Genomic DNA, 114,553 nt, shown 5'->3' with positions numbered 1-114,553 from the left:
GCGCGGCCAGCCGACCCACCAGGGACGCGCGTAGGCGACGAGGGCGGCGAACGCGAGCACGCACCCGATGAAGTTCTTGTGCATCGCGAGGGGCGAGTCGATGTACACGGGCCCCGTGTTGCCCGCCGCGAGCTGCTGGAGCGCGACGAGGCAGGTCTGCGCCGCGATCGCGAGGCAGGGCAGCAGGAAGAGGGTCAGGCCGAGCCGGGCGCGACCCGAGCGGCCGACGGCCCAGCCCAGGACGAGGGCGCCCGCGACGGAGAGCCAGGCGTGGAACCACTCGACGACGTTCGCGCTGAACGGGTTGACGAGCACGGTGAAGAGCGTCGCGACCTGGTAGACGAGCGACAGCCAGAGCATCGCCCGCATCGGCCGCGAGAACGGCCGCGGCGAGAAGAAGAGCGCGAACCAGAACGCGCCGAACAGCGCGAAGTCGCTGAGCGAGAGGTCGACCCCGCCCCCGCCGACGCGCTGGACGATCACGAGCGCGGGCATGGCGAGGATCGGCAGGGCCACCGGCTCGTACGCCGTGAGCCCGACGACGAGCACCACGAGCGCGCCGCCGACGGCGGCCATCTGGAGCTCGGGCACGACGAACCCGAGGACGGCGAGGAGCGCGACGACCACGGCCCCGCCCGCGACCCAGGTGGCGGCTGTCCGGCCGCGTGCGACGAGGGTGCCCGGGACGCGCGGCGCGCGGTAGAGCACGGGCCGGCGGCGCAGGAGCGGCGCGCGCTGCGTCACAGTGCCGACTCCGCGCGCACGGGCCCCACGAGGTAGAGCCGGAGCCGCCGCCGCGCCGACTCGCGCCCGTCCCCGCGCAGCGCGACGGAACGTGCCGCCGCCCCGAGCACGGCGCCGACGCGCGCGAGCGCCCAGCCGGCGCGGCCGTGGTGCTTGCGCAGGTAGCGCTCCTGCGACGCGTGGAAGTGCGTCTCCCGACGGGTCGGGTCGCTGCTGGTCGCACCGCCGAGGTGCAGCGCGTGCGCGTCGGGCACGACGGCGTGCCGCCACCCCGACCGCACGGCGCGGTACGCCCAGTCGGTCTCCTCCGCGTAGAGGAAGAAGCGCTCGTCGAAGCCGCCCACGTCGTCCACCGCAGCGGCGTTGAGCAGCAGCACCGAGCCGATGACGAACGAGCGCTCCGCCGGGGTCCGGCGCAGCCCCGCGAGCCCGACGGCCTCGACCCACGTGGCCGCCGGGGACGGGAACGGCCACACCACGCGCGCCCGGACGCCGTCGTCGTCGACCTGCTGCGGCCCCACGCTCGCGAGCCCCGGGGCGGCGTGCAGCGACCGGTGGAGGGTCTGGACGTCCTCGGGCGTCACCACGGCGTCCGGGTTGAGCAGCAGGACGTCGGCGCCGGGCGCCTGGCGGTGGGCGAGCGCGTGGTTGACCCCTGCCGCGAACCCGCCGTTGCGGCCGGGGTCGAGGTAGCGCCCGCCCGCGAGCTCCGTGATCTCCCGGATCTCGGGCAGGGACGAGTTGTCGACGACCGTGATCGGGTACTTCCCGGCGAGCGGGGCGAGCGCGTCGCGCACCATCGCGGGGGAGCCGTAGGCGACGACGACGACCTCGGGCGGAACGGTCGCGGACGGGTCGCCCCCGTCGCCCGCCCGCGCGCGTGCCGGGCCCGGCCGGGCGCCGACCGCCGTGCGGTAGAGCTCCTCGTAGCGGCGGGCGACCTCGGCCCACGAGCACGAGGCCGCGCGCTCGGTGCCCGCGGCGCGCAGGCGGTCGGCCAGGCCGTCCTCGTCGCGGACGCGCGCGAGCGCGGCACGCAGGGCGGCGGGGTCCTCGGGGGCCACGAGCAGGCCCGCGCCGCCGACGACGTCGGGCAGCGCGCCCGTGCTGCTCGCCACGACCGGGACGCCGCACGCCATGGCCTCGACGGCGACCCGCCCGAACTGTTCGACCCAGCCCGGCGTCTCGCGTGACGGCACGGCGAGCGCGTCGAGCGAGCGGTAGAACGCGACGAGGTCGTCGCCCCCGAGCGCGCCGACGAACCGGACCCGGCCGCCGAGCGGTCGCGCGGCCTCCTCGAGCGCCGCGCGCTCCGGACCGTCGCCCGCGACGACGAGGTCGAGCCGGTCGTCGCCCGCGACCGCCGCGAGGAGCACGTCGACGCCCTTGTGGTGCGCCAGCCGCCCTGCGAACCCCACGCGGAGGCGAGCCGCGTCGAGCCCCTGGTCCGCGGCGTCGGACGGACGGCCGGGCACGGCGTCGGGCACGGGCGCGAAGACCGCCGGGTCGACCCCCAGCGGGACCGTCTCGACACGCCCCCGGGCGCCCTTGGCGCGGACGATCCGGCCGGCCTCGTCGTTGCAGACCGACACCGCCGCCGCGCCGCGCAGCGCGCGCGCCTCGAACCACCGGAAGGGCCACGGGTAGTGCTTGTCGAGGTTCTGCGCCGAGTAGAGGAGGTACTGCGGGGCGGGGCGACGCGACACGACCGCGCGCAGGCGGCGCAGCAGGAGGATCTCCGCCGTCGCGAGCGCGAAGGGCTCCTCGTGCACGTCCAGCACGTCCCATCCCTGTCCCAGCGCGCGCCACAGGGGGAGCGGGTCGTAGACGAAGAGCGCCGGGTGCGACCCGAGCGTCCGTACGCCCCGCACCGGCTCGCCCGGGCGGGGAACGAGCCGGACGGTCGCGCCGCCCTCGTCCCACGCGCGCGCCGAGAGCAGCCGGACGTCGACCCCCCGCGCGCGCAGCTCTCGCTCGCGCTCACGCCAGGCGTCGACCACGGCGCTGTGCGAGACGCGGAGGACCCTCATGTGGGAGATTGTCCCCCAGCAGGCCACGGATCCCGCGGGAATCCGCCGATTTCACCCCATCCGTCCGTCGGGGTGGTGGCGCACGGCCGGCCAGGACGGGACGCGGAGGAGACACCGGAGGAGGAGCGACGTGGGCGAGGTCCGGCAGACGGTCGGGGACGGCGCCGTCCTCCCGAGCGTGAGCGTCGTCGTCGCGACGAACCGCGGCGGCCCGTTCTTCGCGGAGGCGCTCGCGTCCGTCCTCGCGCAGTCGTACCCGGCCGCCGAGCTCGTGGTCGTCGACGACGGCTCGCCCGACCCGGACGCCCTGCTCCGGATCGTCGAGGACGTGGCGCAGGGCGTCGCGTCCCCTCGACCCCGCGTGGTGCGACGAGCGCCCGCGGGCGTGTCCGCCGCCCGCAACGCCGGCGTCGCGCAGACGTCCGGCGACCTCGTCGTCTTCCTCGACGACGACGACCGCTGGCACCCCGACCGGCTGCGCCGGCACGCCGAGGTCATGGCCGCGCGACCGGACGTCGTGGTGAGCTACTGCGGGATGCGCACGATCGACGCCGACGGCGCGGAGCTCGTCGCCGCGGACCAGCGCGCCGCGGACGACCGGCGCGCGGTGATCCGCGGACCGGGCGTCATGCTGCCCAACCTGGTGATCCGTCGTGACGCCTTCGACGCCGTCGGCGGGTTCGACCCGGAGTACCGGCAGGGCGAGGACATGGACCTCGTCCTCCGGGCCGCCGCGCGGGGGCCGTTCGCGTTCGTGGACGACGTCCTCGTGGACTACCGCCACCACGCGACGAACACGACCCGCTCCCACCGCGACCTCGCGACGAGCCTGCGCACGATCCTGCGCCGGCACCGGGCCGCCGCGCTCGCGGCGGGCCGCCGCGACCTCGTCGTCGCGTACGACGACCGGCTCGCCGCGAACGAGCGGTTCGCGTGGTGGAGCGCCGGGCGTGCCGCGCGCGACGCGGTCCGCGAGCGGCGGCCCGCCGCGGCTCTCGGGGAGGTGGTGTGGGCGGTCCGGTTCGCTCCCGGTGCGCCCGCCCGCCGCGCCTGGGCCGGCCTGCGCCGGGCGCCGCGCGCCTAGCCGGCGCCGGGGGTCAGCCCGAGAGCGCCCCGACCGCGACGACCGCCGCGCGCACGCCGGGCAGCGTCCACGGCTTGTGCCGGCGGCGCGGGAGGCTGTAGGAGACGACCCGGTCCAGCACGACGAGGACCGCGACCTGGGCGGGCGTGAGCTCGCCGCGCCGGGAGGCCGCGACCGTCGCGAGCGGGCCGTCCAGCTCGTCGTGCGCGAGCCGTCGGACCGCCTCGGCCAGTCCCGACCCCGTCCGGGCCAGGTGGACCTGGCACGCCGCGTACGCCGCGTCGAGCACGAGCGGGTTGTCGGGCTCGAACCGGTTCCAGTCGACGAGGTGCGCCGAGCCCTCGGCGGTCACGAGCACGTTGTCCGGGTGGAGGTCGCCGTGGGTCGGTCCGACGGGGACGAGCAGCTCGCCGTGGGTCCGCAGGACACGGTCCCGCAGGTCCGCGGCGCCGATCTCGGCGCAGTCCCGCTCGCCCCGCGCGGACGCGAGACGCCGCCAGGCCGCCGTCGTCCGGAGCGGGCGGTGCTCGTCCGGCACCGTGACGCCCCGCAGCGCCCGGACCAGGACGTTCTCGGCCTCGTCGAGGGAGACGGGCCGACCGCTGAGCAGCGGCGCCTCGGCGACGCGGACGCCGTCGTGCGACGACGTCGCGACCTCGTCGAGCACGAGAGGACCGAACCCCGTCGTGGCCGCCTCGTGGGTCGCCGCGACCTCCCGCCCGAGGGCCTCCTGCTGGTCAGCGGACAGCGGGACCTTGACGAACCGGTCGCCGCGCACGGAGACCCGCGCGTCGGACAGCGCCCCGACGACGGGTTGGTCGGATCCCGCCACCCGTTCGGCCAGCGTCGTCGTGCCGGGGGTGACGTCGTGAGCGGCATCGCGACGGCGCCGCGCGAGCACGACGGCGTCCGGCGCCAGGACGCCCGACCCGCCCAGGGCCCGGAGCGTGCGGGCCGTCGCCCGGCGTGCCCCCGTCCTGAGGTCGGTGCCGGCGAGCTCGTCCCGCACCCGCGCAGCGGGGACGAGGCGGGACCAGTCGTCGCGGTGCGGCAGGAGGGCGTGCCGTCCGGCCGGGACGAGCCCGGCACGCGCGAGGAGGAGCCGCACGGGCACGACGTCCGCGGCCACGCCCGCGGACGGGGCCGTGCGTCGTCGAGCCGCGTCGACGGCGCGCCGCCCGCGGTGCCGGACGTCGGCGACGACCGTCCCGCCGGGTGCCAGGACCCGCTCGACCTCGCCCAGGAAGCCCCCGGACGCGCGGACCCCGAGGAGCGCGAGCACCTCGTCCAGGTCGACCCAGACGACGTCGAAGGTCGCGTCGGGGAACGGGAGGCGGGCGGGGAGGTCGAGGTGCACGGCGGTCGCGTCGGTCACCGGGTGGGCGAGCTGCTGGAAGCGCAGCCGGTCGCCGACCCAGTCCGCCCGTGCGACGTCGAGACCCAGGAAGCGCAGCGCGGGCGCCAGGGCGTGCCGCTCGCCCCCCAGGACGAGGCCCCGCCCACCGGCGCGCGGCACGAGGACGGCGGGGCCGCCCGACGCGGGGTGGAGGAGCCGGCGCTGGAGGTCGACCGGCCAGGGCGACGCGGCGTCGGTCATCGCGTCGATGACCTGCTCGACGCTCGTCGCGGACCGCACCGTGCGCCGCACGTGCTCCGGCACCGTGAGCCAGGGGCGGTCCGCGGCCGCGCGTCGGGCGCTGCCGACGCCGTCCGTCACCCGCTCGCCCCGGCGCGCCGGGCCCGCGCCCGGTCGGTGACGCGCCGTCGTGCCCGGACGCCCAGCTCCAGCAGGCCCGCGTAGCTGCGCGCCGCGGCGAACCGCAGCTTCGCGCCGCGCTCCTCGGGCCAGGGCGCCTGCCAGATGCGGACCCACACCGTGAACGTCTGCTTCGTGTTGTGCCAGCTGTCGCGCGCGAAGCCCGCGGTCTCCGGGTTCTCGGTGAGGTCGACGAGGCCGTGCGTGATCCGGACCGTCTTGTGCGTGAGGTCGCGCCAGGACGGCCGCGACGGGTGGTCGACGACCGCGTCGGCCGCGAAGTCGAGCCGGCCGCCGATCTCCTGCAGCCGGCGGCCCCACTCGAGGTCGCCGCCCGACTTCAGCGCCGCGTTGAAGTCGCCGACGCGCTCGAACGTCGCTCGCGGCACGACGAGGTTCGCGGTCGCCGCGAAGTGCGTCACGGTCACGAAGCGCTCCTGGTCGAAGCCCTCGACCGTCTCGTACAGCTCGGGACCGGTCGTCGGGCGCGACCCGTCGCGGAAGAGGATGTTGATGTCGCCGCCGACGGCGTCGGGCGGGTCGTCGGCGGTGAGCGCGGCGACCGCGCGCGAGAGCCAGTCCGGGCGCGGGATGCAGTCCCCGTCGGTGAACGCGAGCACCTCGCCCGTCGCGCGTCGCGCCGCCGTGTTGCGCGCGACGTACGACCCGCGCCGCGGCTCGAGGACGACGGCGAAGCGGTCGTCCCCGGCGGGGAGCGCGGGCCGCAGGTCCTCGGTCGAGGCGTTGTCCGCCACGACGACGTCGAACCGGTCGGCCGGGTAGTCCTGGGCCGCGAGGGCCGCGAGGCAGGTCCGCAGGCGCGCGACGTCGTTGTACACCGGCACGACCACGGTGACGGTGGGGCGCGGGGTGCCCGCGGCGGGCTCGGGGAGGGTCATCGTGCTCCTGTCTCACGCCCGGACGCGGCACGACGTCGGGCCCACTCGGTGTACCGGGACGTGGCGAGCCACCGTGCGTGCCGCGCGGTCGCGCGCGCCCGGCGCACGACGCGCCGCGGCGGCGCGCCGGGGAGGACGGTCAGCAGCCGCAGGCGGTACCGCGCCCGGGCCAGGTGCTGGGCGGCGACGGACCCGTCGACGAGCACGTCGAGCGGCAGGCCCGTCGCGGCGAGCCACCGCGCGTCGTAGCCCATGTCGCCCACCGGGACGTCACCGGGGAACTCGGGACCCGGGCCGACGAGCCCCACGGCGCGCGCGAAGGGAGGCGGCTCGTCGTCGTACCGGTGGAGGAACTCGAAGTCGACGACCTTGAGCCCGTGCACGGGGTCGAGGACGAAGTTGCCGGGCTTCGCGTCCACCAGGTCGTAGCCGAGGCCGTGCAGCTCGCGCAGGACCTCGACCATCTCGCGCACGACCGCGAGCGGGAGCAGGCCCGTCCTCGACCGGGTCGTGCCGAGGGAGTCCTCGTAGCAGGGGCACGCGAACCAGTCGGGGCCGGCGGCGACGAGCGGGGGGACCGCGGCGACGCGGCCCCCGAGCTCACGGAGCGCGGTGAGCTCGCGGTCGAGGAACCGGGCGAACGGCGGGGCGAACGTCTTGCGCACGACGAGGCGGCCGTCCGCGTCGGCGACGACGTCGACGCGCGCGCGCCGGCCGACGCTGAGCGTGCGGACCGTGCCGGGTGGCGCGACGTGCTGCGCGGCACGTCGCTCGGCCTCGGCCCGCACGGTCTCCACGGCGTCGGGCACGATCACGTCGAGGTACTCCCACGCCTCCGCCGTGCTGTCCGAGGAGTGCAGCGGGTTGAACCGGAGGTGCGCGGGCACGCGCTGCTCGACGAGCGCGCGGACCTCCGACTTCGCCTCGAACGTCTCGGCGTTGGTCAGGTGCGGGTAGCGCTCGCGCAGCCAGTCGTAGGGCTCCTCCGGCGCGTAGTGGAGCGCGACGACCATGCGCACGGGGTCGCCCCCGCTGCGGGGGAACGGGCCGCGCCCCCAGTTGCCGCCGCGCAGCGCCGTCGCCGCACGCTCCCGGGCCACGGGGTCGAGGTCGCTCGCCAGGAGCACGTCGAACCCGAAGCGGTCGAGCACCGCCTCGACCTGGCCGGCGGGGACGACGGCGAGCGTGGCCTCGCGCACGAGGAAGACGGCGAGCTCCGCGTCGCCGAGCCGGGCGTCGTGGTCGGTCGCGAGCAGACCCCGCGCCCACGCGTTCCCGGCGGACAGCCGCCGCAGCGCGTCGGTCGGCGGCCGCCACCCGACGGACCCGAGGTACGCGTCCACGTCCTCGTACCAGGGGTCGAGCGCGACCCCCTGCGCCTGGGCGAGCCGTCGGAGCTCCGCGGGGTAGTCGTGCTCGGGCTCCGGCTCGGCAGGTCCGAGGCCGTGCGAGGGCAGGCCCGAGCGGCGGCCCTTGTGGTAGACCGCGTGGTACGCGAGCGAGTGCAGGTGGTCCTGCGGCGACGGCACGAGGAACCCGCTCTCGTGCACCACGGCCCGGTCGAGGACCTGCTCGGCGAGGGCCGGGGGGTAGTAGGCCGCCCCCTGGTAGTCCGACGCCGCGAGCCCGGACACGCTGTAGAGGTCCACGGGCATCGTCCCCGGCTCCGACTCGAGGAGCCCGCGCAGCGCGTCGACGTCGTCGTCCGCGACGAGGACGTCGAGGTCCTCACCGGGCTCGATCACCGGGAGCGTGTCGAACCACCGCAGGACCGCGTACCGCAGGCCCGCCTCCTTGAGCCGGGTCGCGAGGCCGGAGGCACCCCAGACGGGGGAGAAGTAGGTCCGCGGGGCCGGGCCGTGCGGCGGCGGCAGGCGGAACAGGTCGAAGGCGCGCCCGCCCCAGACGAACCGGCCGAGCGGGGAGAGGCGACCACCCGCCCGGCCGACGAGGACGGCGAGGCGCGCCTCCAGGGTCGTCACCCCGGCGCCGCGCTCGACCGCGAGGTAGCGCAGGTGGCCGAGGTCGCGCACCGTCCACAGGACGCGCGCGTGGTCGGCGCGCAGGATCAGCAGGTCCGTCGAGCAGCGCGTCGCCACGTCGGCCGACGGCACGGGGTGGAGGCGGTCCGCGAGGTCGCCGGCCGCGCGACGTGCCGCGGCCAGGTGCCCGGGATCGACGAGCCCGAGGTAGCGGTCGAGACCGACGGCGCGAAGGTCGGCGGCGACGGCGCCGTCGCGCGCGCCGAGATCGAGGACGCGCGTCCCCCGGGGCAGCGCAGGCGTCGGCTCCACAGCCAAACCCTAGGTCAGCCACCGGCCGTCACCGCAGGTTCGCGCCGAATTCACCCGGGACGGGCGACCCCTGAGGACCCGTCGCCCCGGCCCGGCGCCGTCGGCGTCGATATGCTCGCTTCGACGTCCGGCTGAGAGGGGTGGTGGCGTGAGCGCTCGCCGCGACGCCGGGGGTGCGCGGTGAGCCGCGCCCGGTGGCCCGTCCTCGTCCGGCGGGGTGCCCTCGACCGTGACCCGCGGCCCCCCGGGGGGACGTTCCGCTCCCAGGCCGTCCCGCCCTTCCCCGTGCCGCCCGCGCTCGCGCGCGAGTTCGGGGTGTTCTGCGTCGACACGACCGAGCGCGTCGTCGCCCTCACGTACGACGACGGCCCGCACCCCGAGCACACCCCCCGCCTCCTCGACGTCCTGGCGCGGGCGGGAGCGACCGCCACCTTCTTCGTGCTCGGGCAGCACGTCGACCGCTACCCGGAGGTGACGCGGCGCGTCGTCGCGGAGGGGCACGAGGTCGCGCTGCACGGCGAGGACCACCGGTCGCTGCTCACCCTCGGCGACGAGGAGGCGGTCCGCGTGGTCGGCGACGCCAGGCGGCGCGTCGAGGACGTGACCGGCGTGCCGCTGCGGCTCTACCGGCCACCGTACGGGCGGCACACCGTGGCGCAGGCGCGGGGGATCCGTGGGCTGGGGCTCGAGCTGGTCATCTGGTCGGGCGACGCGCACGACTGGCTGCACGACGACGAGGACCGCATCGCGGCACGTGCCCTCCACGACGTGTTCCCCGGCGGGATCGTGCTGCTCCACGACGACCGGGCCGACCCCGAGACGCTGGAGCCGGGGCAGGAGCTGCCGCGCTTCGACCGCGCGCGGGTGCTCGTCACGCTGCTCGACGGCCTGACGGCGCAGGGCTACCGCACGTCCACGGTGGGCGGCCTCCTCCGCGAGCACCGTCCGGTGCGCAGCCGGTCGCGCTCCGAGCGGCCGGCCCCGTGACGGCTGCGGGAGGGCGTGCGGTGCCGGAGCTGAGCGTGGTCATCGCGGCGTTCGACGCGCAGGACACGCTGGACGAGCAGCTGGACGCGCTCGCCGGGCAGGACGTCGGGTTCGCGTTCGAGGTCCTGGTGTGCGACAACGGCTCGCGCGACGCCACGCCCGACCTGGTGCGCGGCCGTCAGGAGCACGAGCCGTGGCTGCGGCTCGTGGACGCCTCGGCGCGGCGCGGCCCGTCCGCGGCGCGCAACATCGGCGCCGGGCAGGCACGAGGCCGGTACCTCGCGTTCTGCGACGCGGACGACGTGGTGGGCCAGGGCTGGCTCGCCGGGATGCACGACGCCCTCCAGCACGACGAGTTCGTCACCGGCAGCTGGGAGGGCGACCGCCTCAACAGCGGCAACCGGGCCTCCGTCTCCTGGACGACCGACCCGATCGTCACGAAGCCCTTCTTCCCGTGGCTCCCCGGCACCGGCGCGGGGACCATGGGGATCCGTCGTGCCGTCTTCGAGGAGGCCGACGGCTTCGACGAGTCGCTCGTGACGGGTGAGGACGTCGACCTGTCGTGGCGGGTCCAGCTCGCCGGGCACCGCCTCGTCCACCACCCCGAGATCGTGCTCCACGTCCGCAAGCGCGACGGTCTGCGCGCCATCTTCCGCCAGGCCTATGCCTACGGCGCGGGCGACCGGCTCCTGCGGCACCGCTACGCCGACGTGGCCGCCGCCTTCACGGCCGGTGCCGCGTCGCCGGGTTCGGTCGCCACCGCCCCGGACGCGCCCGCTGGTGCCGGCGGCGCCGGACCCGGTGGGCTCGCGGTCGTCCGTCGCGTGGTGCGCACGGTCCGGAACAAGCTGTCGCGCGGCCGGGCGGGTCTCGCCGAGACGGTCTGGCGCGTGGGCGAGCGAGCGGGATACCGGTGGGGTCGCGTCGACCCCGCCGCACCGCGGGTCCCGGCACCCGCCGTCCTCCCGCCACCGGTCTGAGCGGCGCCACCGCACCGGCGTGAGCGGTGCCCGTCGTCCCTGCCCGAGCGCGGCTCGGCCCGGGCTACGACGGGTCGGGCAGGACCGGGGGCACGGGGACGCGCTCGACGGTCGTGTCGGTCCGCCCGAACCGGAAGCCCAGGTCGTGCCCGACGCGCTGCACCCGGTCGGCGAGGTCCCTCCGGCTCCGGACCTGCGCGACCTTGCCGAGCACGCGCCGCGCCGAGCCGATCGCCCGCGCGGCACGCCCGGCCGTGGCCTCCGGACCGTCAGCGGACCGCTGCTCCGGGACAGGTGCCGCCGTCCTGGAGGGCTGGTCCTCCCGGCGCTGGTACGCGGCGACGACGTCCGTGTAGCGGTGGCGCAGCGTCCGGTCGCCCGCGCCGTAGGCGTAGGCCTGGCGGAAGATCGCGCGCAGCCCGTCGCGCTTGCGCACGTGCAGCACGATCTCGGGGTGGTGCACCAGGGGGTGCCCGGCGAGCTGCACCCGCCACGACAGGTCCGTGTCCTCGTTGGTGGCCAGTCGCTCGTCGAAGCCGCCCGCCTCCTCGAAGACGGAGCGACGGATCCCCATGGTTCCCGCACCCGTGGCGGGCAGCCACGGCAGGAAGTCCATGCGGTAGACGCTCTCCACCATCCACGACACCGTCGTGCCGTCGCCGCTGTTGAGGCGGTCGCCCTCCCAGCTGCCGGTGACGAACTCGTCGTGCTGGAGGGCGTCGTGCATCCCGGCGAGCCAGCCCTGGCCCACCACGTCGTCCGCGTCGCAGAACGCGAGGTACCGGCCTCGTGCCTGCCCGGCGCCGATGTTGCGCGCCGCGGACGGGCCGCGCCGCGCCGAGGCGTCCACGAGCCGCAGCCACGGCTCGTGCTCCTGACGGCCGCGCACCAGGTCGGGCGTGGCGTCGCGCGAGCCGTTGTCGCACACCAGGACCTCGAACGCGAACCCGACGTCCTGCCCGGCGAGCGCGTCCAGCTGCTCGTCCAGCGTGTCCTGCGCGTCGAACGCGGCGATGACCACGCTCAGCTCCGGCACCGCACCCCCGGCCATCACCCACCCCCTGGCGGCGAGCCCTCGGCGTCGTGCGTCGTGGGACGCGGACGCCGCAGGCGCCGGAGGGCGGAAGAGACCCGGGGCGCCGTCCTGACACAGGTGCGTGCGACGGGTCCGCGGGCGGCGACCAGGAGCCCGACGAGGTCCCGGCGGCCGGGGTAGAGGGTGGACGGGACCGTGAACTTGGGATGGATGCACGGGTCGAAGAGGGAGACGTCGCCGCGGGCGGCGACGTGCTCCTGCGTCAGGACCCGGCCGATCACCCCGGGGCCGAGGTCCGCGTAGGTCTCGTCGTACGTGTCGAGGTAGCCGAAGAGCCCGCTTCCGGACCGGATCACCGCGCTCGCGTAGACCGTGGTCCCGCCGCCCACGAGCTCGAAGACGTGCAGCCGCCCGCGCCGCCGCATCTCGTCCGTCGCCTCCTGGAACCAGCCGAGCTGGTCCGGCTTGTTGCGCTGCGCGGCCCCCTTGCGCGACCGGTCGCCCTTCCACCCGGACGCCTCGAGATCCAGCAGACGCTCGGTCGCGGCCGGGTCGGCGCCGTTGTCGACGACCGTGAGCTCACCGCCGAGGCGCTCGGCCAGCGCGGCCGCGTCCTGCCGGACGTGCCGGCGCCGGCGCCGGCTCAGGTGCGCGACGGGGTCCTCGCCGGGGACCCGGAGGCACGCGCGCTCCAGGCGGTAGCGCTCGAGGACGGGGAGCCGGCGGTCCGCGGCGACGTCGAGGAGCGTGGCCAGCAGCGGGCCGTCCGGGAACAGCGTCAGCTCGAGGAGCCCGGGCAGGCCGCTGCGGCGGCGGCCCACGGCGTCGAGCACGGCCTCGAGGGTCCCGCGCGCGTCGTCGCGGTCCACGAGCGGGGCGCAGACGGAGGCGTTCCGCGCGAGGTACGGGGTCGCGGTCGTCGCGTACGACACCGGGAGCCGGTGGAACCCCCGCGCCAGGCCGAGCGGGAGGACCAGGCGCACGCGGCCGGCGTCCTCGGCGAGCAGGACGCGCAGCTCGCGCGCCGCCGGGAACCAGTGCGTCGCGGGCAGGAGCCAGCCCGGGTCGAGGAACGCGTTGGGCTCGGCCGCGCGCGCGGCGAGGTCGGACCACCCCTCGATCTCGGCGGGCGAGAGGTCGTCGAGGGCGACGACCCGCACGGTGACCGTCATCGGTATTCCTCCAGCACCTCGTCGAGCCGGGTTGCGGACACCGCCCAGGTGCGTGTCCGCGCGGTCGCGCGCGCCCTCGCCTGAGCCTGGCCGAGGGTCTGCGCGTCGCGCAGGCCGTCCAGCGCCTCGGCGAGCCGGTCGACGTCGCCCGGCGGGACCAGGAGCCCGCCGTCGCCGACGGCCTCGGGCAGCCCGCCGACGTCGGACGCGACGACGGCGGCGCCGGCGGCCATGCCCTCGAGCGCGGTGAGCCCGAACGGCTCGGGCCAGGTCGAGGGGACGACGACGACCGAGGCGGTCGCGAGGACGGCGGGCAGCGCGTCGCGCGCGAGGAACGACGCGAACCGGACCGGGGACCGCAGGCCGTCCGCCGTCCGGCGGAGCTCCTGCTCGTAGGGCGTCAGGGGGTCCCGGGCGTCGAAGCCCGGCCGTCCGACGACCGTCAGGCGGACGTCGGCGCGGTCCAGCGCGCCCACCGCCGCCAGGAGCACGTGGACGCCCTTGTCGGGGATGACGCGGCCGACGTACACGACGTGCAGGCCGTCGTCGGCGGGGTCCGCGCGCTCGACGTCGAGGAGCGACGGGTCCACGCCGTTGCGGACGGTGCGGACCCGGTCGGCGAGCTCCCGGGGGAGCCGCGCCCGGACCTGCTCCGCGAGGAAGTCGCTCACGCACACCACCACCGGGGCGTGCGCGAGCGTCCGGCCCGCGTCGCGGGTCGTGTACGTCCGCAGCACCTGGTTGTGCGCGTAGAGCACGGGGACGTGCCGCGGCCCGACCAGCGGCACCAGGGCCGGGGCGTTGTGGGCGAGCACGAACGACGGCGCCCACTCGTCCTGGTCGCCGACGACGGCGGCGAACGCGCGGCGTGCCCCCACCCGGGGAGCGCCGACACGGGCGAGCGCCGAGTCGAGGTACCGGTCGGACCGACGCGAGCGCCGCTGCGTGTACTCGACGACGTCGGCGCTCGGGTAGCGGTCCGGGTACGTCCCGCGCGCGACGAGGACCGTGGGCCGCGGGCTGCCCTGGGACCGGTGCCGGGCCAGCCCGTCGACCACCGTCGGGACGGCGCTGCCCGTCCGCGGGGAGAAGTGGTCGCCCGGCGTGATCGCGTGGACGAGCGGCCTGCCCGCCCCCGGGGTCATGGCGTCGCGAGCCCGTCCGCGCGGTCCTGCCGCGTCGCGCGCACGGCGGCGGGGACGCCGGCGGCCAGTCCGACCAGCTCCGCCACGGCCCGCGTGAGGACGACCGGGGCCGTGACCCGCTTGCGCAGGGGACGGCGCGTCCCGTCCGACTTGGTCGGCCCGAGGCGCCGCGCGGTGGTGCGCAGGTAGTCGCGCTGGTCGCGGACGGTCGTGCGGGCGTACCGGCGCACGATCGGGTCCCGCCACCCGAAGTTCCGCACGAGCATGACGAGGTGGTTGCGGCGGGCGTAGTACAGGTAGCGCCGGTCGAACCGCTTGCCGCCGATCCCGTACGGCGCGGCCATGTGCCGTACGACCGCGCGCGGCGTGTAGACCAGGCGCCCGCCCGTCGCGCGCAGGCGCAGCGAGATGTCGGACTCCTCGCACAGGCACGTGCCGGGGTAGCTGCCGCGGATGCCGCCGATCGCCGCCAGGGCGCTGCGGCGGAACGACATGTTCGCCCCGAGCAGGTGGTCGACCTCGACGACACGGCCGGGGTCGGCGGCGAAGCTCCCGGTGAGGCGGCCGTCGGGGAGCAGCCGGCCGATGCGGTCCAGCCCCTCGTGCTCCTCGCCGGGGATGCCGTTGTCCGCGCGCCCACCGACGGCGACGACGGCCGGGTCGGCGTAGGGCGCGACGAGCTCGTCGAGCCAGTCCGGCGCCGCGTAGGCGTCGTCGTCGACGAACGCCACGACGTCGCCGCGGGTGACGGCGAAGCCCATCTGCCGCGACTCCGGCGTCGTGCCGCGCCCGAGCGTGCTGTGCAGGAGGCGCACGTCGGGGAACTCCTCGCGGACGAGCCGCCGCGTCGTGTCCGCGGGGGTCGAGTCGACGACGACCACCTCGAGCGGCGGGGTGTCGAGCCGCTGCAGGTGCTCGAGGCACTCGCGCACGCTCTCGGGGCGGCCGTACGTCACGACGACGACGCTCACGGTCGGGCTCACGGCGCGCCTCCCGGCGGCTCGGGGACGGTCACGAGGCGGAACCAGTCCTCGCGGCGCAGGGGCGACGTCAGCACGGTGCGGCGCGGGTGCCGCGACCGCGCGACCCACGACTCGTAGACGCCCGGGCGCGAGTAGTGGGCGGTGTGCCCGGACCACCCGAACTTCTGTCGCATGGCCTCCGGGCGGCGGACCCAGGAGAAGTGGAGCACGGCCTGGTCGGGGCGCACGACCTCGTGGACGACGGTGTCGTGCGGGTGGCTCGGGTCGGTGTTCCAGGGCCGCAGGTCGACGCGGTAGAGCGGCACGTCGGCCTGGCGGGCGTGCGCGAGGGTCGTGCCGGCGCGCACCGCCAGCGGCCCGGGGTACGACGCCGCAGGCCTGCCGAGGCGCGTGCTCGACTCCAGGTAGCGCCCCGGCGCGACGCGCGAGTAGAGCCAGCGTGCGGGGTAGTGGAGCCCGCCCGCGCCCGTCCGCTCGGCGGCGTCCAGGGAGGCCCGGAACGCCGCGGGGTCGAGCATGACCTCGTCCGTGTCGAGCTGCAGCACCCAGTCGGCCCCCTCCGACGCCGCGTCGAGGGCGGTCTGGCGCTGGTACGTGTCGTTGTCGAGGGGGTGCTCGTCGAGCCGGGCGAAGCGCCCGGGGGCGCGCACGCACTTCCCGTCGGTGTCGACCTCCTCGACGATCGCGAGGCACTCCTCGACCGGCAGCGGGGTGCCCGTCCAGGAGGTGCTCGTCTCGTCGTAGGACAGCACGACCCGGTCGACGAGGTGGTAGTACGCGAGCAGGCTCGCGCGCAGGAAGCTCGGGTCGGCGAGGAGGACGTACGCGGCGACGCGCATCAGATGAAGTCCGCGAACTCGCGCTCGTTCTTCTGGAACACGAGCGTCCCGCCGAGGAAGATCAGGGGAGCGGCCACCACGAGCGCCACGACCTGCCACGTCGGCGGGAAGTCGGTGCCGAGCAGCGACCAGCGGAAGCCCTCGAGGAACCACGTCACCGGGTTGATGTCGAAGAGCCAGCGCAGGTTCTCCGGGACGGAGGAGAGTGCGTAGGCGACCGGGCTCGCGTACAGGAGGATCTGGATGAGCCACGGGAGCACGTAGCCGACGTCGCGGTACTTGACCATGTAGGCGGCCGCGGCGAGGCCGATGCCCGTGCCGATCAGGAGGATGAGCAGCACCCAGACGGGCAGCAGCAGGACCGCCCAGCCGGGGTTGATCCCGTAGACGAAGAGCAGCACGACCGCGAGCGCGAGCGCGACGAGGAAGTCGAGCACGACGGAGGCGAGGCTCGAGATCGGGACCAGGAGGCGCGGGAAGAACACCTTCTGGACGAGCGACTGGTTCCCGACCATCGAGCCGGAGGCCCGGCCGAGGGAGCCGTTGAACAGGTTCCACGCGAGCATGCCCGCGAGCGTGAAGAGGAAGGTGGGGATCTTCCCCGTCGACAGCCCCGCGATCTCCCCGAAGACGATCGTGAAGATGCCGGCGCTGACCAGCGGCTGCGCGACGACCCACGTGATGCCGAAGATCGTCTGCCGGTATCGCACGATGATGTCCCGCAGCGCGAGGCGGACGGCGACCTCGCGCGCGTTCCACAGCTCGCGCCAGGCCGGCAGGTTGAGGCGCCCCGGCGGCGTGATGACGGTGCGCTGCACGGTCTGCTCCATGTCAGGCCCCCTCGTACTCGAAGTTCACGAAGACCATGCCCTTCTCGGTGCTGGACGCCTCCGTGAACTCCGGGTAGGGGAGGTCGGGCAGCACCTCGAAGCGCCATGCGCCCTCCCAGGCGTCGAGCACGCCGGCCTGGCACGCGTAGACGTCGACCGTGTACTGGCCCGGCTTGAGCCACAGGTCGCGGACCACGAGGCGGCCCTTCTGGGGCTGCTCCGGGTCGAACCACTTCCCGACGAGCCGCGAGTCGCACTGCGCGATGACGGTCCCCTGGTCGTTGTTGATGTGCATCGAGACGAAGTAGGTCCCGACGAGCTTCTTGCTCGCGGGTGCCTCGAAGTCGACGACGATGTCCTGGGACGACTTGACGAACTCGTCCTCCATGTGGACCGAGGAGAGCCGGACCTTGCCGTTGCCGGGGCGCTTCTTGGGGTCGGACTGCGCCGCGGCGAAGCTCTCGAAGCTGTCGCGGTACGCCTGGAGCGTGCCCTCGACCGTGCCCGAGTACTTCAGGGTCCCGCGGTCGAGGAGGACCGCGGACGTGCACAGCGCCTGGACCGTCTGGAGCTGGTGGCTCACGTAGAGCACCGTGCGGCCGCCCTGGGCAGCCTCGCGCATCTTCTGGATCGAGCGGCGCTGGAACTCGGCGTCGCCGACGGCGAGCACCTCGTCGATCGCGAGGATCTCGGTGTCGAGGTGGGCCGCGACGGAGAACGCGAGCCGGACGTACATGCCGGACGAGTAGCGCTTGACCGGGGTCGCGAGGAACTTCTCGATGCCGGAGAACGCGACGATCTCGTCGTAGCGCTTGGTGATCTCCTTGCGCGTCATCCCGAGGATCGCGCCGTTGAGGAAGATGTTCTCCTTGCCGGTGAGCTCGGGGTGGAACCCCGTGCCGACCTCCAGGAGCGACCCGACGCGCCCGGTGAGCTCGATGCGTCCGCGCGTGGGGGCCGTGACGCGCGTGAGGATCTTGAGCAGCGTGGACTTGCCAGCACCGTTGCGCCCGACGATCCCGAGCGCCTCGCCCTGCGGGACCTCGAAGGAGACGTCGTCGAGGGCGTCGAACAGCGTGTACTTCTGCTTGCCGGTCGACCGGATCCACTGGATCGCGGCGGACGCCGCCGTCGACGGTCGCTCGCCGAACGCCCCGAGCCGGTAGGTCTTGCCCAGCCCGGCGACGCGGATCGCGGGTTCCGTGGTCGCCTGCACAGATGAAAGATAGTCGCCCTGCCCCTGCCAGCGGCCGGGTCGATCGGGTGAATCGAGCCCAGAACCGGACGAACGCGGGTGAAAGTACCCCTCGGGCCCTCGGCGCCGACGTCCAGCGGGCCTACGATCGCGGGAGCGGCACCTGTGCCGGGCCGACGACGGCAGGGCGACGAGATGGCTTCGAACGAGGACGGCAGGGCGGCCCAGGGCGGCGCGGACCCCACGGTGGTCGGCGGTGTCGTCGCCGCGGTCCTCGGGGTGGTCGCGGCCGTCGCGATCGGCGGCACTGGGACGGGGAGCACGTCGGACGCGCCGCCGTTCACCGCGTCCCCGGTCCCCGCGGCGGCGCCCGTCACGCAGACGGGCGCGCTGCCCCTGTGCGGGTTCCCCCGCCTCGAGCAGGTGACCGACGACGGCGTCGACCCCGAGTCGCTGGACGGGATCCGCACGGTCGTCGACGACGTCGTGACGCTCGACGACGGCGAGCTCGTCACGTTCCGCGTGCTCGACGGCGCGGCGTACGTGCTGGAGTGGGACCGCGAGGCGACGTACACCGTGACGCGCTACGACCTCGCGACCGGGGACGCGGAGGCGACGACGCCGGTCGAGCTCGACTGGGACGGCGCGAGCGAGACGTTCCGCACGGACTCCTTCGAGGTCGACCCGGACGGGAGCGTGTACCTCCTCGACACGCTCATGCACCGCCGCGACCTGCTCAAGGTCGCGCCCGAGGGGACCACGACCTGGTCGACGACGATCCCCGAGGGGGAGCACACGGCGGGCGACCTGCTCGACCTGTACGGGACGGTGCGCTGGACGGCCGACGGCGGCACCGTCGTCGGCGTCCAGGAGGCGGGCGAGGTCCTGCACGAGGTGTCGGGCGACGGAGAGCTCCTCACGGACACCCCGTTCGAGGGCGCCGTCCTCGCGCAGCTCCCGGACGGCACGGCCCTGGTCCAGACCGACGTGCGCGACGACGAGCGCCGCACGCTCGACCTGCGCGCCGTCGGGCCGGGCGGCGACGACCCGGCCTTCCACCTGGGCGCCTCGTGGGAGCGCGGGCGACCGTTCGGCGTGCCGCGCGTGCCGTGGCTCGACGACACGACGGGCGTGACCACCGGGCCCTCGTCCGGGCCCGAGGGGGACGGCCTCGTCGTCGCCGACGAGAACCTCGGGTTCCGGTGGTGGGGGAGCGACGGCGTGTTCCGCGGCGTGTGGCCGGACACGCACAAGGACCTCGAGCAGCCGTTCGCGCTGTGGGAGAGCACGCCGGTGCTGCGCGACGGCACCGCCGGGGACGCGCCGTACTACGTGCTCACGCACGGAGACGAGGGCGGGTTCGCGATCACGGAGATCTCGGCCGACCGCATGGCGTACCAGCTCGGCGCGCCGGTGAAGTACAACGCGGCGAACGAGGAGCTGTTCGGCGGGCTCGGGCTCGGCGCCGGGCTGCTCGTGGACGCGCCCTACGGCGTCTTCCCCGACGGGACCGCGCCGCGCGTGGTCGCCGCGTTCGACGACGCGTGGGGCGCCGCCGCCGGGACGTACCGCCTGCGCTACCAGGTGCGCGGCGACCCGCGCGTGTGGGACCCGGTGGTCGGCGAGGAGACCCTCGTCGACCTCCCCGCGGACGGCGGCGACCTCCCGCTCGACCTGCCGCCGACGCGGCCGGGGGTGTACGAGGTCGACGCCGCGCTGGTCGACACCGCGACGGGCGAGCCCGTCTCGGGGACGTGCCTGCGCTACACCGTGGCCGCGCCGGGCAGCGGCCTCGACCCGGCGGCGCTCGCGGACGGCGCGGACTGGGGCGGCGCGGGGCCGCTGCGCGGCGTGCAGCTCGCGGACCAGCTCGGCGTGGGCAGCCACCGCACGCAGCTCGACTTCGGGGCGATCGTGCCGGACCCGACGGCCGAGCCGGACGCCGACGCGCTCGTCTGGGACTCGCTGCCGAACGCGGCGTTCGCGCCCGACGCGGAGGAGGGCGAGGAGCCCGCCGCCGTCGACCCGTTCGCCGAGCTCGCCGCCGCCGCGGAGCTCGCGGACGAGTCGGGCGTGATCCTCACGCTGCAGCTCGGCTCGGGCGGGGAGGCGGAGCGGGCGGCGGCGGAGGCCGGGACGTGGGAGGGCTGGGCGCGCGAGATCGTCGCGGCGGTGCACGAGCACGCGCCGCAGATCCGCTACTGGCAGCCGTGGAACGAGCCCAACAACACCGGGTACGAGGACGCGGCCGCCTACGAGGAGGAGGTGGGTGCGCCGTTCGCCGCGGGCGCGCGCGCCGCGTCCGCGGACGTCGTGGTGGTCGGTGGGAACACGCTCGGGATCGAGCCCGCGTGGTGGGCCGACCTGGTCGCCGCGGGCGGGTGCGACTCGCTCGACGTCGTCGGCATCCACCCCTACACCGGGTTCAACCGGTCGTGGGAGGAGGAGGGGTTCTCCGCGGACGGCGCCGAGGTGGACCGGCTGCGCGACGCGGTCGCCGCGTGCGGCGACGTCCCCGTGTGGGACACCGAGACCGGCTGGTGGTCCGACGGCGTCGCGAACTTCTGGGCGGGCGGGTCCGACGTCGTGCGCAAGCTCCTCTGGTACGGGCTGGAGGACGTCGACGAGTGGACGTACTTCTTCTCCGAGGGCGGGTTCGGCGAAGAGGGGAACTCCTGGTCGCTGCTCCAGTACGGGCAGTACGTGAAGCCCGCCGGGGCGGCGTTCGCGGCGAGCGCGGCGTTCCTCGACGGGTTCGGGCCGCCCGAGGCGGTGGCGACCGGGACACCCGGGGTGCACGCCGTGCGCGCGCCCGGGACGGGCGAGGTCGAGGGCGCCGAGCTGCTCGCCCTGTGGAGCGAGGACCTGTCCACCACCGTGCGGCTCACGGCGCCGGGCGGCGCGGTCACCGTGACCGCGCGCGACCCGTACGGCGCCGAGCGCGGCCTGGAGGTCCCCTCCGGGGGCGTCGAGGTCCCGGTGAACGGCGCGCCCGTCCTGCTCGTCGCGCCCGCGGGCACGGCGCTCGAGGTCGCCCCCGTCGAGGAGTTCGGCGACGACGTCCTCGAGGGTCGGCCCGTGACCGCGACGTCGACGCACGAGGACGCGAGCGACCCCGACGTCGTCACGTCCGGCACCTTCGCCGTGCGCGAGCCCTGGCGGTCGGGGCGCCTGGCCGACGGGTCCGTCGACGAGGCGCCCGGCGTCGAGGTCACGACCGACGGCCCGCGCACGATCGACCGCGTCGCCGTCGCGACGGCCGGCATCCGGTGCTGCACGTCGGGCCTGCGCGACTACACCGTCTCGGTCCGCACGCCCGACGGCGCGTGGCGGGACGTGGCGCAGCAGACCGACCAGTTCCTCGACCGCGTCGCGCTCTTCACGTTCGAGCCCGTCGAGGTCACGGCGGTGCGAGTGACGCTCCCGATGACGACCGAGCGCGACGTTCCCGTGCTCGCGGCGAACTACACCGGGATCGTCGGCGGGCTGCACCCCGACTTCATCCCGCTCGCGACGGAGAGCGAGTGGATCGCGACGATCAGTGCGGTCCAGGCGTGGGAGCCGGCAGGGTGAGCGCCGTCACCGGGGCGCGGGCGCCGTCAGCCGCGTGCGGCGACCGCGCGCCAGATCGCGGCGTGCTGCGCGGCGCTGCGCTCCCACGTGAACGTGGCGGCGCGCTCGCGCCCGCGCCCGACGAGCGCCTCGACCTCGGCGTCGCGCGTCGTCACCCACAGCAGGGCCTCCGCGAGGCTCGCGCCGTCCGGCTCGGCGAGCACGCCGCCGTCGCCCACGACCTCGGGCAGCGAGCTCGTGCGGGCCGCGACCACGGGGACGCCCGCGGCCATCGCCTCCAGGGCGGGGAGCCCGAAGCCCTCGTAGCGCGACGGCACGACGACGGCCGCGGCGCCCGCGACGAGCCCCGGCATGAGCTCGCCCGGCAGGCGACCGACGAGCCGCGTGCCAGGGAGGTCCGCGAACAGCGCGGTGCGGCGCGGGTGCGGCGGCCCGCTCATGACGAGCGTGAGGTCGGGGCGCGCGGAACGGACGGCGGTCCACGCCACCGCGAGCTCCTCGAGGTTCTTGCGCCGCGACGCGCCCCCCGCGTGCAGCACGTACGGGCCGTCCACGCCGAGCGCGGCGAGGCGCTCGCGGGGGAGCGGCGCGGCGGAGAAGTAGACCGGGTCGACGCCGTTGTAGGCCACGGAGGGTCGTTCGGCGAGCCCGAGGACGTCGGCCGCCTCGTCCGCGCTGAACTCCGACACGCACACGACGGCCGCCGCGCGGCGGACCTCCTCGGCGGCCGCACGCACCGGCGCGGACTCGTCGTCGTAGCGCCACGACACGACGTCCTGCACGGCGACGACGTCGCGCGTCGGGTGCGGCGGCAGGTCGAGCCCCACGCGGTGCACGACGGCGCCGCGCGGGTAGACCGCGCGGCCGACGGCCCGGCGCACCGCGGGGCTCGCGGAGCCGAGCCGACCGAGAGGGAGCCGGTGGGTACCGGCGAGCGGGGAGCGGAGCGAGCGGAAGACGGCGCGGTCGACGGACCAGGCGCTCGCTCCGGCACGTCCGTCCGCGAGCGCCTCCGCCGCGCGCGCCGCGACCTCCTCCTGGTACACCTGGGCCCCCATCGGGACCTCGACCGCGACGGTCGCGACGACGAGCTGCGGCATCGGGCAGGTCCCCCTCGGGGCGTGGTGCGCGGCGGGTGCGGCACGGTCGGGACGACCGGAGCGGTCGGTAGAGTGGCCCACTCTAGTGGCGCGGACGCCCCGCCGGACCTGCGGGAGCGGGTGATGAGCGGGTGATCGTGGACCGGGCGCGGGCCGTCCCGCGAGAGGGTGAGGGACGCATGGCAGGGCGTCGCCGGGTGGCGCTGGTCGCGAGCTCGTTCGACCCGCACACCGGGGGTGTCGAGTCGCACGTGCGCCACGTCGCGCGCGTGCTGGCGGCGCGCGGGAGCGCGGTGGAGGTCTGGACCGTCGACCGCGGCGAGCGCCTCGGCACGCGCCGCGTCGACGGCGTCCTCGTGCGGTACCTGCCGACCCCGCAGCCGTCGAGCAGGCCTGGCGACGTCGCCCGGTTCGCCCTCTCGGCGCCCGGGGCGGCGCTGGCCTGGGGCTGGGCGTTCCGGTCGTTCCGGCCGGACGTGCTGCACGTGCAGTGCTTCGGCCCCAACGGCGCGTACGCGCTCGGCCTGCGCACGCTCACCCGCACGCCGCTCGTGGTCAGCTCGCACGGGGAGACCTTCGCGGACGACCACGCGGTGTTCGAGCACTCGCGGCTGCTGCGCGCGGCGCTCGAGCGCTCGATCGGCGTCGCGGGCGCGGTGACGGGATGCTCGCGCGTCGTCGCGGACGACCTGGTCCGCTTCGGCGCGCCGGACGCCGTGGTCGTCCCGAACGGCGTCGACCTGGCCGGGCACGACGTCGCCGGGCACGACGTCGCCGGGCACGACCTGGCCGAGCACCGTCCGGAGGACGACGCCGCGGCGGGGGAGCCCGCGCGGTCGCCGGTGCGCGAGCCCGTGGTCGTCGCGGTGGGACGGATCGAGCACGTCAAGGGGTTCGACCTGCTCGTGGACGCCTTCGCGTCGTCGGCGCTGCGCGACCGGGCGCGGCTCGTCGTCGTCGGCGACGGGAGCGAGGCGGCCGCGCTGCGCCGCCGGGTCGCGTCGGCGGGGCTGACCGACCGCGTCGAGCTCCCTGGGCGGCTGGACCCGGCCGAGGTGGCGGCCCGCCTCGCGGGCGCGGACGTGGTCGTCGTGCCGAGCCGTGCGGACGCCGCCCCGCTCGTCGTCCTCGAGGCGTGGCGGTCCGGGCGGCCGCTCGTGGCGACCGTGCGCGGCGGGCCTCCGGAGATCGTCACCGACGGCGTCGACGGCGTGCTCGTGGATCCCCAGGACACGCAGGCGCTCGCCGCCGCCGTGCTCGGCCTGCTCGACGACCCGGAGCGGGCGGAGCGGATCGGGGCCGCCGGCCGCCGGCGGGTCGAGGACTTCACCTGGGAGCGCGTCGTCGACCGGTACGAGGACCTCTACGCGGGGCTCGCCGCGGTCAGGCCGCGGGGTCGCCGACCCGGGGAGGATCGGGCGTCCCGTCGGTGACGGTGGGAGGCGCCGCCGGGCGCTCGCCCGCCGCGCGGGCTCCCCGCGGGACGTCGAGCAGCCACACGACGGCGACCGTGACGGCCGCCGCGACGAGCAGCGAGCCGACGACGTCGCTCGGCCGGTGCGCGTACGTCACGACGGAGGCGAGGGCGGCGGCCGCCGTCACGCCGAGCCCGGCCCAGCCCGCGACCGCGCGCGACGCCGGCCACGGCCACAGGAGCCAGATCGCGACGCACAGGCCGCCGACCACCGCGACGTGACCGCTCGGGAAGGTCTGGTAGGCGTAGCCGTGCTCCCCGAGGTCGGGCCGCACGAGGACCTCGCGGAGCCCGAGCGCGATCCCGACCGTCCCGAGCACCACGAGGACGGCGGCGAGGAGGTCGCGCCACGCGCGGCGCACGAGCGCGACCACGCCCAGGACGGCGACGGCGGCCGCGCACGCCACCGGGAGGCCCCGGCGCAGCGCCCCGGCGACGTCGCGCCCGGCGTCGTGCAGGGGAGCGAGGGTCCGGAACGCCCCGGCGTCGGCCTGCTGCCCGGCGACGGTGAGGTGGGAGGCGGCCCAGAGCGCGACGAAGACCGCGACGAGCAGCGCGAGCAGCACGAGCGGTACGGACGAGCGAGACCGGGCCGGCACACGGTCCGGCGCCGCGGAGGTGGGCACGCCCCGAGCATGACGGAGCGGTGGGGACCGTGTCACCGGTCGCGGGAGGGTGACGCCGGGTGAAAACGTCGCCTCCCCGGTCGACCGCCGCCGGTCGCCGTGTGGGCGCCGAGGCGTACGCTGGGAGCCGTCGTCCTGCACGGCCCCAGCCCGGACCCGCTCACCGCCCTCGGAGAGCCTCGGTCCGGGCCGTTCGTGCTGCCCTGTCGTGTCCTCAGCCGTCCGGAACCGTCCTCGACCCGGGCCCGCCCCGCGCGTGGCCGCCGACGCCACCGACCACCGTCCTCGGAGGGACCCCACCGCATGAACCTCACCGGCATCCTGCCCGCGCTGCTCGCCGACCCCGCCGCGACGGCGGCGGTCGAGCACGTGCGCGCCCGTGGCGAGGCGGACGTGGTCGGCCCGGCTGGCGCGCGCCCGCCGTTGCTCGCCGCGATGGCGGGGGCGCGGGCGACGGGGCCGGTCGACGGGGCAGGCGACCGGGCGTCGTCCGGCACGGTGTGGGCGCCCGGGTCGCGCCCGCTCGTCGTGGTGACGGCGACCGGGCGCGACGCCGACGAGCTCGCGGCGAGCGTGCGCGCCTACCTGCCGGACGAGCTGGCGGACCTGGTCGCGGTCCTGCCGAGCTGGGAGACGCTGCCGCACGAGCGGCTGAGCCCGCGCGCGGACACCGTCGCCAAGCGCATCGCCGTGTTCCGTCGCCTGGCGCACCCGGACCCGGAGGTCGGGCCGTCGGGCCCCGTCCGCGTGCTCGTCATGCCGGTGCGCGCGCTCCTGCAGCCCGTCGTCGACGGGCTGGGCGAGCTCGAGCCGGTCGAGCTGCACGCCGGGTCGACGGCAGACCTGACCGACGTCGCGGAGCGGCTCGTCGCGGCGGCGTACACGCGCGTGGACATGGTCGAGCGCCGCGGCGAGTTCGCCGTGCGCGGCGGCATCCTCGACGTGTTCCCGCCCACCGAGGACCACCCGCTGCGCGTGGAGTTCTGGGGCGACGAGGTGTCGGAGATCCGCTGGTTCGCGGTCGCGGACCAGCGCAGCCTCGAGATCGCGGAGCACGGGCTGTGGGCGCCGCCGTGCCGCGAGATCCTGCTCACCGAGTCCGTGCGGGCGCGCGCGGCGGCGCTCGTCGAGCAGCTGCCGGGCGCGGTCGAGATGCTCGACAAGCTGGCCGCGGGCGTCGCGGTCGAGGGCATGGAGTCGCTGGCGCCGGTGCTCGTCGACCGGATGGTCCCCGTCCTCGAGCTCGTGCCCGACGACGCGCTGCTCGTGCTGGACGACGCCGAGCGGGTCCGCCGTCGCGCGCACGACCTCGTCGCGACCACGGAGGAGTTCCTCGCGGCCGCCTGGACGGGCGCGGTCGCGGGCGGGGCGTCGCCGCTCGACCTGTCGGCGGCGTCGTTCGAGACCTTCGCGGAGGTCCGTGCGGTCGCCCAGCGCCGCGGCCTGGGCTGGTGGACGCTCTCGTCGTTCGCGCTCGACAACCCGGACCTCGACCTGCCGACGGACGCGGCCGCCGACCCCGGTGCGCGGGCCGCGGACGGCGCGGGCGCGTCGTCGGGCACCACCGCCGCGCACGTGGGCGAGAGCGCGGACGGCGTCCCGACCTTCACGCTCGGCGCGCGCGACGTCGAGTCGTACCGCGGCGACGTCTCGCGCGCGCTGGACGACGTGCGCGGGCTGCAGCACGCGGGCTGGCGCCTAGTGCTCACGACCGAGGGCCACGGGCCCGCCAAGCGCATGGTCGAGCAGCTCGGGGCGGTGGACACGCCCGCGCGCCTCGTGCCGCGCCTCGACGACGAGCCCGAGGGCGGCATCGTCCTCGTCACCCCGGCCATGGTCGGCAAGGGCTTCGTCGCGCCGGAGCTGCGCCTCGCCGTCTTCTCCGAGGCCGACCTCACGGGCCGGGCGGGCACGAGCACGCGCGACATGCGCAAGATGCCGAGCCGGCGCCGCAACGTCGTCGACCCGCTGCAGCTCAAGGCGGGCGACTTCGTCGTGCACGAGCAGCACGGCGTGGGGCGGTTCGTCGAGCTCGTGCAGCGCACGCTCGGCACGGGCGGCAACGCGGCGACGCGCGAGTACCTCGTCATCGAGTACGCGTCGTCGAAGCGGGGCCAGCCCGGGGACCGGCTGTTCGTCCCGATGGACCAGCTCGACCAGGTCACCAAGTACACGGGCGGCGAGTCCCCGAGCCTCAACAAGATGGGCGGGGCCGACTGGGCGAAGACGAAGACCCGCGCGCGCAAGCACGTCAAGGAGATCGCGGGCGAGCTCATCCGTCTGTACTCGGCGCGCATGGCGACGCAGGGGCACGCTTTCGGCGCCGACACGCCGTGGCAGCGCGAGCTCGAGGACGCGTTCGCGTACGTCGAGACGCCGGACCAGCTCGCGACGATCGACGAGGTCAAGGCGGACATGGAGAAGACGGTCCCCATGGACCGGCTCGTGTGCGGCGACGTCGGCTACGGCAAGACCGAGATCGCGATCCGCGCGGCGTTCAAGGCCGTCCAGGACGGCAAGCAGGTCGCGGTGCTCGTCCCGACGACGCTCCTGGTCCAGCAGCACCTCGAGACGTTCTCGGAGCGGTACGCGGGCTTCCCCGTCACGGTGAAGGCGCTCTCGCGCTTCCAGACGGCCAAGGAGTCCGAGGAGACGATCGAGGGGCTGCGGCTGGGGAAGGTCGACGTCGTCATCGGCACCCACCGGCTCATCACGGGCAGCATCCGGTTCAAGGATCTCGGGCTCGTCATCATCGACGAGGAGCAGCGGTTCGGCGTCGAGCACAAGGAGACGCTCAAGCAGCTGCGCACCAACGTGGACGTGCTCGCCATGTCCGCGACCCCGATCCCGCGCACGCTCGAGATGGCCGTCACGGGCATCCGGGAGATGTCGACGCTCGCGACGCCGCCCGAGGAGCGCCACCCCGTGCTCACCTACGTGGGTGCGTACGAGGAGAAGCAGATCGCGGCGGCGCTGCGCCGCGAGCTCCTGCGCGAGGGCCAGGTGTTCTACGTGCACAACAAGGTCGAGACGATCGACCGCACCGCGTCACGGCTGCGCGAGCTCGTGCCCGAGGCCCGCGTGGGCGTGGCCCACGGCAAGATGAACGAGCACCAGCTCGACCAGGTGATCCGGGCGTTCTGGGAGAAGGAGCTCGACGTCCTCGTCTGCACGACGATCATCGAGACCGGACTCGACATCTCCAACGCGAACACGCTCATCCTCGAGCGCGCGGACATGCTGGGGCTCTCGCAGCTCCACCAGCTCCGCGGCCGCGTGGGCCGTGGCCGGGAGCGCGCGTACGCGTACTTCCTCTACCCGCCGGAGCGGCCGCTCACCGAGACGGCGCACGACCGCCTCGCGACCATCGCCGCGCACACCGACCTCGGCGCCGGCATGCAGGTCGCGATGAAGGACCTCGAGATCCGCGGCGCGGGCAACCTGCTCGGGGGCGAGCAGTCCGGGCACATCGCGGGCGTCGGGTTCGACCTCTACGTGCGCATGGTGGGGGAGGCCGTCGCGAACTACCGGGGCGACGGCCCCGAGGAGCAGCCGGAGATCTCCATCGAGCTCCCGGTCGACGCGCACCTGCCCGAGTCGTACATCGCGACCGAGCGGCTGCGGCTCGAGGCGTACAAGAAGATCGCCGCCGCGACCGACGCGCCCGAGCTCGCCGAGGTGCGGGCCGAGCTCGTGGACCGGTACGGCGCGCTGCCCGACGTCGCGTCGGCGTTGTTCGACGTCGCGGACTTCCGCAACCACGCGCGCCGCGCGGGGCTCACGGACGTCACGGCGCAGGGCAAGTTCATCCGGTTCGCGCCGGTCGACCTCGCGGAGTCGGCGCAGCTCCGGCTCAAGCGCCTGTACCCGGGCACGCTGCTCAAGCCCGCGATCCGCGCGTTCCTCGTCCCGTACCCGACGACGGCGCGCATCGGCGGCCGCCCGCTGCGCGGTGCCGAGGTGCTCACGTGGGCGCGCCAGCTCATCGACGCCGTGGTCCTCGGCGAGGTGAGCGCGGCGGCGACGGTAGGAACATCCTCCCGCTGAGGACCCGCTACCCCCGCCGAGCATGCGGTCGTGGCCCGTCCCGACGCCGGGACGGGCCACGACCGCATGCTCGGGGTCGGCCCGGTGTCAGGGCTTGCGGCCGTCGAGGAAGTAGGCGATGGGCCCGACCCAGTTGACGAGCAGCGCGAGCCCCCACGCGAGCTTGGTGCCGTTGACCTGCTCCGCCGGGCGGCGCAGCAGGTCGCGGTACGCCGCGGCGGTGAGCGTGACCTGTGCTGCGCCCACGACCCCGACGGCGATCTTCTGACCCCGGGTCAGGTCCTTCCAGCGGCGCTTGGTCCCCATGTCGTCTCCTCCCGTGGTGCGTACCGCTCGACGCTATGCCGTCCGGGCGCACGGTGCACGGCCCGCGGGATGCCGCGAGCCGGGAGTGCTCGGTGTCAGACGGTCGGCGCCCTGGTGGAGAACCCGCGCCCCCGGGCGAGCGCTGCACTCTCGGCCGAGCGACGCACCCCGACGTGCGTCACCCGGCCGCGAGCGCATCGCTCGGCGCGGGCGCGTCGACCGACCGCGCGACGCCACCGGTGGCGCACACGAGGGTCGTGACAGCGCGTCCGCGGATCTGTAAGGTTGCAGCAATATCCGGAAACTCTCTGCAACGCTGCCGAGTCCCGGACGCGCCCGACACCCCGGGGCGCAGTCAGCACCGCGTGGCCGCACGCGCTCGATGCCGAGCGCGCCGTCGGCCGCAGCACCTCGAAGGAGCAGCAATGACGCGCACCACCGACCCCGCCGGTCCGCCGGCACCTACCCCCGCAGCGGCGCCCGGCGCCCGTCGCGCTCTCGGGCGCACGGTCCGGCGCGACGGTCGCCTGCGGCGCGTCGTCGCCGCCGCGGCGTCGGCCGCCCTCGCGCTCGGGGCGGCGCTCGCCGCCACGGTCCCGGTCGCCGCGCCCGTCGCGGCGGCACCGCCCGTGCCGACGCCCGTCGTCGACTCCCCGAACGGCCGGGGCGACGTGATCCTCAACCTCTTCCAGTGGACATGGGACTCCGTGGCGGCCGAGTGCACCAGCACCATCGGCCCGGCCGGGTTCGGCTACGTCCAGGTCTCACCGCCGCAGGAGACCATCCAGGGCACCGCGTGGTGGACCTCCTACCAGCCCGTGAGCTACCGGATCGAGTCGAAGCTCGGCACCCGGGCGGAGTTCAAGAACATGGTCGACACCTGCCGCGCTGCCGGCGTCGGCGTCGTCGCCGACGCGGTCCTCAACCACATGGCGGGGGCGGACCAGGGCGGCGGGACGGGGGTCGCGGGCTCGTCCTACGGCGTCGAGAACTACCCCGGGCTCTACGGGCCGAACGACTTCAACGACTGCAGGGAGAACATCGGCAACCGGTACGGAGACCGGTACGTGGTGCAGAACTGCCGCCTCGTCTCGCTCCAGGACCTGCGGACGGGCTCGGAGTACGTGCGCGGCAAGATCGCGGGCTACCTCAACGACCTGCTCTCCCTCGGCGTCGCCGGGTTCCGCATCGACGCCGCGAAGCACATCCCGGCCGCCGACCTCGCGGCGATCAAGGGGAAGCTCACGAACCCGAACGTCTTCTGGGTGCACGAGGTCATCGGCGCGAGCGGTGAGCCGATCCAGCCCTCGGAGTACCTCGGCTCCGGGGACTCGCACGAGTTCTTCTACGCACGCGACCTCAAGTCCCGGTTCGACGGCCAGATCAAGGACCTGCGCACCATCGGCGACAACAAGCTCCCCTCGGACCGCGCGGGCGTGTTCGTCGACAACCACGACACCGAGCGCAACGGCGAGACCATGAACTACACGTGGGGTGCCAAGTACAAGCTCGCGAACGCGTTCATGCTCTCGTGGCCCTACGGCGCGCCGAGCGTCTACTCGGGCTACACGTGGAACGACAAGGACGCCGGTGCCCCCGGCGCGTCCGCGACGTCCGTGCCGGACGCGAGCTGCTCGAACAGCGCGTGGGTCTGCACGCAGCGCTGGACCGAGATCGCGGGCATGGTCGGCTTCCACAACGCCGTCGCCGGGACCGCGGTGACGAACTGGTGGGACGACGGGAACAACCACGTCGCGTACGGCCGCGGCAGCAAGGGGTACGTGACGATCAACAACACCGCGAACGCCGTCACGCGCACCTATCAGACGTCGCTCCCGGCGGGCACGTACTGCGACGTCGTCGCGTCGAAGGACTGCGCCAAGACGGTCACGGTCTCCGGCTCCGGCGCCTTCACCGCGACGGTCCCCGCCTACGGGGCGCTCGCCCTGCACGTCGGCGCCGTGGACGACGGCGGCACCGGCGGCCCCGGTCCCGTCGACCCGAGCGGCACGACGACCGTCTACTACGCGACCGACAAGGGCTGGAACGCGTACAACGTCCACTACCGCGTCGGCACGGGTGCCTGGACCGCCGTGCCCGGCGTCGCGATGACCGCGGCCTGCACCGGCTGGGTCGCGAAGGAGGTCGCCCTGCCGGACGGCGCGACCGGCGCCGCCGCGACGGTCACGGCAGCGTTCACCAACGGCTCCGGCTCCTGGGACAACAACGGCGGCAAGGACTACTCCCTGGCCGGCGGGGCCGTCGCGGTCTCGGGTGGGACCGTCACGGCGGGCGATCCGTGCGAGGGCGGCGGCGAGGGCCCCGGTCCCGTCGAGGGTCAGGGTGACGCGTCGTTCTCCGTGACGGCGACGACGACGTGGGGGCAGAGCGTGCTCGTCGTCGGGAGCATCCCCGCGCTGGGGTCCTGGGCGCCCGCGAACGGCGTCGCGCTCTCCGCCGCGGGCTACCCCGTCTGGACCGCGACCCTCGACCTGCCGGCCGGGACGACGTTCGCGTACAAGTACGTCAAGCGCGACGGCGGCGGGAACGTCGTCTGGGAGAGCGGCGGCAACCGCACGGCGACGGTCGGCCAGGACGGCTCTGTGACGCTGTCGGACACCTGGAGGTCGTGACCTCGCATCCTCGGCCCCGCCCCGGTCTCACCCAGACCGGGGCGGGTTCGGCGTGGTCAGAGGGGTTGCGGGAAATAGTTCAACCATTGTCTGAACCTGGTGGGTACCCCTAGGGTGTGGCCCGGGCGCGCCGGTGCGCCCGGGGGCGACGTGCCCCGCGCAGCCGATCGCAAGGGAGCGACGACGATGAGACGCACGTGGAGGACCGCCGTGGCGGGGGTGCTCGCCACCCTGGTGGCGGGCGGGGGAGCGAGCGCGGCGACGGGGGTCGATGCGATGGCGGCGACGACGTCCGCCCAAGTCGATAACGATATCGACATCGTTGTGGAGAACGATTTCGAATCCGGGACGAGCGCACCGTGGGCGGCGCGCGGGCCGGTCACCGTCGCGCTGACCGACGCCGAGTCGCACGGCGGGGCCTCGAGTCTCGCGGTGATGGGCCGGGCGGCGGACTGGCACGGCGTCGCGACCGACGCGCTCGCGCTGCTCGAGCCCGGCGTCGCGTACGACGTCGAGGCGTGGGTCAAGCTCCCTGCGGGCACGACCGGGTCGTCGGGGGTCCACTTCACCGTGCAGGAGACCGGCGCGGCGGGCGACGCGTACACCTGGGTCGGCGGGGCCGTCGCGACGACGGCCGGCGGCTGGGTGGAGATCGGCGGGACGTACACCCTGCCCGCCGGCCTCACCGCGGCGTCGCTCTACGTCGAGGCCGCCCCGGTCGCCGGCGCGCACCCGTCGTTCCTGCTCGACGACGTCCGCGTGACGACCGTCGCGACCGGCCCCGGCGACGACGTCGTGCCCGGGGGAGCGGTGAACCCCGTCCCGACGCCGGTGCGCCTCGCCGAGGGGACCGGCGACGTCGCGGCCCTGACGTTCGACGACGGCCCCAACCCCGGCACGACGCCCGCGCTGCTGGACTTCCTCGCGGAGCACGACCTGCACGCGGTGTTCTGCGTCATCGGCCAGAACGTCGAGGCGCCGGGTGGTGCCGAGCTCCTGCGCCGCATCGTCGACGAGGGGCACGTGCTGTGCAACCACTCGACCGGCTACGCCGACATGGGCGCGTGGTCGGCCGACCAGGTGCGCGCCGACCTCGTCGAGAACCTCGGCATCCTGCGCGACGCGCTCGGCGACCCGGAGTACCCGGTCCCGTTCTTCCGCGCGCCGAACGGCTCGTGGGGCGCGACCCCCGAGGTCGCCGTCGCGCTCGGCATGCAGCCGCTCGCCGTCGTCAACACGATCTCCGACTGGGAGACCCAGGACGTCGAGACGCTCACCGCGAACCTGCGGGCCGCGATGAGGCCCGGCGAGGTCGTGCTCGCGCACGACGGCGGCGGCGACCGCGCGGGCACGCTCGCGGCGGTCGAGACGGTCGTCGCCGAGCGGCTCGCGGCCGGCTGGCGGTTCACGTTCCCGGCCGGGACTCCTCCGCGCGGGGGCGACGTCCTGCTGGAGACCGGCTTCGAGGACGGCCTCGGCGGCTGGGTCCCGCGCGCGGGCGACGCGACGACGCCGTCGCTCGACCTCACGGACGTGGCGCACGGCGGCACGCAGGCCGCGGTCGTCTCCGGTCGCGACGGTCAGGGCGACGGCATCGGGCACGACGTGACCGGGCTGCTCGCCGCCGGCACGACGTACGAGCTCAGCGCGTGGGTGCGCTTCGCCGAGGGCCAGCCCGCGGACGACGTGTGGCTCAGCATCGCGCGCACGGTCGACGGCGCGACGTCGTACTCGACGCTCGCCCAGCTCTCGGGGATCACGAGCACGGGGTGGACGCAGATCACCGCGACGTTCCCGGGTGCCGCCGCGGACGAGGCGCTGCTCTACCTGGAGACGGACTACAACGGCGACAACACGAGCGACCTGCTCGTCGACGACGTCGTGCTGCGCGTGCCGCCGCCGCCCGCGGTCGAGGACCTCACGGGCATCAAGGAGACCGTCGACGTCCCGGTCGGCGTCGCGATCGACAGCCGGGAGACCTCGGGCGCGGCGTCCGAGCTGCTCCTGCGTCACTTCGACCAGGTCACGGCCGAGAACCACATGAAGCCCGAGGCCTGGTACGACGAGGACCGCACGTTCCGGACGCACCCCGAGGCCACCGCGCTCATGGACTACGCGGCCGCGCACGACCTGCGCGTCTACGGCCACGTGCTCGTGTGGCACTCGCAGACGCCGGCCTGGTTCTTCGAGGGCGCCGACGGCGCGCCCCTGACGACGTCGGAGGCGGACCGGCAGGTGCTGCGCGACCGCCTGCGGACGCACGTCTTCTCCGTCGCGCAGGCGCTCGCGGACGCCTACGGCCCGTTCGGCGGCGACAACCCGCTCACGGCGTTCGACGTGGTGAACGAGGTCGTGTCGGACGGCGGGGAGAACCCCGACGGTCTGCGCCGCTCGGAGTGGTTCCGGATCCTCGGCGAGGAGTACCTGGACCTCGCGTTCGCGTACGCCGACGAGGCGTTCAACGACGTCTACGCGGACCCGGCGGCGAAGGAGCGCGGGGAGCGGCCGGTCGCGCTGTTCATCAACGACTACAACACCGAGCAGGGCGGCAAGCAGGACCGGTACCACGCGCTCGTCGAGCGGCTCCTCGCGCGCGGGGTGCCCGTCGACGGCGTGGGGCACCAGTTCCACGTGAGCCTCGCGATGCCGGTCTCCGCGCTCGAGGGCGCGATCGAGCGGTTCGCCGACCTGCCCGTGACGCAGGCCGTCACCGAGCTCGACGTCACGACCGGGACCCCGGTCACCCAGGCGTCGCTCGTCGAGCAGGGGTACTACTACCGCGACGCGTTCCGCGTGTTCCGCGCGCACGCCGACGACCTGTACTCCGTCACCGTGTGGGGACTCACCGACGGCCGGAGCTGGCGAGTCGACAGCGGCGCTCCCCTCGTCTTCGACAACGGCCTGAAGGCCAAGCCCGCCTACCACGGCGTGGTCGACGGCGAGCTGCCCGCCCTCCTGCGCACGGCCGACGTGTTCGCCGGGGACGTCGCGCTCGACGGCGACGCCGCGGCGGCCCCGGACTGGCAGCGGCTCCCGCTGCACACGTTCGCCGCGCCGGGCGGGGCCGCCGGGGGAGAGGTCGGGTTCCAGCTCCGCTGGTCGCCCGACCACCTCACGGCGTTCGCGAGCGTCGACGACGCGACCGCCGATGCCGCCGACGCCGTGACGCTCGCGCTCGACGGCGCGGAGTTCGTCGTCCGCCGCGGCGGCGCGACGAGCGCGGAGGTCTCCGCGGAGGTGACCGAGCGCGCGGGCGGGTACGACGTCGTCGCGCACCTCCCGCTCGACGCCGCCGCCGCGGGCGACACGCTCGCGCTCGACGTGCGCGTCACGGACGGCGGGACCGACGCCACGTCCGCGTGGAACACGCCCGGCGCGACGGGCACGCTGCGCCTGCTCGAGGAGCTGTCGTACCTCGAGGTCGCGCGCGCGTCGGCCGCGCCCGCGGTCGACGGCGAGGTCGACGCCGTGTGGGCGGAGGCGAGCGCGCCCGTGACGACCGCGAAGGAGGTCCAGGGGAGCGGCGGCGCGGTCGCGACCGTCCGCACCCTGTGGCGCGACCGGACGCTCTACGTGCTCGCCGAGGTCGCGGACCCCGTGGTGGACGTCAGCGGCTCCGACCCCTGGGTGCAGGACTCCGTCGAGGTCTACGTCGACGCGGGCAACGCCAAGAACGGCGCCTACCGCGACCTCGACACGCAGATCCGGGTGAGCGCCGAGAACGCGGTGTCGTTCGGCACGGGCGACGAGGCGGCGCAGCGCGCCCGCGTCACGAGCGCGACCGCACGGACTGCCGACGGGTACGTCGTCGAGCTCGCGGTCGACCTCGCCGACCAGGGCGGCGAGGGGACGTTCCACGGGCTCGACCTGCAGGTCAACGACGCGTCGGACGGCACCCGCACGGCGATCCGCAACTGGGCCGACCCGTCCGGGGCCGGCTACCAGTCGACGGCCCGCTGGGGCGTCGCACGGCTCGTCGGCGCGGGCGCCGCGCCCGAGGTCGCACTCGACGTCGAGGCGTCGGCGCGCTGCCTCGCGGGCAAGGCCTACGTCGCGGTCCGGGCCACGAACCGCGAGGACGTGCCCGTCGACGTGACGCTCACGACCCCGTACGGGTCGCGGACGTTCGCCGCCGTGGCGCCGGGAGCGAACGCGTACCAGTCGTTCGCGGCCCGCGCGACGTCGGTCCCGGCCGGCACGGCGACGGTCACGGCCGTGCTCGACGGCGGCCAGGTCACCTCGACGCGCGACGTCGCCGTGGAGGCACGCACCTGCTGACCCGCGGAGCGAGTGGTCGTGGCCCGTCCGGGACGTCCGGACGGGCCACGACCGCATGGTCGAACGGGGGCGACAGACGGGAATCACGGGCTTCGCCGAACCTACGATGAACCGGTGACCGCACCCGAGCCCTCGGCCCCTCAGCCCGCGCCCGCGCACGACCCCGCGACCGACCCGCTGCGCGACGTCGTCGCCGTCATGGACCGGCTGTACTCCCCGGGCGGGTGCCCCTGGGACCGCGAGCAGACGCACGAGTCGCTCGTGCGGTACCTGCTCGAGGAGGCGCACGAGCTCGCCGACGCCATCGAGACCGGCGACCGCGCGGGGATGCGCGAGGAGCTCGGCGACCTGCTGCTCCAGGTCCTCTTCCACGCGCGCATCGCGAGCGAGGAGCCGGAGTCGTTCACGGTCGACGACGTCGCCGCCGACCTCACGGCGAAGCTCGTGCGACGCCATCCCCACGTGTTCGCCGACGCCGACGCGACCGACCTCCACGAGCAGTGGGACGCGATCAAGAAGGCCGAGAAGCAGCGCACATCCGTGCTCGAGGGGATCTCGCACACCCAGGGCGCGCTCGCCCGCGCCCAGAAGGTCCTCTCCCGGGCCGGTCGCGGCGGCCTCGGGGACGTCGTCGGGGAGGCGCTCGCGACGCCGCCGGGCGGCGCTCCGGGCGAGGTCGTCGGGGACGGCGAGGGCGCGTCGGCGGACGAGCGGCTGGGGCGCGAGCTGCTCGCCCTCGTCGCGCGCGCCGAGGCGGACGGGCTGGACGCCGAGGCCGCGCTGCGCGGCGAGCTGCGGCGCGTCGAGGGCCAGATCGTCGCGGCCGAGACGGGGCGCGAGGAGGGACCGGTCTGACCGGGACGTTCGTCCCGATCGCCGACGCGCAGGTCCCCGACCGGAGGCCCACGGACCGGACGCAGCGGCGCAGGTCACATCCGGGCACTAGGCTGTGGTCGTAAACCCACCACCGTCGCGGGCGCGCACGCGGCGTCCCGGGTTTCCCTGCCCGGGTCGGCCACACCCCATTCGAAGCGCCCGCAGCCCTGCCCCGAAGGAGCACCTGTGGCCAGCATCGAAGCCGTTGGAGCGCGCGAGATCCTCGACTCCCGCGGAAACCCGACCGTCGAGGTCGAGGTCGTCCTGGACGACGGGACGTTCGCCCGCGCCGGAGTGCCGTCGGGCGCGTCGACCGGTGCGTTCGAGGCCGTCGAGCGTCGTGACGGCGACAAGTCCCGCTACCTGGGCAAGGGCGTCGAGGGCGCGGTCAACGCCGTGATCGACGACATCGCCCCGGAGCTCATCGGCTTCGAGGCCGAGGACCAGCGCCTCATCGACGCCGCCCTCATCGACCTGGACGGCACCCCGAACAAGGGCAAGCTCGGCGCGAACGCGATCCTCGGCGTCTCGCTCGCGGTCGCCAAGGCTGCCGCGAAGAGCGCGGGCCTCGACCTGTACCGCTACGTCGGCGGGCCGAACGCGCACGTCCTGCCCGTGCCGATGATGAACATCCTCAACGGCGGGTCGCACGCCGACTCGAACGTCGACATCCAGGAGTTCATGGTTGCCCCGATCGGCGCGTCCTCGTTCCGCGAGGCGCTGCGCACCGGCGCGGAGGTCTACCACTCCCTGAAGTCCGTGCTCAAGAGCAAGGGCCTCGCGACAGGCCTCGGCGACGAGGGCGGCTTCGCCCCGAACCTGCCGAGCAACCGTGACGCGCTCGACCTCATCCTCGTCGCGATCGAGCAGGCCGGGTTCGTCCCGGGCAAGGACGTGGGCCTGGCGCTCGACGTCGCCGCGACCGAGTTCTTCAAGGACGGCGCCTACCAGTTCGAGGGCAAGGCGACGAGCTCGGACGACATCATCGCGTACTACGAGCAGCTCGTGCGCGACTACCCGCTGGTCTCCATCGAGGACCCGCTGTCCGAGGACGAGTGGGGCGCCTGGTCGCAGCTCGTGGCCGAGGTGGGCGACAAGGTGCAGATCGTCGGCGACGACCTGTTCGTCACCAACCCCGAGCGCCTCGCCAAGGGCATCGAGCTCAAGTCGGCGAACTCGCTCCTGGTCAAGCTCAACCAGATCGGCACGCTCACCGAGACGCTCGACGCCGTCGAGCTCGCGCAGCGCAACGGCTTCACCGCGATGGTGTCGCACCGCTCGGGCGAGACCGAGGACACGACGATCGCCGACCTGTCCGTCGCGACGAACGCCGGCCAGATCAAGACCGGTGCCCCCGCCCGTGGCGAGCGCATCAACAAGTACAACCAGCTCCTGCGCATCGAGGAGGCGCTGGACGACGCCGCGCGCTACGCCGGTCGCGGCGCGTTCCCGCGCTGGACGGTGCAGGGCTGACCCTCGGGTCGCGCAGCACGCCGCCGGGGTGACCCGGCGCCCGGAGCCCGGTGGGCCGCTCGTCGGCCCGCCGGGCTCCGGCGCGTCCGGGACCGGGGCGTGCGGCGAGCACCGGGGTGGCGCCGCAGGTCACGGTCGCGGGTGAAGATGTCGTGTCGATCGGCTCACGTTCGCGGGCGCACCGCGCGTGCTCCCGGGGCCGTGGCTGTCGCGGCAGCACAATCGGGGCATGCCGTCCTCGCGCCGCCCTCCGCGCCCCGGTGCCCCCGCGCGACCGGGGGCCGGACCTGCGCGCGGCGCGTCCGGGTCGAAGCCGAAGCCGGCGCCCCGGTCCGGGTCGACGGCGGCCGGTGCGTCCCGCCCCTCGGCGGCCAAGCCCGCCGCGCCCCCGCCCGCACCGAAGGGTGCGCGACCGACGACCGGGAAGAGCACCACGACGGGCCGGGGGGCCGGGGCGAAGGCCACGTCGTCGGGCGCCCGCCGGCCCGCCACGCGCGCGCCGCGGTCGGCACCGTCGCGCCGCGCCGCGGGGCCCGCCCCCGAGGACCGGCGCCGGAGCCGGTACGGCTTCCTGCTGCCCGAGGTGGTGACGGTCCGGACCCTGGTGCTGTCCGTCGTCGTCCTGCTCGCCGTCGTGCTGCTGCTGCCCACCCTGCGGGCGTACGTCAACCAGACGGGCGAGCTGCGCGAGCTGCGCAACGACCTCGCGCAGGCGCAGACCCAGCACGACGACCTCCAGTCCGAGCTGGACCGCTGGGACGACCAGGCGTACGTCGAGCGCGAGGCGCGGGACCGCCTCAACTTCGTCATGCCGGGCGAGCGGCCGTGGCGCGTGCTCGACCCGGACACCGTGGTCGACGACATCGACCCGCAGACCGGGCGGACGATCACCGACGGCCCGGTGCAGGGCTACGAGGACGGCACACCCTGGTACGAGGCGATCTGGGCGTCGGTGCAGGTCGCGGGCGAGCAGCCGGTGCCGTCGGGCGCGGGCGAGGGCGGCGGACCGGCCGACGACGGGGCCGGCGAGGAGGCCCCGCCCACGGGCGAGGAACCGGCCGGCGACGGCTCGGCGCCGTCGAACGGGGAGAATGGGTGACGCGTCGTCCCGACGCGCCCGACCGACCCGAAGGAAGTCCCGTGCCCGACGCCCGCCTGGCCATCCCCGCCGACGACCCGGACGCCGTCGTCACCGAGCGCGACCTCGAGACCCTCGCGGAGCAGCTCGGGCGCACCCCGCGCGGGGTCGTCGGCATCGCCGCGCGGTGCGCGTGCGGCCGGCCGCTCGTGGTCCGCACCGCACCGCGGCTCGAGAACGGCACGCCGTTCCCCACGACCTTCTACCTCACGCACCCCGGCGCCGTGGCGGCCGCCTCGACGCTGGAGGCGAACGGCGTCATGAAGGAGATGTCCGAGCGCCTCACCGAGGACGACGAGCTCGCCGCGGCGTACCGGCGCGCGCACGAGCACTACCTCGCGCAGCGGGAGGCGCTCGGGCACGTCGAGGAGATCGCCGGGATCTCCGCCGGCGGCATGCCGACGCGCGTCAAGTGCCTGCACGTCCTCGTCGGGCACGCCCTGGCCGCCGGCCCCGGCGTGAACCCGCTGGGCGACGAGGCGCTCGAGCGCGTGCGCGACGTCTGGCGCCCCGACCGCTGCACCTGCTGACGCCGTGGCACGCTTGGTCGCATGACCTCAGGCTCCACCTCTCCGCTCACCCGTGACCCCGGCGCGCTCGCCCCGCCGGTGCTCCCGCCCGGCGCCTCGCGCGTGGCCGCGATCGACTGCGGCACCAACTCGATCCGGCTGCTCGTCGCGGACGTCGACCCCGTGTCGGGCACGCTCGTCGACGTCGACCGGCGCATGGAGGTCGTCCGGCTCGGCCAGGGGGTCGACCGCACCGGCCGCCTCGCGCCGGAGGCGCTGGCGCGCACGCTCGACGCGGCGCGCCGCTACGCCGACGTGATCGGCGAGCTCGGCGCGTCGCGCACGCGGTTCGTCGCGACGTCGGCGACGCGGGACGCCGAGAACCGCGACGAGTTCGTCGCGGGGGTCCTGGCCGCGCTCGGCGTCGAGCCCGAGGTCGTCTCGGGCGAGGAGGAGGCGGCGCTGTCGTTCCGCGGCGCGACGTCGACGGTCGCGGCGCTGCGCCCGGGCCCCTACGCGGTCGTGGACCTCGGCGGCGGGTCGACCGAGCTCGTCCTCGGCACGGCGACGCCGGACGCGGCGTTCTCGATGGACGTCGGCTGCGTGCGCCTCACCGAGCGGCACCTGCGCTCCGACCCGCCGACCGCCGACGAGGAGGCCGCGGCCCGCGCGGACGTGCGCTCCGCGCTCGACGAGGCGGCCGCCGTCGTCCCGCTGGGGAAGGCGGCGACGCTCGTGGGCCTCGCGGGATCGGTCACGACGGTGACGGCGCACGCGCTGGGCCTCGCGCGGTACGACCGGGACCGCATCAACGGTGCCGTGCTGTCCGTCGACGCGGTCCTCGCGGCGTGCGACGACCTGCTCCACCGCTCGCGCGCCGAGCGCACCGCGCTCGGCTTCATGCACCCGGGCCGCGTGGACGTCATCGGCGCGGGCGCGCTCGTGTGGTCGGAGGTCGTGCGTCGCGTGCGCGACGACGTCGCCGCTGCGGGCGGTTCGCTCACCGAGGTCGTCACGAGCGAGCACGACATCCTCGACGGGATCGCCTGGTCCATCGCCTGACGCGCCCGCCGAACCCGGGGTCTCTCCCCACCCGAAGCCCGGGGTGGGGAGAGGCCCCGGGTTCGCCGTCTCGGGGACACGGTGCGGCGTGTCGCCGTGCACGGTACTGCGCATCGCGCGGTAGTGTGCATCGCGTGAGCCCGCCACGTCCGGCGGGCCGGACCAGGGCCACGCCCGACGGAGGGTCGGATGGACACCACGCAGCTGCTCAAGGGGGTGCTCGACGCCGCGGTCCTCGCGGCGGTCGAGGCCGAGGACGGGTACGGGTACGACGTCGTGCGACGCCTGCGCGCCGCGGGGCTGGACGACGTCGGGGACGCGTCGGTGTACGGGACGCTGCGGCGCCTGTATGCGAGCGGGGCGCTGACCACGTACGTCGTGCCGTCCGACGCCGGGCCGCACCGCAAGTACTACGGGATCAACGCGCAGGGGCGGGCGATGCTCGACCTGCACCGCAAGGAGTGGCAGACGTTCGCGGGCACCGTGTCCGCGCTGCTGCGGACCGGAGAGGTGGCCGCCTGATGAGCACGACGACGCCCGCGCCGCAGCCCGCCGGGGCACCCGTGGGCCTGGCCTTCTACGGGCACGTCCACGCGTACGCGCAGCAGGTGCGCGCGCACCTCGCCGACCTGCGGCCGGAGCAGGTCGAGGAGCTCACCGACGGGCTCGAGGCCGACCTCGCCGAGGCGGTCGTCGACGCGCCGGGCGCGCTGCCGCGTCGCGGCAGCTCCTCTCCGCTGCCCGACGGCGGCCCGGCCGACCCGGGCGGTGCCGTCGCCGACGACACGGGCCTCGACCTCGTCGCGTTCTTCGGCCCGCCCGCGGAGTACGCCGCCGAGCTGCGCGCCGCGGCGGGGCTGCCGCCCGCCGTCGCGCCGGGCGCCGCACGACGCCCCCGCATCGGGCTGCGCGGGCGGCTGCTCGTGCTCGGCGGGATCCTCTCGTCCGGGTGGCGGTCCCTGTGGCGACCCGTCACCTCGACGCCCCAGTGGGCCTCCGTCATGGAGTTCCTCCGGACCCTGACGCCCGCGTGGTGGATCCTGCGCGGCTGGGTCGTGGCGACGCTCCTGCTCTGGATGTTCGGCGGGTACGAGATCGCGATGCTGCCGCCGGACCTCTCGGCGCGGGTCGTCGTGCTCGCGGCCGTCGTGGTGAGCGTGCAGTGGGGGAGGGGGCGGTGGCTGCCCACGACGTGGCTGCCGAAGGTCGTGCGCCCCCTGTCCGTCGCGGCGGCGGTCATCGCGGCGCCTCTCGTCCTCCACGCCGCGGCGGCCGGGGCGTCCACCTCCGTCTCGGGCTGGGAGAGCGGCTACCAGCAGGGTGTGGCGGACGCGAACGGCGGTGCCCAGCCGGTGTCGTTCGGCGGGGCCGGGTCCGACGGCGACGGCGTGTGGGTCGACGGGGTGCAGGTCTCGAACCTGTTCGTCTACGACGCGGCGGGCGACCCGCTGCGCGACGTCCAGGTCTTCGACGACCGCGGCCGCCAGGTGCGCACGGTGACCGAGGAGGGCGCGTACGGGCCGTGGTCGGTGCCCGACGTGGACGGCGCGTGGTACTTCCAGCCCGCGCTCTCGACGGACGGCCGCGAGCGCTGGAACGTCTACCCGCTGCGCGCGGTCGCGGAGGAGGACGTCGAGTACGCGGACGGCGAGGGCCGGCCGGTCCCCGCCACGGGCACGCGCACCCGCGAGATGCCGTGGCCGTTCCTCAAGGCACCCACCGCCGTGCCGTCGAGCGTGGGCTCCGGCGACGCGACGTCGGGCACGGACGAGCCGGGCACCGGCGACTCCGGCGACGAGGGTGACCACGCGCCGTCGGACGACGCGCCGGACCCCGCCGACGGCACGGCGCCCGAACCTGTGCCGACCCCGCCGGCGGGTGGGACGCAGCCGCAGCAGACCGGCCCGACGCCGGTCCTGGGCGCGATCGGCTGACGGTCCGACGCCGAACCCGGGGTTCGCCGTCACCAGGGAGTGTCGGTGACGCGCAGGCCCGGGTTCGGCGCCGTCTGGCCGCGCGGAATGTCGGGTCTGCCCACTCCGCGGGGCGAGCGTGGGGCGCGTCACGCCCGTCTGGCGGACGCTCCGGCTCGCCTGTGCCGCAACCGGTAATACTCTGGAACCATGCCTCAGAATGACCTGACCTCGGTCAGCCGTGCCCAGACCGCTTCGCCGCGGCCCCGCAAGGTGCCCCGCGTCGTCGTCCTCGGCGGCGGCTCCGTGGGTCTGTACGCCGCGCGCCGACTGCGCAAGAAGCTCGGTCGCCGCGAGGCGGCGATCGTCGTCGTCGACCCGCGCCCGTACATGACGTACGCGCCCTTCCTCCCCGAGGCGGCCGCGGGCTCGATCGACGGTCGCGACGTCGTCGCGCCGCACCGCCGCGCCCTCAAGGGCGTCGACGTGCTCCAGGGCAAGGTCGTCGCGATCGACCACGGCGCGCGCCGCGTGACGATCCACCCGGAGGAGGGCGACGACTACTCGGTCACGTACGACCACCTGATCGTCGGCCTCGGCTCGGTGTCGCGCACGCTCCCCATCCCCGGTCTCGCGGAGAACGCGATCGGCTTCAAGAACGTGGAGGAGGCCATCGCGGTCCGCAACCACGTGCTCAACCGCATGGACGTCGCGTCGTCCACGTGGGACGAGCAGCTGCGCCGCCGCATGCTGACGTTCACGTTCGTCGGCGGCGGGTTCGCGGGCGTCGAGGCGATCGCCGAGATCGAGGACATGGCGCGCTACGCGACCCGCAACTACGCGACGATCGAGGAGAAGGACCTCCGCTTCGTCATGATCGAGGGCGCCGGGCGCATCCTGCCCGAGCTCAGCGAGCCCATGGCGGGCTACGCGCTCGAGGAGCTGAAGAAGCGCGGCATCGAGTTCCACCTCAACACGTTCCTGTCGTCGTGCGTGGACGGTCACGTCGTCACGTCGACGGGCGTGGAGTTCGACTCCGACACGATCGTGTGGACCGCGGGCGTCAAGGCGAACCCGGTCATCAAGGAGGCGTCGGACCTCCCCGTGGACAAGATGGGCCGCGTCACGGTGCTCCCGACGCTCCAGGTCGCTGACGCCGACGGCACCGTCGTGCCGAACGCGTGGGCCGCGGGCGACTGCGCCGCCGTCCCGGACGTGCTCAACCCGGGCAAGTTCTGCCCGCCGAACGCGCAGCACGCGATCCGCGAGGCCACGCGCCTGGCCGACAACCTCGCCCTCGAGCTGCACAGCGAGAAGCCGGTCGAGTACCGCCACAAGAGCGTCGGTACGGTCGCGTCCCTCGGCCTGTACAAGGGCGTCGCGGAGCTGTTCGGCGTCTTCAAGCTCCGCGGTGTGCTGGCGTGGCTCATGCACCGCAGCTACCACGTCATGGCGATGCCCACGGGCAACCGCAAGATCCGCATCTTCATCGGCTGGATCGGGCAGTTCCTCCTGGGCCGCGAGCTCGTGTCGCTCGGCTCCCTGCACGACCCGCGCGCGGAGTTCCGCGCCGCGTCGGTGCCGCCCAAGAAGGACGGCGAGCCGATCAAGCAGACCGCGCAGGGCTCCGCCGCCGCGGCCGAGGCGGGCGTCTCCGCCGACGCCGACGCGAAGGTCCCGGCCAAGGCCTCCTGACCGGAGTCCGGGGTCGGCGACCCCGGACCAGGCCCGACGACGAGGGGCGAGCCGCGCGCGGCTCGCCCCTCGTCGCGTCCCGTGACTCTGCGGCCCGGTCCAGGCCGCATCGGCGCCCACGGGCAGGTGGGCGCGGTAGATTCGGGCCGCGCCCCCATGGCCCAACTGGCAGAGGCGGCCGGCTTAAACCCGGCGTGTTCCGGGTTCGAGTCCCGGTGGGGGCACTCAGGTCAGGAGAGCCCGGTCGGGCCGTCGGGCTCGGGCGGCGGCGCTGCTTCCTGACCGAGGATCACGACGGTGCCGTCCGGGTCCTGCACGCGCGCGACGCGCTCGCCCCACGGCTGGTCCGTGGGCGGCTGGAGCACCGGGACGCCCGCCGCGGCGAGGTGCTCGACGGCCCGGTCGCAGTCGTCGACGTACACCCACAGCACGGTGCGCGCGACGCCCGCGGGCATCGTGCCGTCGTCGAGACCGATCCCGAGCGGCGACCCGCCGACGTGCACGCTCACGTACACGGGCGGGCCGTCGTCGGGGAACGCGTACGTGACGGTCCCGCGCAGCAGGTCGCGGTAGAAGACGAGCGACCGCTCCACGTCGGCCACGGAGAGGATCGGGAAGAGGCTGCGGAACATCGGCCTGGCTCCTCGGTGCGCACGGCTGGGTGTGCTCCCATCGTGCGCGCCCGACGCCGGGTGCGCGCTCCGGGCCGGGTCCCGCCCCGCCATCGGGGTCGCCCGCCCGCACCCGCGGTCAGGCCGCGGTCTGCCCCAGAGCGTCGCCGAGGAACGCCCGGACGTCGGCGAGCTCGCGCGCGTCGATGCCGTGCGCGAGGCCGGGGTAGACGCGCTCGACGAGCGTCGAGCGGCCCGGCAGCCACGCGGCCGTCCGGTCGATCGCGTGCGGCGCGATGACGCGGTCGTCGGCCCCGCGGCCCCAGAACACGGGCGGCCGGGACGCGGCGAGCACGGCGTCCGCGGGCTGCTCCGCGGCCTGGACGAACCCGCCGAGGACGACGGTCGCCGCCACGCGCTCGGGTCGCGTGCGCAGGAGCTGCGTCGCCATGAGCCCGCCCTGGGAGAACCCAACGGGCGCGACCTGCCGCTCGGGCCCGAGCTCGGCGTCGACCCAGGCCCAGACGGCCTCGGTCGCGCGCGCCACGGGCTCCGGCTCGGGGTCGCCGGGGGTGACGATCGGGAACCACGCGAAGCCGCCGTGGGGGAGGGCGAGCGGGGCCCGGAGCGAGACCCAGGGCGGGCCGAGGTGCGGGCCGAGGCCCGCGAGGTCGTGCTCGTGCGAGCCGAACCCGTGCAGCAGCACGACGGCGGGCCCCGCGGCGGGCGGACCCGCCGGGTCGGCGTCGGAGCGGACGGCGACGAGGGCGGCGGGAGCGCTCATCGCGCGAGCAGCTCGTCGGTCGTCGTTCCGGGCACCGCGAGCGTGACGCGCGTGCCCCACGGGTCGTGCACGACGACGGAGCGGCCGTCGTCGGCGTGCTGCAGGCCGCGGGCCTTCAGGCGGGCGACCAGGGCGTCGAGGTCGTCGCGGCCCGGGACGGTGACGGCGACGTCGCCGAGCCCGAGGCTCGCGGCGCGCGGGCCGGCGCCCGCGCTGTTCCAGACGTTCATCGCGACGTGGTGGTGGTACCCGCCGGCAGACGCGAACAGGGCGCCGCTGTACTCGGTGACGGTGGCCTCGAACCCGACGGCGTCGACGTAGAAGTCGCGCGCGGTCGCGATGTCGCCGACCTGCAGGTGGACGTGCCCCACCCGCCCGGCGAGCGCGGGCCCGGCGTCGACCGCGTCCTGGGAAAGGTTCGCGCGCAGGTACGCGTTGGGGTCCAGGTACTCGGTCGCCATGAGGATCTGCCCCCGCTCGCGCACCCACGTCTCGCGCGGGCGGTCGGTGTACAGCTCGACGCCGTTGCCCTCGGGGTCGGTGAAGTAGAACGCCTCGCTGACGAGGTGGTCGCTCGACCCGACGAACGACCCCCGGCGGTCCTGCGCGGCACGGTAGACGGTCGCGGCGAGGCTCGCCGCGTCGTCGAACAGGAACGCGGTGTGGAACAGCCCGGCCTGGCGTCGGTCGACGGCGGGCAGGCCGGGCGTGTGCACGAGGCGCAGCATGGGCGTCGTGCCGCGGCCGAGGACGCGGTGCACCTCGGTGCCGCGCGAGCGCTCCTCGAGGGGCGCGAGCGCGAACGCGCCCGTGTAGTAGGACGTCATCTGCTCGAGGTCGCCGACGCGCAGCGTGACGGCGTCCATGCTCGTGGACGGGGACAGGAGGCGGTCGGTCGGCGCGCCCGGGGTGCTCGTGGTCATGTCTGCTCCAACTTGTTGTCGCTACAACTATATTCCCACACCGCGCCGGATGCTCCCGACACGGGCGGTGCTTCCTTGCTAGGGTCGCGACGAACCACGCGGGGCGTCCCGCCCGGGCAGCCGGGCCGAGGGACTGAGACGAGCGGTACGGCCGCCCGGACCCGTCGAACCTGATCTCGCTAGCACGAGCGGAGGAACGTGGGCATGACGACGCCTGCTGCCATCACCTTGAACCCCGTCCGCACGGACGACCCGACCGCGCTCGTCCGGCGGGGGGAGACCGGCTTCACGGTCGACCTCGCGCGCCGGTACGCGCACCTCTTCGACGAGTTCTACGACCACCCGTTCCTCGCCGGCCTGCGCGACGGGTCCGTCGAGCCGGCCGCGGTGCGGCACTACGTCGGCCAGGACCACCAATACCTCACGGCCTACCTGCGCTGCTACGGGCTCGGCATGGCCCTCGCTCCCGACCGCGAGTGGGCCGCGTACTTCCACGAGAAGGCCGGGTTCCTGCTCGACGACGAGTCGCACGCGCACCACGCGATGTGCGACTTCCTCGGCGTGACGTACGAGGAGGCGCAGACGTACCGCCTCGCCCCGAGCGCCCAGGCGTACGTCGACCACATGCTCGCCGCGGGCCGCGACTCCCTCGGCGTGCTGCTCGCCGCGCTCCTGCCGTGCCCGTGGACCTACATCTGGTCGGCGCGGCGGTTCTGGCTCGGCGAGCGCGAGACGACGCCCGGCGCGATCGGGGACGACCACCCGCTCGCGGGCTGGTGGGAGTTCTACGCCGCCGAGCGCACCGAGGGCGTCCTGGCCGACCTCCGGGCACGCCTGGACGCGCTCGCCGCCGACGCGGGCGAGGCGGAGCGCGCCCGCATGGAGCGCGCGTTCGAGCTGAGCTGCCGCCACGAGATCCGGTTCTGGCAGATGGCGTGGTCGCTCGAGCGGTGGTGACCCTCCCGGACCGGTGAGTGCCCGACGTCGGGCCTTACGCCAGCAGCAGATCCTCGCCCGGGTGCCTCGGCACCCGGGCGAGGGCGCGGGTAGCGTGACCGCATGGACGCGACGAGCGCGGTGCCGAGCATGACGGCGAGCCCCCGGCCCCGAGAGGGTGGGCGGCCGGAACCGCTCCTGCGCCACGTCATCGGCGGGATCCTCCGGCGGGCCCGGCTCGCGCAGGGCCGCACCCTGGTCGACGTCGCGGCCTCCGCGCGCGTCTCGACCGCCTACCTGTCCGAGGTGGAGCGCGGCCGCAAGGAGGCGTCCTCCGAGGTGCTGGCCGCCGTCTGCGGCGCGCTCGGCCTGCGCCTCGTGGACCTCGTGGCCCGCACGGGGGAGGAGCTGCGCCCCGTCGCCCCCGTGCGCGTGCTCTCCTCCGTCCGGGAGCGCGGGGCGCTCTCCGCGCCGCGGCACCCCGCCCCCGCCGGCGAGCCCGTGCGCGACCTCCCGGTCGCGCGCTCCACGCGCGCGACTCCCACGCTCGCGGCGCGCCCGACCGCGCGCGCCGCCGACGTCCTGCTCCTCGCGGCCTGAGCCCCGCGCGTCGTCAAGCACCTGGCGCTCCTGGCGGCACCGCGTGTCGCGCCCCGGTGCGGCGAGGTGGACGCCGTTACCGTCGAGGCATGACGGAGCCGCAGACCGCGCACGGCACGGCAGAACTGACCGCCCCGGCCCTCCAGGAGCTCGTCGACGACGCCGCGTTCCTCTCGCACGAGCACCAGCTCCACCTCGTCGACCACCACGGCGACGACGCATGGGGCGCCGAGATGACGACGGGGTCGTTCACCTTCACCTCCGCCACCGGTGAGGAGACGACGTGCCGGCTCCAGTTCCTCGGCACGGCCGCGCCCGGCCCCGGGAGCTGGATGTGGGCGTGGAACAACGTCAACGACTTTCCCGACGACGTGCTGCGCGCCGCCGAGAAGACCCGCGAGACCGGACTGCGCGAGGCGACGGAGTCCGAGCTGCCGCTCACCGACGACCTCCCGTACCGCCTCGCGCTCGCGGCCAAGGCCGTCACCGGGTCCTGGACCCACTACAGCGCCCCCGTCGGCGGGGGGACGCGCGCGTGGTTCCTCCTCGACGCCGACGGTCTCGCGCTGCCCGCGCCGAGCGTGCCGCGCGTCGTGCGGGTGCTGAGCGAGGGGTTGCTGTCCGTCACGGTCGTCGACCACCGCCGCGCGGTCGCGTCCTACGCGGCCGCGCGCGGGCTCGAGACGTCGGACGACGACGGCGCGCTCGTGCTCACGCTGCCTGACGGGAGCGTGGTCGTCCGGTTCGACGAGCGCGGCCGCATCGCCGGCATCGCGGCGACGGCGCGCGCGGTGTCCGCGCCGGCGCGCGATCCCGAGCCGGGAGCAGCGGCTCCGGACGCCCACGCGCCCGGCGCGGACACCGCCGTCGACCCGGACGTGGACTCCGCGGACGTGCCCGACGCGGACACCGCCGACGTGCCCGACGCGGACACTGCCGAGGTGCCGGAACCCGGAGAGCCCGCGGTGACGGAGGAACCAGGCCCGGCGGCCGAGCCCGCGCAGGAGCCGCGTCGACGCTCCTGGTTCCGGCGACGCGGGTAGCCCCCGCGCGGCGGCGCACCGCGAGCGCTGCGTCTGCGGCTGAGAGCTGCGTCCCGGGACGCATCCGTCGATCGCGGACGCAGCGCTCGACCCGGGTTCAGGCGGCCGCGGCGAGCTTGCGCGACGTGACGACGGCGTCCGCGACGCCGTACTCGACCGCCTGGCGCGCCGTGAGCACGAGGTCCCGGTCGGTGTCGGCGCGCAGGCGCTCGACGGTCTGCCCCGTGTGGCGGGACAGGACCTCCTCCGTCTCGGACCGGATGCGCAGGATCTCCTCCGCCTGGATCGACAGGTCGGAGATGGTGCCCTCGCCGCCGCCCGAGGGCTGGTGCAGCAGCACGCGCGAGTGCTCCAGCACGAACCGTTTGCCTGGCGTCCCCGCCGCGAGCAGCACGGCCGCGGCCGACGCCGCCTGACCCATGCAGATCGTCGACACGTCGCACCGGACGAACTGCATCGTGTCGTAGATCGCCATGAGTGCCGTCGCGGAGCCGCCGGGGGAGTTGATGTACAGGCCGATCTCCTGGTCCGGGGCGTCGGACTCCAGGTGCAGGAGCTGGGCCATGACGACGTTCGCGACGCCGTCGTCGATCTCCGTGCCGAGGAAGACGATGCGCTCCGAGAGCAGGCGGGAGAAGACGTCGAACGCGCGCTCGCCGAGCGGGGTCTTCTCGACGACGGTCGGGATCGTGTAGCTCGCCATCACAGTCCCACCTTCCGGGCCGCGCGGGCGGGACGGACGTCGTCGACGGACTCGACGATCCGGTCGATCATCCCGTAGTCGAGCGCCTGCTCGGCCGTGAACCAGCGGTCGCGGTCGGAGTCGTCGGCGATGGTCTCGACGCTCTGCCCCGTGCTCTCGGCGGTCAGCCGATGCATGAGGCCCTTGGTGTAGACGAGGTTCTCGGCCTGGATCGCGATGTCGACCGCCGCGCCGCCGATGCCCGCCGACGGCTGGTGCATCATGATCCGCGCGTGCGGCAGGGCGTACCGCTTGCCCGGCGTCCCCGCGCACAGCAGGAACTGCCCCATGCTCGCGGCGAAGCCCATCGCGACCGTCGAGACGTCGTTGGGGATGAGTCGCATCGTGTCGTAGATCGCCAGCCCGGCGCTCACCGAGCCGCCGGGAGAGTTGACGTACAGCGCGACGTCCGCGCGCGGGTCCTCCGCCGAGAGCAGGAGGAGCTGCGCGCACAGACGGTTCGCGACGGCGTCGTCCACGGCCGTGCCGAGGACGACGATGCGCTGGTGGAGCAGGCGCGTCGTGAGCTGGTCGTCGAAGGACGACGACGCCGGGGCGGCGGCCTCCGCGTGCGGTGGGCGTGACGTGTGCGTGGTCATGGGACCACCGTCGCCCGAGCGGGGGCCAGGCGGGCGCGTGATCTGCCGTCGGCGGATGCGCCGACGGCAGATCACCGCCGCTCTCGTGCGGTCAGAGGATCGGCCAGGAGCGGTGCTCGACCACGATCCCGGAAGGAGCCGGAGAGATGCTCACCCAGACCGTCCCCTCGCGCTGGGTGCCGTAGGGGTTGCCGAGGATGCACGGCAGGTCCACGTAGCTGCCGGCGTTGAGACGCCGGGTGTACGCGTTGCCCGAGACGCTCCGGCCGTCGACGAAGCACTCCATGGTGTAGTCCCCGCTGGGGAACGTCGCGTTGGCGTTGACCCGGAACTGCGTGCACATGTAGCTGTTGCAGTCGCCAAAGCTGCCGGTGTTCTTCTGCGGGCCACGCGTGACCCAGATCGTCGGTGGCGGCGGCGGGGCGTCCGTCACGATCGACTTCGAGGTGCTCCACGACCCGCACCCGGCAGCGTTGCACGCGCGGGCGACGAGCGTGACGTTCTGTCCGTAGCCGCTGATGTTGACCGTGGTCCCCGTCCCGGACCCGCTCTGCGTGCCGGACAGCTGCCACTCGTACCGCGTGATGGTGTTGCCACCGTTGGACGACGGCGCGGTCACGGTGAACGTCCCCGACGACGGCCCGGTCTTGTTGGGGGTGACTCCCGGGGCGCCCGGCTTCTCGTACGCGTTGATCGACGCGGACGCCGGGCTCGACGTCGACGTGCCGCCGAGGTTCGACGCGGTGACGGTGAAGGTGTAGTTCCCCGGGGGGAGGCCGGTGAAGTCGACCGACGTGCCGGAGACGTCCTTCTTCGTTCCTCCGGGCGACGCGGTCACGGTGTAGCCCGTGACGGGGCTGCCGTTGGCGTCGGCAGCTCCCCAGGAGACACGCGGGATGCCGCTGTCCTGCGAGGACGACCCGACGTTCTGCACGCTGGGCTTCGGCGGCGCCTCGGGGCGGCCGTACGGCACGACCGCGGCGGACTGCGGGCTCTCCGCGGTCACGCCCGCCTTGTTCTCGGCCGTCACGGTGAACGTGTAGGACGACTCGTTGTCGAGCCCGGTCGCCTTGTGGCTCGTCCCCGTGAGGGAGGTCGGCGCGCCGTCCCTCGCACCGTTCTTGTAGCGCTGCAGGCTGTACGCCTTGATCGCGTCGCCGTTCTCGAAGGGCTGCTCCCAGGACACGTCGATGGACCCGCCGTTGAGCGGGGAGTCGGACGCGCGGGTCGCGCTCGGCGTCTTCGGGACGTCGGGCAGCCCGGCCGGGATCTCCTCGGTGGAGTACTCACCCCAGTCCGAGGGGTCGGGCGCGAGGTTGTTCGCCCGGACGCGCACGGTGTAGGCCTTGCCGTTCTCGAGTCCCGTCCAGACGTGCTGCGTGCCGGGGAGGGCGGTCACCTGGACCGCTCCACCCGGGGGCGCGGGGGAGATCTCGAGGTCGACGGTCTCGATCGCGGAGCGGTCGGTGTAGGCCTTGTTGGTCCAGGTGACGGTGAGGGACTTGTCGCCGAACTCGAGGGTGGGCGCGGCGGGCGGGTCGGGCTTCTCGTCGGGTCGGGCCTCGGCCGAGGGCGGGGAGGCGGGTCCGTCGCCGACGGCGTTGGTCGCGTAGACGGTGAAGGTGTACTTCACGTTGTTGGTGAGGCCGTCGAGGGTGCAGGTGGTGGTGCCGCAGGCCTTCTCGTAGCCGTTCTGGGAGCGCACGGTGTAGCCGGTGATGTCGGCGCCGTTGTTGTTCGGCGGGTCCCAGGACAGCACGACCGTCTTGGAGCGGACCTCGTCGACCTGCGGGGTCGCGGGAGCCTCGGGCTTGCCGAGCACCTTGACCTGGACGCGGCCCTCGACCATCCGGTCGGCGTCCTTCGTCGCGTCCTGGATGCGGTACGTGACGACCATGACGCCGACGAAGTCCTCGGTCGGGGTGACGATCACGTCGTCCCCGGCGTAGGTCACGTCGCCCTGACCCGTCTCGACGCCGGCACCCACGATCTCCAGGGGCGTGTCGGGGAACGGGTTGGCGTCGTTGGCGAGGACGTTCACCGTGGTGGCCTTGCCCTGGTGGGCGTCGTCGACGGTGTCCTGGTTGGCGCGCGCGAGGGGCCGGGTGGAGGCCACGACGGTGAGGGTCGCGGTGCCCTCGACTGGCGGGTGCTCGCCGTCGGTGACGGTGATCGGGACCTGCACGACCGAACCCTTGGGCACGTCCGGGGACGCCTGGGCGTGCAGGGTGCTGCCCTCGACGGTCACGGTGACGCCCTGGGCCTGGCCGGTGGCCTTGAAGGTCAGGGAGTCGCCGTCGGGGTCGGTCGCGAAGCGGGCGAGGTCGATGGATGCCTCCTCGCCGGCCGCGACGTCGAGCGTCGGGGTCGAGAGCTCGGGCGGCAGGTTCTCCGGCGGGACCACGCTGATCGGCAGCGTGAGCAGCGCCGTGTGCCCGTCGGGGTCGTCGGGGCCGGAGCCGTCGGTCACCTCGAACGTGACGGCGGCGGGACCGACGTAGTCGGCGTTCGAGGTGTAGACGATCTCGGTGATCGAGGGCACCTCGCGGGTCCCCTCGAGCGCGGTGACCTTCTCCTCGGTCGTCAGGCGCGGCGTCTTGCCCTCGATGACGAGCACGTAGTCGGTGATGTCGATCGGCAGCGGCTCACCGCTGACGACCTCCAGCGGGGTGATGCCCGGACGCAGGGTCGGAGCCTGGTCGGTGAGGCCGGGGACCTTGACGAAGGCCTTGGCGGTGAGGCCGTCGATGTCGGTGACGGTGTAGGTCACGACCTGGCGGTTCTCGGCCAGGGTGATGACGAGCTCGCCGGTGTCGGTGACGGTGGTGGTGGTCGCGTCGGTGGTGACGGTGAGCTCGGTCGCGGCGCCGTCGGGGTCTTCGTCGTTGTCCAGGACGGGGACGGTGATCTCGGTCTTGCCGAGGATGTCTTCGACGGGGACGGTGTCGTCGCGGGCGACGGGGGGCAGCAGGGGTGCGTCGGCGGCGACGTTGACGGTGACGGCGCCGGTGGCGCGGGCGCCGTAGGTGTCCTGGACCTGGTAGTAGAAGGTGTAGGCGCCGTCGGCGGCGGGGGAGGTCAGGACGATGCGGTCGGTCACGACCTCGGCGTCCAGGTCGTGGGTGTCCTCGATGCCGCCGGGGACCAGGCCGACCTGGTCGCCGTCGGGGTCGGTGTCGTTGGCCAGGGCCGCGACCGAGACCGTGCGCCCGGGGCGCACCGTGATCTCGTCGTCCACCGCGACCGGGGCCTGGTTGGTCTCGGCCGGCCGGGCGATGCCGACCTGGACCGTCCCGACGGCGGTGGCGCCGCGGGCGTCGAGCACGGAGTAGGTGAACGTGTCGTGCCCGGTGGCGTTCTTGGACGCCGCGTACTCGATCTGGCCGTCCACGACCCGGGCGGTGCCCTTGGCGGCGGGGGTCGCGATGCCGGTGACCTGGACGGAGTCGCCGTCGGGGTCGATCCCGTCCAGGGGCACCGCGATGCGCACGCTGGACCCCGACAGCACCCGGGCCTCGATCTCGCGGGGCTGGGGGGGCGCGTTGTCCTCCCCGTCGCGGATGCGGATCGTGACCTGGGCGGAGTCCTCCTGCCCGTTGACGTCACGGACCCGGTAGATCGCGTACGCGGTCCCGGCCTCGGGGCCGGCCTTGAACCGCAGCGTGTCCTCCGAGACGAACGCCTCACCCAGGGCCGGGTCCACGTCCTGCTCGAGCTCGGGCTGCAGGAACAGCTCCAGCCCGTCGGGGTGCGTGTCGTTCTTCAGCACGGGGACCGTCACCACGTCCCCCGCGTGCACCGTGACCTCGTCCGCCGCCGCCTGCGGCGGCTGCAACCGCGTCGGCGCCGGCACGGGGATCACGCGCACCTGGCCGGTCGCCGTCTCGGTCCCGTTGGAGGCCGTGTACTCCACCGTCACCGGCGCGTCCAGGCGCCGGATCTCGGTGACCCGCAGCATCTGGTGCGCCAGGATCGCGACCGACACACCGGCGTCGGCCGGGACGCGCACGGACTGCACGACGAGGACCCCGCCGGCGGGGTCGGTGTCGTTGGCCAGCACGTCCACGAGCGTGCTGCCGCCCGCGGGCAGCAGCGCGGTGTCGGTCACCACGATCGGGGCACCCGCGGCCTCCGACGGGGGCAGCACGTCCACCCGCACCAGACCTGTCGTCGCGTTCGGGCCGTCGGTGACCTGGTAGGTCAGGTCGTAGGAGCGCGGCTCCATCGACACGAACGTGAACGTGCCCGCGTCATAGTTCGGCGTGATCTCCGCAGGAGCCGACTCCGAGACCGACGCCAGACGCAGCTCGTCGTCGTTCGGGTCGGTGTCGTTGCGCAACGGCTCCACCGTCACCGGCTGCCCCGCCGGGACCACCACGTGGTCGTTCACCGCGATCGGCGGCTGCGGCCCGGGCACCACGTCCACCAGGAGCTTGCCCTCGTAGGACATCTCGCCGTCGGAGACCAGCAGGGTCACGATCTTGCGGCCGGTGGAGCCGCCGCCGTCGCGGAACTCGACCGTGCCGTCCGGGCGCGAACGCACGTCGTCCCCGGCCACGGTCGCGGCCGCCGAGGCGAGGTACAGGTCGTCCCCGTCCGGGTCCTTGAAGTACGGCAGCACCTTGATCGTGGCCCGACCACCCTGAGCCACCCGCAGCACCGGGTCACCCTTCTGCTCCGGCGCCGCGTTCTCCCCCCACGGAGACACCTTGAGCGTGACGCCGGCCTCGGCCACACCACCACGCCCGTCGGCCACCGAGTACCGGAACGTACCGGTCCCCTGCGCGTCCTCGGGCACGACCGCCTGCAGCGCGGCACCACCCATGATCGCCTGCACCGTCGCGTTGGCCGGGGAGTCCCCCACGAGCGACGCGGTCATCACGTCCCCGTCCGGGTCCACGTCGTTACCCAGCACCGGCAAGATCGTCGTCCTGCCCGGGCGCACCCCGAAGGTGTCGTCCTGCGGCTGCGGCGGCTTGTTCGGCTGCGAACGGTCCGCGATGAACTGGTCCACCTGCTCCGGGTTCGTCAGCTCGGCGTCGGACTCCTCGCCCTCGGCCTCCTCCGGCATCTGCACGTCCCAGTCGTCGACCTTCTGGTACTCGTCCGCCGCCATCCACAACGTCCCCGCCGAGAGGTCGTTCAGCACGATCACGTGCCGGTTCACCCGGTACTCGAGCCGGGTCTGCGGGTCCAGCCCCTCGAGCCGCTCGTCGACGTCCCGACCCGTGCCCTCGCAGTCACGGATGACCTGACCCGTCGAGGCCCACGCCCCGTACGTGCACGCGCCGAGCTGGACGGGCGCCGCCGGCACGCCCTGGGCGGCACGGCGCTGCGCGTCCCCGCCCTTGAGCGGCTGGGAGACGAGGGCGTCCGTCGTGGCGACCGCGACCACGTCCGAGGACTGCGACGGCTGCTGGAGGCGGGCGTCCCCACCCCCCTCGATCGCCACGCTCTTCCCGCCGGGCAGGATCAGGTGGGACGCGGACCGGTCGAGCACGACGGGGCGGTCGCCGACCGCGGTCACGTCGACCTCGGCACCCTTGCCCACGGGCAGCGCGGACGAGGAGGCCTCGCCGTCCACCGTGCCCTTGGACGTCGTCGACACCGTCCACAACGTCCCCGTCGACGGGATCGCCGCGAACACCGTGCCGTCCTGCGACACGGTCAGCGCACCCTCACCGCCGACCTCGGCCACAGGATCGAGCTTCTCCGCGTCGAACGACGTCGCGCCGTCGAACGGCAGCACCCACAGCAGCCCCTCCTCGCCGTCGAGGATCGCCGTCGTCGCACCACCGGTCACCACCTGAGCACCTGCCGGGAGACGGATCTGCCCGTCCAGCTTCAGGTGCGCCACGCTCACCGGAGACGCGGTGCTCGTCCCGGCGTCGTCCAGCAGCACCCGGCCCGCGTCCTGCTGCACGTCGAACGACGCGCTGCCCGCGTTCAACGTCCCGTCCATCGCCTGCGACTCGTAGTTGAACCGCCCCAGCAACCCGGCCGACGACTTCGTCACCCACACGCCCGAGTCGTTCAGGTCCACGTCCGCCGTGGCCTCGCCCTCGTAGAACAGCGCCAGCCCCACCAACGCCGTCGAGAACACCGACACGGTGCTCACCGACGCGACGGTACGACGATGCTCGCGGATGCTCGAGAGAAGGCCCACCAATGCTCCCTAAGTACGTGGTCGGGGCGCACGTGACCGCGTCATCCTGTCGAGCCGGGATGGCGAGAGAGGGGGGAGACGCGCGTCTGTGCCCACAGAACGCCCCGTCGAGGGTAACCGAGCGGTCGGGTTCGCCGATATGGGGAGCCCTCCCCATGCGGGTGGAATCTCTGGGTGTTCAGGGCAGAAGGGACGCTCGCGACACCGCGGCGCGGTCGAGGGTGTGCTCCGTCGCCGCGTGGAGCCGGTCGGTCGCGGGTGCCGCCGTACCGGGCGCGACGGCGATCCGCTCGCCTCGTGCCTGCGCACGGGCCGCGGCACGACGGCGGCCAAGGTCGCTCAGCGCCGAGCCGACGACGACGAGCAGACGGTCGGCGCCGCGCGGCTCGACGGTGCGGGGCAGGGTGGGGGAGTACGCGCTCATGAGGGGTTCTCCTTGCCGTCGATCGTGGGGAAGACGTTGAAGTGGATCTGCACGGGCCGCGCGCCGGGCGTCTGCTCCTGACCCTGGAAGCGGTGCAGCGTCGCGTCGAGCGCGTCCCAGGCGTCCGCGACCTCGACCATCTGCTCGGCGGTGAGCCACATGCTGGCGGTGGTGAGGCGCGCGCCGTCGAGCCACCGTGTCGGCAGCTCGGAGGAACGCTCCAGGAACGCCTGGATCTTGCGGGCACGGGCGTTCTCGAACTCCCGGCTCACCATCGCGCCGGCGAGCGTGGCCGCGGTGTCCTCGGTCTCGTCGTCGGGCATGCTCACGGTGAACCCGCCCGGTGGGCGCTCCCACCACCGCTCTCGGGCCGTACCGCGGCCGGCGACCTCGCGGACGAAGCCGTGGCGGGCGAGCTGGCGGAGGTGGTAGCTCGTCGACCCGCTGGACTCGCCGACGAGGTCGGCGAGGCGGCTCGCCGTGAGCGCGCCGTGGGTGGAGAGCAGGTCGAGGATCTGGACCCGCAGCGGGTGCGCGAGCGCCTTGAGCTGGGCCGGGCCGAGCGCGGGGTGGCGCTCGGCGCTCGGGGGTGGGGTCTCGCCGTCGGTGCTCATGCGACGAGGCTACCGATCCAAAGACATGTTTGCAAGCGATTCTTTGCAACGAAGTCTTTGGACCCCGGGAGCCGTCGGCGACGGACGCGCGAGGTGGGGGACGGGGTGCGAGCATCGACGCCATGACGCACGTCGTGGAGCGGGCACGCGGTGCGGCGGAGCGCGCGATCTTCCTCCGGGTCGCCGGTCCGGACGCGACCGCCACGAGGGCGCGCATCCACCAGACGCCGGGGCCGCGCTGGTTCGAGCGCGGGTCTCCGGTCCAACGGGTGCACGGGGACGCGTCGATGTTCGTCGGAGGGCTGCGGGCGTTGCTGCTCCAGAGCCTGCACCCGCTGGCCATGGCGGGCGTCGCCGCGCACTCGGGCTACCGGGGTGACCCGTGGGGCCGCCTCCAGCGCACGTCGACCTTCATCGCCGTGACGACGTTCGGCACGGCCGACGACGCGGAGCGCGCGGTCGCGGCGGTTCGCGCGGTCCACGAGCGCGTCCGGGGTCGGGCGCCCGACGGCCGCGCCTACCGGGCGAGCGACCCCGAGCTGCTGCGCTGGGTCCACGTCGCCGAGACCCAGAGCTTCCTCGTCGCGCACCAGACGTTCGGTCGGCACCCGCTCGACGCGCAGGGGTGCGACGAGTACGTCGCCCAGGCCGCCGTCGTCGGGCGCGCGCTGGGAGTCGTGGACGCGCCCCTGACCCGCCGGGAGCTGGACGCGGCGGTCGAGGAGTACCGGCCGACGCTCTCGCTCACGCCGTCCGCGCTCGACGCCGCGCGGTTCCTGCTCGTCGAGCCCCCGCTCCCGTGGCCCGTGCGCCCGGCGTACGCCGGGCTGGCCGTCGCCGCGCGCGAGTCGCTGCCCGCGTGGGCCCGCGCCGGGATGCCGCGGGTGCGCGGCCTGCCGGCGCGGTGGGCGCGGCCCGCCGGCGCCACGGTCACGCGACTGATCCGCTGGGCGCTCCCCGCGCCGTGAGGTCGCGCCCTCTGCGCGGGCTCACGGCCGGTGGTCATGGCGCGTCGCGTCGCCGCCGGTAGGCGTCGAGGTCGCCGTTGAGGCGGCCCAGCAGCTCGGCGAGCAGCGCGCGGTCCAGGCGTGACCAGTTGCCCAGGACGTCGGCGTACAGCTCCGTCCGGGCGACCCGGTGCGCGGCGAGCTCGTCGAGGCCCTCGTCCGTCGGCTCGACGACGACCGCGCGGCCGTCGAGGGGGTCGCGCGCACGTCGGGCGTGACCGGCCCGTTCGAGCGCGACGACCTGGCGCGTCACGGTCGACGCGTCGAGGCCGAGCAGCTCCGCGAGCGCGTTCACGTGCAGGGGGCCGTGCGTCCCGAGCGTGTGGAGGAGGAGGTATCCGGAGCGGTCGAGGGTCCCGCCGCGGCGCGAGGTGCCCGGGGTCCCGGAGGCGCGGGTGCGCTCGGCGCGGCGCAGGAGCTGTGCGACCTCCAGCTCGATCGCGCCGAGCACGTCGTGCGCGGTCGCGTCGTCGCGCGCCGACGGCCCGCCGGTCGGCACACCGGACGCTCGATCGTTTCCCTCGGCAACCGTCATAGGTGTATTCTACAGATACTTACCTGTCAGATACAGATAAATGCTGCCGCCAGCCCGCTCAGGCCGCGCGGCCCTCCCCCCCGACCAGGAAGTACGAACGCAGTGGCCTCCACGCGCAACGAACCGAACCGCACCGCCATCTACGCGACCGCGCTCACGGCGTTCTTCGCGATCGCCGGCATCGCGGTCGTCGACCCGATCCTCCCCGTCATCGGCGAGGAGATCGGGGCGTCGACCTGGCAGATCGAGCTCCTCTTCACGGCCTACATCGCCGTCATGGCGCTCGGCATGATCCCCGCCGTCATGGCGACAGGGCGCTTCGGCTACAAGAAGATCCTCGCGACCGGCGTGAGCCTCGTCGCCGTGGCCGCGGTGCTCGCAGCGCTCAGCACGAGCATCGGCCAGCTCGCCGCGCTGCGCGGTCTGTGGGGCCTCGGCAACGCGATGTTCTTCGCGACCGCGATGGTCCTGCTCGTCTCGCTCGCCAACGACCGCGAGTGGGTCGTCGAGCTCTTCGAGACGTGCGTCGGGCTCGGGTTCGCCGTCGGCCCGCTGCTCGGCGGCCTGCTGGGCGGCATCTCGTGGCGCGTGCCGTTCTTCGTGTGCGGCGTGTTCATGCTCGTCGCCCTGCTCGTGTCGGTGACCCGCCTCAAGGACCCGGCCGAGAAGCCCGCGCCGCTGCGGCTCGGCCAGGTGTTCCGCCTCTTCCGCAAGCCCGGCTTCCTCGCGCTCGCCGCGGTCACCGCCGCGTACAACTTCTGCTTCTTCATCGTGCTCGGGTACACGCCCGTCTTCCTCGGGCTCGACGTCGTGCCGCTGGGCCTCGTCTTCACCGCGTGGGGCGTGGGGCTCGCGGTCGGGATCCTCGTCGTCGGGCACCGGCTCGCCCACCGCGTGGGCGCGGTCCAGACGCTCGGCGTCGCGATCGTGGGAGTGCTCGTCGCGCTGGTGCTGCTGGCGCTCGACCTCGGGACGGCGTGGTCCGTCGTCGTGCTCGTGGGTGCCGGTGTCTTCATGGGCATCGCGAACGCGAACCTCACCGACCTGTCGCTCGCGCTCGGCGACCCGGACCGGCGCGTGACGACCGGCGCGTTCAACCTCGTGCGCTGGGGCTTCGCGGCCCCGGCACCGGTCATCGCGGGCCTGCTGCACCCGGTCTCCGCGACCGCGCCGTTCTGGCTCGGGGCGGGCGTGCTCGTCGTGGGGGTCGTCGTGTTCGTCGCGTTCGGGCACCGCATGGCAGGTGACATCGGTGAACGCGTGCTGTGGTCGCGCTGGAACCGCCGGGCGCGCGCCGTCGAGGGGACGCCCGAGGAGGCTCTCGGCGAGGTCTGAGCCACCGACGACGGCGGAGCGGAGGGTCCCGGGCCTGCGGCTCGGGGCCCTCAGTCCTCCGGGGCGGTCGAGGTGTCGGTCGGGGTGTCCGCGGCCGACGTCTCCGCGACCTGGGTGAGCGCCTCGATCCCGATCGTGAGCGCGCGCAGGTCCGCGACGTCGAGCCGGTCGAGCAGGTCCGTGAGCGGCTCGTCCTCCTGCGCGGCGACGCGCCGCACGGCCGCCGCGCCCCGCGCGGTCGCGGCGACGAGGCGTACGCGACCGTCCTGCGGGTCGGGGCGCCGCGCGGCCATCCCCGCCGCCTCCAGCCGGTCCACGATGCCGGAGAGCGTCGCGGGGGAGATGCCGAGCACCTCGGCGAGCCGGTGCGAGCTCGTCTCTCCGTCGAGCTGGAGGACGGCGAGCGCCCGGAGCTGCGGGACCGTGAGGGTCGTGCGCAGCAAGGGCTCGAGCCGTTGGGCGAGGAGCAGCTCGGCGAGGCGGCGCTGCGCGTCCTCGAGGCGCCGCGCCAGCGCCGCGCGCTCGTCGTCGGCGGGGTGGGTCACGGCGCAGACTCTATCGGTGGGAGCGGGAACCATCCCGAGATGCTTCGCGTTACGCTAACGAAATCGCGACGCCGACGTCGTCTCCCACCCGACCTGGAACCCTTGGAGGCTCCGTGTCCCGTCTCGCCCGGCTGTCGCTGGCCAACCGCGCGCTCGTCGCGCTCGCCACGGTCGCGATCGCGATCTTCGGCGTCATCAGCATGGGGTCGCTCAAGCAGGAGCTCATCCCGAGCCTGCAGATCCCGACCGCCGCCGTCGTCGGCGTGTACCCGGGCTCCGCCCCGGCGATCGTCGAGCAGCAGGTGACCGTCCCCGTCGAGACGGCCGCGCGCGCCGTCAAGGGCGTGGAGGACGTCACGTCGACGTCGTCGACCGGCATGTCCGTGACGACCGTGCAGTTCGCCTACGGCACGGACATGGACGCCGCCGCCTCCCAGCTCCAGACGGCGATCACGCGCCTGCAGTCCCAGCTCCCCGAGGACGTCGAGCCGCAGGTCGTCACGGGATCGGTGGACGACCTGCCCGTGATCCAGCTCGCCGTGTCCGGCGGAGCCGACGACGCGGCGCTGGCCGACACCGTCACGTCGAGCGTCGTCCCGGCGCTCGAGGACGTCGAGGGCGTGCGCAGCGTCGCGGTGAGCGGCATCGCCGACCAGCAGGTCACGGTCGACCTCGACCCGGCTGCGCTCGCCGCCGCCGGGCTCAGCCCGGCGCAGGTCGCCACGATCCTCCAGGACAACGGCGTCGTGATCCCCGCCGGGACCGTCTCCGACGGCGACCGGACCCTCAGCGTGCAGGTCGGCACGGCCGTGACGACCGTCGACGAGCTCGCCGCGCTGCCGCTCGTGTCCCCGACGGCCGCCCCCGGCACCGCGCCCGTCGCGCTCGGCGACGTCGCGACCGTGACCGCGGGCCCCGAGCCCGCGACGTCGTACTCGCGCCTCGACGGCGAGAACGCGCTCGCCGTCGCGATCACCAAGACGCCCGCGGGCAACACGGTCGAGGTGTCGCACGCCGTCCAGGACGCCGTCGACGACCTCTCCGGCGTGCTCGAGGCGCAGGACGTGCGCGTCGAGGTCGTGTTCGACCAGGCGCCGTTCATCGAGGAGTCGATCGAGGGCCTCGCGACCGAGGGTCTCCTCGGCCTCCTGTTCGCCGTCGTCGTGATCCTGCTGTTCCTCGCGTCGCTGCGCTCGACGCTCGTCTCGGCCGTGTCGATCCCGCTGTCGCTGTTCGTGACGTTCATCGTCATGAACGCCACGGGCTACACGCTGAACATCCTCACGCTCGGCGCCATGACGGTCGCGATCGGCCGCGTCGTCGACGACTCGATCGTCGTCATCGAGAACATCAAGCGGCACCTGTCGTACGGCGAGGCCAAGGTGGGCGCCATCATCGGCGCCGTCAAGGAGGTCGCGGGCGCGATCACCGCCTCGACCGTGGCGACGGTCGCCGTCTTCCTGCCCATCGCGCTCGTGGGCGGCATGGTCGGCGAGCTCTTCCGGCCCTTCGCGCTCACCGTGGCGATCGCGATGCTCGCGTCGCTGTTCGTCGCGCTGACGATCGTCCCGGTCCTCGCGTACTGGTTCATCAAGTCCCCGCCCGTCCCGGCCGACCCCGAGGCCGCGCGCCTCGCCGGGGAGCGCGCCCGTGCGACGGCGGAGGCCAAGGAGCGCCGCGGGCCGTGGCAGCGCGGGTACGTCCCGACGCTGCGCGCGGCGCTGCGCCACCCCGTGATCACCCTGGGCGTGTCCGTCGCGATCCTCGCCGGCACGCTCGCGCTCGTGCCGCGGCTCGAGACCAACTTCCTCGGCGACACCGGACAGGACACGCTCACCGTCACCGAGTCGTTCGCGCCCGGCACGTCGCTCGAGGCGCAGGACGCCGCGGCGCGCGACGTCGAGCAGGCGCTCCTCGACGTCGACGGCGTGGCGACCGTGCAGACGACCGTCGGTACGGCGGGCGGGCCCGAGGCCGCGTTCTTCGGCGGCGGCGGGTCCCCGACGGCGACGTTCGCCGTCACGCTCGACGCAGACGCCGACGCCGTCGCGGCCCAGGAGGACGTGCGCGACGCCGTCTCCGGGCTGGGCGGGGAGTCGAGCGAGGGCATCGAGGTCGCCGGGGCGGACGCCGCGTTCGGCAGCTCGACGGTGGACCTCGTCGTCCGCGCCCCCGACACCGAGACCCTCACGGCCGCCGCGGCGGCCGTGCAGGAGCTCGCCGAGGGCGCCGACGGCGCGGCGCAGGTGACCAACAACCTCGCCTCCGCGCAGTCCACGGTCCAGGTGACCGTCGACCGCGACGCGGCCGCCGCCGTCGGGCTCACCGAGACCCAGGTGGCCGGGACGGTCGCAGGGACGATGTCTCCGGCGCCGATCGGCACGGTGAACCTCGGCGACGGCCCGGTCCAGGTCCGCGTCCTCGCAGGTCAGGCGCCGGCGACGGTCGCCGAGCTCGAGCAGGTCGTGCTGCCCACCGCGGCGGGGCCCGTGCCCCTCACGCAGGTCGCCGAGGTCGCGGAGGTCGAGGTCCCCACCTCGATCACCCGGGTCGACGGCGAGCGCAGCGCGACGATCTCCGTCACGCCCGCGGGCCAGGACCTCGGTGCGCTCACGACCGAGCTCACGACCGCGATCGACGGTCTCGAGCTGGAGGGCGGGGCGACCGTCGAGATCGGCGGTGTCGCGTCCGACCAGGCCGACGCGTTCGCCGACCTCGGGCTCGCGCTGCTCGTCGCGATCCTCATCGTGTACCTCGTCATGGTCGCGACGTTCCGCAGCCTCCTGCAGCCGTTCATCCTGCTCGTGTCGATCCCGTTCGCCGCGACGGGCGCGCTGCTCCTCCTGCTCGCCACCGCGACGCCGCTCGGCGTGCCGGCCCTCATCGGCCTGCTCATGCTCGTCGGGATCGTCGTGTCGAACGCGATCGTGCTCATCGACCTCATCAACCAGTACCGCGAGCGTGGCCGGTCGCTCGACGACGCCGTCATGGAGGGGTCGCGCAAGCGCCTGCGCCCCATCGTCATGACGGCGGCGGCGACGATCTTCGCGCTCACCCCGATGGCGATCGGCATCACCGGCGGCGGGGCGTTCATCTCCCAGCCCCTCGCGCTCGTCGTCATCGGCGGCCTGCTCAGCTCGACGCTGCTCACGCTCGTCGTCGTGCCGGTGCTGTACACGCTCGCCGAGCGCCGCGGCGAGAAGCGCGCGGCGAAGAAGGCGGCCAAGCAGGAGGCCGCCGCCCAGGCCGAGGCCGACAAGGCCGAGAAGGCCGAGAACACCGAGAAGGCCGCCGCCCAGCCCGTTGCGGAGGGGTAGTCCGCCGAGGTAGAGGCGTGGTGGGGTTTCGGGCCCGCGTGGTCGGGTCCGCGGTGGGGGTGGGCTCGGTGCTCGGGGCTGCGGCGCCGCCACCGTGGTCTGTCGGGTGTGGGTTTTGGGAGCGCCGCTTTGACGCCCTTTCGCATCCGAGCCCACCCCCACCGCTCGGCCGTCGCCGCACCGCGGCTCGGGCTCGCCCGGGCCAACTCGCCGAGGTAGACCCGTGGTCCGCCGAGGTAGACCCGTGGTCCGCCGAGGTAGACCCGTGGCCTGTCGAGGCAGAGGCCTGGTCCGACGGCGTCCGCTCGCCCTGCGCTGCAGCGTCGCCGACGGCCGACGGCCGACGGCCGACGGTCCGGTCGCCCAGGAGGCGCCGGCGGCGACCCCCGGCTGGACCGACACCGCGGGCGGTCGCCCGGGGTGCGGCAAGACCAGGGTGAGACGACGCCGGCGGGGTGGGTGGTGGTGCCGCGTCGTGGCGGGCCTGGCGGGAGCCGCGAGGAACGAGCGGCGGATGGTAGACGCGGCACCACCACCCACCCCGCCACCCAAGGTGACCAGACCGCCGTCGGCCACGAGACCACGCCTCTACCTCGGCGGACCAGGCCTCTACTTCGGCGGACCAGGGGTCTACCTCGGTGGGCGGACGAGCTCAGGAGGGGCGGGCGACGCCCGTCTCGTAGGCCAGGACGACGGCCTGGACGCGGTCGCGGAGGCCGAGCTTGCCGAGGACGCGGCCGACGTGGGTCTTGACGGTCGCCTCGGACAGGACGAAGCGCTCGGCGATCTCGGCGTTCGTCAGCCCCTCGCCGAGTGCCTCGAACACCTCGAGCTCGCGCGCCGTGAGCTCGGCGAGACGGGGGTCGTGCAGGCCGGTCTGGCTCGGGGCGGGGGCGACGGTGCCGTCCTGGGGGAGCTGTCCGGAGAACATCTCGAGCATGCGGCGTGTGATGCGTGGCGACACCGCGGCATCTCCGCTCGCGACGGCGCGGATCGCCCCGACGAGCTCGCCCGGCTTGGCGTCCTTGAGCAGGAACCCGCTCGCGCCGGCGCGCAGCGCGGCGAACGCGTACTCGTCGAGGTCGAACGTGGTGAGGATGATCACCCGCGACTCGGGCTGGGCGGCGACGATGCGCTCGGTCGCCTCGATGCCGTTGGTGCCGGGCATGCGGACGTCCATGAGCACGACGTCGGGCCGCAGCGCGGCGGCCTGCGCGACCCCGGTCTCGCCGTCCCCGGCCTCGCCGACGACCTCGATGTCGTCCTCGGCGGCGAGGATCATGCGGAAGCCCATGCGCAGCAGGGCCTGGTCGTCGACGAGCAGCACCCGGGTCGGTGCCGCGCTGTCCGTCATGGGTGTTCCCGTCCGTCGTCGCGTCCGCCGGTCTCCCGGCCGGGGTCGAGGTCGAGGCGCAGGCTCGCCCGCACCTCCCAGCCGGTGCCGCTCGGCCCCGCCGACACCGTACCGCCGTACACGGCCGCCCTCTCGCGCATCCCGATGATCCCGCGGCCGGTCCCGATCGGGACGCCGGGCGGGTGCTGCTCCGCGACGGACGGCGGGAGCCCGCGCTCGTCGGCGCTCGCGCCCTCGCCGGGACGGCGGCCGGCCTGGTTGACGACCCGCAGCTCGAGCCAGTCCGCTCCGGGCTCGGCGCGGCGGGAGACCTCGACGAGCACGAGGGGGGACAGGGGGGCGTACCGCAGCACGTTCGTCAGGGACTCCTGGACGATCCGGTGCGCGGTCTGGCGCAGCGCGGGCCCGGGCGTCGGCTGGGGGCCGGAGCGGACGAGGCGCACGGGCAGGCCCGCGGTGCGGAAGCGCTCGACGATCTCCTCGAGCTCGGGCGTCTCGTGCGCGGGCGCGAGCGGCACCGTCTGCTCGCCGCCGGGCTCGCGGAGGACGCCGAGCACGCGGCGCATGTCGGCGAGCGCGGCCCTCCCGGTCGCCGTGAGCTCGTCGAGGGCGTGACCCGCGAGCTCGGGGTTCTTCGCGCCCGAGGCCTTGGCACCGTCCGCGAGGGCGACCATGACGGTCAGGGAGTGCGCGACGACGTCGTGCATCTCGCGGGCGATGCGCGTGCGCTCGGCGGCGGCGGCGAGCTGTGCCTGCTGGTCGCGGTCGCGCGCGATGGAGTTGGCCCGCTCGACGAGGTCGGAGACGTGCTGACGGCGGGCGCGCACGTTGGTGCCGATCGCGAGGGCGATCAGGCACAGGACGGTCGTGACGAGGATGCCGACGATGCGGTCGACGGTCGCGCGACCGGGCTCGACGCTCTGGCGCAGGACCTCGCCGTCGGCGGTGGTGATGACGTCGTACCAGAGGAGCGTCGCGGCGGACAGGGCCAGGACGACGATGGCGAGGACCGGCCACGCGATGCGCGACGGCCGCGAGGCCGCGACGGCGTACACCGCGAACATGGCCGCGACCTCGAACCCGGCGGTGTCGCCGGTGACCGCGATCGCGAGGACGCCGAGGGCGGTGAGCCCGAGCGCGACCGCGACGGGTCGCCGCCGGCGCCAGTACAGGAGAGCCCCGCCGAGGACGAAGAACACGAGCGACAGCGGCGAGGAGCCGTGGGGCTGCTCCGCGAAGAGCGAGTAGAGGACGCCCGGCACGACGAAGATCGCGACGACGACCCAGTCCATGACGACGGGGTGCCGGGCGAAGTACCGGCGCACCGGGCCGAGGCGCCGGGCGTCGAGCTCGGTGAACGGCTCGGGCGCGGCCCGCATCGGCAGGGGCGCGGGTGCGCTCGGAGCGGCGGCGTCCGGGCGCGCCACGGCCGACGCCGGACGAGCGGGCTGCTCGTCCGGCGTCGGCGGGGTGGTGGGCCGGGTGGTCACGCGTCCCGGCGCTTGAGCACGACCGCCGCGGCGGCGGTGAGTGCCGCGGTCCAGCCGGCGAGCACCGCGAAGCCGGGCCACGGGCCGATGGCGTCGGGGGACGACATCCCGCCACCGAGCACGACCTGCTCGCCCGCGGACGCGGGCAGCGAGTTCATGAGCGTCTGGACCCAGTCCGCCCCCGTGACGCCCATGACGATGTTGAGGACCATCGACAGGACGAAGAACACGGCGACGAGCGTGAAGATCGCGCCCGCGGAGCTGCGGAGCAGGACGCCGATCGCGACGGAGAACAGCGCGACCGCCGTGAGGTACAGCACGACGCCGATCAGGGCGCGCTGGTCGTCCGCGGACGAGAAGTCGACCGTCATGTCCTTGCCCGACAGGATCGGGTAGGTCACGAGGTAGGACAGCCCGACGGCGACGACGGTCGAGACGGCCGTCACGACGCCGACGACGATCATCTTCGCGGCGAGCGCGGGCGTGCGGCGCGGGACGGCGGAGAGCGTGGAGCGGATCATGCCGGTGGAGTACTCGCCCGTGACGGTGAGCGCGCCGAGCACCGCGACGGCGAGCTGGGCGAACGAGTAGCCGACCGTGATGACCATGACGCCGACGCCGTCGGAAGCCCCCATCCCGGCCTCCTCGGCCGAGACGCCCGCCGAGTCCATCGACGACACGACGGCGGCGAACATGAGCGAGAAGCCCACCATGACCGCGATGGTGATGCCGAGCGTCCACCACGTGGAGCGCAGCGAGCGGAACTTGATCCACTCCGAGCGCAGCACGTGGCCGAACGTGAGGCGGTAGGGGGTCGTGCGGGACGCCGTCGGGCTGGTGGCGCCGGGGGCGAGGGTGGTGGCGCTCATCGCTGCGCTCCTTCGAGGGAGTCGGTGGGGACCGGCGCGTCCGCGGGCGCTCCCGCCGCGCCGTGGCCGATGTGGATCTGCGCGGACTCGGTCTGGTACTCGACCGAGTCGGCCGTGAGGGCCATGTAGGCGTCCTCGAGCGTCGACGTGACGGGCGTGAGCTCGTGCAGGACGAAGCCCTTCGCGGCGGCGAGCTCGCCGATCCCGGGCGCGTCCGCGCCGGTGACGACCAGCAGGCTCGGCTCGTCGCTCGTGACGGTCGCGCCGTCGCTCGTGAGGATCTCGGCGAGCTGCGTCGCGTGCGGGGTGCGGACGCGGACCGTGCGCTGCTGGGCGCCGTTGACGATGTCGCTCACCGGGGCGTCCGCAATGATGCGGCCCTTGCCGATGACGATGATGTGGTCGGCCGTGAGCGCGACCTCGCTCATGAGGTGGCTCGACAGGAAGACCGTGCGGCCCTCGGACGCGAGGTACTTGGCGAGGTTGCGCACCCACAGGACGCCCTCGGGGTCGAGGCCGTTGACGGGCTCGTCGAGGATGAGCGTCTTGGGGTCGCCGAGCAGCGCGGACGCGATGCCCAGGCGCTGGCCCATGCCGAGCGAGAAGCCGCCGACGCGCTTCTTCGCGACCGACTGCAGGCCGGTCATGTCGATGACCTCGTCGACGCGCTTGGTCGGGATGCCGTGCGTCGCGGCCATCGCGAGGAGGTGGTTGTAGGCGGTGCGCCCGGTGTGGACGGCCTTCGCGTCGAGCAGCGCGCCCACCTCGGTGAGGGGGGAGCGGTGCTGCGCGTACGGGCGCCCGTTGACGGTGACGGTCCCCGCGGTCGGGCGGTCCAGACCCATGATCATGCGCATGGTCGTGGACTTGCCGGCGCCGTTGGGGCCGAGGAAGCCGGTGACGGTCCCGGGACGCACGGTGAACGAGATGCCGTCCACCGCGGTCTTGGGCCCGTACCGCTTGGTCAGGCCGCGTGCTTCGATCATGACTTCGCCCCTCCGAGGGTCGTTCGTCCGGGATGGTTCTGGTGCTCGCGGGCGGGGGTCGCACCGGTCGGACCGGGGTCCTCTCCGCGAGGTACGTCACGAGCCTAGGGACGTGCACGACGTCGGACAGCCCCCGTGCGACGTATCTTGCCCGGCGTGCGGGCCGGGCGGTGTACACCGCGCGGCGTACACGGCACGGCGTGGGATGGTCCGCTGGTCGGCACTTTGCCCCCGTGGGGCGAAAAACCGGTGGGAACAGTGGCCACGGCTCGCACGTTCCCTAGGATGAACACAGGCCAGCGACACCCGACTCGAGGCGAGACGCCGATGACGAGGCCCGCTGAGAGGTAGTGGACGCCGCGACCAGGAGGAGCTCATGAGCAACCCCGTCTTCAACAACAGCGCGGTCTTCGGCGAGCCGAAGAACCAGCGCGGTGGGGCGGCCACGCAGGCCGGGCCCGCCTACGGGAGCCCGCCGCCGCAGGGGCAGGGCCCCGCGTACGGTACGCCGCCCCAGCAGGGGGCGCAGTGGGGCGCGTACGGCGCCCAGACCGCCGACGCCGCGTCGCTCGACGCGATGTACAACGCGCCGTCGGCGACGACCGCCGACACGAAGCGACTGACCTACGACGACGTCATCATGAAGACGGGCGGCCTGCTCGCCCTCCTCGTGGTCGTCGGCGCGGGCTCGTGGATGGTCACGCCGCAGATGCCGGCGCTGTGGATCGTCGGCGCCGTCGTCGGTCTCGTGCTCGGCCTGGTGAACTCGTTCAAGCGCAACCCGAGCCCCGCGCTCATCGTGCTGTACACGCTCGCGCAGGGCCTGTTCCTCGGCGGCATCAGCCGCTTCTACGAGACGGCGTGGAACGGCGTCGTGCCGTCGGCCGTCGTGGCCACGGTCGCGACGTTCGCCGCCGCGCTGTTCCTGTTCAAGTCCGGCCGCGTGCGCGTCACGCCGAAGTTCATGCGCTGGCTGCTCATCGCGATGGTCGGCTACCTGGTCTTCTCGCTGGTGAACGTCGTCCTCATCATGACGGGCGTCCTGGGCGGCTGGGGCCTGTACAGCGGCTGGGGCATCATCGCCAGCCTCCTCGGGGTCGGCCTGGCCGCCGCGTCGCTCATCGTCGACTTCGACTCGATCAAGCGCGGTGTCGAGGGCGGCGTCCCCGCCAAGTTCGCGTGGTCGGCGGCGTTCGGCCTGCTCGTCACGCTGATCTGGCTCTACCTCGAGTTCCTGCGCCTCTTCGCGATCCTGCAGAGCAGCGACTGACGGTGGCGCGCAGCACCCGTGAACCGGCACCCGCGGCGGACCTCCCGCCGCGGGTGCCGGTCTTTCTCGCCGGTCTGGTCGTCGCCGCGGCGGCGATGCTCGGCGTCCAGGTCCTCTACATGGTCGTCTCGGGGTCGCCGCCCGCGTGGCTCGCCTTCGCGGCCCTCCTCATCCTCCTCAGCGTGCCGACGGCGGGCGCCGCGGTGGCGTGGCTGGGCACCCGGATCACGCGCGACGCGTCGGAGCGCCGGGCCGCGCTGGTGTTCGCCGCGCTCGGGCTCGTCGCGGGCGCGCTGTGGGGTTCGCTGCTCGCCGGCGGCCTCGCGGCGCAGCTCGCCGACGCCGGGGCGAGCGGAGGGGGCGCGCTCGTCGCGGGCGCGGCCGTCGTCGTCGGAGTCACCGCGGCGGTCGGCGCCGGGCTCGGTCGCCTCGCCGCGCGCGAGGCCTCCGACCGGCCGCTCCTCGTCGTCGTGCTCGGCGTCGTCGTGGTCCTCGTCGCCCTCCTGGGCTTCTTCGGCTGAGCCCGGATCGTTGTGGGCATGGAAGGGGCCCGGTTCTCGGTCGAGAACCGGGCCCATTCCATGCCCACTCGCGCAGGCTGCGTCAGGCGGGGAGGCGGGTCGTCGTCGAGGCGAAGCCGAGCCACGTGTGGCGGTTGCCGGCCCAGCACCAGCCGACCTTCGGGGCGCCGCGGCGCTCGCGCCCGTCGCGGCCCGTGCCGTTCGAGACCCACAGCGCCGGGGTGCGGGCGTCGAGGCGGCCGTCGGGCTTGCGCAGGCGCGAGCCGATCGTCATGTAGCAGTGGTTGCGCGTGAGCACGCTCGGGGCCTGGAGCGCCCAGTGGATGCCCTCGTGCAGCAGCATCGGCGTGCGGCCGCGGGCCGTGAGCTCGGGCAGCGCCTCGTCCGGCGACCAGTTCGCCAGGTCGTCGCCGCGGTCCGGACCCGCGACGACGTAGAGCGGGCCGTCGGGGACCTCGACGCCCTCGATCGGCGCGAACCGGTCGACGTCCGTCATGTCGACGACGACGAAGCCCTCCTTCTCGCCGTCGCGTGCCGGGAGCCGCAGCAGGGACGCCAGGGCAGAGGGCGGCGCGAGCCGGGGGTCGACGACGAGCAGAGCACCGGCGGGTGCGGTGGCGGCGAGGTCGGCCGCGGCGTCGCGGAGCGCGCCGGGCGTCAGGCCGGCGATCTCGTGGACGCCGAGCGCGACGAGGCGCTCGGCCTGGGCGACGACGTCGGGCAGGTCGGGGAGCGTCGTCCCGGGGGCGGTCGGGTGCGGGGCGGCGGCGGTCGTCTCGGGCACAGGTCACCTCTCGGTCGGGGGCAGTCGGAGGACTCAACGTAGTACACCGTACGGAAATTCCCGCCGTCGTGCTGCCGACGGGTCCCACGGCGCACGCGCGCCGCGTGGATCGGGGATGATCGGGGCATGAGATACGCAGAGCACGTGTCGGAGCTCGTCGGCGGTACCCCGCTCGTCCGGCTGTCCCGTGTCACCGAAGGCCTCAGCGCGACGATCCTCGCCAAGGTCGAGTACGTGAACCCCGGCGGCTCGGTGAAGGACCGCATCGCGCTGAAGATGGTCGAGGCCGCGGAGGCGTCCGGCGAGCTGGCGCCAGGCGGCACGATCGTCGAGCCCACGTCCGGCAACACCGGCGTCGGCCTCGCGCTCGTCGCGCAGCGCAAGGGGTACGACTGCGTGTTCGTCTGCCCGGACAAGGTGAGCCAGGACAAGCGGGACGTGCTGCGCGCGTACGGCGCGCGCGTCGTCGTGACGCCGACCGCCGTCGCGCCGGACCACCCGGACTCCTACTACTCCGTCTCGGACCGCCTGGTCCGCGAGATCCCGGGGGCGTGGAAGCCGAACCAGTACGCGAACCCGAACGGCCCGGCGTCGCACTACGAGTCCACCGGCCCGGAGGTCTGGGCGGACACCGACGGCCGGGTGACCCACTTCGTCGCGGGCGTCGGCACGGGCGGAACCATCACGGGCACCGGTCGCTACCTCAAGGACGTCTCCGCCGACCGCGCGGAGGCCGACGGCGGCCGCGTGCGCGTCGTGGGCGCCGACCCGGCGGGCTCGGTGTACTCGGGCGGCGACGGTCGGCCGTACCTCGTCGAGGGCGTGGGCGAGGACTTCTGGCCGGCCGCGTACGACCCGTCGGTCCCCGACGAGGTCATCCCCGTCAGCGACGCCGACTCGTTCGCGATGACGCGGCGCCTCGCGCGCGAGGAGGGGCTGCTCGTCGGCGGGTCGTGCGGCATGGCGGTCGAGGCGACGCTGCGGCTCGCGCGCCGGCTGGAGGAAGAGGACCCCGAGGCTGCGGCGCGCGCCGTGATCGTGGTCCTCCTGCCCGACAGCGGACGCGGCTACCTGTCGAAGATCTTCAACGACGCCTGGATGCGGTCGTACGGGTTCCTGCCCGACGAGGAGGGCGTGACCGCGGGCGACGTGCTGCGCGCCAAGGACGGGCGCCTGCCCGACCTCGTGCACACGCACCCGAGCGAGACCGTGCGCGACGCGATCGAGATCCTGCGCGAGTACGGCGTCTCCCAGATGCCCGTCGTGGGCGCCGAGCCGCCGGTCAAGAGCGGCGAGGTCGCGGGGTCGGTGAGCGAGCGCGAGCTGCTCGACGCCGTGTTCTCCGGCCGCGCGTCGCTCGCCGACCGCGTGGACCAGCACATGGAGCCCCGGTTCCCGCTCATCGGCGCGGGCGAGGGCGTCGAGGCGGTGCGGGCAGCGCTGCACGACGCCGACGCGCTGCTCGTCGTCGAGGACGGCGACCCGGTCGGCGTCCTCACCCGCCACGACCTCCTGGGCTTCGTCGCCGCCCGCTGACCTTCTGCGGCACCCCGCCGAGCATGACGTCGGTGTCGTTATCCGTGGGATAACGACACCGACGTCGTGCTCGACAGCGATCAGGGTCGTTCTCGGGAGCCGTCAGGGTCGTGGGCGGCGGAGGGCCACGACCGCGAGGAGCACGCAGCCGGCGCCGAGCAGGACGCCGTGCGCGACCCTCAGGCCAGGGCCGCCCCAGAACTGCGGCAGCAGCAGGACCAGGCCGAGGGCGAACGGCAGGGTGAACCACCAGCGCGCGACGCGCCGGAGCGCGACGGCGGTCAGCAGTCCGCCCGTCGCCAGGAGGATCAGCCCCGCGCCGAAGAGCGTGACGGCGAGCGGTCCTTCGCGCAGGTCCGTCACCACGTCGAGGAACCCGGACGCGGCAGGGTCGCTCGCGGTGGTCGCGGCACGGGCGACCGCCTGGATGCCGAACATCTCCGCGCCGAAGAAGAGCGCGGCGAGGAATCCACCCGACCAGACCAGACCGGTCGCGGAGGCGAGCAGGTCGGTGGTGCGCCGCGGGGCCCGGGCGGCGAGCGATGACCGCAGGCCCAGGAGCGCCGGGGCGAGCAGGCCGATCGCGAGGATGCCGCACAGGTGCGCGACGACCCAGCGGTCGGACGCGAACGCCGCCGCGAGCTCGGCCGTCGGGCGCGCCTCGTCCGGCCACGGTCGCAGCACGGGGAACAGGACGAAGCCCGTGCCGGCCGCGACGAGCGCGGCGGCGGTCAGGCGTCGGGTCGCGGTGGACGACGTGGTCGGTGCGGGCGCTGCGGTGGTGGTCGAGCTCACGGGAGCCTCCGGTGGTGGGTCGCGGGGACAGGTCGGTGGTGCCTGCCGGGTCGGTGCGCGGCGTGGGACCGGCGTGCGAGGTCAGGCGCCGCCGGTGAGCGACGCGAGACCTGCGAGCATGGCGCGGACGTGGATCTCGAAGCTCCGGTCGAGGTCGTCCGGCAACCGGAAGCCGCCGCCGAGCTCGAGCGCGACGAAGCCGTGCAGGCTCGCGCGCACGGACCGGATCGCGTCGATCGTGCGGTCGTCGGGGAGGTCGAAGCCGCGCAGCACGGCGGCGACGACCTGGACGCTGCGCCCGGCCGCCGCGGACAGCGCGGCGTCGGCGGGGTCGTCGGGGTCGGGCGCGACCTGGACCGCGGCGTACCGGCCCGGGTGGGCGCGGGCGTACCGCCGCGTCGCGTGGGCGAGGGCCGCGACGGCGTCGGGCCCGGCGAGCCCGACGGTGGCGTCGGTCAGGGCGCGCGTGTAGTCCTCGACGGAGACGACCGCGACCTCGCGCCGCAGGGCCGCGAGCGACCCGACGTGCTTGTAGAGGCTCGGCGTCGCGACGCCCGCCTGCGCGGCGACCTTCGCGAGCGTGAGGTCGGCGAACCCGGTCGGGCCGCCCGCGTCGACCAGGTCGACGGCGATCCCCACGACCGCCGCGTGCGAGAGCCCCGCCCTAGCCACGGGTGCCCTCCGACCCCTCGCGGCGCGCGCCGGCCGGGCGCGCGGCGTCGTCCGGCAGGCCGGCGAGGAACGCGAGCGTCGCGGCCACGACCTCCTCGGGCGCCTGGAGCTGCGGGTAGTGGCCCACCTCGGGCAGCACGAGGGTCGTCGCGCCGAGCGACTCCTGCGCCCACGCGGCCTCGGCGGCAGGGTCGGCGTAGTCGGGGTCGAGCGCGCCGAAGATCGCGAGCGCGGGCGCCTCGACGTGCGCGACGCGCGGCTCGACGACGCGGTGGTCGAGCTGGAGGGTCAGGTCCCGGAAGGAGCGCAGGCGCCCTGGCTCGGAGAGGTGGGCGCGGATCGCGGCCTGGTGGTCGGCGAGGCGTGCGGGTGTGCGGCCCTTGTTCAGCGACCCGTAGAACGACGCCCAGAACGGGGCGCCCCAGGGCCGCGCGAGCGCGAGGCGGTAGAGCACGCGCATCGCGCGGAGCTTCGCGGGCGACGACGGCTCGCGCAGGAACCCGTCGAGGAGGACGAGCCCGCGCACGAGGTCGGGACGCTCGGCCGCGGCGATCACGGCGGCCGACGCCGCCATGGAGCTCCCGAGCAGCACCGCGGGACCGGCGTCCAGGTGCTCGACGAGCGCGACGTAGTCGGACGCGGTCGCCTCGTCGCCGTGGGTCGAGAACGTGGTGTCGCTGTCGCCGTGGCCGCGCAGGTCCATGACGACCACGCGGTAGCCCGCGGCCACGAGGTGCGGGGCGACGTCGTCGTAGGTGGCACGCAGGTCGCCCATGCCGGGCGACGCGACGAGGAGGGGGCCGGTGCCCTCGTCGGTGTAGGCGAGACGCCCCTCGGCCCGGGCGAGGTGGTGCACGACGAACTGCTGGCTCGTGTTCATAGCCACAAGGCTAATGGCATTAGCCGTGATTTGCAAGGGCCCGCGTGGAGGACACCCCCCGGCCGCCCGGGAGCGACCCGCGTAGGGTAGGGAGACCCGCGTCCGCGCGGGATTCCTGCACCCGACGAGAGGCAACCTCGTGACCGACCAGCCCACCCTTCCCACCGCGTCCGGATCCTTCGGCGACAAGCCGACGCTCACCTTCCCGGAGACGGACGCGCCCAGCGGGCTGCAGGTCGTCGTGCTCAGCGAGGGCGACGGCCCGGCCGTCACGTCGGGGCGCAACATCGTCGTGCACTACCTCGGCCAGGCGTGGGGCGGGCACGTGTTCGACAACTCGTACGACCGCGGCGACACGATCGCGTTCCCGATCGGCGTCGGCGCCGTGATCGGCGGCTGGGACAAGGGCCTCGTGGGCCAGAACGTCGGCTCGCGCGTGCTGCTCTCGATCCCGCCGGAGCACGGCTACGGCGAGCGCGGCGTGCCGCAGGCCGGCATCGCGGGCACGGACACGCTCGTCTTCGTGGTGGACGTCGTCGACGTCCAGTGACACCTCCCCGTTGAGTGCTGGGTATCCGTCGCCGCGGAGCCGTCCCGACGACGAACGCCCAGCACTCAGCGGCGCGTCGAGCGGGTCACGGTGAAGCGCGGGCCGCGCGCGACCTGGGTGGTCGGTCCGACCGCGCGCTCCAGCGCCGGCCGGTAGCGCAGGTGCGCGTTCCACACGCACCACAGCTCCCCGCCCGGTCGCAGGACCCGCCCCGCCGTCGCGAACATGCGGTGCGCCGCGTCGGTGCGCAGGGCGGCGCCGTCGTGGAACGGCGGGTTGAGCAGCACGACGTCGGCGCTCGCGTCGGCCAGCGTCGCGCCCGCGTCGTCGCGCACCGTGCGCACGCGGCCGCCGACCCCGTTCTCCCGCGCCGTGAGCGCCGCCGACCGCACCGCCGCGTCGGAGCGGTCCGCGGCGACGACCTGCGCGTCCGGCCACCGCCGGGCCGCCCACGTGGCGAGCAGCCCCGTCCCGCAGCCGAGGTCGACGACGTCGCGGGGCCCCGCGCCCGACCCGCCGGGCGGCGACCCGGCCGGGCCCGCCGCGTCGAGCTGTTCGAGCAGGAACCGCGTGCCGAGGTCGAGCCCCGCCCCCGCGAAGGCTGCCCCGAACGCGGCGACCCGCAGCCCGACGTCGGGCAGGTCGGCCGTCGCGGGATAGGTGAACCCGCCGCGCGCGGGGCGCGGCGACGACGCGACGAGCACGCGCGACTTCCCGCGCGCGAGGCTGGCGCGCACGTCCGCGAACGACTCGCCGAGGACGTCGTTCATGGCGCGGGTCATGTGCTTGACGCGCCCGCCCGCGAGGAGCACCACCCCGGGGTCGGCCTCGCGCGCCACGTGCTCCGCGACGTCGCGCAGCGCCGCGAGGCCGCGGGGCAGGCGCAGCAGCACGACGCGCACCCCCGCGAGGAGCCCGGCCCCGAGGCCGTGGCGCGCGTACGCGTCGCTCAGGCCGAGCGCCGCCGCGTTCGCGTCGAGGGCCGCCTCCGCGGTGCACGCGTCCTGGTGGACGCGCACCCTCGCGTCTCGGGGCGCCGGGCCTGCCTCGGTCGACGCCGTGGCGGCGAGCAGCGCGGCGCCGAGCGTGAGGGCCCCGTACCGGTCGTCGACGACCGCCAGGGCGCCCGGGCCGGCGCTCGCGAGCCACGGCGCGGCCTCGTCGAGCAGGAGGTCGAGCAGCAGGCGGTCCGCGGGGTCCACGGCGACCGGGGCGTCCTCGCGGGCCGAGCCGGTGTCGTCGGTGCGCAGGCGCGCGAGCAGCGCGGCGAGGTCGGGCGGGGAGGTCGTCACCGGTCCAGTCTCCCCGACGGCACGCCGCTCCCCGCGCGGTGCGCGCCCGCGCCGTCGCCTCCACCGAACCTCACCCGGCGTCGCCGTGCCGTGCACCGCCGCGAGCGCTAGTGTGCGGTTCCCGGACAGCGAGGAGGCACCCGTGGACGTCCCACGAACCCTGGCAGAGTCCCGCGCGGCGGGGCGCGCCCTGCGCGACCGGGTGCCGCGCCGCACGCAGGGGGCGCTGCTGCTCCCCGAGCGCGACCCGGTCGCCATCATCGAGGAGCAGAACCGCGACCGGCTGCAGGACCTCGTCCCGCTGCGGATCGGGCGGATGCTCGAGTCGCCGTTCGCGTTCTACCGCGGCACGGCGGCCACGATGGCGCACGACCTGCGCGACGGTCCGCGCACCGGCGTGCACGTCGTGGCGTGCGGCGACGCGCACGTCTCCAACTTCGGCCTGTTCGCGTCGCCCGAGCGCCGGGTCCTGTTCGACCTCAACGACTTCGACGAGGCGTCCGACGCGCCGTGGGAGTGGGACGTCAAGCGCCTCGCCGCGAGCATGTACGTCGGCGGACGGGACAAGGGCATGGCGGAGCCGGACTGTGCCGACGCGGCGCGTGGCGCGGTGCGGGGCTACCGGGAGACGCTGGGCGAGGCGCTCGAGCGCAGCGCCCTCGACCGCTACTCGTTCCAGATCGACACCGAGCTCATCGAGCCGCTGCTGCTCAAGGAGGGTCGTCAGGAGCTGCGCCGCACCGTGAAGAGGGCCCGCCGTCGCACGTCCGAGCAGGTGGTCGAGAAGATCACGGGCCGGACCGAGGACGGGCGCACGCGGATCGTCGACCAGCCGCCCGTCACCCAGCACGTCACCACGGCGACCCTCGACGAGCTGACGACCCTGTTCGAGACCTACCGCGAGCCGCTGCGCGCCGACGTCCGGCTGCTGCTGAGCCAGTTCACGGTCGTGGACTACGTGCTGCGCGTCGTCGGGGTGGGGAGCGTGGGGACCCGCTGCTACATCGTGCTGCTCGAGGGGCCTGCGGGAGAGCCGCTCGTGCTCCAGGTGAAGGAGGCGGCGACGTCGGTCCTCGCGACCTACGGCGGGATGGTCGACGCGCTGCCGTCGGGCCTGGTCCCGGCCGGTGCTCTGCCCGCGCAGGGGCGCCGTGTCGTGGCCGCCCAGCGGATCCTCCAGGCGCAGTCGGACCCGTTCCTCGGCTGGACCACGGTCGAGGCGCCGGAGCGGACGGGTCGCCCCCGCGTCGACTTCTTCTGGCGGCAGTTCCGCGACATGAAGGGCTCGGTCGAGCTCGGCCGGCTCTCCTCAAACCAGTTCGTGCGGTACGGCGAGCTGTGCGGGCGCGTGCTCGCCCGCGCGCACAGCCAGTCGCCGGGCACGCGGGTGGCCTCCGGGTACCTCGGTCGCTCCGACACCTTCGACGACGCGATCGCGCGCTGGTCGCGCGCCTACGCGGACGTCGTCGAGAGCGACTACGCCGCGCTGGAGGCCGCGGTCGCGCGCGGGCGGCTGCCCGCCGAGCGGGACGCCTGAGGCGGGTGGCCCGCCCGTAGGCTGGGCGCCATGACGGACGACGCCGGGCTGCCCGGACCTGAGGCCCCCGCGCCCGCCGACCCGCCGCGCGGGACCGCGCGCGTGGCGGTCGAGTACTGCACGCAGTGCCGGTGGCTGCTGCGCGCCGCGTGGGTCGCGCAGGAGCTGCTGCAGACGTTCCGCACGCGGCTCGGCGAGGTCGCCCTGGTGCCGGGGACGGACGGCGTCTTCCGCGTCACGCTCGACGCCGGGGACGGCCCCGTCCTGCTGTGGGACCGCAAGGCCGACGGCGGGTTCCCCGAGATCCCCGACCTCAAGCGGCGCGTGCGCGACGCCGTCGCCCCGAACCTCGCGCTCGGGCACACCGACCGGGCTGCCGCCCGGTCCGCCGGTGCGGGCGAGGCCGCGTCCGCGGAGTGACGGTCCGGCGGCTCAGGCGCCGGCCGGTGGCTCGATGAGGTCCCACGGCATACCGTGCAGGTCCTCGAACACCGCGACCGTGCCGTAGGGCTCGTGCCGCGGCTCCTCGCGGAACACGACACCGTGCGCGAGCATGCGCGCGTGCTGCGCGGCGAAGTCGTCCGTCTCCAGGAACAGCGCGACGTCGCCGCCGGCCTGCCGTCCCAGGACGTCACCCGTCGTGGGGGCGAGGACGAGCCCGGTGCCCCCGTCGGTCGGCCCGACGACGACCCGCCGCCACGACCCGCCGACGACCTCGTCCTGGCGGACGGCGAACCCGATCGCGTCGACGAAGAACGCGATCGCCTCGTCGAGGTCGCGGACGAGGAAGGTGACGTCGGAGATGCGCAGCATCCCGGCAGGCTAGACCACCGGGCCCGCCGCTGGCGGCGTGCGCTCAGCCCTTCTTGGTGCGGGCGGCGGCGAGCCGCTCCTCCTCGGCGCGGACCTTCTTCTGCACCTCCCGCTCGGTCGCGAGCCACGCGGGCGGGTCCTGGCGCAGCGCGTCGATCTCCTCCGTCGTCAGCGGCTCGGTGAGGCCGCCGCGCGTGAGGCCCGAGATGGAGACGCCGAGGCGTCCCGCGACGACGGGGCGCGGGTGAGGGCCGTTGCGGCGCAGGTCCGCGAGCCACTCCGGCGGGTTCTTCTCGAGCTCCTCGAGCTGGGCCCGCGTGACGGTGCCCTCCTGGAACTCCTGCGGCGTGGCGGGCAGGTACACCCCGAGCTTCTTCGCCGCGGTGGCGGGCTTCATGGTCTGCGCGGACTGCTTGGGGGTCATGGGCTCCAGGGTAGTCGGCCGGTCGGGCATCGGCGGCCCGCGTCCTGGCGCCGACGGGAGCGCGTCCGGCGGCGCGCCTAGGCTGGTCGGGTGGACGACGACGCGGGCACGACCCCCGAGGTGACGAACGGCGCGACCCCCGACGACCCCGGTGCGGTGCGGCGGTTCCGGCTCGCGTACGTGCCGGGCGCGACGCCGGCGAAGTGGGTGCGCACGTGGCGCGAGCGCCTCGCCGACGTGCCGCTCGACCTCGTCGCCGTCGAGGCGGGCGACGCCGAGCGCGCGCTGCGCGACGACGAGGCGGACGCCGCCATCCTCCGCCTGCCGGTCGACCGTGACGTGCTCAGCGCGATCCGGCTCTACGAGGAGGCGCCGGTCGTGCTCGTCTCGCGCGACCACCTGCTCGCCGCGCTCGAGCCCGAGGAGCCGGTCGCCCTGGCCGACCTGGCGGACGACGTGCTGCTCCGGCCGCTCGACGACGTCGTGCCCTGGGCCGGCGAGCCGGGCGCCGCGGACGACGCCCCGGCGCCCCCGGGACGGCCGGCGGTCGAGCGTCCGGCGACGACGGGCGACGCCGTCGTGCTCGTCGCGGCGAACGTCGGGGTGGCGGTCGTGCCGCAGTCGCTCGCGCGCCTGCACCACCGCAAGGACGTGACGTACCGGCGCCTCGACGACGCGCCGGCCGCACCGGTGGCGCTCGCGTGGGTCGCCGACCGGGACGACGAGCTGGTCGAGGAGATGGTCGGGATCGTGCGGGGCCGCACGGTCAACAGCTCGCGCGGCCGTCGCGCGGAGGCGGCCCCGGCGGAGCCCGAGGCGCCGCGCGGCGCGGGACGCGGCGGGACCGGTGGGCAGAACGGTCGTGAGGGCGGGCGCGGCGGGTCGGCGCGCGGGGGAGCGCGCGGCGGGACGGCGCGCGGGGGATCCGGGGGCGGGCGTGCCAGCGGGGGGAAGCAGGGCCGCGGCGGCGGCCAGAAGGGGCGGGACTCCCGCGGGCGGGGCGGGAAGCGCCGGTGAGGACCGGCCCGGGGCCGACCTGACCGGGGCACCCCGAGCCCGGTCGCGCGGGCGTAGATCATCCTTGACTTATATAAGCGACGGGTGAAACATGGGTTCCATGGAAGCGTTCGACGTCCTCGGCGACCCCGTCCGGCGTCGGCTCCTCGAGCACCTCGCCCGGGGCGAGCAGCCGGCGGGGGAGCTCGCCGCGCTCGTGGGCGAGGAGTTCGGGATCAGCCAGCCGGCCGTGTCCCAGCACCTCAGGGTGCTGCGGACGAGCGGCTTCGCGACCGTGCGGCCCGAAGGGACCCGGCGGCTCTACGCGCTCGACCCCGCGGCGCTCGACGAGGTCGAGGACTGGGCCGCGGGCCTGCGCCGGTTCTGGGAGCAGCGGCTCGACGCGCTCGGGACCGAGCTCGCTCGCGGTGCCCGCGAGCGGCGCCGTGCCGCGGCCGCCGACGAGGACGCCGGACGCCCGACCGACACCACCAGGAGGACAGCATGAAGGACTTCATCACCGAGCTCGAGGCCGCCCGGCGCTCCGTCGGGACGGGAGCGCTCCCCGCGGGCGACGCCCGCGTCCTCACGATCGAGCGGACCTACCCGGCCGTCGTCGAGGACGTGTGGGACGCCGTCACCGACCCCGAGCGCATCCCGCGCTGGTTCCTGCCCGTCACGGGCGACTTCCGGGTCGGCGGCACCTACCAGGTCGAGGGGAACGCGGGCGGCGAGATCCGTGCGTGCGACGCACCGACCCTCCTCCGGCTCACCTGGGTCATGGGCCCGCCGACGCCGGAGGACTCCTCCGTCGTCGAGGTCCGCCTCGCGCCCGCACCCGGCGGCGGCACGACCCTCACGCTCGAGCACACCGCCGTCGTGCCGCCGGAGATGTGGGACGTGTACGGCCCGGGTGCCGTCGGCGTCGGCTGGGACGGCGCGCTGCTGGGCCTCGCGCTGCACCTCGACGGCGCCGGGCCGCTCGACCCCGAGCAGGTCCTCGCGAGCCCCGAGCTGCGGGTGTTCAACACCGCGAGCAGCGAGGCGTGGGGCGCGGCGCTCGCGGCCGCGGACGGCCTGAGCGTGGACGACGTCGCCGCGCGCGTCGCCGCCACGACGGCGTTCTACGTCCCCGCGGACGACGCCTCCGAGCCGAGCTGAACCGGGTCGCCGGCGCGCGCAGCCGGTCGTGATCGCGCCTCGCGCTCGTGCGACCGCGTCTCGGCGGCGTCGCGCGGTGTCCCGCCCCGGGGGGAGGCCTGGCGGCGCACGTCCCCCGTGGGGCGGATGTTCACCTGCCGTTCACCCGGCATACCCTCGTGCGATGACCCCGCCCGATTCGTCCCGTGCCTCGACCCTGCTCGACCGTCCTGCCACGTCCCTCGGCACCCCGTCCGACGAGGTGCCCGACGCGGCGTCGCGCCCGCTGCCGGAGCCGCTCGCGGACGCGTCGTCCCGGGCCGCAGGCCAGGTCCTCGTCGCGGTGTCGTGGCTGGTCGGGGCGGCGCTCGTGGTGCTGGTCGCGCGACTCCTGCGTGGGCCGAGCGAGGCGCTGTACCTCGCGATCACGGCGCGGACCGCCGATCTCCCGGGGTCGGGCCTCGTCGCGGAGGGCGGGGTCCTCGTGCTCCTCGGGCTGTGCGCGCTCGTCGCGTGGCGGTCGCGTCGTGCGGGTGCGTCCGCCGTCGCGACGACGCTCGTCGTCGGGGTGGGCGCCGTCGTCGCCTACGCGGCGAGCGAGGCCGTGAAGTCGCTCGTCCGCCAGCCGCGAGGGTGCTGGGAGCTCGTCGAGGTCGCGCACTGCCCGGCCGCGGGGGACTGGTCGTTCCCCAGCAACCACACCGCCATCGCGTTCGCCCTCGCGACGGCGGTCGTCCTGGCGGGCGCGCCCGCCGTGCGCGTCCCCGGGGCGGTGCCCGCGCGGCACGCCTACCGGTCTCCGCTGCGTGACGTCGCGCTGTGGGTCGTGCTGCCCGTGGTGCTGGCCGTCGCGGTCGCCGCGGCGCGGGTCGCCGAGGGCGTGCACTTCCCGCACGACGTCGTCGCGGGCGCGGCCGTCGGGGTCGCCGTGGTCGTCGCGACGGTGACGGTCCTCGTCGGCCCCGCGACGGCCGCGGTCACCGCGGCGTGCCGCGTGGACGGCGTCCGCCGTGTCCTGCTGGCGCGGCCTGCCTGACGAGCCTCAGGGGCGGCGTCGGACGCGGGCGGTCCCCACGACCCCCAGGACCACCGCGGCGACCAGCAGCACGGTGCCGAGCGCGGACTGCAGCAGGTCGACCGACGGGCCGACGGCGAACGTGCCGGCCGTCGTCGTGCCCTCCGACCGGCACGTGAGGCGCACGGTGCCTGCGTCGCTCGCGAACGAGGACTGCGCGCGCCAGTGCCGCGGCACGCGGAGGTCCTGCTGCGACATCGACACGCGGAGCACGACGTCCTCGCCTCCGGGTCCGACGCCCTCGCACCGGACCTCGCCCCAGGCCGCGGGCGAGTCGGCGTAGACGGTGTGGTCGCCGGCGGCGAGCTCGACGCGCGCCGTCTCGCCGAACGGGGTCGCGCCCTGGACCCGGAAGCCCGGGAGCACCCACAGCCACAGCACGCCCAGCAGGCACGCGCCCGCGAGCAGCAGGGGGACGAGCCCCGGGCGCGGGCGCGCGCGTCGTGCGGTCATGCGGGCACCGTACCGGGGCGCGAGACCGGGCGCGGCCGGGGCGGCGCCGTCAGCGCGGCGCGGTGACGAACACGTCGAACAGCTCCGGGTGGTGGGCGTGCACGAGCACCGCGAACACCACGACGTCGAACAGCAGGTGCACCGCGACGACGTACGTGAGCGACTTGCTCCACGAGAAGATCCAGCCCTGGACCAGGGCGAACGGGACGGTGAGGAGCGGGCCCCACTCGCGGTACCCGAGCTCCCACAGGAACGACACGAAGACCGTCGCCTGCAGGAGGTTCGCCGTCCACAGGCCGAAGTGCTCGCGGTACAGCGCGAACACGACGCACACGAAGAACAGCTCGTCCCAGATCCCCACCGCGTTGACGCCGACGAACAGCCGCGCGATCTCCTGCCCGCCCGTGATCTCCGGCCAGTTGAGGTACGCGCCAGAGCCGATGAAGTAGAACGGCAGGATCAGGTACCCGGCCGCGACGACCACGACGAGGTAGACGATCTGCCCCCGGGTCCAGCGCCGCCCGGTCGCCACGGGGAACCGGACGACGTCCTCGTGGAACGCGAACCGCGAGAGCGCCCACGGCACGAGCACGGCGAGCGACAGCACGACGGCGAAGCGCACCATCCCCGCGTCCGACAGGTCCGCCTCGAGCGAGATCGTCGAGATGATCGCCATGCCGGTGCCGACCAGCGCGAGGTCGCGTCCGAGGCGGCGGTCCACGGCGAGCCCCAGCGCCACGCCGAGCACGAGCGGCACGTACCCGAGCGGGCGCACGTGCACCGCGAACAGCAGCACCGCGGCGCCGGAGACGAGCACCGCGGCGAGCAGCCGCAGCGGCGAGCCGACCGCCCAGGGCGGCCGGGCGGCGTCGGGCACCGGGGCGAGGGCGGGGGACGTCACCCGCACACGGTGCCACGGCCGGCGGCGCGCGGCACGTGCCGCGCGCCGGGGAGGTCAGAGCTCCTCGTACACCGCCGGGTCCTGGTCGTTCGTGCGCCCGTCGGTCCGGGCGAGGCCCGTGAGCGCGTTCATCTCGTGGGTCGTGAGCTCGAAGGAGAACACGTCGAGGTTCTCGCGCTGGCGCTCGGGCGACGACGCCTTGGGCAGCGGGACGACGCCGAGCTGCACGTGCCAGCGCAGGATCGCCTGGACGGGGGAGACGCCGTGGGCCGCGGCGACCGCGGTGACGACCGGGTCGCGCAGCAGGTCGCTCGCGCGGCCGACCGGGCTCCACGCCTCGGTGACGACCCCGCGCTCGGCGTCGGCGGCCCGCTGCGCGGCCTGCGGGAAGTACGGGTGCAGCTCGACCTGGTTCACGAGCGGCGTCACGCCCGTCGCCGCGATCACCGCGTCGAGGTGCTCGGGCAGGAAGTTCGAGACGCCCACGTGACGGATCAGCCCGCGCTCACGGCACTCGACGAGCGCCTCGTACGCCTCGACGTACCTCCCGACGCGCGGGTTCGGCCAGTGGATCAGGTACAGGTCGATGCGGTCGAGACCGGTGCGGAACAGCGACTCCTCGACGGTGCGGACGGCGTCGTCGTGGGCCTGGTGGCGGCCGGGGAGCTTGGACGTGACGATCACGTCGTCGCGCGGGACGTCCGCGCGGCGGACGGCAGCACCCACGGCGCCCTCGTTCTCGTAGCTGAACGCGGAGTCGACCAACCGGTAGCCCGCGTCGATCGCACGCGCGATCGAGTCCGCACCCTCCTCTCCGCCCAGCCTGTACGTGCCGAAGCCGATCGCGGGGATCGTCGTGCCGTCCGGGGTGCTGAGGGTGGGGATCGTCATGGGCCCATCCTGCGTCGGGGCCGGTGCGGCACGCACCCCGGCGGACCGGGCGCCGGGACCTCGCGGGCGAGATGCGAGACGTGGCCCCCGATCCACGGGGATCAGGGGCCACGGCTCACTCTTCGGCGGGTGCTACGCGGCGCTCGGGAACGGGACGCCCGTCGTCGCGTGGCAGCGGTAGCCGTTCGGGTTCTTGTCGAGGTACTGCTGGTGATAGTCCTCGGCGTAGAAGAACGGGCCGGCCTCGGCCGCGGGGCGCATCTCGGTCGTCACGGGGTCGTAGCCCTTGGCCTCGAGCACCGCGGAGTAGCGCGCGGCCGTCTCGCGGACCGCCTGCTCCTGCTCCGGTGTCGTCCAGTAGACGGCGGACCGGTACTGCGTGCCGACGTCGTTGCCCTGACGGTAGCCCTGCGTCGGGTCGTGGCGCTCCCAGAAGATCTTGAGCAGCTCCTCCTCGGTGACCCTCGCGGGGTCGTACGCGACGAGCGCCGTCTCGGTGTGGCCCGTGCGCGCGGTGCACGCCTCCTCGTAGGTCGGGTTCGGCGTCGTGCCGCCCATGTAGCCGACGGCGGTGCTCACCACCCCGGGCACCTGCCAGAAGATCTCCTCGGCGCCCCAGAAGCAGCCCATCGCCAGGTAGAGCACGCGCGTGCCCTCCGGCCACGGGCCGGTGATCGAGGTGCCGAGCACGGTGTGGGGACGCGGGGTCTGCAGCACGGGCGACTGGCGCCCGGGCAGCGCGTCCTCGGGGGCGATCATCGTCGTCTTGCCGGACGAGCCGAAGATCGCGTCGAAGATCGAGTTCATCGCTTACCTCCTGAAGTACCCGGACGACCGGGGCGCTGGCCCACGACGCATCGTCCTGGCACGGGGTAGAACGCCGCGGGGGCGGCGGGTGTTCCGGGCCGGCGCCGGAGCCCGACGAGCCCGGGCGGGCGCACCGCCCGAGCCTCTCACGGGACGATCGAGTCGATGTAGCCGCCGTCGACGCGCACGGCCGCACCCGTCGTCGCCGACGCCAGCGGCGAGGCGAGATAGGCGACCAGGTGCGCAATCTCCTCCGGCTCGATGAGCCGCTGCAGCAGCGACTGCGGGCGGTGCTCGCGCATGAACACGCGCTGCGCCTCGTCCCAGGGGAGGTCGTCGCCGACGAGCTCGCGCGCGAACGCCTCGACCCCGCCCGTGTGCGTGGGACCGGCGAGCACGCTGTTCACCGTGACGCCCGTGCCGGCCGCCGCCTTGGCGAACCCGCGCGAGACGCCGAGCAGCGCCGTCTTGCTCACGCCGTAGTGGATCATCTCGGCCGGGATCACGACCGCCGAGTCGCTGCCCACGAACTGCACGCGGCCCCACCCGCGCTCGATCATCCCCGGCAGGTACGCGCGCGTGAGCCGCACGCCCGCCAGGACGTTCACCTCGAAGTAGCGGCGCCACGTGGCGTCGTCGATCGCGAGCGGGTCCTCGCTCGAGAAGATGCCGAGGTTGTTCACCAGGACGTCGACGTGCGGCACGGCGGCGAGCACCGCCGCCGCGCCCGCGTCGGTCGCGAGGTCGGCTGCCACGCCGAGCACGTCCGCCCCCGGGACGTGCTCACGCACGTCGTCCGCCGCGCGCTGCGACGTCTCCTCCGAGCGCCCGTTGACGACGACCGCCGCACCGCACCCCGCGAGGGCGCGCGCGATCGCGAGGCCGATGCCCTGCGCCGAGCCGGTGACGAGCGCCCTGCGCCCGCCGAGGTCGATCTTCATGCGTGCTCCCTCCGCGCCGGCGGCGACGCGCGCCGCCCCACCCACCGTCCCCCGCGACGACCCCGGACGCCACCGCGGCGCCCCCGGGCAGGCGCTCCCCGCGGGCCGAGCAGGCGGTCCCGGGTCGTCCGGGCAGCGGGACGGACCACGACCACCTGCTCGGCGCCGGGGGTGCGCCGTAGGGTGGTCGGGTGACCACCTCGAGCGAGCACCCCGACTGGACCACCACCGGCTTCTCCACGCGTGCGATCCACGCGGGCCAGGACCCGGACGCGACGACCGGCGCCGTCGTGCCGCCCATCCACCAGGTCTCGACGTACAAGCAGGACGGCGTCGGGGGCCTGCGCGGTGGCTACGAGTACTCGCGCTCCGCGAACCCCACGCGCACCGCGCTCGAGGAGGCGCTCGCGGCCGCGGAGTCCGGCGGCCTCGGCCCGACGGCGGACGGTGCGCCCGCGGCGCGCGGGTTCGCGTTCGCGTCAGGCCTGGCCGCGGAGGACACGCTGCTGCGCGCCGTCGTGCGACCCGGGGACCACGTGATCGTGCCCGACGACGCGTACGGCGGCACGTACCGGCTCATCGCCCGGGTGTTCGGGCCGTGGGGCGTGGAGCACACGCCCGTCGACCTCACGGACGTCGAGGCGGTCCGGGCCGCGGTGCGCCCCGAGACGCGCGCCGTGTGGGTCGAGACGCCGACCAACCCGCTGCTCGGGGTCAGCGACATCGCGGCGCTCGCGGGCGTCGCGCACGACGCCGGGGCGCTGCTCGTCGTCGACAACACCTTCGCGACCCCGTACCTGCAGCAGCCGCTCGCGCTGGGCGCGGACGTCGTCGTGCACTCGACGACCAAGTACGTCGGCGGGCACAGCGACGTCGTCGGGGGAGCGCTCGTCGTGGCGACGGGCGCCCAGCTCCCGGGCGGGCTCGTGTCGCCCGCGGGCGGGACGGACGTCGCCGGCGCGGTCGGGTTCCACCAGAACGCGTCGGGCGCCGTCGCCGGGCCGTTCGACGCGTGGCTCACGCTCCGCGGCCTCAAGACGCTCGCGGTGCGCATGGACCGCCACCAGGCGAACGCGGCCGCCGTCGCCGACTTCCTCGTCGCCCACCCCGCGGTCACCGAGGTGATCTACCCCGGCCTCGCGTCGCACCCCGAGCACGAGCTCGCGGCGCGCCAGATGTCCGGGTTCGGCGGCATGGTGTCGTTCCGCCTCGGCAGCGAGGCGAAGGCGCTCGACGTGTGCGCGCGGACCCAGGTCTTCACGCTCGCGGAGTCGCTGGGCGGCGTCGAGTCGCTCGTCGAGCACCCGGGCCGCATGACCCACGGCTCCGTCGCCGGGACGGCGCTCGAGGTCCCCGACGACCTCGTCCGCCTCTCCGTGGGCATCGAGGACGTCGAGGACCTCCTCGCGGACCTCACCCGGGCGCTCGCGTAGCCCGGGGTCCGGTCCCGCCGGGCGGTGGGGAGATCCTGCGCACACCGGGCGCGCCACGGCCGTTCAGCGCCGCGAGCGGAGGGTCGCTCACCTAGGGTGAGTGCGTGAGCGCGCAGGCCGACCAGCACAGGACCCCCGACCCGCTTCCTCCCGGGCGCCCCGGCGCGACGGCGGTGCCCGACTCGGTGCGCTCGGCCGCCGCCTGGTCGTGGCGGCTCCTGCTCATCGGCCTGACGATCGCGGCCGGCCTCTGGCTCGTCACGCAGCTCAAGGTGATCGTCGTCCCCATCGCGGTGGCGCTCCTGCTCACGGTGCTGCTCACGCCGGTCCAGCGCTTCTTCCGGCGCCACCTGCGCATGTCGCGCGGTCTCGCGTCCGGCGCGTCGCTCGTCGCGCTCATCGTCGTCGTCGCGGGGCTCGTGGCCATCGCGGGGCAGCAGATCGTCAGCGGCTTCCAGGACCTGCGCGACCAGGCCGTCGAGGGGTTCGAGCAGTTCACCGAGTGGCTCGCCGACGGTCCGCTCGGGCTCGACTCGACGACGATCTCGCACTGGCTCGACCAGGCCGGGACCGCGGTGTCCGAGAACCAGGACTCGATCGTCTCCGGCGCGCTGGGCGCGGCCACGACGATCGGCCACGTGGTCGCCGGCGCCCTCATCGCGCTGTTCTGCACGTTCTTCTTCCTGCTCGACGGGCGCACGATCTGGTCCTGGGTGGTCGGGCTGCTGCCCCTGCGTGCCCGCGACAACGTCCACCAGGCCGGTCGCCGCGGCATCGTGACGCTCGCCGCGTACACGCGCACGCAGATCCTCGTGGCCGCGGTCGACGCCGTCGGCATCGGCGTCGGCGCCGCGTTCTTCGTCCCGTCGCTCGCGCTGCCGCTGGGCATCCTCGTGTTCGTCGGGTCGTTCATCCCGATCGTCGGTGCCATCGTCACCGGCTCGATCGCGGTGCTCGTCGTGCTGGTCGCACAGGGCTGGGTCCAGGCGCTCGTCATGCTCGGCATCGTGCTGCTCGTGCAGCAGATCGAGGGCCACATCCTCCAGCCGTTCCTCATGGGCCACGCGGTCTCGCTGCACCCGGTCGCCGTGCTGCTCGTCGTCGCGGCGGGCAGCTTCGCCGCGGGGATCGTCGGCGCGCTCTTCGCGGTCCCGATCGCGGCGGTCCTCAACACCGTCGTCCTCTACCTGCACGGGCACGACAAGTTCCCCGAGCTCGGGACGGACGACCGCGTCGTGGTGCGGGGGAGCCCGCAACCGCCGGTCATCGCGCGCGCGGAGGCGGACCTCGAGGACGTCGGCGCGCGCCGTCGGTCCCGCGCGGGCGCCGGTGAGGACTCCGCCGTCGTCGAGCCGCAGGACGCGGGCCCCGTGGAGGACTCGCCCGGGGAGACTCGGTGACCTCGGGGCCGGTACCGGTCACGCTCGACGACGTCCGCGACGCCGCCCGCCTGCTCGACGGCGTCGCGTACCGCACCCCGGTCCAGACGACGCGCGCCATCAGCGAGGCCGCCGGCGTCCGCGTGCTGCTCAAGTGCGAGAACCTCCAGCGCGCAGGGTCGTTCAAGGTGCGCGGCGCGTACGTGCGCATGGCGCGACTGAGCGAGGAGGAGAAGGCTCGCGGCGTCGTCGCGGCGAGCGCGGGCAACCACGCGCAGGGCGTTGCTTTCGCGGCCGGTCTGCTCGGCATCCGTGCCGTCGTCTACATGCCGGTGGACGCCGCGCTGCCCAAGGTCGCGGCGACGCGCCAGTACGGCGCCGAGGTCCGGCTCGTCGGCGCGGACGTGGACGAGACGCTCGCCGCCGCGCGCGCCGAGGCCGACCGCACCGGCGCCGTGTTCATCCACCCGTTCGACCACCCCGACGTCGTGGCCGGGCAGGCGACGATCGCGCTGGAGATCCTCGAGCAGGTGCCCGACGTCCGGACCGTGATCGCGCCGCTCGGCGGCGGCGGGCTCGTCGCGGGGCTCGCGGCGGCGTTCGCGCAGGCCGCCCCGGACGTGCGGGTGATCGGGGTGCAGGCGGAGCGGGCCGCCGCCTACCCGGGCTCGCTCTCCGCCGGGACGCCGACGACGGCGCGGCTCGCCGCGACGATGGCCGACGGCATCGCCGTCGGCACGCCGGGAGCGGTGCCGTTCGGGATCCTGGCGCAGCACGGCGTCGAGGTGCGCACGGTGACCGAGGAGGAGATCTCCCGGTCGCTGCTCATGGTCGCCGAGCGCGCCAAGCTGCTCGTCGAGCCTGCCGGGGCCACCGGCGTCGCCGCGCTCCTCTCCGGGACGGCGGCCGTCGACGCGGGCGCGGCGGACCCGGTCGAGGGTCCGGTCGTCGTCGTGCTGTCCGGGGGGAACATCGACCCCCTCGTGCTGCTGCGGGTCGTGCGGCACGGCCTCGCCGCCGCCGGCCGGTACATCCAGCTCCAGGTGCTGCTCGACGACCGTCCCGGCGCCCTCGCGCGGATGCTCGAGGTCATCGCGACGAAGCGCGGCAACATCATGCACATCGACCACGACCGCACCGACGTGGGCCTCGCGATCGGCGAGGCCTGGGTGCGCATGCAGGTCGAGACCAAGGGGCCGGAGCACTGCGACGAGCTCGTCGCGCACCTGCGCTCCGAGGGCTACCGCGTCGAGCGCAGCGACGGCGGCTCGCCCGGCCTCTGACGAGATGCGAGAAGTGGCCCTCCCGGGACGTCTCGGAGGGGCCACTTCTCACGTCTCGGCTCCCGCGGGCCGGACGGGTCCGTGGAGGACGACGGCGGGTCAGCCGATCCGGTGTGCCGAGGTGACGACGCGCGGGCGCGCGCCGGCGTCGGGCGCGTCCGGGACCTCCGCCGGGCGGACGCCGCGGTCGAGGAACGCCTGCAGCACCCGGCCCTCGGTCGACGGCCAGCGGCCGAGGACGTCGTACGCGAAGAGCACGATCACGCGCCAGCCCAGGCGTTCCAGCTCCTCCTGCCGCGCGACGTCGTTCAGGCGCTGGCGCGCGGAGGTCAGGTGGTGCTGCCCGTCGTACTCCAGCGCGATCCGCAGGTCCGGCCAGCACAGGTCCGGGCGCGCGAGCCAGCGCCCGTCGTCGTCGAAGACGTCGGCGCCGACGACCGGGCAGGGGAAGCCGGAGTCGACCAGCCGCAGACGCAGCCGTGTCTCCATGGGTGAGTCCACGAAGCGCCGGGCCCGGTCGAGGGCGGACGCGAGCGGGACGACGCCGCGCCGACCCCGCATCCCTCGCAGGCGGTCGGCCAGCAGGTCGGGCGGGACCGGGCGGGCACGCCCCCGGCCGCCGAGGACCGAGTCCACGACGACCACGAGGTCGGTCTCCGTGAGCCCGGGTCCGCCCGCGGCGACGAGGGCCGCGAGATCCGCGACGGTCCTGTCGAGGCTGGTCACGTCGAGCCCGTGCCGGGCCACGACGTCGCGCGCCGGCAGGCCACCGTGCGACACGACACCGGTGGCGTCGAGGGCCCGCGTGCCGGACGGTCCCGACACGTGCAACGGTGCGAGGCCCGAGACGTCCCGGGGCAGCGGCAGCTCCCACAGCGCAGCAGCCGTCGTGTGGGAGAAGGCGGCCGTCGGCGGGAGCGCGAGCCGGACGGCGGTCGCGACCGACCGCAGGTCCTCCCGCCGTGCGGCGTCCATGCGGACACCCCGCACCGGGGCGTGGAGCCGCGGCGAGCGCAGCTGCTTGCGGGTGACACCGAGGTGCAGCGCCTCGGAGACGAGGAACGGCGGGTCGGGGACCGGGACGGGCATGGCGCGAGTCTGGCGGAGAACACCGTCGCCGCGCCGACGAGCGTCGTGGACCTGTGGACGACCCGGGCGCGAGGGTTCGAGAAGCGAGAAATGGCCCCTCCGAGAGGTCTCGGAGGGGCCACTTCTCACGTCTCACCCGGCGGCGCGGCCGCCGGTCGCTCGTCAGCCCTCGAAGGGCTTGGCGGTGACGATCTTCACGGCGATCTCGTTGCCGTTCGGCGCGGTGAAGGTCGTCTCGTCGCCGACGGTCTTGCCGTTGATCGCGGCACCGAGCGGCGACGTCGGCGAGTACACGTCGAGGTCGGTCGTGCCGGCGATCTCGCGCGAGCCGAGGAGGAACGTCATCTCGTCGCCCGCGACGACCGCGGTGACGACCATGCCGGGCTCGACCATGCCGTCGTCGGGCGGCGTGCCGATCTGCACGTTGCGCAGCTTCTCGGTGAGCTCACGGATGCGGGCCTCGTTCTTGGCCTGCTCCTCGCGGGCGGCGTGGTAGCCGCCGTTCTCCTTGAGGTCGCCCTCGTCACGCGCGGCGGCGATGCGCTCCGCGATCTCGGTGCGGCCCTCGCCGGACAGGTGGGCGAGCTCGGCCTGCAGCCTGTCGTGCGCCTCCTGGGTCAGCCAGGTGACGGTGGTGTCGGTCACGGTTCGCTCCTTCCTTTCCATGGTCGACGGCCGGAGCGGTCGCACGGCCGTGCGGGTACGGGCAGCCGGGGCGCGTGCGTTCGCGGTGCGCCTGCCTGCCCGGGTCGGTGACGCTGGCCGGGTGGCAGCGCGTAGGACTGGTCTCCCACCGGTCGCCGTGGTGCCCGGAGGACGCGTGCCTGTCACCGGCACGCTGTCTCGGGCTCCGCACGGTCGGGTGCGGGAATCCCTCAGGATAGCAAAGCACGGGGCTCCGACAGCGACGTCGCAGGTCAGCGCGCGCGCAGGCGGGCGGCTCAGGGGGCGACGCGGCAGGACTGGACGATGCCCGTCGTGGCGAGCTCGGAGGTCGCCACGCTCACGGTGTACCGGGACTCCGCGACCTCGACCGGGCCGACCGTCACGTCGACCGTCCCGACCTGGGCGAAGCTCTCCGCGAGGGCGTCGAGCGTGCACGTCGCCGTGGTCCCCGGGTCCATGTAGACCTCGAACGTCACGTCGACCCGCTCCGGGCTCACGACCGTGTAGCCGAAGTCCTTGAACCGCACCGGCTCGTTCGCGTACCGCAGCCCGATGACGAGCGTGATCGCGAGCCCGACGATCGCGACGAGGACGATCCCGACGACGGCCAGGCGCCGACGTCGTTCCGTCGGCTCGGGGCCGTAGCGGCCCGCCGGCGGTCGCAGGGGTGCGCCCGGGGTCGGCTGCGGGGCGGTGGTCTCGTTCGTCATGGTGCGGTCCCGTGGTCGGTGCCGCCGCGCCCGGTCGCAGGCCCGGCGTCGTGCCGGTGGTCCCGGCGGTTCGTCAGGTGTGGGCGCGGTGGGGGATCATGTCCTCGACCCATCTTCGCAGAGCCCGGGCGCTCGTCGTGCACCCACGACAGGTCCGGCACCGCGAGGAGACGTACGACGCACCCGGGAGGACCAGTGGCCGAACCCGCGGCCGGATCGACCACCCACCGCGCGCAGCCGGAGACGCTCCGTCTCCTGGCCGTGCACGCCCACCCCGACGACGAGTCGAGCAAGGGCGCCGCGACGGCCGCCCGCTACGCGGCCGAGGGCGTCGACGTGCTCGTCGCGACGTGCACCGGGGGCGAGCGCGGCGACATCCTCAACCCCAGCTTCGGCGAGGGGCCCGAGGGCATCGAGGGCATGCGCGCGCTGCGCCGCGTCGAGATGGCGTCGGCGGCGCGCGCGCTCGGCGTCCGCCAGCAGTGGCTCGGCTTCGTCGACTCGGGGCTCCCGGAGGGCGACCCGCTGCCCCCGCTGCCCGAGGGCTCGTTCGGCCTGGTCCCGCTCGAGGAGGCGGCCGCGCCGCTCGTCGAGCTCGTGCGGGAGTTCCGGCCCCACGTCGTGACGACGTACGACCCGTCGGGCGGGTACCCCCACCCCGACCACGTCATGTGCCACCGCGTCGCGTTCGAGGCGTTCCACGCCGCGGGCGACCCCGACCGCTACCGCCGCGAGGGCGGGGCGGCTCCCTGGTCGCCGCTCAAGCTCTACTACAACCACGACTTCTCGATGAACCGCATCCGCACGCTGCACGAGGCGATGCAGGGCGCGGGGCTCGAGTCGCCGTTCGGCGACTGGGTCGAGTCGCGGTCCGCGCGGGAGATCCCGGAGCGCGAGGTCACGACCCGCGTCCACGTCGCGCGCTACTACGCGCAGCGTGACGCCGCGCTCATCGCGCACGCCTCGCAGATCGACCCGGACGGCTTCTTCTTCGCGATCCCGCGCGACCTCGAGGTCGACGTGTGGCCGTTCGAGGAGTTCGAGCTCGCCGAGTCGCGCGTGCCCACGCAGCTGCCCGAGGACGACCTGTTCGCCGGCGTCCGCGAGCTCGTCGCGAGCGAGGAGGCGGCCTCGTGACCACGCCGACGTCCCTCGCGGACTCCTTCACGGTGACCGGTGCGGGCGGTCCGGGCTGGGCGGCCGACGTCGTCGCCGAGACCGCGACGCCGAGCCCCTCGGACGACCCCCTGCGCGAGGACCTCGACCCGAACGACGTGTCGCCGGGCCTCGTCGGCTTCCTCGCGATCTTCGCGGTGGCGCTCGCGACCGTCGGCCTGTTCTTCGCGCTGTCGCGCCAGCTCCGGCGCATGCGGCACAACGCCGAGGTGCAGGGCATCGGCGCGGACGGTCCGCTGGAGCCGGGCGACGCCGACGGCGGCGCGACCTCCGACGGCGAGCCGTCCGACGGCGCGCCGGGCGACGGCAGCGGCGCTCCCGGCGGTGCGACCGGCGGCGGACCCGCGCGGCAGGGCTGACCATGGCCACCGGGGCGCGGGTCACGATCGGCCAGCTCGAGGTCTCCGCCGACCACGCGGCCAACCTCGTCACGGTCGGTGCCGCGTTCCGGGAGGCGGCGCGCGTGCGCGCGGACCTGCTCGTGCTGCCCGAGTACGCGGCGGGGTTCGACCCCCGGGGCACGGGCGTCGAGCACGCCGAGCCGCTCGACGGGCCGTTCGTGACGACCCTGTGCCGGCTCGCGCGCGAGCAGGGGGTCGCCGCGATCGCAGGCACCCTCGTGCCCGGCAGCGCGGCGGGACGTGCGGTCAACGTGGTGGTCGCCGTCGACGCGTCCGGCGGGCTCGTGGGCACGTACCGCAAGGTCCACCTCTACGACGCGTTCGGGCACCGCGAGTCCGACCGGCTCGACGCCGGCGACCCGGCAGCACCGCCGCTGGTCCTGCCCGTGGGTGACCTGACCTTCGGCGTCATGACCTGCTACGACCTGCGGTTCCCCGAGAGCGCGCGGCGTCTCGTCGACGCCGGTGCGGACGTGCTCGTCGTGCCCGCGGCGTGGGCGGCGGGCGATCTCAAGGCGGACCAGTGGCGCACCCTCGCCCGGGCGCGGGCGATCGAGAACACCGCCGTCGTGCTCGCGGTCGGGCAGGCGGGCAAGGGCGTGACCGGCCGCTCGCTCCTCGTGGGGCCCGACGGTCAGGTGGGGCTCGAGCTGGGCGAGCGTGCCGAGCTGCGCAGCGCCGACCTCGACCCCGCGGCCCTGGCGAGCGTGCGCGAGCGCAACCCGTCGCTCGCCAACCGCCGCTACGCCGTCGTCCCCCGGGACTGAGCGGCGGCGCTCAGCGCGCCGCGACCGCCGCGAGCATGATCGCGATGTAGTGGCACGTGAAGCCGACGACGGTGAGCACGTGGAAGATCTCGTGGAACCCGAACCAGCGGGGGCTGGGGTTCGGCTTCTTGATGCCGTAGACGACGGCGCCGAGGGTGTAGGCGAGGCCGCCCGCGGCGACGAGCCAGACGATCGCCGGCCCGTTCGTCGTGGTCCAGAACTGCGGCATGTAGCCCACCGCGACCCACCCGAGGGCGACGTAGATGGGCACGTACACCCAGCGGGGGGCGTCGAGCCAGAGGATCCGGGCGAGGAGGCCGAGGACGGCGCCGCCCCACACGATCGCGAGCAGGATCGTCGCGGTCCGCTGGGGGAGCAGGAGCACGGCGAGGGGCGTGTAGGTGCCGGCGATGATGAGGAAGATGTTCGAGTGGTCGGCGCGGCGGAGCACCCCGGCGACGCGCGGCGACCACGTGCCGCGGTGGTAGACCGCGCTCGTGCCGAAGAGGAGGCACGCGCTGAGCCCGAAGATCGCGCACGACACCTTGCCCGCGACCGGGGGTGCGACGACGACGAGGACGATGCTCGCCACGAGGACGAAGGGGAACGTCCCCGCGTGGATCCAGCCCCGGAGTCGGGGCTTGACCGTCTCGGCGACCTTCTCGACGGCGTCGCCCACGCTCTCGCGGACGTTCTCCAGCGCGCCGCTGCCGGGCGCGAGGGTGTGTCCGGCGTCGGCGGTGGGCGCGCTCGGGGTGCGGTCGCGGTCGGTCGGTCGGTCCACGGCGTCTCCTCGGGGTGGGGCAGGGTCTGGCGCGGTCGGGTCGGTCGTCGGGGTGGCCGGACGAGCGGCGTGCGATGCCGTCCCGTCGAACCTACGCCATCGTAAGTTACGCGAGCGTAGGTTTGCGAGCCGTCGCCGCGCCGCGGTGTGAAGATCCTGGGCAGGGGCGTGCGCGGTCGCGGGCACCCTGCCGTCCGGACGCTCCAGAGCGGTAGCGTGTGCGGGTTCGGCCCGCACGTCCCGACCCGGGACCAGCCCGCCGGGCGACACCCGTCCTTCCACCGTCGAGGAACCGTCGTGCGCCTGCCCCGCCCTGTCTACGGACTCTACGAGCGTCGTCTCGCCGCGACCCTCTCGCGCGAGAGCGTGCCGCGCCACGTGGGCGTCATCCTCGACGGCAACCGCCGGTGGGCGCGCTCGTTCGGCGAGTCGACGGCGACCGGCCACCGCCGGGGTGCCGACAAGATCACGGAGTTCCTCGGCTGGAGCGAGGACCAGGGCGTCGAGGTCGTGACGCTGTGGATGCTCTCGACCGACAACCTCTCGCGCTCGCAGGAGGAGCTCTCCGCGCTGCTCGACATCATCGAGGACGCGGTGCGCGACCTCGCCGACTCCGGTCGCTGGCGCCTGCGGGTCATGGGCCGCCTCGACCTGCTCCCCGAGCGCCTCGCGGGCGCGCTCCGCGAGGCGCAGCAGCGCACGGCCTCGGTCGACGGGCTCCAGGTGAACGTGGCGATCGGCTACGGCGGCCGGCACGAGATCGCCGACGCCGTGCGCTCGTACCTGCGCGAGCAGGCGGCCGCGGGCGCGCGGCTGCAGGACCTCGCGGAGAACCTCGACGTCGAGCACATCGAGGAGCACCTGTACACCAAGGGACAGCCGGACCCGGAGCTCGTCATCCGCACCTCGGGCGAGCAGCGGCTCGGCGGCTTCCTGCTCTGGCAGAGCGCGCACTCGGAGTTCTACTTCTGCGAGGCCTACTGGCCGGACTTCCGGCGCGTGGACTACCTGCGCGCGCTGCGCGCCTACTCCCAGCGCGAGCGTCGCCTCGGCCGCTGAGCGCGCCGCCCGCCACCCGGTAGGGTCGATGCGAACGCATCGATCGAGGGGACCGGGGGTGTCATGGCCGAGCAGGGCCAGGACGAGCACGTGACGGCGCCCGGCCACGGGAGCCCGCGGCTCGCGGTGGAGACCTGGGAGTCGTTGTTCCGGGCGCAGGTCACCGTCATGCGTCGGCTGCAGGCCGACCCGGTCTGGGACGGTCTCACCCTGCGCGAGTACGACGTGCTGTTCTCGCTCACCAAGGGCCCCGACGAGGGGATGCGCCTGCGCGACCTCAACGTGTACATCCTGCTCAGCCAGCCGTCGCTGAGCCGCATGGTGGATCGGCTCGCGACCCGCGGCCTGGTCGAGCGCACGTCCGCGCCCGACGACGCGCGCGGCACGCTCGTCCGGCTCACCCCGGCGGGCCGGGACCTCCAGCGGGCGACCGGCCGCGCGCACGCCCGCGCCATCGCGACCTACGTGGGAGGCGCGCTCGACGACGACGAGCTCACGACGCTCGGCGAGCTCCTCGAGCGGTTGCGCGCGGCCCAGCAGGTGATCCCCGACGTGATCCGTGCGGCGGCCCCCGAGACGCGGGCGGGCGAGCCGCACCCTTGAGCGCTGTGGCGGGGAACACGTCCGGTCCGTCCGTTCCCGGGCGGACCGGGGCGGGTCCCGCTGCCTAGGATGCGAAGCGTGTCCTCAACGCCGAGCACCACCCAGACCGGTTCCCCGCAACGCCCCGACGGCCCGCTGCGCGTCGTCGTCGCGCCCGACTCGTTCAAGGGCAGCCTGAGCGCCGCGGACGTCGCGCACGCCGTCTCCGCCGGGGTGCGCAGCGTCGTCCCTGATGCCGAGGTCGTCGAGCTCCCCATGGCCGACGGCGGCGAGGGCACCCTCGACGCGCTGCTCGCCGTGTGGGGCGTGCCGGCGCGCGAGGTCGCGACGGTCGACGCGATCGGGCGCCCTCGCACCGCGCGGTTCGGGGTCTCGGCCGACGGGCGCCTGGGCGTCGTGGAGCTCGCGGAGGCGAGCGGCCTGCCGCAGGTGAGCGACGTCGCGCTGCAGCCCCTGCACGCGCACACCCTCGGCACGGGCGCCGCGGCCGCCGCCGTGCTCGACGCCGGGGTGGACGAGGTGATCGTGTGCCTCGGGGGGTCGGCGTCGACCGACGGCGGCGCGGGCATCCTCACCGGTCTCGGCGCGCGGCTCCTGGACGACGGCGGCGCGCAGGTGCCCGACGGCGGCGAGGGGCTCGCGCGGGTCGCGCGCCTCGACCTGTCCGGGCTGCACCCGCGCGCCCGCGACGTGCGCTGGCGCCTCGCGGTCGACGTGACCAACCCGCTGCACGGCGAGCGGGGCGCGGCGCACGTGTTCGGCCCGCAGAAGGGCGCCCAGGAGGCGGACGTCGCGTTCCTCGACGACGCCCTGCGCCGCTGGGCGGGCGTGCTCGTCGCGGAGGCCGGGTTCGACGTGTCCGAGCTCGCGGGCGCGGGCGCGGCGGGCGGCGTGCCCGCGGCGATGGTCGGCGTCCTCGGCGCGGAGCTCGAGCCCGGTGCGCGCCTCGTCGCCGAGGCCGTCGGGCTGCCGGACGCGGTCCGCCGCGCGGACCTGGTCTTCACGGGCGAGGGGTCGTTCGACTCGCAGTCGGTCAACGGCAAGGTCGCCGACGCGATGGGCGCGCTCGCCGCCGAGGCACCGCGCCGTCCGCCGGTCGTCGTGCTCGCGGGGCGCGTCCTGCTGCCGGCGCACCAGGCGCGCGACGCCGGCATCGCTGCGGCGTTCAGCATCGCCCCCGGCCCCATCGAGCTCGACGAGCTCCTCGACCGGACGGCCTCCCGGCTGACCGACCTCGCCGCCACCGTCACGAGCCTCCACGTCGCCTCGCGGCGCTGACCGCCGTCCCGAGGGCGGGTGCCGAGCCACGAGGCCCCGGCTCGCGATGTCACCGCCGGGGCCACGTCCAGGGTGGCTGGTCGAGCAGACCCTCACACCCGGCGACCGTCGTCTCGCCGAACGGCGACCGGACGAGCTCGACCTCGAGGAGGTCGCCGGGGCCCGGCAGGTCGGCCGTGCCCGACGTCGTCGCGTCCCGCAGCGCCGCGACGAGCGGCGCCGCGTGGGTCACCACGACGACCTGCGTCTCCCGGGCCGCGGCGTGCACGAGCGTGCCGAGCGCGGGCAGCAGGTCGGGGTGCAGGCTCGTCTCGGGCTCGTTGAGCACGAGGAGCTCGGGCGGGCGCGGCGAGAGCAGCGCGGCGACGAGGAACAGGTACCGCAGCGTGCCGTCGCTCAGCTCGGCGCCGGTGAGCGGTCGCAGCAGGCCTTGCTGGTGGAGGGCGAGCTCGAACCGTCCCTCGTCGGCCTGGACCGCGAGGCGGCTGCCGGGGAACGCGCGGGAGACGGCGGCGTCGAGCTCGTCGCCGCGACCGAGGTCGCGCACGGTCTCGAGCGCGGCAGCGAGGTCCGCGCCGTCGTGCGCGAGGACTGGCGTGCGCGTGCCGACCTGCGGAGCGCGGGCCGGCGCCCCCGCGTCGGTACGGAGCTGGTCGTAGAACCGCCACGAGCGCAGGGCCTCTCGCACCGCGACGACCTCCGGCGCTCCCACGGGGTCGACGAGCTCGGTGAGCACGCTGTCGAACGACCGGAGCCGGGCGGGTGAGGAGGCCCAGCCTCCGGCGTCGTCCCGCACGCGGACCGCGGGTCCGCGTCGCTCGACCTGGAGCGTCGCCGGGCGCGCGGCCGGTCCGGACCAGATCGTCTCGACCTTGATCTCCGGGTCGAGGCCGAACGCCGAGCCGGGGTGCTGCGGCAGCCCGAGGTCGACGGCGTAGCCGAGGTCGCCCGGAGCCGCGCCCGCGAACCCCAGCCGCAGCGCGACGGGCGCGGTCCGCCGCGTGCCCTGGACGGGCCCGCCGTCGCGCACGGCCCGGCTGCCGCCCTGCTCCGGCCCGGCCCACAGCGTCGACCGCAGCCCGCCCTCGCGCGCGACCGCCCCGACCGCGCCCCCGAGCGCGCACCCGGCGAGCAGGCGCAGCGCGCGGTACAGGCTCGACTTGCCGGTCCCGTTGGCCCCGGTCACGACCGTGAGCCGGTCGAGCGGCAGCACGAGGGCGCGCAGCGACCGGTACCCCTCCACGGCGATCGTCGCGAGCATCCGTCACCTCCTGCCGCGCACGCTACGCGGCGCCTCCCACGCGCCTCCTCGCGGGCCGCGGACGTCCGCACCCGAGGTTGCGGACACCCGTATCCGAGAATGCGGGAAAACGCGTCCAGGAATGCTGGGAGCCACGTCCGGAAATGCCGAGACCAGCGTCACCACGACGCACCTGGACGCCTTCGTCCGGCGCTTTCTAGGCTGCTTTCTCGTGGGAATTCTCGAGCTCGTGGTGATCGCCGTCGCGCTCGCGGCGGACGCGTTCGCCGTGGCGCTCGCGCAGGGCACCCGGATGCGGCGCCCGACGTGGCGCGAGACCGCGCGCGTCGCGGTCCTCTTCGGCCTCTTCCAGGCGCTCATGCCGCTCGCCGGCTGGGCGCTGTCCACGTGGTTCGCCGACGCGGTGTCCGGCGTCGCGCCGTGGATCGCCTGCGGGATGCTCGCGTTCGTCGGAGCGCACATGGTCAAGGAGGGCCTCCAGCACGAGGCGGAGCACGCCGTCGAGCACGTGGAGGGGCCGGCGGACGACAGGGTCACCGTCGTCGCGGGAGCCGGGACGCCCGGCCAAGCGGCTGCCGTCGCGACGCTCGCGCCGCCCGTCACCCGGCGCCCCCGCGTGGCCTACCGGGTGCTGCTCCCGCTGGCGATCGCGACGTCGATCGACGCCGCGGCGTCGGGCGTGACGTTCGCGGTGCTCGGCGTGCCGATCCTGCCCGCGGTCGTCCTCGTGGGCGTCGTGACGCTCGTGCTGTCCGGCCTCGGGGTGCGCCTCGGTGCCCGCGCGGGCGAGCGCCTGGGCCGCTGGGCGACCGTCGCGGGCGGCGCCGTGCTGATCCTGCTCGGCCTGCGCATCCTGCTCTGACCCGCCGACCCGCTGTGGGCGTGAATTGGGCCCGGTTCTCGACCGAGAACCGGGCCCAATTCACGCCCACAGCGCGGGGCGGGGATCAGTCCGTGATCGCGAAGGCGTCGATCTCGACGAGCATCTCCTCGCGCGGCAGGCCGGTGAACACGGTGGTGCGGCTCGGGAGCACGCCCTTCGTGGTGTGCTGCGCGACGAACGCGCCGTACGCGTCGTTCATGATCGGGAAGTCCTCACGCTTCGTGAGGTAGACGCGCAGCATGACGACGTCGTCGAACGTCGCGCCGGACGCCTCGACGATCGCGCGCACGTTCTCGAGCGTGCGCGTGGTCTGCGCGGCGACGTCGCCGGGGTAGAGGTACTCGTTCGTCGCGGGGTCGACGGGGCCCTGGCCGGAGACCTGGACGAACGGGCCCTTGCGCACGCCCTGGTGGAACGTGTGCGCGGGCGCCGGGGCGTCGGGGGTCGAGATCGCGGTCTTCTCGCTGGTCATGGTGTCCTCTCGGTTGTTCGTGGTCGCGGGGTGAACGGGGTCAGAGGTCGATGGTCGCGAGGTCGACGACCTCGTCGCCGCGCACGACCGCGGCCACGCGCCAACGGTCGAACGTCGTGCAGGGGTGCGAGATGCCGAACCCGACGACGTCGCCCGGGCGGACCTGGGCGGTCGCGGGGCCGGTGACCTGGCCGGCACCCGCGTCGAGCGCGAGGTAGAGGTGCTGGTCGTTGAGCGCCGTGACGCGCGTCCCGGCGAGCTCGCGCGCGGGCAGCCAGCCGTCGTCGGACTGCGAGCGCAGCCAGAGCGCGACGGGCAGGTCGATGTCGAACGACACGTCGCGGCGCCCGACGCCGCAGATCGCGAGGCCCGGCTCGGGGACGGACAGCACCTGGCCCCAGACCGTCGCGGCGCCCCGCAGCGGCTCGGCGCCGGGGATGCGGCTCCACGGGTCGGTGCGCGAGTAGAAGCCGTGGTCGTGCGTGACGTACGCGCCCGAGCGGACGACGACGCGGACCTCGACCTCGCCCCGGTCGTCACCCGGGACCGGCCCGGGCAGCTCGGCCAGCACGACGTCGAGGAACGAGCTGCCACCCGCGGACAGCACGAGCGGCTCGTCGACGCCCGCGAGGCCCTCGCGGACGAACGCGGAACCGAGGTCGCGCAGACCGTCGCACCACGCGCCGACGGCGGCGAGCTCGTCGCCGCTCGTGCCGCCCGCGACCGAGCCCTCGTACCCCGTGACACCGAGCAGGCGCAGGCCCGACGCCCGGACGGCGCGCGCGAGGTCCAGGGCAGCCGCGGTGCTGCGCACCCCCGTGCGCCCGCCGGGGACGCCGAGCTCGACGAGCACGCCGACGCGCGCCCGGACGGCGGCCGGAGCGTCGGCGAGCCCGCGCGCGAGGAGGTCGACGCCGTGCGGCGAGTCCACGCACAGCCACACCTCGTCGGGGGAGCCGTCGACGACACCGGTCAGGTCGTCGCGCAGCCAGGCGATCTCGCGCGGGTCGAGCAGCTCGTTCGCGAGCAGGACGCGCGGCACGCCCCAGTCGCGCACGGTGCGCAGCTGCGACGGCGTCGCGACCGTCGCCCCCCACGCGCCCGCCGCGGCCTGGCGCGCGTAGAGCGCGCGCGACATCGTCGTCTTCACGTGCGGCGCGTGCTCGACGCCGCGCTCCGCGCACACGCGCGCGACCACGCTGACGTTGTGGTCGAGCGTCGCGTCGTCGAGCGTGAGCAGCGGCCAGGAGAACGCGGCGTCCGTGACGCGCGGCGAGCCCGCGAGCACGTCCGCGACGGTCGCGGGGGCGTCGAGCCGCAGACCCTTGGTCCGGGGCCCGACGCCGTCGCCCGCCCAGGGTCGGTCAGGTGCGGGACCCAGGGTGTGGTGCGTCGTGCCGGTCATGCGGTCCTCCTCGGGAGTCGTGCCCTCGTGCGGGACAGGTGCGGGCCCCCGCTCACGCCCGCGTCGCGTCGGGGCGCAGCGGCCGGCCCGGGAGGGCGTCGGTGAGCCGGCCGTCGCGCAGGACGGGGACGCCCGCCACGAGCACGTCGTCCACGCCCGACGCCGGGCGACGCGGGTCCTCGTACGTCGCCTCGTCGCGGATCTGGTCGGGGTCGACGAGCGCGAGGTCCGCGACCGCGCCGGGCGCCACCGTGCCGCGCCCGGGGAGCGCGAACCGCTCGGCGGGCCGCGTGGACAGGTGCGTGACGGCGTCGTGCCACGTCCAGTCCCCGAGCGTACGCACGTGCTCGGCGCAGAAGCGCGCGAAGGCGCCCCACCCGCGCGGGTGGGGGCGGCCGCCACCTCCGACGGGCGCGTAGATCGCGTCGGACCCGCCGACGTGCGCCGGGTGGCGCAGCAGGGCACGTACGGACTCCGGCGAGTTGGTCGGGGGCTGGGCGAACACGCACGAGGCGCGCAGCCGCGTCGCGACGAGCAGGCGCACCGCGGTGTCGGCGGGGGTCAGGCCCAGGCGTGCGGCGACGTCGGGCAGGGTCATGCCCTCGGTCCAGGTCAGGTCCTCGGCGGGCTCGCCGGCCGGTGCGCCTGCCGACGCCCCGGTAGGGACTGCGGCCATCGTGACGCGGGGCCACAGGTCGGTCAGGGTGGGGAAGTGCTCGCGGTGCAGGCGCTCCAGGACGGCCGGGTCCGCCAGGGCGGCCACGGTCGCGTCGACGTCGGCGATGGGCAGCCACGTCGGTAGCGACACCATGGACAGGATGGAGCAGCCGCGCAGGTAGGGGTAGGAGTCGAAGGTGACGTCCAGGCCCTGGGCGTGGGCGTCGTCGACGTACCCCAGCAGCTCGGCGGCGGGCCCGTGGTAGTGCGAGACGTGGGTCGCGACGCCGGAGGTGCGCGCGACGCGCACGAGCTCGGCGAACGCCGGGCCGGCCTTGTCCTCGTAGCCGCGCATGTGCGACACGTGGGGGAGCCCGCGCGCGGCGAGGACGCTGGTGAGGGCGACGAGCTCGGTCTCGTCGGCGTAGGTGGCCGGGACGTACTCCAGGCCGGTCGACATCCCCAGGGCGCCGTCGTCGAGCGCGGCGGTGAGCAGGGCGCGCATGCGGTCGGTCTCAGCGGGCGTCGCGGCGCGGGCGGCGGCGCCCAGGACCGCGTACCGGATCGTGCCGTGCGGGGCGAGGTAGCCGACGTTGACCCGCGTGGTGCGGTCGTAGGTCGCGAGGAGGTCGGCGACCGACCCGCCGCGGAACGTGGGGTGGGTGCCGTTGATCGCGGCGAAGTACCCGGCCGCCCAGGTGGCGGCGTCGTGCAGGCCCGACGCCGTCTCGTCGCCCCGGGCGTGCTGCTCGCCCGGGGCGGGCGAGGGCGCGTAGGACACCCCGTCCTGCCCCACGACGACGCTCGTCACGCCCTGGCGCAGCATCGCGAGCTGCACGTCCTCGTCCAGCACCGCGGCCTCGCCGTGCACGTGCGCGTCCACGAACCCGGGCAGCAGCAGACGTCCGTCCGCCTCGACGACCGCGACGTCGCCGGGCGGCGCCCCTGCCCCTGCCGAGGGGTCGATGCTCTCGACCAGGCCCCCGCGGACCGTCACGTCCACGGGAGCGGACGCACCGCCGTCGGGCTCGACGAGCCGGGCACCACGAACCACGAGCGCGCTCACGCGGGGCCGCCCTCGTCCTCGTCGCGCCCCTCGACCCAGCCGCCCACGCCACGCAGGCCGCCCGCGGCGAGCTCGGCCGCGCGGTCGCGCGGCCAGCCCGCGACGCCGGGCCGGGTCTGCCACGGGTGCGGCCCGTCGAGCGGGCGGTACTCGACCCCGTACGCGTCGAGGCGCGGCAGGTGGTGCGTCACCACGCGCTCGCGGAACGCGCGCGACGCGGGCGAGCCGGGGGAGCGGTCGGCCTCCGGCGACCACATGACCTCCGCGAACGCCGCGAGGCGAGGGAACGCGGCGTAGTCGAATCGGCGCGCGGAGTCGAGGTGCTCGGACCAGAGCTCGGCCTGGCCGCCGAGCAGCGCGCCCGGTCGGTCGCCGTTCGTGCTCGGCTCCGAGTCCGCTTGCGGGCCCGCGAGTCCTGACGGGAACGGCTCGAACGCGTACACATCGTCGAGCGTGCTGAGGAACCCGACGGGGACCGGCTCGTCCGGGGCGTCGCCGCCGCGGTGGTCGAGGTAGACGACCTGCTCCGGCGCCATGACGACGTCGTGCCCGGCGGCGAGCGCGTCCGCCCCCACGGCCCAGCCGCGCCACGACGTCACGACCACGTCGCGGGGGAGCGCGGGGCCGAACGCCTCGTCCCACACGACCGCGCGGCGCCCGCGGGACGCGACGTGCTCCGCGAGCCGGGCGAGGAACCACCCGTGCAGCCCGCCGACGTCGTCGAGCCCGAGCGCCTCCGCGCGCGCCACGATCTCCGGGTTCTCGCGCCACAGCGTCGTCGGGACCTCGTCGCCGCCGATCGCCACGAACGGTGCGTCGAACACGTCGAGGACCTCGTCGAGCACGTGCCGGAAGAACGTCAGCGACTCCTCGGACGGGTCGAGCACCTCGGTGCTCACGCCCCACGTCGTGCGGACCTCGTGCGGCTGCTTGCGCGTGCCGAGCTCGGGGTAGGCGGCCACGGCGGCCTCCACGTGCCCCGGCGCGTCGATCTCCGGCACGACCGTCACCCCGCGCTCGCGCGCGTACGCGACGATCTCGCGCAGGTCGTCCTGCGTGTAGTAGCCGCCGTGCGGGCGACCGTCGAAGACCCCGGCGCGCCACGTGCCGACGCCCGACTCGCGACGCCACGCCCCGACCTCCGTGAGCCGCGGGTAGCGCGCGATCTCCATGCGCCAGCCCTGGTCGTCGGTGAGGTGGAGCTGCAGCACGTTGAGCCGGTGCGCCGCGGCGAGGTCGACGAACCGCAGCACGTCGGCCTTGGGCAGGAAGTGGCGCGCGACGTCGAGCAGCACGCCGCGCCACGCGAACCGGGGGTGGTCGGTGATCGCGACCTGGGGGAGCGTGAGCCGCCCGTGGCGGTCGTCCGCTGCCGCGTGCGTGGCGGCCGGGACCGGCGCCCGGCGGAACGCGGCGGGCCCGGCGAGCTGGCGGAGCGTCTGGGCGGCGGCGTGCGCGCCGTCGAGGTCGGCGGCGTCGACGCGGACACCCGTGGCATCGACGGTGAGGCGGTATCCCGACGGTGGGAGGCCGCGGCCGAGCGCGAACGTCACGGTCGCCGGGCCGACGCCGGACCCCCGCGTGGGCACCTCCGGAGAAGCGTCGGCGGGGCGAGGCGCCGGGGTGTGCGCGGCGGGGTCGACGGGCACGAGGTCGATGCCGAAGGCGTCCTCCGTCGCGCGGCGCCACCAGCGCGCGGCGGGGCGCAGCGCCGGGTCCGCGACGACCCGCGTCCCGTCGGCGACGACGGTCGTCCCATCCCCGGGCGTCAGCGCCACCGGAGCGGGGAGGATCCCGGAGGGGTCCGTCGTGGACTCGGAGCGTGACGTGGACACCTTTTGGAAGGACACCGAACGAGCCTAGCCGCAACCGCCGTCGACTCCGCACTTGCTCCGGGCGAGACCGGCCTCGCCCCGTCCCACCCGCCCTTGCCCGGCGCCGAGAACGACGCCAACCCGTGCCGAGAACGACATGAGGGTCGGTATGAACGTCATAGCGACACCCATGTCGTGTTCGGCGGGGAGGGGAGGGGAGGGGCGACGCAAGCATGCGTTCGGTCGGCCCGGAATCACGCAAGCGGCTTGCAGCGGCGCGTATAGTCGACGGCATGTCGAGACGTCTGGCGGAGGTCGCCACCAAGGTCGGTGTCAGCGAGGCCACGGTGAGCCGCGTGCTCAACGGGAAGCCCGGCGTGTCGCAGGCGACGCGCGACGCGGTGCTCACCGCGCTCGACGTGCTCGGCTACGAGCGGCCGACCAAGCTGCGCGGCGAGCGCGGTCGCCTCGTCGGGCTCGTGCTCCCCGAGCTCGTCAACCCGATCTTCCCCGCGTTCGCCGAGGTCATCGGCGGCGCGCTCGCGCAGCAAGGGTTCACCCCGGTGCTGTGCACGCGGACCGCGGGCGGCGTGACGGAGGCCGAGTACATCGACCTGCTCCTGGGCCAGCACGTCTCGGGCGTGATCTTCGCGGGCGGCTTCTACGCCGAGCGCCTGGCCGACCACGCGCACTTCCGTCGGCTCGAGAAGCTCGGGCTGCCGGTCGTGCTCATGAACGCCTCGATCGAGGACCTCGACTTCCCGCGCGTCTCGTGCGACGACCTCGTCGCGATGAACCAGGCGCTCGGCCACGTGCTCTCGCTCGGTCACGAGAAGGTCGGCCTGCTGCTCGGCCCGGCGGACCACGTGCCGTCCGAGCGCAAGCTCGCCGCGGCGCAGACGTTCGCCGAGCGGCAGGGGCACGTGCTCGACCCGACCCTGGTCGTGCACAGCCAGTACTCGCTCGAGAGCGGGCAGGCCGCCGCGAACCGGCTCCTCGAGGCCGGCGCGACGGCGATCGTGTGCGCGAGCGACCCGCTCGCCCTGGGCGCCGTCCGCGCGGTCAGGCGCGCGGGCCTCGACGTCCCGACGGACGTCTCCGTCGTCGGCTACGACGACTCCAACCTCATGAACTCCACGGACCCGGCGCTGACGACCGTGCGCCAGCCCATCGAGCCGATGGGCCGGGCTGCCGTCGACCTGCTCGCGAGCATGATCGCGGGCGCCGACGTCTCGCGCGACGAGCTCCTCTTCGAGCCCGAGCTCGTCGTGCGCGGCTCGACCGCCGCGGCGCACGCCGCCGGCCGCGAGGTCGCTGCCTCCTAGCCTGCGCACCACTCCTCCAGGGCCTCGGCCCGGCCGCTCGCGCGCCGGACCGGGGCCCTCGTCGTCGTGCCCTCGCGTCGACGCCGAACCCGGGATCTCTCCTGACCCGTGCTCGTGCGTGGGGAGAGAGCCCGGGTTCGACGCCGTCGGGACGCGTCGTCGGCGCGGGCAGTCTGCCTCGACGAGGCTTCCGCAAGTCGTCGTAGGTCTCTCGACGTCGAGAGATAGCGTTTCGATAACGACACTGTCGGATTCTTGCGCGCATCCTGTCGTCTAGTTACAGTCGTCCACGACGGCGCGGTCGGCACCCGGTGCACGACGGCCGTCCCGGGAGCCCCCCCGGTCGGATCGGACGCAGTGCGCAGCAGCAGGCGAGGCACGGCCCAGGCACGTGCAGCCCACGAACTCACGGAAGAGGACGCGGTGAGCAACGATCACCCCCGAGTCGCCGACGGCGAACCCACCCCCGACGCGACCCTCGCGCAGGCGGTGCGGGAGCCGGCGGCGGCGTCGCCCGACTGGTGGCGCAGCGCCGTGATCTACCAGGTGTACGTGCGCAGCTTCGCGGACGGGAACGGCGACGGCACGGGCGACCTCGCGGGCGTGCGCCAGCACCTCACCTACCTGCGCGACCTCGGGGTCGACGCGATCTGGTTCACCCCCTGGTACGTGTCCCCGCTCGCGGACGGCGGCTACGACGTCGCGGACTACCGGGCGATCGACCCCCAGTTCGGCTCGCTCGCCGAGGCGGAGCAGCTCATCGCGGAGGCCCGCGAGCTCGGGATCCGCACGATCATCGACGTCGTCCCCAACCACGTCTCGTCCGAGCACGAGTGGTTCAAGGCCGCACTCGCCGCCGGCCCCGGGTCGCCCGAGCGCGAGCGCTTCTGGTTCCACCCGGGCAAGGGCGAGGACGGCTCCGAGATCCCGACGCGCTGGGTCTCCGAGTTCCAGGGCAGCACCTGGACGCGCACGACGAACCCCGACGGCACGCCCGGCGAGTGGTACCTGCACGTCTTCGCCCCCGAGCAGCCGGACCTCAACTGGAGCCACCCCGACGTGCGCCGCGAGCACGAGGACATCCTGCGGTTCTGGTTCGACCGCGGCGCGGCGGGCATCCGCATCGACTCCGCGGCGCAGCTCGTCAAGGACCCGGCGCTGCCCGAGGTCCCGGCCCACCCCGGCCCGGGGGAGCACCCGCACGTCGACCGCGACGAGCTGCACGACATCTACCGCGGCTGGCGCGCCGTCGCCGAGTCCTACGAGGAGCCGCGCGTGCTCGTGGGCGAGGTGTGGCTCGCGGACCGCGCGCGGTTCGCCCAGTACCTGCGCCCGGACGAGATGCACACGGCGTTCAACTTCGACTTCATGGCCCGCCCGTGGGACGCGAAGGCGCTGCGCGAGTCGGTCCAGACGACGCTCGACGCCCACGCCCCGGTCGCCGCACCTGCGACGTGGGTGCTGTCGAACCACGACGTGACGCGCCCGGTCACGCGGTACGGCCGCGAGGACAGCTCGTTCGCGTTCGCGACCAAGCGCTTCGGCACGCCGACGGACCTGGAGACCGGGCGCCGTCGGGCCCGCGCGGCAGCGCTGCTGTCCGCGGCGCTGCCGGGGTCGCTGTACCTCTACCAGGGCGACGAGCTCGGGCTTCCCGAGGTCGAGGACCTGCCGCTCGACGCGATCCAGGACCCCATGCACTTCCGCTCCGACGGCGTCGACCCCGGCCGCGACGGCTGTCGCGTCCCCCTCCCGTGGACGCGCGGCGGCACGAGCAACGGGTTCGGGCCCGACGGCGGCGCGCAGCCCTGGCTGCCCCAGCCCGCGGGCTGGGGGGAGATGTCCGTCGAGGCGCAGGCCGACGACGAGACGTCGATGCTCGCGCTCTACCGCCGCGTCCTCGCGACGCGACGGGCGGAGCCCGCGCTGCACGGCGAGGCGTTCCGCTGGCTCGACTCCCTCGGCGGGGTCGCGCTCGGCGACGACGTGCTCGCGTTCGTCCGCGAGGACACCCGCGGCGACGACCGTGACGGCGCGGTCACGTGCGTCGTCAACCTCGGGGCCGAGGACGTGCCGCTGCCCGCGGACGCCGAGGTCCTCCTCCTCAGCGGCACCCCGCACGGGGTGGACGCGTCGGAGCCACCGACGCGCCTCGCCCCCGACACCGCGGTCTGGCTGCGCGCATGACTCCGCGCACGGGCCAGCACGAGGCCTGACCGCCACCAGTCCCCGGGCCGCGAGCCGGTCGGCCCGGACACCCAGCACCCACCCAGCACACCCACCCAGCACCACCGGAACACAGGAGTGACGATGAAGTCCACACGTCAGGCGATCGCCTTCACCCTCGCGGGGGCGCTCGCGATCAGCACGCTCGCCGCGTGCTCGAGCGGCGGCTCGGGCAGCGACGACGAGACCAGCGGCTCGGACGGCGACGGGAAGGTCACCCTCAAGGTGGTCTCCCTCCTCCCGGGCTCCGAGCAGGAGGCGATCGACGCCTTCAACGCGCAGGTCGAGGAGTTCGAGGCCGCGAACCCGGACATCGACATCGTGCCGGAGGAGTACGAGTGGAAGGCGACGACGTTCGCCCCCCAGCTCGCCGGCGGCACGCTGCCCGACGTCTTCGAGATCCCGTTCACCGACGCGAAGACGCTCGTCGAGAACGGCCAGCTCGCGGACCTCGACGAGCAGTTCCGCACCCTGCCCTACGCCGACAGCTTCAACCCGGCGATCATCGAGGCCGGGACGGGCGCCGACGGCCACGTCTACGCGATCCCCGCGAAGAACGTGTACGGCGTGGGCCTGCACTACAACCGCGCGCTGTTCGAGTCCGCCGGGCTCGACCCCGACCAGCCGCCGACCACGTGGGACGAGGTCCGCGAGGACGCGAAGAAGATCGCGGACGCCAACCCCGGCGTGGCGGGCTACATGCAGATGTCGCAGAACAACACCGGCGGCTGGCAGCTCACGGTCAACACGTTCGCCCGTGGCGGTCGCACGCAGGAGGTCGCGGACGACGGCACGGCGACGTCGACGCTCACCAACGACGGCACCAAGGAAGCGCTCGAGTGGCTCAAGGCCATGCGCTGGGAGGACAACTCCCTCGGGAGCAACTTCCTCCTCGACTGGGGCACCATGAACCAGGCGTTCGCCGCCGGCCAGGTCGCGATGTACACGTCGGGCTCGGACGTCTTCACGTCGCTCGTGCAGACGAACGACCTCGACCAGTCCACCTACGGCCTCGCCGCGCTGCCGCTCGAGGGCGACGACGCCGGAGTCCTCACGGGCGGCACGCTCGCCGCGATGCCCGCCAACGTGGACGAGTCGAAGAAGGAGGCCGCGATCAAGTGGATCGACTTCTTCTACCTCGCCAAGCTCGTCGACGAGAAGCGCGCGGTCGCGGACGCCGAGACGCTCGTCGCGAACGACCAGCCCGTGGGCACCCCGGTCCTGCCGATGTTCTCCCAGGAGCAGTACGAGCAGAACCAGGAGTGGATCAAGGACTTCATCAACGTGCCGCTCGACCAGATGACGAGCTACACGGACACGATGTTCGACCTGCCGCTCGTCGGTGAGCCGTCGCAGAAGACGCAGGAGATCTACGCCCTGCTCGACCCGGTCGTCCAGGCGGTCCTGACGGACGAGAACGCCGACGTGGACGCGCTGCTGGAGCAGGCGAACACCGAGGCGCAGGCCCTGCTCGACCAGGGCTGACGCCCGAGGTCGCGCGGTCCGCACCGGGCCGCGCGACCCGCAGACCCGGGTCGGCCGGCAGCGCCCCCTGCCGGCCGACCCGTACCCCACCGGTGCCCGACGGCGCGACGCACCTCGCGTCGTCGGGCACCTCCCACCGCACCGAAGGACGTTCGCCCGTGACCGCCACCACCGCCCCGCCGCGACGGGGACCCGCCTCCCACGCGCGGGCCGACCGCGACGGCCGACGCCGCAGCCCTGTGACGTGGTTCCGCGGCGGGGGACTGAGCAACCTCGTGTTCCTGCTCCCGCTGATCGTCATCTTCGGGGTCTTCTCGTGGTTCCCGATCGTGCGCGCGGTGATCATGAGCTTCCAGGAGACGAACCTCGTGAGCGACCCGACGTTCGTCGGGCTCGACAACTTCCGTCAGGTGCTGAACGACCCGCTCCTGTGGAAGGCCGTGAAGAACACGCTGTACTTCGCGTTCCTCGCCCTGCTGTTCGGGTACCCGATCCCGCTCGTCGCCGCGGTGCTCATGCGCGAGGTCCGCCGGGCGCGCGGGCTCTACTCCGCGCTGGCCTACCTGCCGGTCGTCGTGCCCCCGGTCGTCGCCGTGCTGCTGTGGAAGTTCTTCTACAACGGCAGCCCGACGGGCGTGTTCAACACGATCCTCGGCTGGGTCGGCCTCGGCCCGTACCCGTGGCTGCAGGACGCCTCGACGGCGATGCCGTCGCTCGTGCTCGCCGCGACCTGGGCCGGTGCGGGCGGGACGATCATCATCTACCTCGCCGCCCTGACGAGCGTGCCGCCCGAGCTCTACGACGCCTCCGAGGTGGACGGCGCGGGGCTGTGGCGCAAGATCTGGCACGTCACGCTCCCCGCGCTGCGCGGCGTCCTGTTCATCACGCTGATCCTTCAGGTCATCGGGACCGCGCAGGTCTTCCTCGAGCCCTACCTGTTCACCGGCGGCGGGCCGAACAACGCGACGCTCACGATCCTGCTGCTCATCTACCGCTACGCCTTCCAGAACAGCCTCGGCGGCGACTACGGGGCCGCGACCGCGCTGTCGATCATGCTCGCGGCCGTCCTCGCCGTCTTCTCGATCCTCTACTTCCGGCTCACCCGGTCCTGGAGCACGTCATGACTCTCTCGCCCACCGACAACCCGAGCGAGATCGGCGTCGTCTCGCAGGACTCCGCGGCCACGACGGACGCGGTCGACGACCCGGACGGCACGTCCCGCCGCGCCGCCGCGGCGAGCCGCAACCGACGCGAGTCCGACCGCCGCAAGGTGAGCTCGCGCCGTCGCAAGGCGCTCGACGGCGTCGAGGACCGCGGCGCGCTGTCCGAGGCGGACTGGCGCCGCCCGTCCATCCGGTGGGGGATGGGGACCACGCACGTGCTCCTGCTCGTGATCCTCGTCGTCGCGGGCCTCGGGCCGATGCTGCTGCTCGCCAAGTACGCCGTCACCCCGACGCAGGACATCCTGCGCACCCCGATGGCGATCTTCCCGAACG

Annotated in this window: 97 protein-coding genes, 1 tRNA gene and 1 riboswitch (2 of these 99 only partly in view); of the genes, 48 read left to right on the top strand and 50 right to left on the bottom strand. The window is 74.7% G+C overall.

What is annotated here, in order from left to right:
* Together JOE63_RS21740 and JOE63_RS17620 are read right to left on the bottom strand one after the other, a co-directional pair.
* Positions 1-744: the 5' portion of an O-antigen ligase family protein gene (locus JOE63_RS21740; protein ID WP_204542819.1), read on the bottom strand. It extends 666 nt beyond the left edge of the window; the window shows 744 of its 1,410 coding nt (coding positions 1-744); the start codon lies at positions 742-744; its stop codon lies off the left edge, out of view.
* Positions 741-2,774: a glycosyltransferase gene (locus JOE63_RS17620; RefSeq protein WP_204542818.1), complete on the bottom strand. Its 2,034-nt coding sequence runs from the start codon at positions 2,772-2,774 to the stop codon at positions 741-743. Before JOE63_RS17620 ends, JOE63_RS21740 begins: the two co-directional genes overlap by 4 nt.
* Before the next feature lie 130 nt (positions 2,775-2,904).
* On the opposite strand from JOE63_RS17620, the gene JOE63_RS17615 reads away from it, so the two are divergent.
* Positions 2,905-3,858 (top strand): glycosyltransferase family 2 protein, encoded by a 954-nt coding sequence (locus tag JOE63_RS17615; RefSeq protein ID WP_204542817.1) that lies wholly within the window; start codon positions 2,905-2,907, stop codon positions 3,856-3,858.
* A 13-nt stretch (positions 3,859-3,871) separates the two neighbouring features.
* Here the strand turns inward: JOE63_RS17615 and JOE63_RS17610 are convergent, their stop codons facing one another.
* Genes JOE63_RS17610 through JOE63_RS17600 form a run of 3 tightly spaced genes read right to left on the bottom strand, consistent with a single transcriptional unit; the run spans position 3,872 to position 8,807 of the window.
* A complete protein-coding gene (locus JOE63_RS17610) occupies positions 3,872-5,575 on the bottom strand; it encodes a methyltransferase domain-containing protein (protein WP_204542816.1) in 1,704 nt (567 codons plus the stop codon).
* Positions 5,572-6,513 (bottom strand): glycosyltransferase, encoded by a 942-nt coding sequence (locus tag JOE63_RS17605; RefSeq protein ID WP_087469706.1) that lies wholly within the window; start codon positions 6,511-6,513, stop codon positions 5,572-5,574. Before JOE63_RS17605 ends, JOE63_RS17610 begins: the two co-directional genes overlap by 4 nt.
* Entirely contained in the window at positions 6,510-8,807 is a 2,298-nt protein-coding gene (locus JOE63_RS17600; protein WP_087469705.1) for a hypothetical protein, read from the bottom strand. Before JOE63_RS17600 ends, JOE63_RS17605 begins: the two co-directional genes overlap by 4 nt.
* 180 nt (positions 8,808-8,987) lie before the next feature.
* Between JOE63_RS17600 and JOE63_RS17595 the strand changes: the two genes are divergently transcribed.
* Both JOE63_RS17595 and JOE63_RS17590 read left to right on the top strand, forming a co-directional pair.
* Positions 8,988-9,794, top strand: a complete 807-nt coding sequence (locus JOE63_RS17595) for a polysaccharide deacetylase family protein (protein WP_204542815.1) — start codon at positions 8,988-8,990, stop codon at positions 9,792-9,794.
* A gap of 20 nt (positions 9,795-9,814) precedes the next feature.
* On the top strand, positions 9,815-10,774 hold the full coding sequence (locus JOE63_RS17590; RefSeq protein WP_157759458.1) for a glycosyltransferase: 960 nt from the start codon (positions 9,815-9,817) through the stop codon (positions 10,772-10,774).
* Positions 10,775-10,838: 64 nt separating this feature from the next.
* On the opposite strand, the gene JOE63_RS17585 is transcribed toward JOE63_RS17590, so the two are convergent.
* Genes JOE63_RS17585 through JOE63_RS17555 form a run of 7 tightly spaced genes read right to left on the bottom strand, consistent with a single transcriptional unit; the run spans position 10,839 to position 17,995 of the window.
* Complete coding sequence (locus JOE63_RS17585) at positions 10,839-11,825, bottom strand: glycosyltransferase (protein ID WP_204542814.1); 987 nt, start codon at positions 11,823-11,825, stop codon at positions 10,839-10,841.
* A complete protein-coding gene (locus JOE63_RS17580) occupies positions 11,825-12,982 on the bottom strand; it encodes a GNAT family N-acetyltransferase (protein WP_087469702.1) in 1,158 nt (385 codons plus the stop codon). Before JOE63_RS17580 ends, JOE63_RS17585 begins: the two co-directional genes overlap by 1 nt.
* Entirely contained in the window at positions 12,979-14,127 is a 1,149-nt protein-coding gene (locus JOE63_RS17575) for a glycosyltransferase family 4 protein (RefSeq protein ID WP_204542812.1), read from the bottom strand. The genes JOE63_RS17580 and JOE63_RS17575 overlap by 4 nt, the downstream gene beginning before the upstream one ends.
* Positions 14,124-15,110 carry a glycosyltransferase family 2 protein gene (locus tag JOE63_RS17570; RefSeq protein WP_157759457.1) on the bottom strand — a complete coding sequence of 329 codons (987 nt, stop codon included), beginning with the start codon at positions 15,108-15,110 and terminating at the stop codon, positions 14,124-14,126. Before JOE63_RS17570 ends, JOE63_RS17575 begins: the two co-directional genes overlap by 4 nt.
* The gene (locus JOE63_RS17565) at positions 15,107-15,949 is read right to left on the bottom strand and encodes a hypothetical protein (protein WP_157759456.1); all 843 of its coding nucleotides are present in this window, start codon (positions 15,947-15,949) and stop codon (positions 15,107-15,109) included. Before JOE63_RS17565 ends, JOE63_RS17570 begins: the two co-directional genes overlap by 4 nt.
* Complete coding sequence (locus JOE63_RS17560; protein WP_087469700.1) at positions 15,949-16,779, bottom strand: ABC transporter permease; 831 nt, start codon at positions 16,777-16,779, stop codon at positions 15,949-15,951. The genes JOE63_RS17565 and JOE63_RS17560 overlap by 1 nt, the downstream gene beginning before the upstream one ends.
* Before the next feature lies 1 nt (position 16,780).
* Positions 16,781-17,995 carry an ABC transporter ATP-binding protein gene (locus tag JOE63_RS17555; RefSeq protein WP_087469699.1) on the bottom strand — a complete coding sequence of 405 codons (1,215 nt, stop codon included), beginning with the start codon at positions 17,993-17,995 and terminating at the stop codon, positions 16,781-16,783.
* Positions 17,996-18,169: 174 nt separating this feature from the next.
* On the opposite strand from JOE63_RS17555, the gene JOE63_RS17550 reads away from it, so the two are divergent.
* On the top strand, positions 18,170-21,547 hold the full coding sequence (locus JOE63_RS17550) for a hypothetical protein (RefSeq protein ID WP_204542811.1): 3,378 nt from the start codon (positions 18,170-18,172) through the stop codon (positions 21,545-21,547).
* A gap of 26 nt (positions 21,548-21,573) precedes the next feature.
* On the opposite strand, the gene JOE63_RS17545 is transcribed toward JOE63_RS17550, so the two are convergent.
* Positions 21,574-22,647: a glycosyltransferase family 4 protein gene (locus JOE63_RS17545; protein ID WP_087469697.1), complete on the bottom strand. Its 1,074-nt coding sequence runs from the start codon at positions 22,645-22,647 to the stop codon at positions 21,574-21,576.
* Between the two features lie 179 nt (positions 22,648-22,826).
* On the opposite strand from JOE63_RS17545, the gene JOE63_RS17540 reads away from it, so the two are divergent.
* Positions 22,827-24,080, top strand: coding sequence for a glycosyltransferase family 4 protein (locus tag JOE63_RS17540; protein ID WP_204542810.1), 1,254 nt, complete (start codon positions 22,827-22,829; stop codon positions 24,078-24,080).
* Here the strand turns inward: JOE63_RS17540 and JOE63_RS21510 are convergent.
* Entirely contained in the window at positions 24,031-24,747 is a 717-nt protein-coding gene (locus JOE63_RS21510) for a phosphatase PAP2 family protein (RefSeq protein ID WP_204542809.1), read from the bottom strand. The two genes, JOE63_RS17540 and JOE63_RS21510, sit on opposite strands and share 50 nt — an antisense overlap.
* A 303-nt stretch (positions 24,748-25,050) precedes the next feature.
* Here JOE63_RS21510 and mfd point away from each other — a divergent pair, with 303 nt between their 5' ends.
* Positions 25,051-28,794 carry a transcription-repair coupling factor gene (gene mfd / locus JOE63_RS17530; protein ID WP_087469694.1) on the top strand — a complete coding sequence of 1,248 codons (3,744 nt, stop codon included), beginning with the start codon at positions 25,051-25,053 and terminating at the stop codon, positions 28,792-28,794.
* Positions 28,795-28,881: 87 nt separating this feature from the next.
* Here mfd and JOE63_RS17525 read toward each other — a convergent pair whose 3' ends face one another.
* Complete coding sequence (locus tag JOE63_RS17525; RefSeq protein WP_087469693.1) at positions 28,882-29,100, bottom strand: PLD nuclease N-terminal domain-containing protein; 219 nt, start codon at positions 29,098-29,100, stop codon at positions 28,882-28,884.
* Positions 29,101-29,525: 425 nt separating this feature from the next.
* Between JOE63_RS17525 and JOE63_RS17520 the strand changes: the two genes are divergently transcribed.
* From JOE63_RS17520 to JOE63_RS17470, 11 genes are all read left to right on the top strand, one after another.
* Positions 29,526-31,733: a carbohydrate-binding module family 20 domain-containing protein gene (locus JOE63_RS17520; protein WP_204542808.1), complete on the top strand. Its 2,208-nt coding sequence runs from the start codon at positions 29,526-29,528 to the stop codon at positions 31,731-31,733.
* A gap of 324 nt (positions 31,734-32,057) precedes the next feature.
* On the top strand, positions 32,058-36,011 hold the full coding sequence (locus tag JOE63_RS17515) for an endo-1,4-beta-xylanase (protein WP_204542807.1): 3,954 nt from the start codon (positions 32,058-32,060) through the stop codon (positions 36,009-36,011).
* A gap of 114 nt (positions 36,012-36,125) precedes the next feature.
* Positions 36,126-36,866: a MazG family protein gene (locus JOE63_RS17510; protein ID WP_244286241.1), complete on the top strand. Its 741-nt coding sequence runs from the start codon at positions 36,126-36,128 to the stop codon at positions 36,864-36,866.
* Between the two features lie 207 nt (positions 36,867-37,073).
* Positions 37,074-38,360, top strand: coding sequence for a phosphopyruvate hydratase (gene eno, locus JOE63_RS17505; protein WP_204542805.1), 1,287 nt, complete (start codon positions 37,074-37,076; stop codon positions 38,358-38,360).
* A 229-nt stretch (positions 38,361-38,589) separates the two neighbouring features.
* Entirely contained in the window at positions 38,590-39,459 is an 870-nt protein-coding gene (locus JOE63_RS17500) for an FtsB family cell division protein (protein WP_204542803.1), read from the top strand.
* 41 nt (positions 39,460-39,500) lie between these two features.
* Positions 39,501-40,028 (top strand): DUF501 domain-containing protein, encoded by a 528-nt coding sequence (locus tag JOE63_RS17495; protein ID WP_307840194.1) that lies wholly within the window; start codon positions 39,501-39,503, stop codon positions 40,026-40,028.
* A 21-nt stretch (positions 40,029-40,049) separates the two neighbouring features.
* The gene (locus tag JOE63_RS17490; protein ID WP_087469688.1) at positions 40,050-41,069 is read left to right on the top strand and encodes a Ppx/GppA phosphatase family protein; all 1,020 of its coding nucleotides are present in this window, start codon (positions 40,050-40,052) and stop codon (positions 41,067-41,069) included.
* Between the two features lie 189 nt (positions 41,070-41,258).
* Positions 41,259-41,591, top strand: coding sequence for a PadR family transcriptional regulator (locus JOE63_RS17485; protein WP_047234130.1), 333 nt, complete (start codon positions 41,259-41,261; stop codon positions 41,589-41,591).
* Complete coding sequence (locus tag JOE63_RS17480; protein ID WP_204542801.1) at positions 41,591-43,003, top strand: hypothetical protein; 1,413 nt, start codon at positions 41,591-41,593, stop codon at positions 43,001-43,003. The genes JOE63_RS17485 and JOE63_RS17480 overlap by 1 nt, the downstream gene beginning before the upstream one ends.
* A 189-nt stretch (positions 43,004-43,192) precedes the next feature.
* The gene (locus JOE63_RS17475) at positions 43,193-44,677 is read left to right on the top strand and encodes an NAD(P)/FAD-dependent oxidoreductase (protein WP_087469686.1); all 1,485 of its coding nucleotides are present in this window, start codon (positions 43,193-43,195) and stop codon (positions 44,675-44,677) included.
* Between the two features lie 150 nt (positions 44,678-44,827).
* A tRNA-Leu gene (locus JOE63_RS17470) sits at positions 44,828-44,901 on the top strand.
* Between the two features lie 6 nt (positions 44,902-44,907).
* On the opposite strand, the gene JOE63_RS17465 is transcribed toward JOE63_RS17470, so the two are convergent.
* The 3 genes from JOE63_RS17465 to JOE63_RS17455 form a co-directional block, all read right to left on the bottom strand.
* The gene (locus JOE63_RS17465) at positions 44,908-45,309 is read right to left on the bottom strand and encodes a VOC family protein (protein ID WP_087469685.1); all 402 of its coding nucleotides are present in this window, start codon (positions 45,307-45,309) and stop codon (positions 44,908-44,910) included.
* 118 nt (positions 45,310-45,427) lie between these two features.
* Complete coding sequence (locus JOE63_RS17460) at positions 45,428-46,072, bottom strand: alpha/beta hydrolase (RefSeq protein ID WP_204542799.1); 645 nt, start codon at positions 46,070-46,072, stop codon at positions 45,428-45,430.
* On the bottom strand, positions 46,069-46,995 hold the full coding sequence (locus tag JOE63_RS17455) for a VOC family protein (protein ID WP_204542798.1): 927 nt from the start codon (positions 46,993-46,995) through the stop codon (positions 46,069-46,071). The genes JOE63_RS17460 and JOE63_RS17455 overlap by 4 nt, the downstream gene beginning before the upstream one ends.
* An 89-nt stretch (positions 46,996-47,084) precedes the next feature.
* Positions 47,085-47,209, top strand: a riboswitch (TPP riboswitch).
* Between JOE63_RS17455 and JOE63_RS17450 the strand changes: the two genes are divergently transcribed.
* The 3 genes from JOE63_RS17450 to JOE63_RS17440 all read left to right on the top strand — a co-directional run bounded on the left by JOE63_RS17450 (position 47,200) and on the right by JOE63_RS17440 (position 49,574).
* The gene (locus JOE63_RS17450; protein ID WP_204542797.1) at positions 47,200-47,952 is read left to right on the top strand and encodes a TenA family protein; all 753 of its coding nucleotides are present in this window, start codon (positions 47,200-47,202) and stop codon (positions 47,950-47,952) included. (Overlaps the previous riboswitch by 10 nt.)
* A 102-nt stretch (positions 47,953-48,054) precedes the next feature.
* Entirely contained in the window at positions 48,055-48,531 is a 477-nt protein-coding gene (locus JOE63_RS21735; protein ID WP_087469681.1) for a helix-turn-helix domain-containing protein, read from the top strand.
* A gap of 89 nt (positions 48,532-48,620) precedes the next feature.
* Entirely contained in the window at positions 48,621-49,574 is a 954-nt protein-coding gene (locus JOE63_RS17440) for a DUF6882 domain-containing protein (RefSeq protein WP_204542796.1), read from the top strand.
* 97 nt (positions 49,575-49,671) lie between these two features.
* Here JOE63_RS17440 and JOE63_RS17435 read toward each other — a convergent pair whose 3' ends face one another.
* The 5 genes from JOE63_RS17435 to JOE63_RS17415 form a co-directional block, all read right to left on the bottom strand.
* A complete protein-coding gene (locus tag JOE63_RS17435) occupies positions 49,672-50,277 on the bottom strand; it encodes a ClpP family protease (protein ID WP_087469679.1) in 606 nt (201 codons plus the stop codon).
* The gene (locus JOE63_RS17430; protein WP_204542795.1) at positions 50,277-50,915 is read right to left on the bottom strand and encodes a ClpP family protease; all 639 of its coding nucleotides are present in this window, start codon (positions 50,913-50,915) and stop codon (positions 50,277-50,279) included. Before JOE63_RS17430 ends, JOE63_RS17435 begins: the two co-directional genes overlap by 1 nt.
* 91 nt (positions 50,916-51,006) lie before the next feature.
* Positions 51,007-57,033 carry an Ig-like domain-containing protein gene (locus tag JOE63_RS17425; protein WP_307840193.1) on the bottom strand — a complete coding sequence of 2,009 codons (6,027 nt, stop codon included), beginning with the start codon at positions 57,031-57,033 and terminating at the stop codon, positions 51,007-51,009.
* A gap of 226 nt (positions 57,034-57,259) precedes the next feature.
* Positions 57,260-57,505 (bottom strand): hypothetical protein, encoded by a 246-nt coding sequence (locus tag JOE63_RS17420; RefSeq protein ID WP_087469676.1) that lies wholly within the window; start codon positions 57,503-57,505, stop codon positions 57,260-57,262.
* Positions 57,502-58,119, bottom strand: a complete 618-nt coding sequence (locus JOE63_RS17415; protein ID WP_087469675.1) for an ArsR/SmtB family transcription factor — start codon at positions 58,117-58,119, stop codon at positions 57,502-57,504. The genes JOE63_RS17420 and JOE63_RS17415 overlap by 4 nt, the downstream gene beginning before the upstream one ends.
* Positions 58,120-58,241: 122 nt before the next feature.
* Between JOE63_RS17415 and JOE63_RS17410 the strand changes: the two genes are divergently transcribed.
* Positions 58,242-59,087 (top strand): oxygenase MpaB family protein, encoded by an 846-nt coding sequence (locus JOE63_RS17410; protein WP_087469674.1) that lies wholly within the window; start codon positions 58,242-58,244, stop codon positions 59,085-59,087.
* Between the two features lie 34 nt (positions 59,088-59,121).
* Here JOE63_RS17410 and JOE63_RS17405 read toward each other — a convergent pair whose 3' ends face one another.
* A complete protein-coding gene (locus JOE63_RS17405; protein ID WP_087469673.1) occupies positions 59,122-59,661 on the bottom strand; it encodes a MarR family winged helix-turn-helix transcriptional regulator in 540 nt (179 codons plus the stop codon).
* Positions 59,662-59,763: 102 nt separating this feature from the next.
* Here JOE63_RS17405 and JOE63_RS17400 point away from each other — a divergent pair, with 102 nt between their 5' ends.
* Positions 59,764-60,996 carry an MFS transporter gene (locus tag JOE63_RS17400; RefSeq protein ID WP_087469672.1) on the top strand — a complete coding sequence of 411 codons (1,233 nt, stop codon included), beginning with the start codon at positions 59,764-59,766 and terminating at the stop codon, positions 60,994-60,996.
* A 50-nt stretch (positions 60,997-61,046) separates the two neighbouring features.
* On the opposite strand, the gene JOE63_RS17395 is transcribed toward JOE63_RS17400, so the two are convergent.
* On the bottom strand, positions 61,047-61,541 hold the full coding sequence (locus JOE63_RS17395) for a MarR family winged helix-turn-helix transcriptional regulator (RefSeq protein WP_157759454.1): 495 nt from the start codon (positions 61,539-61,541) through the stop codon (positions 61,047-61,049).
* Positions 61,542-61,654: 113 nt separating this feature from the next.
* Between JOE63_RS17395 and JOE63_RS17390 the strand changes: the two genes are divergently transcribed.
* Positions 61,655-64,858, top strand: a complete 3,204-nt coding sequence (locus JOE63_RS17390) for an efflux RND transporter permease subunit (RefSeq protein ID WP_204542793.1) — start codon at positions 61,655-61,657, stop codon at positions 64,856-64,858.
* 652 nt (positions 64,859-65,510) lie between these two features.
* Here JOE63_RS17390 and JOE63_RS17385 read toward each other — a convergent pair.
* The 4 genes from JOE63_RS17385 to JOE63_RS17370 are packed head-to-tail and all read right to left on the bottom strand — an operon-like array spanning position 65,511 to position 69,557.
* A complete protein-coding gene (locus JOE63_RS17385; protein WP_204542792.1) occupies positions 65,511-66,212 on the bottom strand; it encodes a response regulator in 702 nt (233 codons plus the stop codon).
* Positions 66,209-67,702, bottom strand: coding sequence for a sensor histidine kinase (locus tag JOE63_RS21505; RefSeq protein WP_204542790.1), 1,494 nt, complete (start codon positions 67,700-67,702; stop codon positions 66,209-66,211). Before JOE63_RS21505 ends, JOE63_RS17385 begins: the two co-directional genes overlap by 4 nt.
* Complete coding sequence (locus JOE63_RS17375) at positions 67,699-68,571, bottom strand: ABC transporter permease subunit (RefSeq protein WP_204542788.1); 873 nt, start codon at positions 68,569-68,571, stop codon at positions 67,699-67,701. The genes JOE63_RS21505 and JOE63_RS17375 overlap by 4 nt, the downstream gene beginning before the upstream one ends.
* Complete coding sequence (locus JOE63_RS17370; protein ID WP_204542786.1) at positions 68,568-69,557, bottom strand: ABC transporter ATP-binding protein; 990 nt, start codon at positions 69,555-69,557, stop codon at positions 68,568-68,570. Before JOE63_RS17370 ends, JOE63_RS17375 begins: the two co-directional genes overlap by 4 nt.
* A 376-nt stretch (positions 69,558-69,933) precedes the next feature.
* On the opposite strand from JOE63_RS17370, the gene JOE63_RS17365 reads away from it, so the two are divergent.
* On the top strand, positions 69,934-70,827 hold the full coding sequence (locus tag JOE63_RS17365; protein WP_087469665.1) for a Bax inhibitor-1/YccA family protein: 894 nt from the start codon (positions 69,934-69,936) through the stop codon (positions 70,825-70,827).
* A 2-nt stretch (positions 70,828-70,829) separates the two neighbouring features.
* Entirely contained in the window at positions 70,830-71,348 is a 519-nt protein-coding gene (locus JOE63_RS17360; protein WP_087469664.1) for a hypothetical protein, read from the top strand.
* Positions 71,349-71,430: 82 nt separating this feature from the next.
* Here the strand turns inward: JOE63_RS17360 and JOE63_RS17355 are convergent, their stop codons facing one another.
* A complete protein-coding gene (locus JOE63_RS17355; protein ID WP_087469663.1) occupies positions 71,431-72,132 on the bottom strand; it encodes a DUF5701 family protein in 702 nt (233 codons plus the stop codon).
* A 126-nt stretch (positions 72,133-72,258) separates the two neighbouring features.
* Here JOE63_RS17355 and JOE63_RS17350 point away from each other — a divergent pair, with 126 nt between their 5' ends.
* Complete coding sequence (locus tag JOE63_RS17350; RefSeq protein ID WP_087469662.1) at positions 72,259-73,668, top strand: cystathionine beta-synthase; 1,410 nt, start codon at positions 72,259-72,261, stop codon at positions 73,666-73,668.
* Positions 73,669-73,770: 102 nt separating this feature from the next.
* Here the strand turns inward: JOE63_RS17350 and JOE63_RS17345 are convergent, their stop codons facing one another.
* The 3 genes from JOE63_RS17345 to JOE63_RS17335 form a co-directional block, all read right to left on the bottom strand.
* Entirely contained in the window at positions 73,771-74,463 is a 693-nt protein-coding gene (locus tag JOE63_RS17345; protein ID WP_204542784.1) for a hypothetical protein, read from the bottom strand.
* Between the two features lie 81 nt (positions 74,464-74,544).
* The gene (locus JOE63_RS17340) at positions 74,545-75,135 is read right to left on the bottom strand and encodes a TetR-like C-terminal domain-containing protein (RefSeq protein ID WP_204542782.1); all 591 of its coding nucleotides are present in this window, start codon (positions 75,133-75,135) and stop codon (positions 74,545-74,547) included.
* The gene (locus JOE63_RS17335; protein WP_204542780.1) at positions 75,128-76,015 is read right to left on the bottom strand and encodes an alpha/beta fold hydrolase; all 888 of its coding nucleotides are present in this window, start codon (positions 76,013-76,015) and stop codon (positions 75,128-75,130) included. Before JOE63_RS17335 ends, JOE63_RS17340 begins: the two co-directional genes overlap by 8 nt.
* Before the next feature lie 139 nt (positions 76,016-76,154).
* On the opposite strand from JOE63_RS17335, the gene JOE63_RS17330 reads away from it, so the two are divergent.
* Positions 76,155-76,565, top strand: a complete 411-nt coding sequence (locus JOE63_RS17330; protein WP_204542778.1) for an FKBP-type peptidyl-prolyl cis-trans isomerase — start codon at positions 76,155-76,157, stop codon at positions 76,563-76,565.
* 65 nt (positions 76,566-76,630) lie between these two features.
* Here JOE63_RS17330 and JOE63_RS17325 read toward each other — a convergent pair whose 3' ends face one another.
* Complete coding sequence (locus JOE63_RS17325; protein WP_307840192.1) at positions 76,631-77,857, bottom strand: class I SAM-dependent methyltransferase; 1,227 nt, start codon at positions 77,855-77,857, stop codon at positions 76,631-76,633.
* Between the two features lie 142 nt (positions 77,858-77,999).
* Here JOE63_RS17325 and JOE63_RS17320 point away from each other — a divergent pair, with 142 nt between their 5' ends.
* Positions 78,000-79,394, top strand: a complete 1,395-nt coding sequence (locus tag JOE63_RS17320; protein WP_307840191.1) for a DUF2252 domain-containing protein — start codon at positions 78,000-78,002, stop codon at positions 79,392-79,394.
* 30 nt (positions 79,395-79,424) lie between these two features.
* Positions 79,425-79,814, top strand: coding sequence for a SelT/SelW/SelH family protein (locus tag JOE63_RS17315; RefSeq protein WP_204542773.1), 390 nt, complete (start codon positions 79,425-79,427; stop codon positions 79,812-79,814).
* Between the two features lie 12 nt (positions 79,815-79,826).
* On the opposite strand, the gene JOE63_RS17310 is transcribed toward JOE63_RS17315, so the two are convergent.
* Positions 79,827-80,207 carry a VOC family protein gene (locus JOE63_RS17310; protein WP_204542770.1) on the bottom strand — a complete coding sequence of 127 codons (381 nt, stop codon included), beginning with the start codon at positions 80,205-80,207 and terminating at the stop codon, positions 79,827-79,829.
* Between the two features lie 43 nt (positions 80,208-80,250).
* Positions 80,251-80,631 (bottom strand): DUF5997 family protein, encoded by a 381-nt coding sequence (locus JOE63_RS17305; RefSeq protein ID WP_087469653.1) that lies wholly within the window; start codon positions 80,629-80,631, stop codon positions 80,251-80,253.
* 90 nt (positions 80,632-80,721) lie between these two features.
* Between JOE63_RS17305 and JOE63_RS17300 the strand changes: the two genes are divergently transcribed.
* The 4 genes from JOE63_RS17300 (at position 80,722) to JOE63_RS17285 (ending at position 83,803) form a co-directional block, all read left to right on the top strand.
* Positions 80,722-81,648 (top strand): LysR substrate-binding domain-containing protein, encoded by a 927-nt coding sequence (locus JOE63_RS17300; RefSeq protein ID WP_307840190.1) that lies wholly within the window; start codon positions 80,722-80,724, stop codon positions 81,646-81,648.
* A 100-nt stretch (positions 81,649-81,748) separates the two neighbouring features.
* A complete protein-coding gene (locus JOE63_RS17295; protein ID WP_204542768.1) occupies positions 81,749-82,135 on the top strand; it encodes an ArsR/SmtB family transcription factor in 387 nt (128 codons plus the stop codon).
* On the top strand, positions 82,132-82,788 hold the full coding sequence (locus JOE63_RS17290) for an SRPBCC family protein (protein ID WP_204542766.1): 657 nt from the start codon (positions 82,132-82,134) through the stop codon (positions 82,786-82,788). Before JOE63_RS17295 ends, JOE63_RS17290 begins: the two co-directional genes overlap by 4 nt.
* Positions 82,789-82,951: 163 nt before the next feature.
* Positions 82,952-83,803, top strand: a complete 852-nt coding sequence (locus tag JOE63_RS17285) for a phosphatase PAP2 family protein (protein ID WP_204542764.1) — start codon at positions 82,952-82,954, stop codon at positions 83,801-83,803.
* 6 nt (positions 83,804-83,809) lie between these two features.
* Here JOE63_RS17285 and JOE63_RS17280 read toward each other — a convergent pair whose 3' ends face one another.
* From JOE63_RS17280 to JOE63_RS17260, 5 genes are all read right to left on the bottom strand, one after another.
* Positions 83,810-84,295: a hypothetical protein gene (locus JOE63_RS17280; RefSeq protein ID WP_204542762.1), complete on the bottom strand. Its 486-nt coding sequence runs from the start codon at positions 84,293-84,295 to the stop codon at positions 83,810-83,812.
* A 49-nt stretch (positions 84,296-84,344) separates the two neighbouring features.
* Positions 84,345-85,172: a CPBP family glutamic-type intramembrane protease gene (locus JOE63_RS17275; RefSeq protein ID WP_204543811.1), complete on the bottom strand. Its 828-nt coding sequence runs from the start codon at positions 85,170-85,172 to the stop codon at positions 84,345-84,347.
* Between the two features lie 78 nt (positions 85,173-85,250).
* Positions 85,251-86,087 (bottom strand): aldo/keto reductase, encoded by an 837-nt coding sequence (locus tag JOE63_RS17270; RefSeq protein ID WP_204542760.1) that lies wholly within the window; start codon positions 86,085-86,087, stop codon positions 85,251-85,253.
* A gap of 132 nt (positions 86,088-86,219) precedes the next feature.
* Positions 86,220-86,894 carry a peptide-methionine (S)-S-oxide reductase MsrA gene (msrA, locus tag JOE63_RS17265; protein WP_204542758.1) on the bottom strand — a complete coding sequence of 225 codons (675 nt, stop codon included), beginning with the start codon at positions 86,892-86,894 and terminating at the stop codon, positions 86,220-86,222.
* Between the two features lie 146 nt (positions 86,895-87,040).
* Entirely contained in the window at positions 87,041-87,835 is a 795-nt protein-coding gene (locus tag JOE63_RS17260; protein ID WP_204542756.1) for an SDR family NAD(P)-dependent oxidoreductase, read from the bottom strand.
* A gap of 191 nt (positions 87,836-88,026) precedes the next feature.
* Here JOE63_RS17260 and JOE63_RS17255 point away from each other — a divergent pair, with 191 nt between their 5' ends.
* From JOE63_RS17255 to ilvA, 3 genes are all read left to right on the top strand, one after another.
* The gene (locus tag JOE63_RS17255) at positions 88,027-89,268 is read left to right on the top strand and encodes a cystathionine gamma-synthase (RefSeq protein ID WP_204542754.1); all 1,242 of its coding nucleotides are present in this window, start codon (positions 88,027-88,029) and stop codon (positions 89,266-89,268) included.
* Between the two features lie 104 nt (positions 89,269-89,372).
* Entirely contained in the window at positions 89,373-90,668 is a 1,296-nt protein-coding gene (locus tag JOE63_RS17250) for an AI-2E family transporter (protein WP_087469645.1), read from the top strand.
* On the top strand, positions 90,665-91,930 hold the full coding sequence (ilvA, locus tag JOE63_RS17245; protein ID WP_087469644.1) for a threonine ammonia-lyase: 1,266 nt from the start codon (positions 90,665-90,667) through the stop codon (positions 91,928-91,930). Before JOE63_RS17250 ends, ilvA begins: the two co-directional genes overlap by 4 nt.
* Positions 91,931-92,029: 99 nt before the next feature.
* Here ilvA and JOE63_RS17240 read toward each other — a convergent pair whose 3' ends face one another.
* The 3 genes from JOE63_RS17240 to JOE63_RS17230 form a co-directional block, all read right to left on the bottom strand.
* Positions 92,030-93,019: a hypothetical protein gene (locus tag JOE63_RS17240; protein ID WP_087469643.1), complete on the bottom strand. Its 990-nt coding sequence runs from the start codon at positions 93,017-93,019 to the stop codon at positions 92,030-92,032.
* 162 nt (positions 93,020-93,181) lie between these two features.
* Positions 93,182-93,664, bottom strand: a complete 483-nt coding sequence (gene greA, locus JOE63_RS17235; protein WP_087469642.1) for a transcription elongation factor GreA — start codon at positions 93,662-93,664, stop codon at positions 93,182-93,184.
* Positions 93,665-93,960: 296 nt separating this feature from the next.
* Positions 93,961-94,395: a DUF4307 domain-containing protein gene (locus JOE63_RS17230; protein ID WP_087469641.1), complete on the bottom strand. Its 435-nt coding sequence runs from the start codon at positions 94,393-94,395 to the stop codon at positions 93,961-93,963.
* Positions 94,396-94,590: 195 nt separating this feature from the next.
* Here JOE63_RS17230 and mca point away from each other — a divergent pair, with 195 nt between their 5' ends.
* Genes mca through JOE63_RS17215 form a run of 3 tightly spaced genes read left to right on the top strand, consistent with a single transcriptional unit; the run spans position 94,591 to position 96,739 of the window.
* Positions 94,591-95,532 (top strand): mycothiol conjugate amidase Mca, encoded by a 942-nt coding sequence (mca, locus tag JOE63_RS17225; protein WP_167550998.1) that lies wholly within the window; start codon positions 94,591-94,593, stop codon positions 95,530-95,532.
* Positions 95,529-95,930, top strand: a complete 402-nt coding sequence (locus tag JOE63_RS17220) for a hypothetical protein (protein ID WP_204542753.1) — start codon at positions 95,529-95,531, stop codon at positions 95,928-95,930. Before mca ends, JOE63_RS17220 begins: the two co-directional genes overlap by 4 nt.
* 2 nt (positions 95,931-95,932) lie before the next feature.
* Entirely contained in the window at positions 95,933-96,739 is an 807-nt protein-coding gene (locus JOE63_RS17215; protein WP_204542752.1) for a carbon-nitrogen hydrolase family protein, read from the top strand.
* 10 nt (positions 96,740-96,749) lie between these two features.
* Here JOE63_RS17215 and trhA read toward each other — a convergent pair whose 3' ends face one another.
* Positions 96,750-97,523 carry a PAQR family membrane homeostasis protein TrhA gene (trhA, locus tag JOE63_RS17210; protein WP_087469640.1) on the bottom strand — a complete coding sequence of 258 codons (774 nt, stop codon included), beginning with the start codon at positions 97,521-97,523 and terminating at the stop codon, positions 96,750-96,752.
* A gap of 297 nt (positions 97,524-97,820) precedes the next feature.
* Here trhA and JOE63_RS17205 point away from each other — a divergent pair, with 297 nt between their 5' ends.
* From JOE63_RS17205 to JOE63_RS17195, 3 genes are all read left to right on the top strand, one after another.
* Entirely contained in the window at positions 97,821-98,582 is a 762-nt protein-coding gene (locus tag JOE63_RS17205; RefSeq protein WP_204542751.1) for an isoprenyl transferase, read from the top strand.
* A gap of 63 nt (positions 98,583-98,645) precedes the next feature.
* Positions 98,646-99,185: a MarR family winged helix-turn-helix transcriptional regulator gene (locus JOE63_RS17200; protein WP_204542750.1), complete on the top strand. Its 540-nt coding sequence runs from the start codon at positions 98,646-98,648 to the stop codon at positions 99,183-99,185.
* A gap of 69 nt (positions 99,186-99,254) precedes the next feature.
* Positions 99,255-100,463 carry a glycerate kinase gene (locus tag JOE63_RS17195; protein ID WP_204542749.1) on the top strand — a complete coding sequence of 403 codons (1,209 nt, stop codon included), beginning with the start codon at positions 99,255-99,257 and terminating at the stop codon, positions 100,461-100,463.
* A gap of 49 nt (positions 100,464-100,512) precedes the next feature.
* Here JOE63_RS17195 and JOE63_RS17190 read toward each other — a convergent pair whose 3' ends face one another.
* On the bottom strand, positions 100,513-101,724 hold the full coding sequence (locus JOE63_RS17190; protein WP_204542748.1) for an AAA family ATPase: 1,212 nt from the start codon (positions 101,722-101,724) through the stop codon (positions 100,513-100,515).
* Between the two features lie 211 nt (positions 101,725-101,935).
* On the opposite strand from JOE63_RS17190, the gene JOE63_RS17185 reads away from it, so the two are divergent.
* The gene (locus JOE63_RS17185; RefSeq protein ID WP_204542746.1) at positions 101,936-102,586 is read left to right on the top strand and encodes a manganese efflux pump MntP; all 651 of its coding nucleotides are present in this window, start codon (positions 101,936-101,938) and stop codon (positions 102,584-102,586) included.
* Between the two features lie 85 nt (positions 102,587-102,671).
* Here JOE63_RS17185 and JOE63_RS17180 read toward each other — a convergent pair whose 3' ends face one another.
* Genes JOE63_RS17180 through JOE63_RS17165 form a run of 4 tightly spaced genes read right to left on the bottom strand, consistent with a single transcriptional unit; the run spans position 102,672 to position 108,057 of the window.
* Positions 102,672-103,079 (bottom strand): RidA family protein, encoded by a 408-nt coding sequence (locus JOE63_RS17180; RefSeq protein WP_087469635.1) that lies wholly within the window; start codon positions 103,077-103,079, stop codon positions 102,672-102,674.
* 40 nt (positions 103,080-103,119) lie between these two features.
* Positions 103,120-104,484, bottom strand: coding sequence for an alanine racemase (locus JOE63_RS17175; protein ID WP_087469634.1), 1,365 nt, complete (start codon positions 104,482-104,484; stop codon positions 103,120-103,122).
* Between the two features lie 52 nt (positions 104,485-104,536).
* Positions 104,537-106,207 carry an N-acyl-D-amino-acid deacylase family protein gene (locus JOE63_RS17170; protein WP_204542745.1) on the bottom strand — a complete coding sequence of 557 codons (1,671 nt, stop codon included), beginning with the start codon at positions 106,205-106,207 and terminating at the stop codon, positions 104,537-104,539.
* Complete coding sequence (locus JOE63_RS17165) at positions 106,204-108,057, bottom strand: beta-N-acetylhexosaminidase (protein WP_307840187.1); 1,854 nt, start codon at positions 108,055-108,057, stop codon at positions 106,204-106,206. Before JOE63_RS17165 ends, JOE63_RS17170 begins: the two co-directional genes overlap by 4 nt.
* Positions 108,058-108,314: 257 nt before the next feature.
* Here JOE63_RS17165 and JOE63_RS17160 point away from each other — a divergent pair, with 257 nt between their 5' ends.
* From JOE63_RS17160 to JOE63_RS17140, 5 genes are all read left to right on the top strand, one after another.
* The gene (locus tag JOE63_RS17160) at positions 108,315-109,346 is read left to right on the top strand and encodes a LacI family DNA-binding transcriptional regulator (protein WP_087469632.1); all 1,032 of its coding nucleotides are present in this window, start codon (positions 108,315-108,317) and stop codon (positions 109,344-109,346) included.
* Between the two features lie 489 nt (positions 109,347-109,835).
* Complete coding sequence (locus JOE63_RS17155) at positions 109,836-111,533, top strand: glycoside hydrolase family 13 protein (protein ID WP_204543808.1); 1,698 nt, start codon at positions 109,836-109,838, stop codon at positions 111,531-111,533.
* Positions 111,534-111,656: 123 nt separating this feature from the next.
* Entirely contained in the window at positions 111,657-113,057 is a 1,401-nt protein-coding gene (locus JOE63_RS17150) for an ABC transporter substrate-binding protein (RefSeq protein ID WP_087469630.1), read from the top strand.
* Positions 113,058-113,215: 158 nt separating this feature from the next.
* On the top strand, positions 113,216-114,181 hold the full coding sequence (locus JOE63_RS17145) for a carbohydrate ABC transporter permease (protein ID WP_204542742.1): 966 nt from the start codon (positions 113,216-113,218) through the stop codon (positions 114,179-114,181).
* Positions 114,178-114,553 carry the 5' end (the start) of a carbohydrate ABC transporter permease gene (locus JOE63_RS17140; RefSeq protein ID WP_087469629.1) on the top strand. The gene runs 686 nt beyond the window's last position, so only the first 376 of its 1,062 coding nucleotides appear in the window; it begins with the start codon at positions 114,178-114,180; its stop codon lies off the right edge, out of view. The genes JOE63_RS17145 and JOE63_RS17140 overlap by 4 nt, the downstream gene beginning before the upstream one ends.

It is taken from the genome of Cellulosimicrobium cellulans (assembly GCF_016907755.1).
Taxonomy (GTDB): Bacteria; Actinomycetota; Actinomycetes; order Actinomycetales; family Cellulomonadaceae; genus Cellulosimicrobium; species Cellulosimicrobium cellulans_D.
This window is presented reverse-complemented; position numbering and strand designations above follow the sequence as displayed.

Excerpts from the sequence above, each read along its gene's own strand:
- JOE63_RS17620 (WP_204542818.1), bottom strand. The coding sequence starts at position 2,774 with ATGAGGGTCCTCCGCGTCTCGCACAGCGCCGTGGTCGACGCCTGGCGT.
- JOE63_RS17605 (WP_087469706.1), bottom strand. The coding sequence starts at position 6,513 with ATGACCCTCCCCGAGCCCGCCGCGGGCACCCCGCGCCCCACCGTCACC.
- JOE63_RS17585 (WP_204542814.1), bottom strand. The coding sequence starts at position 11,825 with ATGGCCGGGGGTGCGGTGCCGGAGCTGAGCGTGGTCATCGCCGCGTTC.
- JOE63_RS17580 (WP_087469702.1), bottom strand. The coding sequence starts at position 12,982 with ATGACGGTCACCGTGCGGGTCGTCGCCCTCGACGACCTCTCGCCCGCC.
- JOE63_RS17575 (WP_204542812.1), bottom strand. The coding sequence starts at position 14,127 with ATGACCCCGGGGGCGGGCAGGCCGCTCGTCCACGCGATCACGCCGGGC.
- JOE63_RS17565 (WP_157759456.1), bottom strand. The coding sequence starts at position 15,949 with ATGCGCGTCGCCGCGTACGTCCTCCTCGCCGACCCGAGCTTCCTGCGC.
- JOE63_RS17560 (WP_087469700.1), bottom strand. The coding sequence starts at position 16,779 with ATGGAGCAGACCGTGCAGCGCACCGTCATCACGCCGCCGGGGCGCCTC.
- JOE63_RS17550 (WP_204542811.1), top strand. The coding sequence starts at position 18,170 with ATGGCTTCGAACGAGGACGGCAGGGCGGCCCAGGGCGGCGCGGACCCC.
- JOE63_RS17545 (WP_087469697.1), bottom strand. The coding sequence starts at position 22,647 with ATGCCGCAGCTCGTCGTCGCGACCGTCGCGGTCGAGGTCCCGATGGGG.
- JOE63_RS17540 (WP_204542810.1), top strand. The coding sequence starts at position 22,827 with ATGGCAGGGCGTCGCCGGGTGGCGCTGGTCGCGAGCTCGTTCGACCCG.
- mfd (WP_087469694.1), top strand. The coding sequence starts at position 25,051 with ATGAACCTCACCGGCATCCTGCCCGCGCTGCTCGCCGACCCCGCCGCG.
- JOE63_RS17525 (WP_087469693.1), bottom strand. The coding sequence starts at position 29,100 with ATGGGGACCAAGCGCCGCTGGAAGGACCTGACCCGGGGTCAGAAGATC.
- JOE63_RS17520 (WP_204542808.1), top strand. The coding sequence starts at position 29,526 with ATGACGCGCACCACCGACCCCGCCGGTCCGCCGGCACCTACCCCCGCA.
- JOE63_RS17500 (WP_204542803.1), top strand. The coding sequence starts at position 38,590 with ATGCCGTCCTCGCGCCGCCCTCCGCGCCCCGGTGCCCCCGCGCGACCG.
- JOE63_RS17490 (WP_087469688.1), top strand. The coding sequence starts at position 40,050 with ATGACCTCAGGCTCCACCTCTCCGCTCACCCGTGACCCCGGCGCGCTC.
- JOE63_RS17485 (WP_047234130.1), top strand. The coding sequence starts at position 41,259 with ATGGACACCACGCAGCTGCTCAAGGGGGTGCTCGACGCCGCGGTCCTC.
- JOE63_RS17480 (WP_204542801.1), top strand. The coding sequence starts at position 41,591 with ATGAGCACGACGACGCCCGCGCCGCAGCCCGCCGGGGCACCCGTGGGC.
- JOE63_RS17475 (WP_087469686.1), top strand. The coding sequence starts at position 43,193 with ATGCCTCAGAATGACCTGACCTCGGTCAGCCGTGCCCAGACCGCTTCG.
- JOE63_RS17465 (WP_087469685.1), bottom strand. The coding sequence starts at position 45,309 with ATGTTCCGCAGCCTCTTCCCGATCCTCTCCGTGGCCGACGTGGAGCGG.
- JOE63_RS17460 (WP_204542799.1), bottom strand. The coding sequence starts at position 46,072 with ATGAGCGCTCCCGCCGCCCTCGTCGCCGTCCGCTCCGACGCCGACCCG.
- JOE63_RS17455 (WP_204542798.1), bottom strand. The coding sequence starts at position 46,995 with ATGACCACGAGCACCCCGGGCGCGCCGACCGACCGCCTCCTGTCCCCG.
- JOE63_RS17450 (WP_204542797.1), top strand. The coding sequence starts at position 47,200 with ATGACGACGCCTGCTGCCATCACCTTGAACCCCGTCCGCACGGACGAC.
- JOE63_RS21735 (WP_087469681.1), top strand. The coding sequence starts at position 48,055 with ATGGACGCGACGAGCGCGGTGCCGAGCATGACGGCGAGCCCCCGGCCC.
- JOE63_RS17440 (WP_204542796.1), top strand. The coding sequence starts at position 48,621 with ATGACGGAGCCGCAGACCGCGCACGGCACGGCAGAACTGACCGCCCCG.
- JOE63_RS17435 (WP_087469679.1), bottom strand. The coding sequence starts at position 50,277 with ATGGCGAGCTACACGATCCCGACCGTCGTCGAGAAGACCCCGCTCGGC.
- JOE63_RS17430 (WP_204542795.1), bottom strand. The coding sequence starts at position 50,915 with ATGACCACGCACACGTCACGCCCACCGCACGCGGAGGCCGCCGCCCCG.
- JOE63_RS17420 (WP_087469676.1), bottom strand. The coding sequence starts at position 57,505 with ATGAGCGCGTACTCCCCCACCCTGCCCCGCACCGTCGAGCCGCGCGGC.
- JOE63_RS17415 (WP_087469675.1), bottom strand. The coding sequence starts at position 58,119 with ATGAGCACCGACGGCGAGACCCCACCCCCGAGCGCCGAGCGCCACCCC.
- JOE63_RS17410 (WP_087469674.1), top strand. The coding sequence starts at position 58,242 with ATGACGCACGTCGTGGAGCGGGCACGCGGTGCGGCGGAGCGCGCGATC.
- JOE63_RS17405 (WP_087469673.1), bottom strand. The coding sequence starts at position 59,661 with ATGACGGTTGCCGAGGGAAACGATCGAGCGTCCGGTGTGCCGACCGGC.
- JOE63_RS17385 (WP_204542792.1), bottom strand. The coding sequence starts at position 66,212 with ATGACGGACAGCGCGGCACCGACCCGGGTGCTGCTCGTCGACGACCAG.
- JOE63_RS17375 (WP_204542788.1), bottom strand. The coding sequence starts at position 68,571 with ATGAGCGCCACCACCCTCGCCCCCGGCGCCACCAGCCCGACGGCGTCC.
- JOE63_RS17370 (WP_204542786.1), bottom strand. The coding sequence starts at position 69,557 with ATGATCGAAGCACGCGGCCTGACCAAGCGGTACGGGCCCAAGACCGCG.
- JOE63_RS17365 (WP_087469665.1), top strand. The coding sequence starts at position 69,934 with ATGAGCAACCCCGTCTTCAACAACAGCGCGGTCTTCGGCGAGCCGAAG.
- JOE63_RS17350 (WP_087469662.1), top strand. The coding sequence starts at position 72,259 with ATGAGATACGCAGAGCACGTGTCGGAGCTCGTCGGCGGTACCCCGCTC.
- JOE63_RS17335 (WP_204542780.1), bottom strand. The coding sequence starts at position 76,015 with ATGAACACGAGCCAGCAGTTCGTCGTGCACCACCTCGCCCGGGCCGAG.
- JOE63_RS17315 (WP_204542773.1), top strand. The coding sequence starts at position 79,425 with ATGACGGACGACGCCGGGCTGCCCGGACCTGAGGCCCCCGCGCCCGCC.
- JOE63_RS17310 (WP_204542770.1), bottom strand. The coding sequence starts at position 80,207 with ATGCTGCGCATCTCCGACGTCACCTTCCTCGTCCGCGACCTCGACGAG.
- JOE63_RS17305 (WP_087469653.1), bottom strand. The coding sequence starts at position 80,631 with ATGACCCCCAAGCAGTCCGCGCAGACCATGAAGCCCGCCACCGCGGCG.
- JOE63_RS17295 (WP_204542768.1), top strand. The coding sequence starts at position 81,749 with ATGGAAGCGTTCGACGTCCTCGGCGACCCCGTCCGGCGTCGGCTCCTC.
- JOE63_RS17290 (WP_204542766.1), top strand. The coding sequence starts at position 82,132 with ATGAAGGACTTCATCACCGAGCTCGAGGCCGCCCGGCGCTCCGTCGGG.
- JOE63_RS17285 (WP_204542764.1), top strand. The coding sequence starts at position 82,952 with ATGACCCCGCCCGATTCGTCCCGTGCCTCGACCCTGCTCGACCGTCCT.
- JOE63_RS17280 (WP_204542762.1), bottom strand. The coding sequence starts at position 84,295 with ATGACCGCACGACGCGCGCGCCCGCGCCCGGGGCTCGTCCCCCTGCTG.
- JOE63_RS17270 (WP_204542760.1), bottom strand. The coding sequence starts at position 86,087 with ATGACGATCCCCACCCTCAGCACCCCGGACGGCACGACGATCCCCGCG.
- msrA (WP_204542758.1), bottom strand. The coding sequence starts at position 86,894 with ATGAACTCGATCTTCGACGCGATCTTCGGCTCGTCCGGCAAGACGACG.
- JOE63_RS17260 (WP_204542756.1), bottom strand. The coding sequence starts at position 87,835 with ATGAAGATCGACCTCGGCGGGCGCAGGGCGCTCGTCACCGGCTCGGCG.
- JOE63_RS17240 (WP_087469643.1), bottom strand. The coding sequence starts at position 93,019 with ATGCCCGTCCCGGTCCCCGACCCGCCGTTCCTCGTCTCCGAGGCGCTG.
- JOE63_RS17230 (WP_087469641.1), bottom strand. The coding sequence starts at position 94,395 with ATGACGAACGAGACCACCGCCCCGCAGCCGACCCCGGGCGCACCCCTG.
- JOE63_RS17215 (WP_204542752.1), top strand. The coding sequence starts at position 95,933 with ATGGCCACCGGGGCGCGGGTCACGATCGGCCAGCTCGAGGTCTCCGCC.
- JOE63_RS17200 (WP_204542750.1), top strand. The coding sequence starts at position 98,646 with ATGGCCGAGCAGGGCCAGGACGAGCACGTGACGGCGCCCGGCCACGGG.
- JOE63_RS17195 (WP_204542749.1), top strand. The coding sequence starts at position 99,255 with ATGCGAAGCGTGTCCTCAACGCCGAGCACCACCCAGACCGGTTCCCCG.
- JOE63_RS17190 (WP_204542748.1), bottom strand. The coding sequence starts at position 101,724 with ATGCTCGCGACGATCGCCGTGGAGGGGTACCGGTCGCTGCGCGCCCTC.
- JOE63_RS17180 (WP_087469635.1), bottom strand. The coding sequence starts at position 103,079 with ATGACCAGCGAGAAGACCGCGATCTCGACCCCCGACGCCCCGGCGCCC.
- JOE63_RS17175 (WP_087469634.1), bottom strand. The coding sequence starts at position 104,484 with ATGACCGGCACGACGCACCACACCCTGGGTCCCGCACCTGACCGACCC.
- JOE63_RS17160 (WP_087469632.1), top strand. The coding sequence starts at position 108,315 with ATGTCGAGACGTCTGGCGGAGGTCGCCACCAAGGTCGGTGTCAGCGAG.
- JOE63_RS17150 (WP_087469630.1), top strand. The coding sequence starts at position 111,657 with ATGAAGTCCACACGTCAGGCGATCGCCTTCACCCTCGCGGGGGCGCTC.